Raw genomic sequence first — 114191 nt, 5'->3', positions numbered from 1 at the left:
TAGACCTTGCTGCCCTTTTTGAGGAAGCGCTCGGCCACGCCCGCAAGGCCCTCGCCGAAGATGGCAACAGTGTGCCACTCGGTGCGTTCCTGCTTCTCGCCGGTGTTCTTGTCCTTCCAGTTTTCCGACGTGGCGATGCGCAAGTTGCACACCTTCCCGCCGTTCTGGAACGAGCGCACTTCCGGGTCAGCACCCAGATTGCCGACGATGATGACCTTGTTGACGCTGCCTGCCATCGAATCGAGTCCCTTTGGAATGTGAACGCTGGCCTAGCGCATGGGCATGGGTCGGCGCGAGTCGGAGGGGCTGAGTTTTCCCAAAGCAATTGGTTCGCGCAGAGATCGCAAAGAGGGTGGCTCAGGCCGGAGGCTTATAATGAATGAACTGGCCGCAGCGCCAGCTTGGCGTTCTTGGTTGCCACTTCCCCGATTGACCACGCCCTCTGCGAACTCTGCGCGAAACCAGAATCTACCCCAGTCCCATCGCGGTCGCCGTCCAGAACGTCGCAAACGCGGCCAGATAGGCCAGCGCAAACAGGTAGGCGAGCATGAACGCCGGCCACTTCCACCCGTTCGTCTCCCGCCGCGCCACCGCGATGGTCGAAAGGCACTGCGGCGCGAACACGAACCACGCCAGGAACGACAGCGCCATCGGCAGCGTCCAGCGCGCCTTCAACTGATCGCCCAAGGCGACCGCCGTCTGGTCCTCGTCATCGCTCGCACCCACGGCATAGGTCGTGGCAAGCGAACTGACCGCAACCTCGCGCGCGGCCATCGCCGGGATGATCGCCAGGCTCATGTCGCGGTTGAAGCCGATCGGCTCAAGCACCACCGACAGCCCGTTCGCCAGCGTGCCCGCGACCGAGGCGTTGATCTGGTCCTGTCCCGGCTCTGCGCGCGGGAAATTAAGCAGCAGCCACAGCGCGATGGTGACCATGAAGATGATCGTGCCAGCGCGGCGTAGGAATATCCATGCGCGCTGCCACAGACCTATCGCCAGATCCTTGATCGTGGGCAGCTGGTACTTGGGCAGTTCCATGATGAAGCCCGAAGCCGCCCCCTTGGTCACCGAACTGCGCAGCACCAGCGCGACCACCATCGCCCCGACAATACCCGCGACATAAAGCGCGAACAGCACCAGCCCCTGCTGGCCGATGCCGGGTCCGACCTTGGTATTCGGGATGAATGCCGCGATGATCACCGCATAGACCGGCAGCCGTGCCGAACAGGTCATCATCGGCGCGATCAGGATCGTGGTCAGCCGGTCCTTGGGATCGGCAATCGACCGCGTCGCCATGATCCCCGGAATCGCACAGGCAAAGCTCGACAGCAGCGGGATGAAGCTGCGGCCCGATAGCCCGACGCCCGCCATCATCCGGTCCATCAGGAAGGCGGCACGCGCCATATAGCCGGTCGCCTCCATCGTCAGGATGAAGAAAAACAGGATCACGATCTGCGGCAGGAACACCACGACCGATCCCACGCCTGCAATCACGCCATCGGTCAGCAGATCGCGCGCCAGACTTGGCGGGATATAGGTTCGCACCAGATCGCCCAGCACGCCGACCGCCGCTTCCAGCCCGTCGGCAAACGGCGTCGCCCAGGTAAACACCGCCTGGAACACCACGAACAGCAGCGCGAACAGGATCGGTGGCCCTGCCCAGGGATGCAGCAGCACCTTGTCCATCCGCGCGTGAATACGATGCTTGGCAGTTTCCGAGATGATCGCGGCGTCGGCCATCTGGTGCGCGAGCATGCGGCGTTCGGGCAGAGTCACATGCGGACGCGGCACGGCGTCATGCTCCTGCGAGCGGTCCCGCGCCTCGCCGATGGCAGCGGCAAGTTCGGTCAGCCCGCGCCTGCGCACCGCCACGGTCGGGATCACCGGCACGCCCAGCGCTGATTCGAGCGCCGCCGGATCGATCACCAGCCCGTCACGCTCGGCCAGATCGACCATGTTGAGCGCGACCACGGTCGGCCTCCCCAACCCGATCACCTCCTGCGCGAACACCAGATGCTGCTCGAGGTTCGAACTGTCGAGCACCAGCACGATCACGTCGGGCCGCACCTGGCCTTCCTGCTCGCCCATGATGACCTTGCGCGTCACTTCCTCGTCGGGACTGGCGGCATCCAGCGAATAGGAGCCGGGCAGATCGACCAGTTCGACCGGCTCGCCTGTCGGCAGCAGAAGCCGCCCCGCCTTGCGCTCGACTGTAACCCCCGGATAATTCGCGATCTTCTGGCGCGCCCCAGTCAGCGCGTTGAACAGCGCGCTCTTGCCCGCGTTGGGATTGCCGACAAGCGCGGCGACGGTCGGCATCCGGCTCATGCTGCGCTCGTTTCAAGAATGGGTTCGACAGTCATCGCGCGGGCATGGACGCGGCGCAGCGCAATCGTCATCCGTCCGATCTCCACCGCCAGCGGGTCGCGCCCCATGAACACCCCGCGATAGGCGAGCGACACCCGCGCCCCCTCATCAAGGCCCAGCGCACGCAATCGCTGCGCCTCTTCGGCAACAAGCGTCGTCCAGTCGACCGAAGCAATTCGGGCGGGCGTGCCAAGAGGGAGCTGATCGAGCGTCACGCAATTGCGCTGCCATAGCGCGAACGACTTTGCAAGTCATTCGCAATAGAATTGCGCTAGATCAAACTTGCTCAGGTCGCCGGGTAGCGCAACCGCCCCAGCAATCGCGTGAACGAGAACGTATCCTCGCGCGGGCGCAGCACCTTCGCCTTGGCCTTTTCGAACTGCATCACGTTCTCGATCCGGCGATCGAGGAAGGCACGCGTATCGGCGTGCCCCTCGCTCGTGTCCTGCGCCAGATAGGCCAGCGTCGCGGCATAGATCGACCCGAGCGTCACCCGCTTGGTATAGTGATTGTAATCGGTCGCCGTATCGCCTGCCAACCGCCACATCTTGTCAGCGCTCGACCAGCCAAGGCGCGCGGCCGCAGCCATATTCTGCGGCAGCGCCATGATCGACAGCGCGCGGCGCAGCGCTTCTTCCTGTCCTGCAATCGCATCGAGGCGGAACTGAACGAGTCGGCGAATGCGCTCGCGGATCGACAGGTTGGACAGTTGCACACCCGGCACCGCGTCAGCCATGTCCGCGTCGATCCGCGCGATCCACGCCGTGATCATCGTCATGGCACCGCCCGCAAAGGCAAACCGCGCCAGCGCCGGATCCACGCCCTCGGCTTCGGCAGCAGCGCTTACCGCAGCATCGCTCCAGCCATCGAATGCCGCAGCATCGGCAATCGCGGGAGCCAACCTCAACCGCAGCTCGTCAAGCGAAGCATCCTGCGTCATGTCAGAACGATGGTCCATAAGTCTTCTTGACGCCCGTGCCCTTGGCATCCTTGGCCGCGCGCTCGATCTCGCCCAGCACGGCGCTGCTCTTGCCTTCAAGCGTCGCGTAATCGCGCGCAGAACGCCCCGAATTGTCGGGACGATCGGGGTTCGCGCCAGCCTTGATCAACATCCGCACCAGCGCCAGGTCACGGCGATGCACCGCACTGATCAGCGGCGTTTCGCCCGTGTTGTTGGCGTCCTCCACCCGCGCGCCGGACTTGATCAACTGGTCGACGCCCTCGATAAAGCCAAGCTCGCACGCTGCCACCAGCGGGGTCATCCCACGGTTGTCGCGCACGTTCACGTTCGCGCCGTTACTGATCAGAAACTGCATCCAGGTCAGGTCACGCCGCGCCACCACGATGTGCAGCGCGGTTTCGCCGGTCGAGAAATTCTTGGTGTTGATGATCTGCGTGCCCGGCTCGTTCAGCGCCTCGGTGACCTTGTCGCCTTCCTTCTTGCGCACCGCTTCGAGGAACTTGTACCCGTCCGAAAACTGGGCCTGCGCAGGAATCGAAACGGCGGCGGCGAGCGCGATCGCCAATATGGCGAAGGACCTGCGCATGATCGACGGCATTACTTCCTCCTGTTGCTGGCCCCGTGGCCTTCCGGCCATGTGGACTCAGCCCTTGCAAGGGCACGGTTAGCAGAGCATGAACCGCCGCGCCATGGTCCTGAAAACACGATCCCTTCTCGCCGCGATTGCCGCAACCTGCACTTTGGCGCTCAGCGCCTGCGGCAGCGCCACGTCCGAATCTCCGCCCCTTGAAGGCGCCTCGATCGGTGGCGATTTCACGCTGCAGGGCGCTGGCGGCAAACAGGTCCGCTATTCCGATTTCGCAGGCAAGTACAAGATCATGTACTTCGGCTACACCTTCTGCCCCGATGTCTGCCCGGTAGACCTGCAGAACATCGCGCAAGGGGTGAAGCTGTTCGCCAAGACCGACGCGAGCCTTGCCGCAAAGATCCAGCCGATCTTCATCACCATCGACCCCCAGCGCGATACGCCCGCAGTGGTCGCGAAATACGTCGCCAACTTCGGCCCGTCGGTCATCGGCCTGTCAGGCACGCAGGCGCAGATCGACGCCGTCGCCAAGCAGTGGGCGGTGTTCCACCAGAAGCGCGACGAGGGATCGTCGACCGAATACCTGATGGACCACAGCCGCGCCGCCTACCTGATGGGTCCGAAGGGCGAACCGATCGCGCTGCTTCCCGCCGAGAAGGACGCCCAGGCCGTCGCCACCGATCTTGCCAAGTGGGTGCACTGAGCGCCCGATGGCAATCGATCGCTTCTGGACCCGCCCGGTCGAGACGCTGAACCGCGAACAGTGGGAAGCGCTGTGTGACGGCTGCGGCAAGTGCTGCCTGCACAAGCTTGAGGACGACGCGACCGGCGACGTCTATCACACCAATGTCGCCTGCCGGTTGCTCGACCTCAAGACCGGGCGCTGCAGCGATTACAAGCACCGTCGCGCGATCGTGCCCGATTGCCTGCGCCTGACGCCCAAGCTGGCGCGCGATCTGCCATGGCTGCCTGATTCGTGCGCCTATCGCCTGCGCGCCGATGGCGATCCCCTGCCCGATTGGCACTACCTGATTTCGGGCGACCGCGAGATGGTCCACAAGGTCGGTCAGTCGGTCATCGGCAAGGCGATCAGCGAGACCATGGCCGGGCCACTCGAAGAACACATCGTCCCCGCCGACCATTTCGACATCTATGACGATGGCGAGGACGACGAAGCAAACGAAGATGTTTGACTGGCTGCGCCGCGCCGATCCGCGCGCCAAACAGGCCCCTTCTCCCAAGTCACCCGCGCGCGCCACCGCATCGCGCATGATTTCGGTTGGCGAACGCGAACTGCCGCTGGTGATCCGCAAACTCGCCCGCGCCCGCCGCATGACCCTGCGCCTCGCCCCCGATGGCAGCGAGGCTCGCGTCTCGATCCCGGCATGGGGCCGCGTCGGCGACGCCGAGGCGTTCGCGCGCGACCGTGCCGACTGGCTCGCGGGCCAGCTCGCCAACCTGCCCGAGCCCCGCACCATCGCGCCGGGGGCTACGTTCAGCTTGCGCGGTGAAGCGCTAATCATCGACTGGCGCGAAAGCGCACGTCGCAAGCCCGCCATCGCAGACGGCCACCTGCTCATCGGCGGCCCGCGCGAATCGATCGGCCGCCGCCTGCAACGCTGGCTCGAGGCCGAGGCGCTCGTCCTGCTCGCCGATGATCTTGCCTTCTACTGCGCGCGTGCTGGGCACGACATTCCGCGCCTGTCGCTGTCGCGCGCGCAACGGCGCTGGGGCAGTTGCGCGGTCGATGGCGCGATCCGCATGAACTGGCGGCTGGTCATGGCGCCCGACTTCGTTCGCCGCTCGGTCGTCGCGCACGAAGTCGCGCACATCGCGCACTTCGATCACAGCGCAGACTTCCACGCCCACCTCGACCAGCTCTACGAAGGCGATATCGGCACCGCCAACCGCTGGCTCAAACGTCATGGCCGCACGCTCTACGCCCCGTTCGGCTAAAGCTGGCACAATCGCCGCCCAGCCCCTATCTGTTGCGCCATGAAAGCATTCTTCCGCAATGTCTCGCCGCGCCGCGCCCTGGTAGACCTCTGGCAGGTCCTCGGCGCGCCCAGCGAATACCGCGCCATCGCGCTGGTGCTGGCAGCGATGGTCACCGGCGGCATCTTTGTCGTGATGAGCAACCAGGGCGGTCGCGGATTGCCCCGCCCGCCTGTCGTCACCTACTTCCCGAGCCTGATCGAAGGCCGCAGCGACGCTGAAATCCTCGAGGAAAACCGCGTCGCCTCGGCCAAGGCGCGCGCCGAGGAGGCCGAGGAAGAGGCCAGCGCAGAACGCGTCCGCCAGATGTACAAGGCGGTCGGCAACGCGACCGGCGTGGACACGAAAAAAGCCTATGACGAGGGCGTGGCCGAACGCACCGAGGAGAAGCGCAAGATCGACGCCGCGCGCAAGGCGATCCTCGACAAGCACCTCGTCGACAACCCGGTATTCGACGCCGAACAGAAGCGCGCGCAGGAGCAGTCGCCAGCGCAATGACTCCCGCCGACGACCAGCGCTGGCTCGACGCCGCCGCCGCACTGGCAGCACGCGGACGTCCGCTCAGCCGTCCCAACCCGGCAGTCGGCGCGATCATCGTCAAGGACGGGCGTGTCGTCGGGCGCGGCTGGACCCGAACCGGAGGCCGCCCCCACGCCGAAGCCGAGGCACTGGCAATGGCTGGCGACCGCGCGCAGGGTGCCACACTTTACGTCACGCTCGAACCCTGCGCCCACACCAGCCCGCGCGGCCCCTCCTGCACCTCGCTGCTGCTGACCAGCGGCCTCACTCGCGTCGTTATCGGCGTCGAAGACCCCGACCCGCGCACCGCTGGCAGCGGCATCGCGGCCTTGCGCGACGCCGGGATCTCCGCTGAACTCCTGCCCCTGCCCACCGCGCGGCGATCGCTCGAAGGTTACCTCACCCGCGCCACGCTCGGCCGCCCCCACGTCACGCTCAAGCTCGCCATGTCGCTCGATGGCCGAATCGCGCTGGCGGACGGTACCAGTCAGTGGATCACCGGCCCACAAGCCCGCGCGCACTGCCATGTCGAACGCTCGCGCGCCGATGCGATCCTCGTCGGCGGTGCAACCCTGCGTGCCGATAGCCCCCGCCTCGACGTGCGCTTGCCCGGCCTCGCAAGCCGCAGCCCCCAGCGCATGGTACTGACCCGCGGCACCGCCCCCGCAGGCTGGACCGCGGTCGCCGATATCACCGCACCCGGCACATTCGGCGATGCGCAGTTCTTGTTTGTCGAAGGCGGCGCGGGCGCAGCGGCAACTTTCCTTGTTGCCGACATGGTCGATCGCCTGCTGATCTACCGCGCGCCCATCGTGATCGGCGATGGCCTAGCGTGCATCGCGGACATCGGACTCACATCGCTGGCCGACGCGCATGGCCGCTGGCGCAATGCGGACCGGCGGACGCTTGGCAGCGACACCGCCGACGTCTACGAACGCGTGCGCTAAAGGAGATATTGGCATGTTCACCGGGATCGTCACCGAAGTCGGCAACATCCTCGCCATCGAGGACAAGGGCGACCGGCACATCACGATCTCGTGCGCGATGGACCCCGCCAAGATCGCGATCGGCGCATCGATCGCCTGCTCTGGCGTGTGCCTGACCGTTGTCGACAAGGGCGGCATCGCGGGCGAGGGCTGGTTCGCGGTCGATGTCTCGGGCGAGACCGTCAACTGCACCGCACCCGAACAATGGACCGTCGGCGCACCGCTAAACCTCGAACCCGCACTCAAGATGGGCGATGAACTCGGCGGTCACATCGTCACCGGCCATGTCGACGCAGTCGGCGAAGTCGTCGGCATCTGCCCCGAAGGCGCGTCGCTCAAGTTCGGCATCGCCGCCCCGCGCGAGCTTGCCCCCTACATTGCAGCCAAAGGCTCGATCACGGTCAACGGCGTCTCGCTGACGGTCAACGAAGTCGCCGACCAAGCGGACGGCACCTGCCACTTCGCCCTCAACATCATCCCGCACACCGCCGAAGTGACCACTCTCGGCCGCCTGTCACCCGGCAGTAAGGTCAACCTTGAGATCGACGTGCTCGCCCGCTACCTGAAGCGGATGCAAAGCTTGGCAGCCCAGGCCTAAAGCCCGGACTGCCATAACGCTCACTGGTTGCCTGTCAGAACGAGAAGCCAGCGCCTGCGGCGCCTGTCAGAACGAGAAGCCAGCGCCTGCGGCAATGCCGCCCTTGCCATGCGTGTCGATCGTGCCGGTCGCCTTCACAACGACCCGGTCGCTTGCGGTCGTCGAGTAGCCAAAGCCGAAGGCGGTCTGCCCACGGTAGTGGCCCACGGCTCCACCGAACATCGATTCCCCATTGGTGATCGTCTGGGGGATTGCCGCCATCGCCATGGCCGCCGCCGTGCCCGAGAACGAGTTCTTGCGCAGTTCCCTCAGGTCGAAACCGACCTGCGCGATCTGTTGGTCGGTATAGGCCCTCGACTGGTCAAGCGAGTTGGCAATACCCGACTGCAGCCCCGCAACGCTCGCTTGCAGCTGGCGTACATTGACCGCATCATTCGCGGTCACACCGTCAGCCACGTTGTGGACGCGAACCGGCTGGGCAGGATCTGCTCCGACCAGCGTGACGTCCTGCGTTGGCACGCCACCGTTGGGCGTCGTTGGCGAAGTGCCGTTCGAATACTGCAGCGGCGCAGCAAAGCCTGCTCCGATCGTTGCCGAGATCGATACGATATCGGCCCGGTTGCGATCGACAGCCGTGTTTGTCGCTGCAAGTTGCGAACCATTGACGGCGTCGCTCGAACCCGCAGCCAACGTCCCTGCCGCCACATTGGTCACGCGAACCGGGCCGCCCGCCGCGCCTTCGAATGCGGCAGTATTGGTCGGCGTGGCGCTCGGCGTAGTACCGTTTGCATCGGAGACATAGCCGACCGGGACGTTATTGACCTGGTTCTGGATCGACGTGAGTTGAGTCGTGTTGTTGGTGACGCGAGCGTCGATCGCTACGATCGTTCCCGCGTTGTTGTTGGTCTGCGTGGTCAGATTGATGATATCGCCGGTATTCTGTGTCACGCGGCCATCGATGTTGGTGATGTTGCTGGTATTCTGCGTCACGCGTCCGTCGAGATTGGCGATGTTGCTGGTGTTCTGCGTCACGCGTCCGTCGATACTGGTAATGTTGGTCGTGTTCTGCGTGACACGTCCGTCGATATTGGTGATCGCGGTGGTGTTGGCTCCCACCTGCTGGTTGGTCGCAAACAACTGGCTGCCGTTCACTGCGCTGGTCGAACCCGCCGCAACCGTGCCAGCGGCCAGATTGGTGATGGTCGTTCCTGCCGCTCCGCCCAGCGTCGCACTGGCAAGCGTTGCATCGTCGTAGGTCAGCGCAAGCCCGGGTGCTCCTGTTGCGGCGGCAATGGCCTGGTTGGTCGCAAACAGCTGCGCGCCGGTCACCGCGTCGCTCGACGTCGCAGCGACCGCGCCTTGTGCCACGTTGGTAAGCCGCGTCCCGCCCGCCCCGTCAAATGTCACGGTGCCGTGCGACGCATCGTCGTATTTTACAGCCGAGGCATCGAGAGCCGCCAGCCCAGCCGTGTTGACCGTCAGCCCTGCCTGGACATTGGTAATTGCGGTGGTGTTTGTGGCCACCTGATTTTGCACGTTGGTGATTGCGCCGGTATTGGTCGTAACCTGACCTTGCAGCGTGGTGATCGCCCCGGTGTTCGACGTGATGTTGGTCGTGTTCGTACCAACCTGACCCTGCAATGTGGTAATAGCGCCTGTATTCGTGGTGATATTGGTGGTGTTCTGCGTGACGCGACCATCGATCCCGGTGATGGCGGTGGTGTTGGCGCCGACCTGCTGATTGGTCGCAAACAGCTGGCTGCCGTTGACTGCGCTGGTCGAACCCGCCGCGACCGTGCCCGCAGCCAGATTGGTGATGGTCGTTCCTGCGGCACCGCCCAGCGTAGCGCTTGCCAGCGACGCGTCGTCGTACGTGAGCGCGAGCCCGAGCGAACCTGTCGCTACGGCAATGGCCTGGTTGGTTGCAAACAGTTGCGCGCCGGTCACCGCGTCACTGGACGTCGCGGCTACTGCACCTTGCGCCACGTTGGTGAGCCGCGTGGGAACCGCACCGTCGAATGTCACGGTGCCGTGCGAGGCATCGTCGTATTTGACTGCCGCGCTGTCCAGAGCAGCCAGACCTGCCGTATTTGCCGTCACACCTGCCTGCGCCGTCGCGATGGCGCCGGTGTTGGCCGCGATATTGGTCGTGTTCGTTCCAACCTGTCCCTGGAGTGTTCCGATGTTGCCCGTGTTGGTCGTCACCTGACCCTGCAGCGTCGTGATCGCACCCGTGTTGGCGGTGATGTTGGTGGTGTTCGTGCCGACCTGCTGGTTGGTTGCAAACAACTGCCCGCCATTGACAGCATCGGTCGATCCGGCACCGAGCGTCGCTGCAGCGACATTGGTCAGCCGCGTGCCGCCGACCCCGGCAAACGTCACCGATGTCCCGCCTGCGTTGTCATAGAGCACGACGCCGTCTCTGGCGGTCAGGATCGCGCCCTGCACTTGCCCCAAGGTTGCTGCGTCGGTCGCTGCCGTTCCCGGCGCAATGTTGGTCAGCTGGCGTTCGGCCCCAGCCGAGCCGAACGAAACCGTTCCGGCAGAGTTGGAGGGTCCGGTGATGCCGAATGCGGTGTAGCCGGCAAGGGCTCCGCGTGTGTTGGTCGATCCTGCACCCAGCGATACGCCGTTGGCAGCCGCTACCGATGCATTTGTGCCGAGAGCTACTGCGCCGGTTGATCCAATACCGGTCGAAGCGCCGTTGCCAAACGCGATGGCATCCAGAGCACCGGCGCTCGCGGCGGTTCCCGAACCAAGCCCACTGATCTGGTTTCCGCCGATCGCGATGCCGGCTGGTGTGTTGAGAGCGATGCCATCAGCGGTGAGGTTGCAGTTTCCGGGAGCGACCAGGTTACCGCTCTTGTCGAGGACCTGCAACGAGACGGTGTTGCCCGCAGCGATGTCGGCGGTCGTGGCCGCCACCCCCAGGTTCACGTCGGGGATGGAGAGCAGCGGTAGTCCCAGGATCGAGACGTTCAGAAGGTTGTCGAACAGATTTTCCACGCCCGTGGCGGTGGGCACGACCGTCCGCGACAGGATGTTGCGCAGTACTGAGTCATTCACCTGAATGCCGGTGCAGACATCGACTACCGGCTGAAGTGCCTGCGCTTTTGCGGGTGCTGATGCCGTAAATGTAAGTGCCGTTGCGATCGACGCCGATGCAAGCATAGCTGCGCGCACGGTCGAAAAACCAGAGTATCCCATTATCGCTCTCCTGAACTCCCATCCAAGGCGTCGCGATCATGGAAACTGGTATCCGGTGAAAAAGTAAATTTGTTCCTAATCTACTGATTTACAACGATTTTGTAATGGCGTTAACCATATTTCATCGGGCCAGATTCGGCAGATTTTGGCGGGGAACAACGGTAAAGAGCCGCCCCGCCAAAACGTGAATTTTGCCAGCAAAATTAACTACTTGCGTTGCATCGCAGCAAAAACGGTCAAAAAGGGTGCCGAGCGCGCAGACTTGAGACCGATCGGTCAAGCCGCAAGGCCGTGTTTCCGGTTGTATGCATGCAGCCATTCAAGCGTCTTGGTCAGCCCGCCAAACGGGTAAAAGTGCAGCCGCACCCGGCCATGTTCTGGCCCCAGCCCGCGCGCAAATGCATCGACCAACTTGTCCGGTCCCGCCGTCCCCAGCAGGTTCGCCACCGAAATACCGTACTTCTTGAGCACAGACGTCGAAGCGCCGACCCCGCACCGCGCGGCGAACGACAGCAGCCGCTTGATCCCTGCAGGCCCCGGCACCCCGATTCGCACCGGCGCATCGATCCCGCGCGCGCGCAACTCCTTGAGCCATGCCAGGAACGCGTCCGGATCGAACCCGAACTGCGTGACGATCAGCGGTGCCATGCCCCGCGCCGCGATTTCGGCAACCTTCGCTTCGAGCACGGCCCACGTCTGCTCCACGGTCATGTTGGGATGCCCCTCCGGGTGCCCACCAATGCCGATCGCCTTGATCCCGCTACGCTCGAACGCGCCCGTCGCAATCAATGCCGAGGTATCAAAATACGGCCCGACCGGCTCGGGCGGATCGCCCGCCACGATGAAGCAACGCTCCACCCCCGCCTGCTCGACCACGGCCTTGAGATAGCCTTCGAAATCGTCTTCCGAGGTGATCCGCCGCGCCGAAAAATGCGGCATCGGCTCGAACCCCAATTCGCGCACCGCGACCGTGGCGGCAACCCGTGCAGCCACATCCTCACCCGGCAGAAACGTTACCGCAATCGGCGTAGCAGCCGGTATCAGAGGCGCGGCGTCGCGCAGCGATGCCTCGTCCTTCGCGGTCATCTCCAGCGAGAAACCGTCAGTGATCCCGGCGGGCTGCTTGTCCCAGTTCGGGTGAATCACAGGTGCTGCCATGTTCGGGAATCCTGTTCCTTGGCCCCTCCCCTTCAAGAGAGGGGTTGGGGTGGGGTCTCACCGCCCGGCCGCCTTTGCAGCGTGCCGGGCGGGGCCCTGTTTCAGCGCAGGCTCAACGCGCCGTGCGCCAGCCCTCAGCGTAGGTTTCACGCGCAACTCGGCTGTACGGAACAGGCGAGACGATCACACGAACATTGAGCTGCTTGTGCGGCTCGACCGTGGTCTTGCGGGTGCCGCCGTTCTCTTCGCCCCACACCACGTTCAACTCGGTGCCGAACGGGATTTCCGGGTCGATCGTCGCCAGCGAAAGCGCCTGCTTTTCGTTGTACGAAAAGCCGGTGAACATCGACAGGCCAACCGTCTTGCCGCCCGCATCGACGACGCGGTCGTAGTTGGACGACGCATAGTTCGCCAAAGGCACGTCGAAGAACTTGTACGCCTCACCGTCCGGGTTGAACATCGACGCCATGATCTTGGCCATGTCCTCGGGGTTCCACGCCAGCGTCACCTTCTTGCGCTGTTCGGCGGGGTTCAGCGCTTCGAGCGCCTCGCGGCCGTGGAAGTCGTGGTCGAACTTGACGAAGTTGCCGTAACCCAGTTCCCACGGGTTGAGGTAGTAGTCCTCGATGTTCTCAGACACGAACGAACCACCGATCGACCCGGTCGCCTCATAGCTGTCAGCGGCCAGCCACTCGCGGAAGCCCTTGAGCTTTTCGCCGGTATAGATCGCGGGGAGCGGCGACGGGATCCAGCCCGATTCCAGCGTGTTCGATGGATAGGCGCGGCTGCCGCACTGGATCAGCCCGAATTCCTTGCCTGCTTCCACGATGGCCGCGCGGATTTCTTCCTGCTCCGCATAAGGACCCCAGATTTCCAGACCCGGCGCGCCCGACATGCCGTGGCGCAGCGTCTTCACCGTCTTGCCGGCGATGTTCATCGTCGACATGTTGAAGAACTTGAGCTGCTCCAGCGGACCGCCATGCAGCTTCTCGATCACGGCCCATGCGTTCGGACCCTGGATCTGGAAGCGCCATTCCTTGCGCGTGACGGGCTTGCCCATCGGACGCATCGGCGAACGGTCGTCCAGCTCGATCTCGCAATCGTAACCGCCGGTGGCAGCGTGATAGCGCAGCCAGTTCGACGCAGGTGCGCGGCCGACGTAGGTGAAGCTCTGCTCTTCTTCCCAGAAGATGATGCCATCGCCGATCACGTGGCCATAAGGCGTCGTCGGCACGTACTGCTTGGCCTTGTTGACCGCCCAGCCCTTCGAGCTGTTGATCATCGTGTCGGACAGCAGTTTGCCTGCATCCTTGCCGCGAATGTACAGGTTCACCATGTGGTGCGACTGGTCGAACAGGACCGCGCTGTGCTGCCAGGCCCACTGCTCCGAACGCCAGTTCGAAAATTCGGGCGCAACGACAGGGTACACATAGGCCCCCAACTGCGAGTTGCGCAGCATCTCGACCACGTTGCCGTTCTGGTTGATTACCTCTTCGAGGTTCTTGGCTGCCATCAGTTTTCTCCCGGCGTGAAAATGGCGTGTTGATAAATTTGTATGCAACACATACTAGTTCATCCGAGATTCGCAATGCCAAATGTTGCGCCCTATGAGGCGCGGCTCGGATGGGAGACAAGACAATGAGCGCATCGCTGATTTTGACGCTGTCGTGCGAGGACAGGCCGGGTATCGTTGCTCGTGTCACCGGCAAGCTGTTCGACCTCGGCGGTAACATTCTCGAAGCGCAACAGTTCGATGACCCGGCCAGCGGGCGCTTCTTCATGCGCGTGGTGTTCGGCCCGGGCGACGCCGACGTCGCAGCATTCCGCGAAGGCTTCGCCCCAGTTGCAGATCAGTTCGCAATGGACTGGAACATCCGTGATACCTCGGTGAACCGCAAGGTGATCCTGATGGTCAGCAAGTTCGACCACTGCCTGGGCGACCTGCTCTACCGCACCCGCATCGGCGAACTGCCGATGGAGGTCGTCGCGATCCTCGGCAACCATCCCAAGGAAGCGCTCAACATCTCGCTGATCGGTGACATTCCCTACCACCACCTGCCGATCACCAAGGACACCAAGCCGCAACAGGAAGCCGAGGTGAAGCGCATCGTCACGCAGACGGGCGCCGAACTCGTCGTGCTGGCGCGCTACATGCAGATCCTGTCCGACGACCTTACCTCGTTCCTGGCGGGCCGCTGCATCAACATCCACCACTCGTTCCTGCCCAGCTTCAAGGGCGCCAAGCCCTACCACCAGGCGCACGTGCGCGGGGTCAAGATGATCGGTGCGACCGGTCACTACGTCACCACCGACCTTGATGAAGGCCCGATCATCCACCAGGACGTCGAAGCCGTCACCCATGCCGACACCCCCGAAGATCTTGTGCGCAAGGGCCGCGATGTCGAACGCCGCGTGCTCGCCGAAGCGGTCCGCCTGCACCTCGAAGATCGTGCGCTGGTAAACGGCACCAAGACCGTCGTTTTCAAGAGTTGAGTCCAGACGGTGGCGGGAGCAAGATGCCCCGCCGCCCCTTGCCGCCACGGAGAGTTGCCATGAACGTCAATGCCCTCGACCATGTCAACATCATCACCGACCGGCTCGATGCCACGGCGGAATTCTACAAGTCCCTGCTCGGCCTCGAACGCCGCGACGGCCCCGCGCCGCTGACGCCGCAGAATGCGCAGTGGATGTACGACGGTCAGGATCGCCCGATCATCCACATCAACGCCGTCGACTGCCCGCGCGCCTTCGAACGCGAAGTCGAACCCGGCTCGCTCACCGGCGCCATCCACCATGTTGCGCTCAACTGCAGCGGCTACGACGAAGTGCTGGGCCGGGTTAAGGACATGGGCAAGGACTTCCAGGTCAACACCATCGATGCCATCGGCCTGCGTCAGATATTCACCGCCGACCCCAACAACGTGCTGCTGGAACTGAACTTTTTCGGCGACTGAAGCAAATACCTAATCCGTTCGTGTCGAGCGTAGTCGAGACACCGCGCGCCAGTGTCTCGACTACGCTCGACACGAACGGCTGTAGTTGAATGCATCCCTATCTAGGAAGCGCACCCTCCAGTGCATCGGCCAATTCCACCGGCTTCGACAGATAGGGACTGTGATCCGCCTCCAGCGTGACCACTTTGGCCCCCGGCGAATAGTCCTGCATCTTGCGCTGGCTATCCAGCGGAATGGTCCGATCCAGCGTACATTCGACATATGTACGCGGCAGGCTTCCCCAGCGCTCGGGCGTCAGCTGCAACACCTGCGAACGCGGCGCATGCGGTTCTGCCAGCAATCTCGGCAAGACCGCCGCCACTAGGTCGGGTGGCGAGACTTGCGCGAACACCGGCCCCGCATTCGCTGCATCGACAACGGTCGCCAAGCCGCCGTGCAGCTTCGAAATAATCCCGTCGAACGCGGGATTCGGCCCTTCCAGTTCCTTGAACTGCGCCCGGCTCATCCCCGAAGGCAACATCATCGCGCAGACATAGACTAGCGCATCCATCGCTCCCGGGTCTGCCTCCGCAGCGGTCGAGACGACCAACCCCCCGCGCGAATGCCCCGCCAAAACCACCGGAGCGCCGCTCAATTCGCGCTTCAACTCACGGCAATGCTGCGCAGCAAATTCGCCCCAGCCCGCCAATGTGACCGCAGCGATTTCCTCTGCCGTCCCGCCCATACCCGGCAGCGTCGGGGCAACGACCGTATGGCCGCGTTCACGCAGTATCTCGGCGACCGGGTCGAAGCACCAACCACCATGCCACGACCCATGGATCAGTACGAAACCCGCCATCAGCGCACGTGCCCCGACCACGTGCGCAGGCCCGGCGCGGTGCGATCCTCGGACTTGAGCGCTTCTGCCACAGCAGGCCGCGCGGTCACGCGGTCACGCCATTCGCACAGCCGCGGCGCACGCTTGGCGATCTCCATGTCGGGAAACATCCGCTCGACCATCATCCCGCAATGCGAATAGAAATTGATGTCGGCCAGCGTGTACATGTCGCCTGCCAGCCAGCGCGTTTCGCCAAGCTGGCGCTCAACCTTGTCCACCGCATACTCGATCTTCGCCGTCGCATTGTCGAGGTCCGTTTGCGAAAACCCCGAACGCGCGGTTGCCCACTTCTTGCGCTGGTCGGGCAAGGGAATGCTCTCGAGCAGCTTGTCGAAATCGCCGTTCTCGATGTTGCGCGCGATCACCCCAACCATGCGGTGCCAGCCGTGCATCGACACATGGTTCATCACATGCTCGTCCACGAACTTGTTCCAGTACCGCATACGCGCCGCACCCACCGCATCGCGCGGTCGCAAGGGCGCATCGGGAAAGGCATCTTCGAGATATTCGTTGATGACCGTGGTGTGCGTGATGATCGTCCCGTCATGATCGAGCACCGGCACCTGCCCTTCGGGATTGATCGCGGTAAACCAATCGGAATGCTGCTCGAACTTGTGCAGATCCACATAGACGCTTTCGTAGGCAAGTCCCTTTTCCTTGAGCGGAACCATCGACTTCAACGAATTCGCCAGCGGCTCGGCATGATAATATCTCAGCGTCATTTAGACCCTCATTGTTCCGAGCATTCCGCCATCGACCGCCCAGGCTTGCGCAGTCACATGGCTGGCCGCATCGGACAGCAGGAACGCGGCTACCTCTGCCACTTCCTCGGCCTTGCCGGTCCGGCCCTGCGGCACCGCCCTGGCCAACTGCGCGGTAGCGTCAGACGGCAGCCCGTCGAGCATCGGCGTTTCGATCAGCCCCGGGAGCACGCAATTGCAGCGCACGCCGAACTCGGCCACCTCACTGGCCACCGCGCGCGACAGCCCCAGCACCGCGTGCTTGCTCGCCACATAGGCTGCGTTCATCGACATCCCGCGCTCGCTTGCAAGGCTCCCGGTCACAAGGATCGCTCCGCTCCGCCGCTGCTTCATTGCGGGCAAGACATGCTGGATGGCCCGGAACACGTGCCCCAGATTGACCGCCATCACCGCCTCGAACGACTCCTCGGGATAGTCTTCGATCGCCGCAAATGTCTCACCGATCCCGGCGTTGAGAAACAGGCCGTCGATGGGGCCATTCACTGCCACCGCGTGATCGAGCGCAGCCTTGAGCGCACCCTTGTCGGCAACGTCGGCCGCAAACCACGCGGTGCCATCACCCAGTTCGCGCGCGGCCCCCAGCAACAGCGCCTCGCGCCGCGCAATCAGCGTAACTCTCGCACCCGCCGCAACGAACCGCGTCGCACTTGCCCGCCCGATCCCGGTCGAAGCCCCGGTAATAACGATGTGCTTGCCCGAAAGATCGGTCACGTGTCGCGCCTCGCGATGAACTCGGCCCACACCTTCGCCTCGGGACGCTCGATCCCGTCGGGCGACCACTGCCGCTCCATCACCCTGCGCGCGTTGGGCTCGGGCATCCCGCGATGGTCGCGGTTCAGCCGGTAGAAGAACGCCGAGACCCGCCAGTTCATGATGCAATGCACGTGCACCGGGCGCGGCCCATCCTCGATCGCTTGGCGGAACGCCGCAAAGTGCGCCTCGCCCGGCGCATCGAACGGCACCGGGATATGCGTATAGGCAATCCCGTGAGCCTTGAGCTTGTCGCCCTCGGCGGCCAGCGCCTCGGGGTGCGTCTCGAGCGCCAGATTGATCACGTGGGCCACGCCCAGCGCACCCAGCCGCGCCACGTCCTTGTCTTCGATCCGACCCGACGTCGTCGTTTCGCTATCGAGCCTCTGCCACGCGCGGATGTCGATCGGGTCCCTCACAGAACGCTCATACAAGCCCGAGCAGGCGCGCGGCGTTATCCTTCATGATGCCCGGCATGACCTCGTCCTTGAACCCCACCTTGAGCGCCGCATCGATCCACTTCTGCGGATGGATCAGCGGAAAGTCCGAACCGAACAGCATCTTCTTCTTCAGCTGCGTGTTGGCGTACTGGATGATTTGCGGCGCGAAATACTTGGGGCTCCAGCCCGACAGGTCGATGAACACGTTATCCTTGTGCAGCGCCATCGACAGGCTTTCGTCGACCCACGGCCACGACGGGTGCGCCAGGATGATCTTCATGTCGGGGAAATCCACCGCGACATCGTCGACCAGCATCGGCTGACCGTACTTCAGCCGCATCCCGCCACCGCCGCGCATCCCCGTGCCCATGCCCGAATGGCCGGTATGGAAGATCGCGGGCAACTTGTATTCGGCGATGACCTCATAGATCGAATAGGCCACGCGGTCCGCCGGGTGACAGTCCTGCGCGATGTTGTGGAACTTGAAGCCCCGGACCCCATAGTTCTCGATCAGATCCCGCGCCTCGCGCGCACCGAACTTGCCCTTGTGCGGGTCGATCGAGGCAAACGCGATGCAGATGTCGTCGTTCTTGAGCGCCATCTCGGCCACTTCGTAGTTCGACACCCGCTTGGCACCCATGCCGCATTCGGCGTCGACCGTGAACATGCAGAAGGCGATCTGCTGCTCGCGATATATCTCGACGATCTCGGGCATCTTGGGCCGCTCGCGCGGCGCCTTGAAGTACGTCGATGCCGCGTCGAAGAACGTGCCCATCACCGGATCTTCAGGATCGTGGCACGAAATCTCGGCGTGAACGTGGACGTCGATGGCCTTGATCTTGGACAGGTCGATGGGCACGAGATGATCCTTAACTGCTCTCTCCCCTTCAGGGGAGAGCTACGCAGGCTTGGCAGCGTGCTGCCTAGCCGAAGTTGAGAGGGGATGCGGCGTCGCGCATTCCCCTCTCCCAACCCTCTCCCCTGAAGGAGAGAGGGCTCTTCACATTCAGACCAACGCGTCGCGCTTGATCGTGATCACTTGGCTGTAAGTGAATTCCTGCAAGCCTTCGACACCGTATTCGGCCCCGAAGCCCGACTGCTTGTGGCCACCGAACGGCGCGAACGGCGTGAGGTGGAGGAACTCGTTGATCCACACCGTGCCGGTCTCAAGCTGCTCGGCAATCGCCACGCCGCGATCGGTGTCCTTGGTCCACACCGCGCCGGCAAGGCCGTAATCCGAGTTGTTGGCGCGCGCGATGACCTCATCGTCGGTCGAGAACTTCATCAGCGGCATGACCGGACCGAACTGCTCCTCGGCCACGATGCGCGCGTCTTCTGGCGGATTGTCGAGGATCGTGATCGGCACATAGTAGCCCGAGCCCGAAGGATCGACATTACCGCCGACGAGGAACTTGTAGCCGTTCGACTTGGCATCCTCGATCAGTTCGCACACGCGATCGAACTGCTTCTTGTTCTGGATCGGACCTACGCCGGTGCCCTGGTTGGCGCCATCACCCACAGTGACGGTCCTGGCGTATTCGGCAATCGCCGCGCTCATCTCGTCATAGATATCCTCGTGGATGTAGATGCGCTTGGCCGCGACGCAGATTTGTCCGGCGTTGGTGAAGCTCGACCAGAACAACTGCTCGGCAACCTTGGCCACATCGGCATCGGGCAGCACGATCGAAGCATCGTTGCCGCCCAGTTCCAGCGTGATGCGCTTGAGATCCTTCGAGGCACCTTCCATGATCTTCTTGCCCGTCGCGGTCGATCCGGTGAAGGTGATCTTGTCGACATCGGGATGCGAGGTCATCAGCGGCCCCAGCGAATCTTCGCCGGTGATGATGTTGACCACGCCTGCCGGCACGATGTCCTTGATCAGCTCGGCAAAGCGCAACGTCGTCAGCGGCGTGAACGGCGATGGCTTCAGCACCATGGTGCAGCCCGAAAGAATGGCAGGCGCGATCTTCTGCACCGCCATCAGCAACGGGAAGTTCCACGGCACGATCCCGGCGACCACGCCGACCGGCACGCGGCGCGTGCGGCTGAGGCGCTCGTCAGTGTCCTCGTTGATCGTCTCTTCCAGCGTCAGCGTCGACTGCCCATTCATCATCGCCGAACAGCCACCGATTTCGTACTGCGCCTGCGCATGCGGCTTGCCCTGCTCGCTGGTAAGCAGGCGGAACAGCTCGTCGAAGTTCGCATCGATCGCGGCCGCCATGTTGCGGATAACCGCGCGACGGTCATCCACCGGCGTTTTCGACCAGGTCTTGAACGCAGCGCGTGCTGCGGCAACGGCGCGGTCAAGCTCGGCAGCGCCACAGGACGGCACCCGGCCAATCACCTGCTCGTTCGCCGGGTTCACGACATCGAGCGAGGCGTCGGTCGTGACCAGCTCACCATTGATCAGATTCGGATAAAGATGCGTCATCGTTCTCTCCGTTCGCATATATTGTTCTATCATATAGCAATCGTCAGCGTGATTCCAGCGCCTTATCTTCGTTGGCGCGTTTGATGACATAGTGGCGAATCGATTCGATCTGCTCCTTGGTCATGTACTTGCCCCAGCCAATCATGCCGTTGTCTGCCAGCGCGCCGTCATGCACTACCGTCTGCCACGCGGCGGGATCAGTGTTCATCGCACTGTGCCGCAGATCGGGCAGCAAACCGCCGATCGCCGCATCGCCATGGCAGACTGTGCAGTACTTGCCGTAGAGGTGATTGCCCTGCGCAATCGTGGCAGCCGTGCCGACAATCGCGGGCGGATTGAGCGGACGTTCTTCGAACGGCGGTGCAGCGGGCAACTTGCCCTTGCCGCCAAGCTTGAACACCAGCAGGCGGCTGATGTTGCGCACAGGCCCAGACTTGTCTGCAAGAACACCAGTAGCCAGCGGCCAGACGCCGCCCCAGCCCGCCAGCACGGCAACGTACTGATCGTTGCCGACCTTGAAGGTGATCGGCGCGGCCACCACGCCGGTCTGCGCCGGGAAGGACCAGAGCTGCCTGCCATCCTTTGAAGAATAGGCCGCGAATGTGCCAGTGGCGTTACCCTGAAACAGCAAGCCACCAGCAGTCGACAGCAGGCCGCCATTCCACGGACCGGCAAACGGAATGCGCCAGCGCTCCTTCTTCGCGACCGGATCCCACGCCACCACCGCGCCGGTTGTGGCAGCTTTGGCCGCCTCGCGCGCTTCCCTGATCGCAGGCATCGCACCGGCGGCACTGTCGATCCCGGTGTTGAAACCCACGGCCTGCGGCTTCCAGTTCATTTCAGGGAAGTAAGGATAGGCCGCGAATTGAGCAGGGATATAGACCAGGCCTTCGGTCGGGTCATAAGCCATCGGATGCCACGAATGCGCGCCTGCAGCACCCGGCGTGCTGACAAACGGCTTTCCGGTAACGTCATAGCGTGCTTCGGGGTTTTCGATCGGACGGCCAGTCACGGGATCAAGCCCCTTGGCCCAGTTCACCGGAGCATAGGCATTGCCCGAAATGAACTTCCCGTTGGTGCGGTCAAGCACGTAGAAGAAGCCGTTCTTGGGGGCCTGCATCAGCACCTTGCGCGGCTTCCCATCGATCTGCAAATCGGCGAGCATGATGTGCTGCGTGGCAGTGAAGTCCCACGTTTCGCCCGGCGTTTCCTGATAGTGCCAGACATATTCGCCGGTCTTCGCCTTGATCGCCACGATCGACGAAAGGTACAGGTTGTCGCCCCCTCCGGGCGACCGATAGGCCTGATTCCAAGGACTGCCGTTGCCGACGCCGATGTAGAGCAGGTCCAGTTCCGGATCATAGGCCATGGCATCCCACACGGTGCCGCCGCCGCCCAGCTTCCACCATTCACCCTTCCAGGTGGCTTCGGCTTTCTTGAGGTATTCCTCGTCGTTCTTGCCCGGCATATCGGGCACGGTGTAGAACCGCCAGACCTGCTTGCCCGTTTCCGCATCATAGGCGGTGACATAGCCACGCACGCCCATTTCCGCGCCGCCATTGCCGATCACGATCAGCCCGCCCATCGCACGCGGTGCGCCGGTGATGGTATAGGGCTTGGACTGATCGACCGTGACGGTGGACCACACCTGCTTGCCGGTGTTGCGATCCAGCGCGATCAGGCGGCCATCAAGCGTGCCGAAATAGAGCTTGTCACCCCATGCCGCCATGCCGCGGTTGACCACGTCGCAGCACGCTTTGACCGCCGTTTCGCCCGGCACCTTGGGATCGAACTCCCACAGCACTTTGCCCGTCAACGCGTCATAGGCCTTGGCCTTGGACCATGCGGTGGTGAGGTAGATCTTGCCGTCGATCACCAGTGGCGTGGCTTCCTGACCGCGCGCCGTGTCCATATCGGCAGACCACGCAAGGCCGAGCTGACCAACGTTTTCTGCCGTGATCTGATTGAGCGGGCTGTGGCGCTGTTCGTCATACGTCCGGCCATAGGACAGCCAGTTGGCTCCATCGCCCGCCATGAGTTGCTGCGCGCCGATGCCAGGGTCGGCCGAGGCTGCCATAGTGCAGGCAGCCAGCGGGAGCGCCAACGCCAGCGTTCCGGCGAGCATCATGTGCAACTTGCGATCTAAACGCATTTTCAACCCTCTCCACCCAGTCCGGCTATTTTGCCGGATCAGTTCACCATTCTTTGTGCATCGCCCCAGTATTTGGTGCGCAGCGCCTTCTTGTCCATTTTGCCCGCTGCAGTGCGCGGAATCGAGTCTACAAATTCCACTGACTTGGGTGCCTTGACCCCGCCCAGTCGCTGCTTGGTGTAGGCTATGATTTCAGCATCGGAAATTCCGTCAGCCACGACCACGGCATGGACCTGTTCACCCCACTTTTCGTGCGGAATACCAAACACGCATGCTTCGCGGACTTGCGCCAATTCCGTTACGGCAGCCTCGACTTCGGCAGTGAACACGTTGAACCCGCCCGATACGACCATGTCCTTCTTGCGGTCGACGATGTACAGGTAACCGTCCTCATCCAGCTTTCCGACGTCGCCCGTATGGTGCCACCCGAACTTGCGGATTTCGGCAGTCTCTTCGGGCTTCTCGAAATACGAATGCGTGACCAGCGCGCCGCGCACGCAGATTTCGCCTGCCTCGCCAAGCGGCACCTGACGCCCGTCATCGTCCAGCAGCGCCACCTTGATCGACCGGGTCGGCTTGCCACAGGCCGCCAGCTTTTCAGGCGCGCTGGTCGCGTATCGCGCCACGTCCTCGGGCGGAAACCACGCGACGATCATTGGTGCTTCGACCTGCCCATAGGCCTGACACATTGCCGGGCCGAAGATCTCGACCGCTTGCCGCAGCTTCTCGGGACTGCACGGCGATCCCACCAGAATGAAGATGCGCAGCGAAGAATAATTGTGGTTGCCGATCTCGGGCGATGCCAGCAGCTGGTACATCGCCGTCGGCGGCAGGTACATGTGCGTGACCTTGTGTTCCTCGATCGTCTTCAACACCGCCTCGGCATCGAAGCCCGGCAGGATCACTTGCGTCGCGCCAAGGCTCAGCGTCGAAAGCGCGATCGGCCCAGCCGCATGGGTGATCGGTGCGGAAACCAGCGCCACCGGATCGTCGGCGCGCCCGCCCATGCCGTCGGCTGCTGTCTCGATCATCGTGCCCCAGCCAAGGTTGGTGACGTTTGCCCCCTTCGATGGCCCGGTGGTGCCGCCGGTCGGGAAAATGCCGACCATGTCCATCAGGTTGCCGAACGCATCGACCTCGGGCTCGACGAAGTCGGCCTCAGTGACGCCCGCCATGAATTCCTCGAGGCTCGGGTCCTCGCCCATCCGCTTGTCGAGGCACACGAAGTGCTGCAGCGTCGGACACAGCGCCTTCAACAGCGCCGCCTCGTCGGCCTTCGACGAATGGTAAATCATCCACTTCAGCCGCACGTAGTTGATATAGGCGGCGTTGGCGTCGATCGCGTTGCGCGTGTTGACCGGCACCCACTTGCCGTTGGCCCGCCACATCGCCAGCAGCGCGACCAGCAACATCCCATCATTTGGACCGTACAGCCCGAGCAGATCCTGGTTCTCGAACCCGCCCTTCTGCATCGCCGCCGCGATCCGCTCGGACAGCGCCTTGGTCTGCGCGAAGGTCAGCTTCAGGCCGCTTTCGGTGTCGACAATGGCGAGGCGCTGCGGATTGCGGTCATGGCCGCGGTCAAAATAGTCGATGGCACGCATTGCTTATCCCCAACGATTGATTTCAGGCCCCGGCGCGAATGCGCGGAGCGGTTCCGGAACGGTGGCACGGGCAAGCGCCGCCCAGACCGAGGGCCGGGCAGCCACGCAGTCGAGCCACGCGGTAGTCCTGCCAAAGCGCGCAGATTCATCGGGACGCAGCAGGGGCCATAACGGCTGGCAAGGTCGGTTGCCCATCGCCCAGGTCTTCTTCACCGCCGCGCGCCCACAGACCCACCCCAGCCAGCGCATGATGTTCGACCTCTTGTCCTTGCCCGCCAGATCGGGCTGCGACAGCGGAACCCGGTCGATCGCGACGGCCGGTTCGTAGTCGGGCTTGTGCTGATCGAACTGCAGCATGTCGATGTAGCGGCTGGAAAAGGACACGCCCTTTTCCATGAGCGCAAGCATCGGCTTGCCCGAGTTGGCGTTCGGCTCCCAGTGATAGAGCGTCACCTCGTCCATTCGCTTAGCTCGCCTCTCTCCCGATTCCGATCACGCCGGAATTTGTTAGTGTTGCATACTAAATCAGCGGGAGCGCGGGTCAACCCCGCATGCCAGACAAATTGTCACAGCCTCGCTAGCCGCTACGCGCGCGCCGGCGCAGGCATGGAGTCAGGCGGTTTCACCAAGAGAAACGCAAGGGCGTGGTAAAAAGGGCAGGGCGAACAATCGCACCAACCCTATTCAGGAAACGCAACCTGATTTTTAACGCGCGATCATGCTCCAACGAAAAAGATGATCGCGCCCCGAAAGCCGTCCCGGAACGCGCGTCTCCTCGGTCGTCCTGAGACCGCGTTCCTCCAGCAACCCTCGCAGCACGGTCCAGTCGCTCCACCGCGTCAACCCGGTGACATAACGGGGGTTACCCACGGTTACCTCCCCCCTAACCCCCCTATGTCTCAAATCGATCGACCCCGACCCGTTTTGCGTGGCTGCAAAGGCGACCGACTCCGCGATCCCGCTGTCAAACACCACGAGCGGAAGTTGTTGAATTTCAACCGCAAAGACGGGCACCGCGAGCGCCGACCCGGCCAGTGCACCGCCCTTGAGCATCGAACGCCGGGAGACCCGCATCAGCCAGCCTTCCCGAGATATTTGGCCACTGAATCAAGTTCGACGTCGGTCAGATCGACCTTGGTCTGCTGCGGCATAGCGCCCTTGCCCATGCGTACGACCGCCTTGACGTAGTCTGTCGTCAGGTCTTCGCGGTTCGAAAGCAGCCCCTTTTCGGGCGCATTCCCCGCCAACATCTGCTGCTTCGTCAACAGGTTGGTGCCCATCCCGCCGCCCAGATGGCAGTACCCGCAATGCACCTCGAACAGCACCTTCCCATCACGGCCCGGGGCCAGCCGATCGCCCGCAGGCGCAACCGGACGCAGCATGTACGGCGGCATCGGCGGCGGAGCAGCGTACGCGACGGCGGCCACGGTCATCAGCCCGGCGGCGAGCATAAACGCCCTCATCTCAACTCCCTCCCCTATAGGCTGACCCGCGTTTATCCGCGTAATTCGAAGGCCATACGCCCTGCTTGCCCGGCGCAATGATCCCATTTGGATCGAGCGCCGACTTCACCTTCTCGTCGAACCGCCGCAGCGCATGATCGTTGAAATCGAACGTTTCCATGACCGGGTCCATCCAGCCAAGGTGCGTGCGGTACTCGGCATAGCCCGCCTTCGCGGTGTCGACGATCAGCGCATCGAACAGCTTACGCATCTTGAAGACCTCGGCGGCGTTGTCGCGGTCATACATCAACATGTTGACGTTGTTGGCAAATCGCCCACCAATCGTGAAGCTGGCATAGAAGTCCACGTCGAACGCATCGATGATCTTGCGGCTACGATGCATCTGGTCGAGCACATGCTTTCCGGTTGCGGGCACCACCGGCGAAAAGCCCATGTGCGCCCCGCGCCCGCCGATCCAGTCCGACATCTGCAGCGGCACCGCCGACGGCACGCCCATGGTCGTTTCGTACTGGCCCACCGGGTCGCCCTGCCGCCACCAATGCTCGGCCGGAGCTGCAGCAAGATGCCGCTTCATCGCCCCCTTGACCACTTCGGCGCGCGCCTTGACCACTGTTTCTTCACCATAAAGCCGCAGGGAGACCTGCCAGTAGCCGAGCTTGTACTGCTTGAGCAGTTCGGCCACGCGCCACTCCGGGATCGCCGACGGCTTGTCCCAAAAGTCCTTGCGCTGCCCCTTCAACACCATCTTGCCCAGCCACGACGGGATGAACACGTTCTGGTCGATCAGCCCGGAAATCTTGAGCGGCGCGATCGTGTCGATCACCCACGAAATGTCATCGACTTCAGGAATATCCCAAACGATTTCAAGCGAAGTCTCGGGCGCAGGCTGCAGCCAGACCCCCGCCTTGGTGACGATCCCCAGATTCGATTGCGAGAACGCCAGATCCCAGGTCGGACCATAGCTCATCGGGAACAGGTGCCACGCCGGATTGTCCGTCATCGCCCCCATGCCGGTGCGCAGCAGATCACCATCAGGAAGCACCGCCTCGATCCCGCAAAGGTTGCGCGCATGCAGGCCGTAGGACGTGTAGCCGATGCCATGCTCCAGCGCATTGCCCAGGACCGAACCCCAGGCATTGCCCGGAACCGAAAGCCACAAAGGCGCTTCTTCGCGCTGGATCTGGTCGTAGAGATCGAAGAACCCGACGCCTGGTTCGACAACGCAATAAGCCAGCGTATGGTCGAGTTCGAGCACCTTGTTCATGCGCCCGAGGTCCATGACCACGGTGCCTTCCATGCGTGGCGCGGCAGTGCCATAGCCCAAGTTCTTGCCCCGCGCGACCGGCCACAACGGCACCTTGTGCTCGTTCGCCAAACGCACGATTGCCCTGACTTCCTCGACACTTGCAGGCGCGACGGCGGCAGCGGCGGGCCATTCCTCAGTCGATCCGGGCGCATAGGTGTCGGCATAGGCATCGCGGTCGGCGTCGGTGTCCATGACCCACGCCCGGCCCACGATCCCGGCAAATGCGGTCATCGCAGACTGGAACTGCTTGGGGCTGACGCGCGGAGGCAGATGCAGCTTCACCGGTCCGGTACTCCCACTAATTTTATAACAATTGTTACCGTTATGGCCCGGCATGGCTATCGGGTCAAGCGATCAACCCCACCCATCAAACCTACGTCAGTGCATAGTATTTCACGTAGTTGCCGTCGGGCTTGCGTTCGCCGATGCCGATGAACACGTGGCGGGTCAGCCAGTCGTGCTTGCCGGTGCTGGTCTCGAACGTGGGCTGCGCGCGCAAGTAGTATTCTGCGTGAGGGACGGGTTCCCCGCCGGCAAAGGCCCAGGCGCGCAGCCGGTCCATCGTGCCCGGCTCGCGCCCCCACAGGAAACCCTTGTTCTGCATATAGATCAACGTGCCGTCATCGACTTCAAGGACATAGCGCGCGTCGAACACGGCGGTATCGTCCGGCCGGAAGAAGGCATAATCGCCACCCGAATTGGGGACGGCCTTGCCCTTGAGGCGCGGTCCTTCGAATTCGCCGCTATCAACATAGACCGCACTGCGCATCCCGCCCGAAGGCAGGTCGGGCACCATCTGCACGCGGGTAAATCGCAACCGACAGGCGAACGCAAATTCGAGGCGAGGATTGTCGAGCGTGGAGAAGTCCATTTCGGGGTCCTTCGGTAGTTGCTCAAACCCGGCACGAACGGGGGTTTAGGGTGTGGCACTGGTGATCAATAATTGCTCAAGATCGTCAAGCTCGGCCCGTCGAGCGGCTTGCCCGCATTGACCTTGGCCAGTTCATCCGTCCGCGTCTTGCCTTGCAGATCGATAAGGTAAGCGTGGATCGCATCAGCGTCTTCGACCGAAAGAATGTCGTCCCAGCGTGGCATGCCATTGGGCACCAACAGACCTTCGCGCACGATCTGGCGGAAGGCATCATGCGTGGCTGGCTGCATCCGCCGCAAATCCGGCGTGATCGAGCGCGGCTGGTTGGCATGACAGATCGCGCAATTGCCGAAGAACAGCCCTTGCCCGCGCGCAATCGTCTGCGCGGTCACGCCGCCCGCCTGGACCGGCGCTTCGGGCGCAACTTCCAGCGGCGGCAACAAATCAGGCATGGGCACTGCCCCCCCACCGATCTTGAACACCAGCAGCCGGCTCATGTTGCCGCGCATGTAGGCCGCCGAATAGCGCGGCACGAACGGATAGCCGCCCCCGCCCCACCCGGCCATGACCGCGATATATTGCACACCCTTGATCGCGTACGTCATCGGCGCGGCCATGATTGCGGTGCCGGTGTCGATCTCTTTGAGCAGCTTGCCGGTCTTGGTCTCGCGCACGAACAGCTTGCCGGTCACGCCGCCGTAGATCGTCAGGCCGCTGGCAGTGGTCAGCACCCCACCGCGATCCTGCCAGCCTGCGGTATCTGCGGCCCACACCGTCCTGCCAGTCAGCGGATCGATCGCGCGGACTTGCGCGCTGGCCGGGTTCTTGAGCGCCTCGGCATAAGCAGGCGTCTTGCGCACAGCGTCGCCGAACGCGGGCGGGAAGGTCGCCAGCGCTTCCTTAACATCGGGCGTGAAGATCAGCGCGGCATCGTTGTTCAAGCCGCGCGCCTTGTGTGGCTTGGCCCCGTCGGTCATGAAGATCAGGTTGCCCATGTCCAGCACTGCCCCGATGTACAGCCCGGTTGCCGGATCATAGCTGGCGGGATGCCAGTTGCGCGCGCCTGTCGTCGCCGGGAACACGATCTTCGGGCCGGTCGTGTAATCAGCAGCTTGAGGGTCAAGGATTGGTCCCCCATTGGCATCGATACCCTTGGCCCAGTTCGTCCGCACGATCGGATTGGCGCGCAGCAGCTTTCCGTCACGCCGATCGAGGACATAGAGGTAGCCGTTCTTGGGCGCGTGGAGCACGACCGGGCGGTCCTCGCCATCCACCATCATCCGCGTCAGGATCATCGGCTGTGTGGCGGTGAAATCCCAGTTGTCGCCGGGCGTTTCCTGATAGTGCCACTTCATCCGCCCCGTCTTCGGGTCGAGCGCGACGATGCTGGCAAGGTACAGGTTGTCCCCGCCTGCGGGCGACCGCTTCGACGTGGCATAAGGCCCGCCGTTGCCCGTCCCGACCAGCACATAGCCGGTTTCGGGATCGTAGTTGATCGCGTCCCACGGCGACCCGCCGCCGCCGATATCCCAGCGGCTATTGACGTCCCACGTCTTCAACGCCGCCTCGAGCTCTGGCGATTCCTGCGGCCCAAGCCTGGGATCGGACGGCACCACATGCCAACGCCAGCGCAACGTTCCGGTCTCAAGGTCCAGCGCGGTGACATAACCGCGCACATCGTATTCCGCGCCAGACATACCGATGACCACGACATCGCCCGCCACTTCGGGCGCACCGGTCGAATTGTCGCCGCGCTTGCGGTCTTCGATGAAGTCGCCCTTCCACACGACCGCGCCGGTCTTCGCGTCAAGCGCGTAAAGCCAGCCATCGAGCGTCGCGACGAACACCTTGCCGCGCGCCACCGCCACCCCGCGATTGACCATGTCGCAGCACACCGTGCGGTTGACCTGCATGTCCACGTCAGGCTCGAACCGCCACAGTTCCGCGCCGGTCACAGCATCGAAGGCATAGGCCCGCCCCGCCGTGCCGGAGGTGTACAGCACGCCATCGACCATCACCGGGGTCGCCTCCTGCCCGCGCGTCGTGCCCAGATCCATGCCCCACGCGAAACCTAGTTGGCCAACGTTGGCGGCATCAATCCCGGTCAGCAGCGAGTGATGGGTCTTCCCCGCGTCACCACCCGGACTTACCCACTGGGCACCCGCACCTTGCTGGAGCGGCGCAGCGGCAAGGCTGCCCGCGGCAAGCGCCATCGCTGCCAGCCCCAACGCACCCCACCCGCTGAGGAGGTTACGCATCACAACGAATCCCACGGACTCGGCATCCGGTAAGGCACGGTGATGAAGTTCGCCTCGATCTGCTCGATCATGCCGTGGTCGATCTTGAACAGTTCGGAGATGTAAAAGCTGTGCGGGCGCAGCACCGGGCTCTTGACGGTGCGACCGTCGGTCAGCTGATATTCGCGCAAGCGGCCCGAATGGTCGATGAACCCGAATGCGAGGACGAGCCCGCGCTCCTCATCCACCAGCGGAAAACGCCGCGCGCGCAGGTCGTCGTCGTAGCGGTAGTTCCCCATGCGGAACTGTTCTTCGCAGCCCAGCGCCGAGACTGGCACAATCTTGGCGAAGTCGGGATTGCGCGTGGTCTGGACGCCGTTCTCTACCCGGTTGCAATCGGGGTGGAACCTGGTGTGGATGGTTCCGTCGTTGCGCTGGAGCGTATCGAAATAGCCATCGGAAAGGCGGATCATCTCATCACGGCTGACCGGGGCTTCGGGCGTCTTGTGGAGGATGGGCTTATCCCAATAGCGGCAGTTCTCGAACTTGATGCCGCTGTCGGACTGACGCACGATCAGCATCTCGCATTCGCTGATCTGGCCCGCTGCGTTCACACCCAACCGCAGCGAAAACGCCGACTCCTCGATCGCCTCGATCACCGTGCCGAAATAGCCGACTTGCGCCCTTCGCTCATCGGCAAAGCGCAACTGGTAGTCGCCCAGCCGGTCGATCGTGCCCCATACGCCATCGCCCACGTCGAGCATGACGTTGTTCTCGCTGTGTCGCGCGCCCGGTGCCCAATTCAGCGTATGCGGGTCGCGCGCATTCAAGGCGGCGAGGAACCGGTCCAGCACGGCATAGAGCGCGAGGCGATTCATGGATTCTCCCAATGCATCCGAGGCTATCACTGCCCTTGCGACGCATGGTGTATCCTACCAATTGTTATAAATAAAGGTCTTCGGGCTGTTATTGGACGGGCCCAGCCTCGACCCCGCCCGCAAGCGTTCCGCCGCTCTTGTCCGGCAGCGTCCAGATGATCAGGTTGACGATCATCACGCCAGCCAGCGTGACCATCAGCACCGGGCGCTTGCGTTCTCCACGCCGGAACAGGAACACCGCGCCGCCCAGCAGCGCGATGGTCGCGAGCATCAGCAATGACAGCGCGGCGTCCAGCATCGGTCAGCGACCGAACAGACCCTTGGCCATGCCGGCCAGATCGTTGATCGGATTGCCGTCACCGTCCTTGTCGAGGAAGCCGGCGACCCTCTGCAACGCATCGGGGTGCTGGCCGAGCATCGCGGCGAAGTTGCCCAGCGCGCCCTCGCCACCGATATGGCCGACGATTTCCTGCAGTTTGGCAGCATCGAGGCCCGTGTTCGCTGCGGCGGTCTCGATCGTGTCACCCTTGGCCTGGTGTCCGGCGGCGAGCGCGGCAATCGCGCTTTCGGCCTGATCGGGATCGATCCCGACCTTTGCCGCCAGGTTCTTCACGTCGACGTTGCTGGCGACTTGGCCAAGGATCGAATCGAACAGGCTCATGAGTGTTCCCCCTTCAGAAGAGCCTCACGATAGCAGCACTGCGGGCAAAAACATCATCCGCGTTCGCAAATCTCCTGAAGCTGGTCCGCACAAAGGCCCCAGCCCGTCTCGAAGCCCATCTCGGCGTGCTGGTTCCTGGCCTCTTCGGTCCAGTGGCGGGCGGTGGCGGTATAGCGCGTGCCGGGGCCTTCGGGCACCACCTCCCAGATGCCGATCATGAACGGGCCCGACGGCACGAGATCGACATCGAACGCGTCAGTCGCTGCAAACCGGCGACCCTCGTCCCACGCCAGGAACACGCCATCCTGCGGCATTTCCTCACCGTTCGGCCCATGCATGATCATCGCGCTGCGGCCACCCGGTCGGCGGTCCTGCTCGATGAGCGTGATGCTCCACGGTTTGGGGCACCACCACTCTTCCTGGCGGTTGGCCATGACGTCCCACACCTTGTCGGCGGGCGCATCGATATAGCGGGTGATCGACAATTCGTGCATCGGCTTCCTTTCAATCGCGGTCGGGTGCACCGGGCGGGAAAAACGGTCGGAACGGACGCGCGGCCTCGACGCTGCGCGCGACCGCAGGGTGGCGGAGCAACTGCGCGCGCCAGGCGGCAAGGCGCGGAAAGTCTTCTCCCAGCGGGCAGACCCAGTCTGCATAAAACAGCGATGGCGCGGCGGCACATTCGACCAGCGAGATCGTCTGCGGACGCGCATAGGCTGACACCCAGTCCTCCAGCCAGCGATAGGTACGGCGCAAGTCGCGGCAGGCCGCCTCGATGCGCTCGCCATCCGGGGACTGCGGCGACGCGATGTGTGCGCTCACGATCGCCTGCATCGGTGCCATCACGTAGTTGTCGAACACCCGGTCGATCATCCGGGCCTGTACCGCATCGACCGGGTCTTGCGGGATCAGCGGCGCGGCGCCGGGATGGCACGCGGCAATGTACTCGATGATCGCCGTCGCCTCGAAGACCTTGCGCCTGCCTTCCACCAGCAGTGGAAACTTGCCCATCGGCGATGCGGTCGCGACGCACAGGCCATGTTCGGGGTGCTGGCCATCGACCACCCGCAGGACATAGGGCGTATGATTGGCGCAGAGCGCAATTTCGGCCTTCCAAGTGTAGGACGAAAACGGATGGCCGTAGAGTTCGAGACAGGTCCGCTCGTCCATCGCCAGTCTCCCCAGGCGTGTTGCCGATCGAAACTATCCCGCAAAGTCAGAATGCGCGACAAGTTTCCGCCAATGGCACCATCTGCGCGACGGGCCGAGCCAACGCCGGAACATGCCCCAAATACCCTGTCACAAATTACGGTGCGGCTTTGAAACCTTATTGCAGCGCAGCGCCCGCGCGTATAGGCGAAGCAGCGATGAGCGATATATCCCACGCGACCGCCCTTGCCGCACCCGACACGCAGATCGATGTCCGCGAAGCCTTCGGCATCGATATCGACATGAAGGTCCCCGCGTTCTCGCGCGCGGACGAACGCGTGCCCGATCGTGACACCACGTACGTCTATGACCCCGACACTACGCTGGCGATTCTTGCAGGCTTTGCCTTCAACCGCCGCGTCATGGTTCAGGGCTACCACGGCACGGGCAAATCGACTCACATCGAACAGGTCGCATCCAAGCTCAACTGGCCCTGTGTCCGCATCAATCTCGATGCACACATCAGCCGCATCGATCTTGTCGGGCGCGACGCGATCGTGTTGCGCGATGGCCTGCAGGTTACCGAATTCCGCGAAGGCCTGCTGCCGTGGGCTCTGCAGACGCCGACCGCGCTGGTGTTCGACGAATACGATGCTGGCCGCCCCGACGTGATGTTCGTGATCCAGCGCGTTCTCGAAACCGAGGGCAAGCTGACCCTGCTCGATCAGAACCGGGTGATTCGCCCGAACCCCTACTTCCGCCTGTTCGCGACGGCCAATACCGTCGGCCTGGGCGACACCTCGGGTCTCTACCACGGCACGCAGGCGATCAACCAGGGCCAGATGGACCGCTGGAACCTCGTCGTTGCACTGAACTATCTGGCCGAGGCGACCGAAGTCGAAATCGTCAGCAAGAAGGTGCCCGACCTCGATTCCAAGATCGTGACGGACATGGTCCGAGTCGCCAACTTCTCGCGCCAGGGCTTCATGGGCGGCGACATCTCGACGGTGATGAGCCCGCGCACGGTGATCAGCTGGGCGCAGAACAGCCAGATCTTCAACGACGTCGGCTTCGCCTTCCGCCTCTCGTTCCTCAACAAGTGCGACGAGACCGAACGCGTACTGGTGGCCGAATACTACCAGCGCGTGTTCAACAAGGACCTCCCCGAAAGCGTCGCGCACCGGGGGTGAGGCCGATCAATTCCCCCCTCCCGCAGGCGGGAGGGGTCGGGGGTGGGCCCTTGTCTTGAACTCACCCGGCAGGCGTGATCAGATACTTCTCGCCCGTCCGCCGCGCGTTGTAATCGAGCGCAGCCTCACGACTCAGCGCCTGTTCGAGCGTCACGCGTGCCTTGTAGTTGCTCGCAAACGTCGTGGTCAGTTCGGCCAGCACACGCGCACGCATCTTGCCGACGATCTCCGGCCCGAGCTTGCCCATCCACGGCGTCAGCAGCCAGCCCGACACATCCCAGCTGAAGCCGAAGTTGCGCGTCAGCACCGTCGGCGAAAGGTCGAGCGCGCCGTAGATGAACGCATGCTTGGGGCTGTTCGAACCGTAACGGCTATAGGCAGCGCCCGAATTGGCGACCTGCTCCATCACCGTCATGATCTGGCTGACCAGCTTGCCGCCGCCGATTGCATCGAACGCCATCGTTGCCTTGGTCGCGTCGACTGCAGCCGTTAGATCATCGAGGAAGCTGTCCTTCGAACTGTCGACCACATGCTCCGCGCCGATGTCTTTGAGGATCGCGACTTGCGCTTCGCTGCGGACCACGTTGACCAGCGGAATACCGTCGGCCTGACAGATCTTTACCAGCATCTGCCCGAGGTTCGAGGCAGCAGCCGTGTGGACCAGCGCCTTGTGCCCGTGGTAGCGCATGGTTTCGGTAAAGCTGAGCGCGGTCAGCGGGTTGACGAACGCCGATGCGCCTTGCTCAGCCGAAACATCGTCGCCCAGTTCCAGGCACATCGCCGCATCGGCCACCGCATACGTTGCGTACATCCCGCCCGGAAAACAGGTCACTCGCTTTCCCAGCAAGGCCTGCGCGGCAGGCGCATCGCCTGCCGCGACGACCGTGCCCGCACCTTCGTTGCCGACCGGCATCGCCAGGCCGTGCCGCGACTTCATCGCCCGCACTGCCGCCTCGGGCATCTTTGCAACGATCTTGCCGGGCGAGAAGGTCGCGTTCTCGATATCGGCTGGCCCGAATAGCAGCCCCAGATCCGAAGGATTGATCGGCGCCGCCTCGACCCTGATCACAACTTGCGTGTCAGTGGGAGCCGGAACGTCGTGATCGGCAAGTTCGACCGTGAGAGTGCCATCTTCGTCGAGTTTCGATACGAGCTGCTGGCCACGAAGCTGGGTCATTTTCACTCTCCCGGATAAACTGCTTTCACAAAATACAGCCCATCAGGTGGTGCGTTCAGTCCTAATTTGCAACGGTCTTTTGCCTCGAGCGCCGAGACTAGATCGGCGCACGACCATTGCCCCTGCCCGACCATAGCCAGGCAGCCGACCATCGAGCGCACCTGGTGATGCAGGAAACTGCGCGCCGCCGCCTCGATCACCACGCGCTCACCCTCACGCCGCACGTCGAGCCGGTCGAGCGTCTTGACCGGGCTGGCGGACTGGCAATGGACCGAACGGAACGTGGTGAAATCATGATGACCGACAAGCACTTGCGCCGCATCGTGCATCGCTTGTGCATCAATCGGTCGGGAGATGCGCCACGCCTTGCCCACATCCAGCGTCAGCGGCGCGCGACGGTTGACGATGCGATATTCATAGGCCCGCCCGATGCAAGAAAACCGCGCGTGCCAGTCATCAGCCACCTCGCGGCAATCGAGCACCGCGATCGCATGTCCCGCCTTGAGCAGATGGGCGTTGAGCGCGCCTGCCATGCGAAACGGGTCGAATGGGCGCGAAAGATCGAAGTGCGCACGCATCGCCAGCGCATGGACGCCAGTATCGGTGCGGCCCGACGCATGGACCCGCACGTCCTCCCCGGTCACCCCGAACGCCGCTTCCTCCAGTGCCTGCTGCACCGAAGGCGCGTGGCTCTGCCGCTGGAAACCAGCGTAGGGAACACCGTTCCATTCGAGGGTGAGGGCAAAGCGAGTCATGCGCTGCGTGTCCCAAGGCACCACCCCCCGGCCCCCTCCTCTGAAGAGGAGTGGGGGAAGATCGCGCAACACAAAAGCCCCCTCCTCTTCAGAGGAGGGGGTTGGGGGTGGTGTTGGCGACTCTCAGCCAACGCAAGTCCCCGCCGTAATCGGACGCCCCCGCAACAAAGCGCCCGCATCCATCGCCGGACGCCCCGCCCGCTGGATTAAGGTCGGCCGAACCGCACCCGAAGCACACGCGATCTTCAGCCCATCGTCCAGCGTCACCCCCGGTGCGCCCGCACCGCTCACAACCTCTACTGCCAGCACCCGATAGCGCTCCCCCTCCAGCTCGAAAAACGCACCCGGCACCGGCGCGAATGCGCGTACCTGCCGCTCAACGTCGTCAGCACTCCGCGAAAAATCCAGCCGACTCTCCGCCTTGTCGATCTTGTGCGCATAAGTAACGCCGACCTCGGGCTGGACCACCGCAGGGTTCGCAGGCAGATCCGCCAGCACCGTGACCATCAGCGCGGCCCCCTTCGCCGCCAGTTCCGCCGTCAACGCACCCGCCGTCTTGCCATCGACCGGCGTTTCCACCGTCGCCAGCATCGGTCCTGTATCGAGCCCGCGCTCCATCTGCATGATCGTGACCCCGGTCGTCTCATCACCTGCAAGGATCGCGCGCTGCACAGGAGCAGCCCCTCGCCAGCGCGGCAACAACGATCCGTGGACGTTCAGGCACCCCAGGCGCGGCGCACTCAGCACCGCTTGTGGCAGGATCAGGCCATAAGCTGCAACCACCGCGATATCAGCGCCAAGCGCCGCAAACGCCCCCTGCTCATCATCGCCTCGTAGCGAAACCGGCGTGCGCACCTCGATCCCCAGCGCCTCTGCCGCCAGATGGACCGGCGATGGTTGCAGCTTCTTGCCCCGCCCCGCCGGGCGCGGCGGCTGGCTATAGGCTGCGACCACTTCGTGCCCTGCCGCCACCAGCGCCTCCAGCGTCGGCACCGCGAAATCGGGCGTGCCCATGAAGATGATGCGCATAAGCTGGAGAATGCCCTTCCGTTTGCCGCTTCCGCCCCTATCTGTGCTGCGATGGCATCGCAAGAGATCGAGGCATTATCGGGCGCCTTGGCCCGCCTCCCGGGGCTTGGGCCGCGCTCGGCCCGGCGCGCTGTGCTGTGGCTGATCAAGCGCCGCGAGACCGCGCTCGAGCAACTGCTCAACGCGCTGATGCAAGTGCAGGAGCTGCTGGTCGAATGCGACACCTGCGGCAATGTCGATACCACCAACCCTTGCGGCATCTGCGCCGATCCGCGCCGCGATGTGCGCTCGATCTGCGTGGTCGAGGAAGTGGCGGATCTCTGGGCACTCGATCGCGCGCGGCTGTTTACCGGCAAGTACCATGTGCTCGGCGGCAGGCTGTCGGCGCTCGAAGGTGTGCGACCCGAGGATCTGACCATCGGCAAGTTGCTCGACCGCGTCGCCCAGGGTGGCGTAGACGAAGTGGTGCTGGCGATGAACGCCACATTGGAAGGCCAGACCACCGCACACTACATCGCCGAACGGCTCGAGGGCATGACGGTGCGCGTGACGCAGCTGGCGCATGGCCTGCCGGTGGGTGGAGAGTTGGACTATCTTGACGAGGGCACGCTCGCTCAAGCACTTAGGGCGCGGCGCCCGGTCGGCTGAGTCGGCGCCGGGAGATCCTGACATGGCTATCCAGGGAATTGGCGGTTTCTTCTTCCGATCGAATGACCCGGAAGCGCTGGGCAAGTGGTACGAGGATCATCTCGGCATCGGCGCGTGGTGGGAGCAGAAGGCGGGGCCAACAGTGTTCCAGCCCTTCCCCGTCGGCAGCGACTATTTTCCGGCCGACCGCCAGACCATGCTCAACCTGCGGGTCGAAGGCCTCGACGCCATCGTCGCTAAGCTGGAACAGGCCGGGATCGAGGTTATCCGCAAGGCCGAATGGGATGGTGAATACGGGCGATTTGCGCGAATTCATGACCCGGAAGGTAATCCCATAGAGCTTTGGGAGCCGTAATCGCAGCCGCGGAGTCGAATGTGCGGCGTCCCTTGCGACTCCCGCCCATCTCTCTTATCTGCCCCTCATGGCCATTCTCGAAATCCTTGAAATCCCCGACCAGCGACTGAAGCAGGTCTCCGTCCCCGTCGAAAAGTTCGACGACGAACTGCGCACGCTTGTGTCAGACATGTTCGAGACAATGTACGATGCCCCCGGCATCGGCCTCGCCGCGATCCAGGTCGGCGTGCCGCTGCGTGTGCTGGTGATCGATCTTCAGCCCGAGGATCCGGATGCCGAGCCGGTCGCCTGTGACCACGACGGCCACCACCATCACCACACGCCGACAAAGCGCGAGCCGCAGGTCTTCATCAACCCTGAAATCCTCGATCCTTCCGAAGAGCACACGCTCTATCAGGAAGGCTGCCTTTCGGTGCCCGAGATCTACGCCGAAGTCGAACGCCCCTCGCGCATCCGTGCGCGCTGGCAGGATCTCGACGGCAAAGTGCACGAGCAGGACATGGACGGACTGATGTCCACCTGCCTCCAGCACGAGATGGACCACCTCGAAGGCATCCTGTTCATCGACCGCCTGTCGCGCCTCAAGCGCAACATGGCGATCAAGAAGCTGGAAAAGCTCCGCAAGGCGGCCTGATGGCGTGAGGCCGCGTTACGCGGCCTCGTGCACTTCCCTGTCCAAATCGACGAGCGCGGCGCGACAATCGTCGGCGCATTCGCGGCACATCTGCGCGCAGCGGCGGCAGTGCGCGTTGTCGTGGCCACCGCATTCCGCCTCGCAGATTTCACAAGCCTTGATGCACACCGCCAATTGCGCGCGGATCAGTTCACGGTTCGATCCGGTCCGGCGCGTGGCGATGCGCGCGGTCGTGGCACACACATCCGAGCAGTCCAGGCACGTGCGAACGCACTGGTCCATGTCCATGGCCTCGGCCAGACACGCATCGGCGCAGGAATTGCAGATCGCAGAGCAGTACATTGCGTGCTTGACGGCACGACCAAGCGATTCGTTGTAAGCGTCACCCACCTGCGGGTGCTCGGAAATCATCTTCTCGATCGACATGGCGTCTGCTCCTCTGGCTATGCAGTGAGAGCGAAGCCGCGGGCAATGCGTTCCCGGCGCGGACGCAGTTGTGGAACAGCCCGTCGGCAGCCTTGCGTGTGCAATGCCGAGGCAGTAAGTTCCTCTTTCGTTCCGACCGGAGGTTTTGCGTGGAATCTGCCCAGCTTGTATTGATGCTTCTCGCCATCGTCGTGGGAGTCGCAATCGGCTGGTTCCTCGGCTCGCGCCCGCTTGCCGAATGGCGCGCGCGGTATGATGCGCGCGATGCCGATGCCAAGGCGCACGAGGGCACGGTCAAGGCGATGACGGTGGATCTGGCCGCGATGAGCGAGCGGGTCCGCGCGATGGATGCGGTTTCCGCAGAACTGGCAGAAGTCCGCCGCCACCGCGATGAACTCGCCCCGGCGCTCGCCACCGCGCGCCAGCAGGCGGCCGATGCTGCCGTGGTGCGCGCAGAACTGGCACAGGTCCGCGCCGATCGGGAGGCACTAGGCACCGCGCTCGAACGCCTCAAGGCCGATGCCGAGAACTTCGCCGAGCAGAAGCGCATGCTGATCGAGGCGCAGGAAGTCTTGCGCAAGGAATTCGAGAACGCGGGCAACAAGGTGCTCGAAAAAGCGCAGGAGACGTTCCTCGCCCGCGCGCAGGCCCGCTTCGATGAGAGCGAAAAGACCAGCGGCGAACGATTGAAGGCACTGCTCTCGCCGGTCGATCAGCGGCTGCGCAGTTACGAGGAACAGGTCGGCAAGCTGGAGAAGGAGCGCGTCGACGCGTTCGGGAACCTGACCGGGTTGATCCAGTCCATGCGTGATGGACAGGAAGCGGTACGCGCTGCCGCCGCGCAACTCGGCAATTCCCTGCGGAACGGTCCCAAGACGCGCGGGCGCTGGGGCGAATTGCAGTTGCGCAACGTGCTCGAACAGTGCGGGCTTGCCGAACATACCGACTTCGTCACCGAGCAATCGGTCGAGACCGACGAAGGCCGCCTGCGCCCCGACGCGATCGTGCGCGTGCCAGGCAACAAGCTGCTGGTGATCGACGCCAAGGTCTCGCTCAACGCCTATCAGGATGCGTTCGAGGCCGAGGACGACGACACCCGCAAGATCGCGCTGAACGCCCACGTCCAGTCGATGCGCAACCACATCCAGACTCTCGGCGCGAAATCGTACCAGAGCCAGTTCGAGGAAGCGCCCGATTACGTGCTGATGTTCGTGCCGGGCGAGCACTTCATAGCCGCGGCGCTGGAACGTGACCCAAGCTTGTGGGACTATGCCTTCGAACGCCGCGTGCTGCTGGCCAGTCCGACCAACCTCGTCGCCATCGCGCGCACCGTCGCGCAAGTCTGGCGTCAGGATGGCCTTGCACGCGAAGCGCGCGAGATCGGGCGCATGGGCGGCGAACTGTACGACCGCCTTGCCGTTGCCGCCGAACATCTCAAGCGCGTGGGCTCAGGCCTCGACAGCGCGGTCACCAACTACAACAAGTTCGTCGGCAGCTTCGAACGCAACGTGCTGTCCGCCGGACGCCGCTTGCGCGAAAAGCATATCGAGATCGGCAAGCGCGAGGTAGAAGAAGTGCCGCTGGTCGAAGCAACCCCGCGCCATGCCGATACCGATGCGGCCGTGCTGGCAGCCATCGCCAACGATGAAGGAGACGTCGCGGCGGAATGAGTGGACGTGCGGGACCTGCGCTGATCGCGGCACTCTGGCTCGCGCTGGCCGGATGCGACCGCGATCCGGCGCCTGTCCCTGCCCCGTCTGCCCGCCCGCATCCCGCCGTCGCCGCCAGTGCCGCGCCCGCGCCGGAACCCAGCGAAAGCCCATCTGCGCAACCAGCCGCCGAACCGTCGGTTGCAGCTGCCCAAACATACCCACCGCGCAATGATTGCTCCACCGCGCTGGGCTGGCCCGCCTTCTACAAGGCGCTGACCACGGCAGTCCGCGCGCGAGACGCCACCGGACTTGCCGCGCTGGCCTCGCCCGACATCACGCTCGACTACGGCGGCGGTAGCGGCGTCGAGGAACTGAAGAAGCGCTTGGCCGAACCCGAGCGCAAGCTGTGGGCCGAACTCGATGCGATCATGCCGCTGGGCTGCGCTGTCCAAGGTGGCCTTGCGGCGATGCCGTGGGTGTTCTGGAACATCCCCGACGACATCGACGGCTACAGCGCGATGCTCGTCACGGGCGATGCCGTTGAGCTGCTCGACGGACCGAAGGGGAAACCTCTGGCTATGGTCGGCTGGCAACTGGTCGGGATCGATCCGATGGAATTCCGCCCCGACAAGCCAACCACCAAAGTCACCCTGCGTGATGCCCGCAAAGGCTGGATCGCGACAGCGCGGCTGCGCAGCCTGCTCGACTACCGTGTGATTGCAGAACCGAAGGACAATGGCTGGCAAATCACCGCGTTCATCGCTGGAGATTAGTGCGCGAGTTCGAGGTCCAGCGCGTGGCCGCCCGAGGTGAGTTGCATCGAATTGCCGGTCCTCAGCAGTTGCGGTGCGGCCGAAAGCAGCGCGTTGACTGCCTCTTCCTGCTGCCACACCGCGCCTTCGCAGAACATCCGCGTCGCCATCAGCGGGCCTGCGACAAGACGCCCCGCATCGACCCGATACTCGCCACCAATCGAATTGCAGCCAACGCTCGCGCCAAGCCGGTCATCGTCGAAGCGCATGCTGGCTTTCGCAGGCTGAACCGGAGCCCCGCCGTCGATCCGGACAATCGTCCACCGCGTTCCAGCAAGCCCTGCACTGGTCGAAGGCGCGGTCGCGCAACCGCTCAGCAGAGCGGCGCAAATTGCGGCAAGGGCAACGGAAATGCGCATGACCGTCTCATACGCCTTTGGTACTGACCGTGCGATTAACCAGCCGTTGCGGTATTATACATCAAGCGTTGCAAGCACTTCGTAGGCCAGAACTGCGCCTGCAACGGCGGCGTTGAGGCTGTCCGCGCGCCCCCGCATCGGCATCGTCACGCGCAAGTCGCAAGCCATCTCGTAATCTTCCGGAAGCCCGCGCGATTCGTTGCCGACCATCACGAAACAAGGGGCCGCATAAGGCGCACGGCGATAAGGCACCGCCTCGCGTAGCGACGCCGCGACCAGCTGCCCCGGCCCACCACGCAGCCAGGCAAGAAATTCATCCCAGCGCACTTGCGCCAGCCGAGTGGTAAAAATTCCGCCCATACTCGCCCGCACCGCCTCGACTGAGAAGGGATCGACGCAGTCATCGATCAGGATCAGTCCGCCCGCGCCCACCGCATCGGCCGTACGCAGCATCGTACCCAGATTACCCGGATCGCGCATCGCATGCGCAACCAGCCAGATCGGCGCGGCGTCACGATCGATCAGGTCGATGCGCGTGTCCCATTCGGCGAACACGCCCGCAACTGCCTGCGGATTGTCCTTGCCGGTTACCTTGGCAAGAATATCGAGCGGCAGTTCAATGACCTCGCCGCCCGCGACCGCAACAGCGCGTTCCAGATCATCCAGCAAGGGATGGCCCTCGCGCCCTTGCGCCATCAACAGGATCTCGGGCAACCGCCCACCCTCGCGCGCATCGGTCAGCAGGCGCAGCCCCTCGGCGAGAAACTTGCGCTCGATCCGCCGGTGCTTCTTTTCGCGAAGGGAGCGGACGAACTTGACCGTCGGATTGGAATAGCCGGTGATGATCTTGCGCGTCATGCCGCCCCCATGCGTCAGCAAGACGGCGGCAGCAAGGGGAGCATCCGAATGCCCGGATTTTTCCTCAGCGTGAGCCGAGAATGGCTACTTTCGAGAACCGGCGCGCAGCGACCATTCGGGTCGTGAGCACCGGAAGCACAGCAAGTGGCCGTTCGCGGGCCGCGCTGGGGGAAAAGCCGGATATTCGGATCAGTCTTCGCCAAAGCCGTCCTTGATCAGCCCGGTGAGCTTCATCAGGATCGCATCGGCTTCGCTTTCTGGCCCGGTGACAGTCACGTCCACCGTATCGCCCTTGGCGGCACCAAGCATCATCAACCCGAGGATCGAGGCACCGTTGGCATCCGTCCCGTCCTTGCCAACCGTCACTTCAATGCCATCCGGCAGCTTGGCGACCGCGTTGACGAATTTCGCGCTCGCCCGCGCGTGCAGGCCACGCTGGTTGACGATCGTCACGGTTTCGCGGGTGACGTAACGCTGATCAGACATTCACGCATCCTGCCCCAGAAATTCGGAAGCGATCGTTATGTAATTCCGGCCGGCGTCCCGCGCGGCCGATGTCGCTTCCTTGACGCCCATGCAATTGCGCGCCTTGGCGAGCCGGATCAGCATGGGCAGGTTGATCCCGGCAATCACTTCGACTTTGCCCGCCTGCATCAGCGAGATCGCCAGGTTCGAAGGCGTGCCGCCGAACAAGTCGGTCAGGATGATCACGCCTTCACCGCTATTCACGCGCTTGATCGCGTCGGCGATTTCCTTGCGGCGTTTTTCCATGTCGTCATTGGGGCCGATGCAGACGCCGATGACGTCCGTCTGCCGCCCGACGACGTGCTCCATCGCGTGGATGAATTCATCGGCAAGTGCGCCGTGGGTAACGAGGATGAGACCGATCATGAAACGGGCAGGCTCCGAAGTGCAACCGCGCTTTGTACCGCAACGCGCCTGAACGCAGGCTTGGTACGAACGTGCAGCGTGCAAGCCGATGAAAAATCGAAACGCATGGCTTTCAGAACTGCCCCACCCATCACACCTTGCCGCCTTCGAGCATGTCAGCCGCTCGCGACGCCAGGTTGCGGTGCAGCAATGTGGGAGAAAATCCTGCATCGCGCAAGGCCGAAGCGATCTGCTCGCCCATGAACACCGAACGATGCCTCCCGCCGGTGCAGCCAAACGCGACGTGGACGTAGGCCTTACCCTGCTCCTGATAGCGCGGGAGCAGTAACAGCAGCAGGTCGCGGATACGCGAGAAAGCCTCGTCAAAGGCCGGATCCTGCCGGATATAGTCACCCACCGGAGCATCGCGCCCGGTCTGCGGACGCAATTCGTCCACCCAGTGCGGGTTGGCCAGAAAGCGCATGTCGAACACCAGATCGGCCAAGGGCGGTGTTCCCCGCGAAAAGCCGAAACTGCTGATCGTGAGCGTTGTCGGAGCGGGAACCTCGCTGCCGAACTGGCTCCGAATCGCCTGCTGCAGATCGTTGGTGGTAAAGTTGCTGGTCGTGATCACGACGTCGGCCCAGCGCCGCAACGGCTCAAGCAATTCACGCTCTGCCGCGATACCGGTCGCGGCCGCTTTGTCCTCGCTCATCGGATGGCGACGGCGGGTCTCGTTGTAGCGGCGCTCCAGTTCGCTGCCAGCACAATCCAGAAACAGCGTCGTGATCTGGAGATCAGGCCGCTGCGACAGTTTTTTGACCAGCTCGATCGTCCGCTTGGGATCGAAACCGCGCGTGCGCGTGTCGAAACCGATCGCCATCGGCGCTGCCTGCTCGCTGCGGGCCGAACCCGGCTCGGTTTCGAGCAGGCGGTCGAGCAGGCGGATCGGGAAGTTGTCGATCGCCTCCCAGCCCATATCCTCTAGCGTGCGCAACGCGGTCGTCTTGCCCGCGCCGAGCAGGCCGGTAACGAGCAGGATACGCTGGATGTTCGACTCTTGCGGCATTGCTGCAATGCTTTGCGCTTTCGCAAGCGGGTTGGAAAGTCCGCAAACCGACTTGTGCCGGATCAGGAAAGTATCAACCCATGCGTCCGCAGGGCAAGTTCCGCGCGCAGATGCAGAACCGGACTGTCGGGCCAGAGTCGCACCAGCGGCAGCGCGACCCCTTCGATCGTGATAACCTCGGGCGCATCGATAAAGCGTGGAGCCTCGGCATCCAGCCGGATCACCAGCGCAATCGCTACCGGCGGCGAGGTCGGCATCTCGACCAGCCCGACGTTGCGCACCTCGAGCTTGCCGGCCGTTTGCGGATGCGGAGCGGCGATCAGCCTGCCGCCTGTTACACCAAGCACCACGCCATCATCGCCCACCAGCACCGCTCCGCGATCGATCAGCGCGAGCGCCAGGCTCGATTTGCCCGAGCCCGGCTTCCCCTCGATCAGCACGCCGCGCCCACCGATCGCAACGCATCCTGCCTGCCGAACGATGCTCACTCGCTGCCCTCCAGCAAGAGCGGCAGGCTCAACTCGAGGCTCGCACCGGGCTTGCCATATGGCCGCTCGGTCACGGTCAGCGTGCCGTCGTGCGCCTCGGCGATCGTGCGGGCGATTGCCAGGCCCAGCCCGCTATGCGCGCCGAACGCCTCTTCGGTCGGGCGCACGGAATGAAACCGCTCGAACACCTTCTCACGCTCGCTTGCAGGAATGCCGGGGCCGTCATCGCTCACGCTCAGATGCGCCGTCTCATCGTCACCCCAGACAACGACCTCAACCGAGCCGTCGGCCGGTGAGAACGACACCGCATTGTCGAGCAGGTTTTCGAGCACGCGCTCCAGCCGCGAAGCATCGCCTGCGACCAACGTGCTGCCACCAGCGTTGCGGAAATGGATCGGGGCGGTGCCCCTTGCCCGCACATCGCGAGCACCGACGATCTGCGCGGCGAGCCCCGCAAGATCGACTTGCGAGAACGTCGCGCGGCTGAGTTCCGCATCGATGCGGCTGGCGTCGGCGATCTCGGTGATCAGCCGGTCGATGCGCTGGACATCATGCGCGGCGATATCCGCAAGCTGGCGGCGCAACGCGGGATCGTCGACCCGCTCCATCGTCTCGAGCGCGCTCGACAACGACGCCAACGGATTCTTAAGCTCATGCGCGACATCGGCCGCAAACATCTCGACCGCATCGATCCGCTGGCGCAGCGCGGTGGTCATGTCGGACACGGCGCGGGCGAGCAATCCGATCTCGTCGCCGCGATCGGGCAGGCGCGGCACGACGACCTCGCGCTCGCGCCCGAGCCGCACTCGGATCGCGGCGCGAACCAGCGCGCGCAGCGGCTGGACGATGGTCCGCGCCAGGAACAGCGAGAGCTGAACCGAGAGCAGCAGCGCCACGCCAATGATGATCACCAGCGTCTGGCGCGCATCGCGCACGGACTGCGTGATGTCGAGCGCGTTGCGCAGGCTCAGCAGTACCTCGCCCTTCGTGCCGACCGGCGCTGCGGCGGTGATCACCGGCGTGCGGTCCGGGGCATAGCGCAGGAACACTTCGGTGCGGCCGGTAGCGCGCGCCGCGCGGATCTCGGGCCAGCTGCCTGCGGGCTGTTCGGCGGTATCGCTGTATCGCTCGACCGTTGGCGCGTTGACGATGAAGTCCACGCCGCGGTCGAGCAGTCGCGCCGCCTGCTGGTACCACGGCTCGGAATTGGGATCGATCAGTGCAAACGAGGGCGGCGCAAGTGTGAAGCTGTCCGCCTCCAGTCGCCCCCGCCCGTCGTACAAACGCAGTCGCAAGACCTGATCGGTGCCGATCCGCGCCAGCAATTGCCCCCGGCGCTCGGCGGACAATCCATCGAGAGCGTCCGCCGCGATGTCGGCCTCCGCGCGCGCCAGCTTGAAGCGCTCGGCGATCAACTGCGCGCGGTAGCTGTCGAGATAAAAGAAGCCGCCCGCCAGCAAGGCCAGAGCGATGACGTTGACGAACAGGATGCGCGTGGTGAGCGAGACCCCGCGAATACGCCAGCGCCGCCCCAGGCGCGGACGGCGCGGTAGTGTCGGGTGCGGGGGCGGATCATCGTCACTCGTCGCCAAAGCTGTACCCTGCACCGTAAAGGGTCTCGATCGCGCCGAACTTGCCATCGACCGCACGGAACTTGCGGCGCAGGCGCTTGATGTGGCTGTCTATCGTGCGGTCATCGACGAACACGTCGTCGTGGTAGGCCGCATCCATCAGCTGGTTGCGCGTCTTGACCACGCCGGGCCGCATGGCGAGCGCTTCGAGGATCAGGAATTCGGTGACTGTCAGCGAAACGGCCTCGCCGTTCCAGGTCACCGCATGGCGCGCCGGGTCCATCACCAGACGTCCGCGGCGGATCGGTTCGGGCAGCGGCTCACCCGTCTGCTCCTCTTCCTCGGCCTCGCGGCGCACGATGTCGCTGCGGCGCAGGATCGCCTTGATCCGCGCGACCAGCAGCCGCTGGCTGAACGGCTTGGCAATATAATCGTCAGCGCCCATCGACAGGCCGAACGCCTCGTCCGCCTCGTCGTCCTTGCTGGTCAGGAAGATCAGCGGCATGTCGCTTTTCTCTCGCAGCCGCCGCAGCAGTTCCAGCCCATCCATACGCGGCATCTTGATGTCGCACACGGCCAGGTCGGGCGGGTTGTCGAGCATCGCCTTCAACGCTGCGTCACCATCGCTGTAGAGGCGCGTCGCATAACCCTCGGTCTGCAACGCGATCGACACCGTCGTCAGGATATTGCGGTCATCATCGACGAGCGCGATGACGCGAATGTCATCGGAAGGGCCGGTGCGTTCGGTTGGCGTTTCGACCATCAGCGTGTGGATACCGGCAGCCATCGCGCCATGCAACTTTATGCTCGACCGGACCCCCGATTGGTAGTTGCAAGGCGCGCAACTTGCTGCGCAAAAATCTTCGTTGCCGCGTGTCATTTGACGCAGCAAAGCCCAGCTACTATGCGCCATCGGAGAATCGCGCATTCGTATTCGTATCTGCTCGCCGAGCGGGGATAATCCCCGCAGCGGCGCTGCCACCGGGAGGCCTGAAGTGTCCGATACCCGCCTGAACGTGTCTCTTTCCAGCCAGGGTTTTCCCGAGCCGGCCGAATTGTTTGCCAACCTCGGCACCGCGCCGCTGGTCGAGCACGCGATCCGCAATGGCGAAGGCCTGCTCTCGGTCGACGGGCCGCTGGTCGTCGAGACCGGCAAGCACACCGGCCGTAGCGCCAAGGACAAGTTTATCGTCCTCGATGCCGAGACCGAGAACACCGTCTGGTGGGGCAAGACCAACGTCGCGATGACGCCTGCACACTTTGCTGCGCTCAAGGCCGATTTCGTCAAGGCGCTGGGCGAAAAGGACAAGCTCTACGTCGCCGATCTGTTCGGTGGCAGCCAGCCTGAAAACCGCGTCAACGTGCGCGTCATCAATGAATTTGCCTGGCACAACCTGTTCATCCGCACGCTGCTGGTCCGCCCGACGACGGACGAACTCGCCAGCTTTGCGCCGGAATACACGATCATCGACCTGCCGACCTTCCGCGCCGATCCTGCGCGTCACGGCTGCCGCAGCGAAACCGTGGTCGCGGTCAACTTCACCGAGAAGCTGATCCTGATCGGCGGCACCGCCTATGCCGGTGAAATGAAGAAGTCGGTGTTCGGCATTCTCAACTACCTGCTCCCCGTCAAGGGCGTCATGCCGATGCACTGCTCGGCCAACATGGGTCCTGCGGGCGACACCGCCGTGTTCTTCGGCCTGTCGGGTACCGGCAAGACGACGCTTTCGGCAGACGCCTCGCGCACGCTGATCGGCGATGACGAGCATGGCTGGTCGGACACCGCCGTGTTCAACTTCGAAGGCGGTTGCTACGCCAAGGTCATCCGCCTCTCGGAAGAGGCCGAGCCTGAAATCTTCGCCACGACCAAGCGTTTCGGCACCGTGCTCGAAAACGTCGTGATCGATCCTGTCACCCGCACGATCGACCTCGACGACGCGAGCCTGGCTGAAAACAGCCGTGGGTCCTACCCGATCGATTTCATTCCCAATTCGTCGGAAAAGAACCTCGGCCCGGTCCCGACCAACCTCATCTTCCTGACCGCCGACGCTTACGGCGTACTTCCTCCGATCGCGCGGCTCACGCCCGATCAGGCGATGTACCACTTCCTGTCGGGCTACACCGCGCGCGTTGCCGGGACCGAGATCGGCGTGACCGAGCCGGAAGCCACCTTCTCCACCTGCTTCGGCGCGCCGTTCATGCCGCGCCACCCGTCGATCTACGGCAACCTGCTCAAGGAGCGGATTGCCAAGGGCGGCGTGAAGTGCTGGCTGGTCAACACCGGCTGGTCGGGCGGCAAGGCCACGCAGGAAGGCATCAAGCGCATGCCGATCAAGGCCACCCGCGCGCTGCTCAACGCCGCGCTCGATGGCAGCCTCAACAACGCGACCTTCAAGAAAGACCCCAACTTCGGCTTCGAAGTGCCGGTCGAAGTGCCGGGCGTCGAAACCCGCCTCCTCGATCCGCGCGGCGCATGGGCCGATGGTGAGGAATACGACAAGACTGCGCAGGAACTGGTGCGCAAGTTTGTCGACAATTTCCAGCAGTTCGCCGACCACGTCGACCAGTCGGTTCGCGACGCGGCACCGGTCACGGCGTAAGCGCTTGCTAGCCTCGTCATTGCGAGGCGCGTAGCGACGAAGCAATCCAGAGCCTGGCGCACAGCCGCTCTGGATTGCTTCGCTCCGCTCGCAACGGCGAGTGTCCTTTGGAACGCCAACAGGCGTCAGGTTCAGGCCGACAGCAGCGCCTCGATGAACGGCCCGGTCCCGCTGAAGTTCAGCGGATAGGCAACCGTCGGGTGCGCATAGCCCTTCAGATCGACATCGATCATCGGCTCTGGATGAAAGCGTACATCGGCCAGTGATCGGAACACTTCCTGCGCGATCAGGATGTCGCAGCCCGAATCCTTGGTCCCCGTCTCCAGCCGGAACGCGATGTTCACGGCCTCGCCCATCGCGGTGAAATCGGCCGCGCCGCTGCTTCCGATATTGCCGATCGTGGCCATCCCGACGTTATATCCGCAGCCGAAGCGCAACGGGCGGGGTGGCTGGTGCTGGCGCTCCGCCAAGCGGAATATTTCCTGATAGCTGCTGATCACGTCGAGCACGGTAACCACGTCGCGCCGTCCGATGGCATTCGCGGGGTGCACCCACAGCGCCAGAATTGCATCGCCGATGAACTTGGTCGACCACACTCCCGCCGCGTCGAGCACCCGGCCCGCCTCGCGATTAATGTCGGACATCATCGCCCCGATCGCCTGCTCCCCCATGTCGGCGGACAACTTGGTAAAGCCGCGGATGTCGATCACCACTGCGCTGACCAATTGCTTGTCCATGAAGAACTGCGTGCGTCCGGCCATTGGGTCCGGCAGTTCGACAGGCACCATCGTCTGGACGAATTCGAGCACGTGCCGGCCGATCTGGACCTTGTCACCCGATTTCAGCTGCGTCGGCGATTGCACCGGGCGACCGTTGAGCCAGGTCCCGTTGGTGCTGCCCAGATCGTTGAGAATACAGTGGCCGGTGGCGTTGCGGCGGATGATCGCATGCTCGCGCGAGGCGAGGCTGTCGTCGATAACGACGGTGTTGGACGCGGCTCTGCCAAATCCGCAGATGCCCAGCCGAGCAATCGGGATTTCGCTGGCTTGTCCCAACAATTCCACGCGCAGAAACGTATCGCAATCTTCGGCGTTCAACGGCCACCCCCCAAGGCAGACAAAATCTGATGCGCTCCGATTATCGCGTCAACCGGCCCCACCTGCCGGCTAGTTCGCTTGATTATCCGCACGACATGGCATTTCGCAGCCGAATCGGCAACATTGCGGTATACCTTGCCGCCCATTCGGCACCTTTGCGCGCAAGAATGGCATACCGGGACTATGCAATACTGTGACGCCCGACACGCAATACTTTTCGCCACAGGTAAGCACGCTGCGATAACAGGCGGCTCATATTCCCGGGCATATCAAGCGAATGGCGCACTTGCCTTGAGCAGGTTGTAAGCCTCGACCACTTCCTGCAAGCGGCCCTCGTGGCTCCGGTCACCGCCATTGCGGTCAGGATGATATTGCCGAACCAATGCGGAATAACGGCTACGCAGCGCCCGGCGGTCGGCGCCATAGTCGAGATTCAGCACATCATAGGCCTTGCGTTCGTCGGGACTGATTCCCCGCCGCGCGGCCTGGGCTGCCCGCACGTGATCCGACCGGCGGGCTCGCGCCCGCGCCGAAATGGCTTCGAGCGGATCGGTAAAATCGCTCCAGCGGGGGGCAGAGTCGATCCCGGCGTCGGCACGGAACGCCCGCGTCTCACGTTCCCACCCCGCCAGCGGCGACTGCGCGGCAAGGATCTCGTCGGCTGTCATTCCGGCAAAGAAATCATAGCCCGAATTGAACTGGCGCACGTGGTCGAGGCAGAACCAGCGATAATCGCCCGGCCCATCAAACCCCGAGGTACGGATGCCCGGAGCCCTGAACTCTCCGGGCTCATCACAACCCGGAGCGTTGCAAATTCGCCCATCGCTCTGGACGCGACCGTGAAACTTGTCATTACGCATGCCGCTTCCACATGGCGACGGAGCGGCTAGAAGGGAAGACATGACAGGACCAATTGCACGGGAAATCGAACGACTGCTCACGCAGGCATTCGCCCCCACTCGCCTCGCGGTAATCAACGACAGCGCCAGCCATTCGGGCCACATGGGCGACGACGGCACCGGGGAATCGCACTTCACGGTCGAGATCGAGGCCGCAGCCTTCACCGGCGAATCGCGCCTCAACCGGCAGCGCATGGTCAACAAGGCCTTGGGCGACATGCCAGGGACGCGCGTCCACGCGCTCGCGATAAAGGCCCGTGCACCAGGTGAGTGACGCTCGTGAGTGACGGGCCGCGCCGCATCCGCCGCGCCGCCCGCATCCTCCTGATGGACGAGCACGACCGCCTCCTGCTCATTCGCTTTGCCCCGGCCGATCGCCGCCCGTTCTGGTGCGGCGTCGGCGGAGAATGCGATCCCGGTGAGGACTTCCACAGCGCGGGGTTGCGCGAACTGTTCGAGGAAACCGGACTTGTCGTGGAAACCTGCGGCCCCGAAGTCGCCCGCCGTGCTGACGATTACCTCACGCTCGCAGGGGAGCCGATCACCTCCGACGAGCGCTTTTTCCGCGTCATTACCCGCAACTTCACTCCCGATACCACCGGCCACACCGCGATTGAGCGCGAACTTATCAGGGAATTTCGCTGGTTTACGCGCGAGGAACTGGCAAACTGGCCGGAACCCGTGTTCCCACTGAACATCCTCGACCTGCTAGCCCAGGAAGCGAATTCATGACCGACCCGATCATCCAGACCATCACCCCCGTCGCGCACGACCTCGGCGCATTCGAGGTCCGCCGCGCGATCCCTTCGCGCCAGCGCACGATGGTCGGACCGTTCATCTTCGTCGACCAGTTCGGCCCCGCCCACCTGCCGCCGGGTACCGCGATGGACGTGCGCCCCCACCCGCACATCAACCTCGCCACGGTCACCTGGCTGTTCGAAGGCGCGATCGATCACCGCGACAGCCTTGGCTCCTTCGCCACGATCCGCCCCGGACAGGTCAACCTGATGACCGCAGGAAGCGGCATCGTCCATTCCGAACGCTCGCCCGCAACCGAGCGCCCCGGCGGCCCCCACCTCTACGGCATGCAGACCTGGCTCGCGCTGCCCGACGGCCAAGAGGAAATCGCGCCCGCATTCGAACAGATCACCCGCCTGCCGCTGGTCGAGGACGTCTGCGCCAGCGCCACGGTCATCATGGGCACGCTCTGGGGCAAGACCGCGCCTACGACACAACACGCCGCCACGATCTACGCCGATATCGTGCTCGCACCCGGAGGCGCCCTCCCGATCGACGCGGAGGCCGACGAACGCGCGATCATGCTCGTGGGCGGCCAAGCCACAATCGACGGCGTGGCGCTAGCCCCCTACGACCTCGTAGTCCTCGCTCCCGGCGCAGTCCTGACGCTGGCCTCCGAAACCGGCGGCCGCGTGATGCTGATGGGCGGAGAAGCCTTCACCACCAAGCGCCACGTCTGGTGGAACTTCGTCAGCTCCGACCGCGAACGCATCAATCAGGCCAAACACGACTGGCAGGAAGGCCGCTTTCCCAAAGTGCCCGGGGACGACCTGGAATTTATTCCCTTGCCTCGCGTCGCGACGACGGTCAGCTATCCCTGATAAAAGACGGGAGAGAGAGCATGGACATGACACGCGTGACGCTCGCCAGCGGGATCGAGCTCGATGTGTGGGACACCGGCCCGAAAGACGCCCCCGCGCTGATCTTCCTCCACGGCTTTCCTGAAAGCCACCGCACATGGCGTCACCAGATCGCGCACCTTTCGGCCCGCTTCCGCTGCATCGCGCCCGACCAGCGCGGCTATCGCGGCTCGTCCGCCCCGCAGGACGTAGCAAGCTACACGCCCGACAAGCTGATCGGCGATGTGTTCCAGCTTGCCGATGCACTGGGCGTCGCGCAGTTCACCATCCTGGGCCATGACTGGGGCGGCGCAATAGCCTGGGGCGTGGCGCTGCTCGGCCAGGGCACGCGCGTTACCCGCGCAGTCATCGCCAACGCGCCGCACCCCGTCATCTTCCCGCGCCTGTTATGGACCGACCCGCAGCAGCGCGCCGCCAGCCAGTACATGCGTGCCTTCCGCGATACCGGGAACGATGCACTGGTGCGGGAGCACGGCCTCGGCGCATTGCTGATGAAGGCACTCGACTGGAAGCGCTCGCCCGTGATGGAAGAGGCAGAACGTGACGCGCTGCTGAAGGATTGGTCAAACCCCGACAATGCCATCGCCATGCTCAACTGGTATCGCGCCAGCCCGATGGCGGTCCCGCCGCTGGACGCGCCATTCGCACTGCCCGAAGGCTACACCGACGCCCCGCTGCCCCCGCTCGCCATCCCGACGCTGGTGATCTGGGCGATGGACGACATGGCCCTGCCCCCTTGCAACCTCGACGGCATGGACAAGCTGGTCCCCAACCTGACCATCGCGCAAGTTCACGACTGCGGGCATTTCGTGCCATGGGAAGCGCCGGACAAGGTCAACGCTGCGCTGGATCGCTTTCTTGCCTGAATCCAAACCCGACGGCCCTGTCGGCAGTCCCGAATCCCTGCTGCGCAACCATGACGGCGGGCATGCGCCGGTCAGCTATCTCGAACTGTTTTTCGACCTCGTCTATGTCTTTGCGACCACCCAGGTTTCGCACTTCCTGCTCATGCACCCCGGCTGGGCAGGCCTTGCCGAAGGCGTAGTGCTGTTTCTGGCAGTGTGGTGGGCCTGGATGTACACCACATGGGTTGCGAACTGGGCCGATCCCGAGCGCGTGCCGGTGCGGTTCGTGCTGCTGATGGTCATGCTTGCCAGCATGATCATGGCGGTCGCCCTGCCCAAGGCGTTCGGACACGGCAAAAACGACCTGGGCCTGATTTTTGCCGCCAGCTACTGTGGCCTGCAGATTTTCCGGACCGCATTCATGGTCTGGGCGATGGGCCGCGACGACCGTGCCGGCGGTATCAACATGGCGCGGATCCTGTCGTGGTTCGTTCTTTCGGCATTGTTCTGGGGAGCGGGCGCGTTTGCCCACGACACAGCCTGGCGCATCGGTCTATGGCTGACGGCTCTGACCATCGAATATACCGGCCCATCGGTCGGCTATCGCGTGCCCGGCCTTGGCAAGTCCGATCCATCCGAATGGCGTATTTCGGGCGGACACATGGCCGAACGCTGTGCCTTGTTCGTCATCATCGCGCTCGGCGAGGGCATCATCGTGACCGGGGCAAGTTTCGCGCAGTCCGAACAGGACGCGAGCCGGGTGCTCGCGTTCCTCTTCGCGTTCCTCGGCTCGGTGCTGATGTGGTGGATCTACTTCGATCGCGGCGCTGCACGCGGGGCCGATCACATAGAACACCACGCCGAACCGGGTCGCGTGGCGCGCAACGCCTACACCTACCTGCATATGCCGATCGTGGCGGGAATAGTGATCACGGCAGTGGCCGATGCGATATTACTGGAACGCCCCGAAGGCGCAGCACCCGCCAGACTGGTGCTGTTCCAGTGCATCGGCCTGTTGGTCTATGTGCTCGGCATCGGCACATTCAAACGATTCAGCAGCAAGCGAGGCAATTTCCCGGTCAGCCATGGGGCAGGTGTGGCCATGCTGCTTGTACTTGGTGGCGTGACACTTATTCGACCGCCGAGCGCGCTGGCGTTTGTTGGGCTGTCGGTGGCGATCCTGGCTATCGTGGTGGTCTGGGAATGGGGCTCATTCCATGGCGGTTGGCGCGAACGGTTAGAAAGGCTGTCCGCCCGCTCGGCCTGAACCGCGTCAGAGCCACTCCACCCATGCCCCATGGGCGTGGGCCGTGCCGAGCAAGACCGCTTCTCCGCCACCCGGCCAGTACCGCACGGTCAGTTCATGGCGGAACGTCTGGCGGTTGGTTTCAAGCATGACCCACGCGAGCCGTCTTGCGGTGTCTGCACGGGCGCCCGCTTCGGCCATCGCCGTCTCGATCCGCGCCCGCGTCTCGGGAGGGAGGTATTGCCAGACGATGGAGTGGAAGAAAACGCGGGTGGTATCGTCGGCCTGGGCTGCGGCAAGCCGTTGCTCGACCCACGCAGCCGCGTCCATCTGCACGACATCCGGCGCGCGCTCGGCGGCCAGCGCGATCGCTGCGTCGATCCGTGCGATCCGATCGGTCACTTCGGCCCAGACATAGGATTTGAGCCGCAGCGCTTGATCCGTATCGGCAAGGCTTACCGGCGCACGGTCGCAGCCCTGGATCGACACAATCTCCACCGGCGCTTGCGGCGGAGGCCCCCCGCGCCATTCGGGCACGATCCGCATCGGCGAATCTTCAGGCCCCGCCGTCGTCCCGCCAAGATCAAAGAAGAAACGCTCCATCATCGTGTTGACGCCCGCACTCGCGCCGAGTTCGTTCAGTTCGAACTTCGGTCCGACGCGCGGCGACAGCCAGAGCAGCGCCGCCATGATAGATGCTGAGCGCCCCGCCTCGTTGGTCTGCGGCGGACCATCGAGCCACGGCAGCAGTGCGGCATCATGATCGCGCGTCGCACCCACGACGAGCGCATCGACCTCACCCTGATCTGTCACCTCGCCGCGATAGACCGGCGCCAATCGCAAGTCCGCGCCGGTCAGGACGAGATGGTGAAACCCTCCCGCCAGCCGCAGTGGCAAGGCATCTTCCAACGGTTTGCCGGGCCATTTCGCGAGTCGCCGTCCCACCCCTGTGGCGCTATCGAGCAACGCCAGTTGCCCACGAACAACCCGTCCAGTGCAGGGCGCGCCGTTGTTGGTGGCGTGGTCTGCCTGCCATTCGATGGCTTTTGCGACGTCGCCTGTCTCCATGATCGGGTTCATTCGGTTGCCCTTTGCGCTGCCCTGCCATATGGGCGGCGGGTTATGTCCACCGCCGCATCGCTCGTTTTCGCCCTGCCCAAGGGCCGCATCCTCGACGAGGCCCTGCCTCTGCTTGAGCAGGCCGGGATCGTGCCCGACGCCGACTTCTTCGACAAGAGTTCGCGCGCGCTGTCGTTCGCGACCAATCGGCCCGACGTGAAGATCATCCGCGTCCGCGCGTTCGACGTCGCCACGTTCGTTGCGCACGGCGCCGCACACGCGGGCATCGTCGGATCGGACGTGATCGACGAATTCGACTATGCCGACCTCTACGCGCCGGTCGATCTCGACATCGGCCACTGCCGCCTGTCGGTGGCGGAACCTGTCGCCGCGGTCGAAAGCGGAGCCAATGCGCGCGAAAGCCACGCGCGCGTCGCCACCAAATACCCCAACATCACCCGCCGCCACTTCGAAAAGCTTGGCGTCCAGGCCGAGGTCGTCAAGCTGAACGGCGCGATGGAGCTTGCCCCCTCGCTCGGCCTTGCCAGCCGTATCGTCGATCTCGTTTCGACCGGGCGCACGCTCAAGGACAATGGCTTGGTCGAGACTAGCGGGATCATGCCCGTATCGGCCCGCCTGATCGTCAATCGTGCGGCGTTGAAGACCGACAGCGCCCGGATGGGCGCGCTCGTCGATGCGTTCCGCACGATGGTCGCCGCACGGAAGGCTGCGTGATGCAGCGCCTGCGCTCCAGTGACCCGGGTTTCGCCCGCGACTTCGCCCGCATCGTGCGCGACCGCCGCGAAAGTGACGAAAGCGTCGCGCGCGATGTCCAGACGATCATCGAGGATGTGCGCCTGCGCGGTGACGAGGCACTGGCCGAATATACCGAGAAGTTCGACGGCCACGTGCCCGAAGACGGTAACTGGCAGATCCCGCTCGAAGACTGCCGCGAGGCGTTCGACGCACTCCAGCCTGAATTGCGCGCGGCGCTCGAGCTCGCCGCGCAACGCATCCGCGCCTACCACGAAGCGCAATTGCCCGAAGACCGCGACTATACCGATGCCATCGGCATGCGCCTCGGCGCGCGCTGGCGGGCGGTCGATGGTGCGGGGTTGTACGTGCCGGGTGGGCGCGCGGCATATCCCTCGTCGTTGCTGATGAACGCGATCCCGGCGCGCGTCGCGGGCGTCGAACGTCTGGTGATGATGACGCCCACGCCCAAGGGCGAGGTTAATCCGCTGGTCCTGGCCGCCGCGCACCTGGCCGGCGTCGATGAAGTCTGGCGCGTCGGCGGGGCGCAGGCGATCGCCGCGCTCGCCCATGGCACGAAAACGATCAAGCCCGTCGATGTCATCACCGGCCCGGGCAATGCCTGGGTGGCCGAAGCCAAGCGCCAGTTGTTCGGCGTGGTCGGGATCGACATGGTCGCCGGGCCATCCGAAATTCTCGTCATCGCCGACGCCAAGAACGATCCGCAATGGATCGCAGTCGACCTGCTCAGTCAGGCCGAGCACGATCCGGTCGCGCAATCGATCCTGATCACCGACGATGCCGCCTTTGCCGATCAGGTCGCCGACATGATCGGCGTCGAGATCGCAATGCTGCCCAAGGCAAAGATCGCCAAGGCCAGCTGGGATGCATACGGGGTAATCATCGTCGTCGACTCGCTGGACGAGGCGCCCGCACTCGCCAATGCGCTGGCGGCCGAACACGTCGAGATCGCGACCGACAATCCTGAGGTCCTGTTCGATCAGATCCGCCACGCAGGTTCCGTCTTCCTCGGCCGCGTCACGCCCGAAGCGATCGGCGATTATATCGCCGGTCCCAACCACGTCCTGCCGACCGGGCGCCGCGCGCGCTTCTCGTCAGGCCTTTCCGTTCTGGATTTCATGAAACGCACCAGCTTCATCGCGGGCACCGATCAGGCGCTTGCCGCCATCGGTCCTGCCGCCATCGCCCTTGCCGAAGCCGAGGGCCTGACCGCCCACGCCCGGTCCATCGAACTGAGGCTCGGCATATGACCCGCGTTTCCCGCCAGGCCCGCGCCGCCTCGCGCCTTGCCGCTGTACAGGCGCTATACCAGCGCGACATGGAGCAGACCGAGTTGCACCTGCTGCTCGACGAATTCCACCAGCACCGTCTGGGCGCGGAGATCGAGGATGTCGAATACGCAAAGGCCGACATCGCGTTCTTCGACGATGTCGTGCGCGGCGTCTATGCGCGGCTGGACGAGATCGACGCCACGATCACCGCAAAGCTCGCCAACGGCTGGTCCATCCCCCGCCTCGACAAGACCATGCTTCAGATACTGCGCGCAGGCACTTACGAACTGATGGCGCGCAGCGATGTTACCGTGGGCACCGCGATCAGCGAATATGTCGATGTCGCGCACGCCTTCTTCGATGAGCGCGAGGCGAAGTTCGTCAACGGGATACTGGACGCCGTGGCGAAGGCTGTTCGTTAAGAAGGGTAGCCTCACCCCGGATCAAGTCCGGGGCGACGGAGATTCGACGACAGGCTCGCAACCAATTGGACAGGTCTATAATTGGTCGTCGCCCCGGACTTGATCCGGGGTAAGGCTCCCTTGTTCCGACCTACAACCGCGCCGCATGCCAACGCACATGGTCTTCCATGAACGTCGAGATGAAGTTGTAGCTGTGGTCATACCCCGGCTGCAGCCGCATCGTCAGATCCACGCCTGCCGCCTCGCACGCCGCCACCAGCAGTTCGGGGCGCAACTGCTCGATAAGAAACGAATCCGCATCGCCTTGATCGACCAGTACCGCGCCCGCCGGACGCTTGCCATCCTCGATCAGCGCCACCGCATCGTGCGCCCGCCACGCAGCCCGGTCATCACCGAGATAGCCGCCGAGCGCCTTGTGCCCCCACGGCACCTGACCCGGCGCAACGATCGGCGCAAAGGCCGATAGCGACTTGAACCTGTCAGGATAGGTCAGCCCCAGCGTCAGTGCGCCATGGCCACCCATCGAATGTCCGAGAATACCGATGCGGCCCAGATCGACCGGGAAATTCGCCGCCAGCAACGCAGGCAATTCGTCCGCAATATAATCCCACATCCGGTAATGACGGGCAAACGGCTCCTGCGTCGCGTTGACATAGAAACCCGCACCCAACCCGAAATCGTAAGCGCCAGCGGGATCGTCCGCCACGCCCTCGCCGCGTGGGCTGGTATCGGGCGCGACGAACACGATGCCGAGTTCCGCGCAGACTTTGCGGTACTCACCCTTGTCAGTCACATTGGCGTGGGTGCAGGTCAGCCCCGAAAGGTAGACCAGCACGGGCAACTTTCCACCCACCTCCGCCTGTGGGGGCAGGAAGACCGAAAAGGTCATTCCCGTCCCCGTTGAGGCGGAGTCATGCTTGTAGACGCCCAGCGTGCCGCCATGCGCCTTGGCTGTCGAAACCGTCTCGATCGGCATCAGGCAATCACGTCCAGCGCGCACAGCTTGTTGCCTGCCGGATCGCGCAGATAAGCCAGGTAATAGGGCGAACCCTCACGCGGTCCCGGCGGATCTTCGCACGATGTGCCGCCCGCAGCGACGCCCGCTGCATGCCACGCATCGGCCTGTTCCGGGGTCATTTTGAATCCGATCGTGCCGCCGTTGGCACCGCAGGCAGGCTGGCCGTTGATCGGCTGGGTCACGATGAAGACGCCGCCGTTGTGCTGGTAAACCAGCCGTCCCTTGGGATCGGTGATCGCCTCGGGGCCGCCGAACGCCTTGAACGTGGCATCGTAGAACTTTTTCGACGCGGCGATATCGTCGCTGCCGATCATAACGTGGCTGAACATTCTGCACTCTCCATTTACCCAGGACATTCGGTTGCGATCTGCAATGTGCTCGGCAAATGCACCCCAGGTCAAGCGCCGCGTGGGGATTTCTCTATTGCGCCTGCGTCAGGCCGACGGATCCAGCACGCCCAGCAGCGCAACGATGCCCACCACGACCAGACCCAGCGCAAACTCGACCATCAGCGACCGCCGCAGATGCGGCAGTGCCCCCGGCTCGCCCCGCTTCAGCGCCGGGGTGATGCGCCAGCGATTGACGCCAGCCAGCGCCAACATCGCCGCAAACAGGCCAAGTTTCAGCCCCAGCAAGGCACTCCACCCGCTCCATAGCGGCATCGGCCAGCCTGTGATCGCCAACGCGTTGATTATCCCGCTCAGCACCAGCAGCGCCACCACCACGCTCCCAGTTCGCGCGAAGTCCGCAAGCGCCTGAGTCTTTGCCACCGAGCTTTCCGCAAACGCCCCGAGCACGAACCCCGCCAGCGCGCCCAGCCACGTCGCCGCCGCAAGCAGATGCACCGCATCGGCAAGGCGGTGTATCGTCCCCCATGCGCCCTCGCTCGCACCGGCATGGCCGGTCCACACCGCCGTCACCAGAGCGACCGCTCCCGCGACAGCCGCCACGACATGGCGCAAGGCGCGGATGGGCACGATCATCGCAATGATCACGGCGGCGAGCGCGGTCAGGCGCCACGTCATCACCGCGCCGAGCGGCGTTGCGGCAAGCACGGCCGTGAAAGTCTGCTCGTCGAGCGTGGCCAGGCTCGTCCCTGCCATCGCCGCGACGCTTTCGAGCGCCCACCACACCGACGCGGCCGCGGCTACAAACGCCAGTCCCCCCATCACCAGGCGGCGGCGGGGGGACGCAGACTCAAATCTGTTCTTTAGCGTGATGGCATGGAGCGGCAGGCCCGCCAGCAGCAGCAACGCTGCCAGCATGGCAAAACGCGAAGCGATCAGGCCAGCCGGCTCCATCGCCGGAATCAACGCACGGTAAAGGCGTACTGGCCCTCGATGCGGTGCTGGTCACCGGCCACCGCATGCCACTTCAGCTGATAGCTTCCGGCTGGCAGCGCACGCGGCAAAGTCACCGTCAGGACCTTGCCCGCAACAGCCGTGGCGAAACCCTTTATCGGCATCGGCGCATGGTTCGCCATGCCCGGCATCCCGGTCATCACCAGTTCGATACCCGAGAGCGGAGCGACCAGCGTTTCGGAAAACGTCAGCGTCAGCTTGGTCGGCTTGGCTACGGCGGTGTCCGCGGCAGGGTTTGACGAAAGCAGTTTTGGATGCGCGAATGCGGCACCGGGCAGGGCAAGCATGGCAAGCGCAGGAGCGACGAACAGGGCAAGGCGACGCATGAGAATTTCCTTTCGGAGCTGGGGTCTTGTGCCGCTTGGTGAAGCAGCTCTCCACTGGCATTACGCAGTCCGGCTGGCCATCCCTCAAGTTTTTTCTTGGCGCGCAGCGCGGCATGAGTGATTTTGAGGTCGCGTGCGTATCCCAGCTTGTGTGGAACCAAGGACAGCCCCGCCGATGACCGACCTCGATGACATTCTGGATGGCCTGCGCGCCAGACCCGCGCCGCCCGCGCTCGCCGCGATCGGTGACGGCGTCATGCACGGCCTCGCCGTCCGGCGCGAAGCCGGGACGGCGCGACGCGGCATGATGATGGCGCTCGGGATCGCGGCGGTCGTCGGCGTCGTCGGCTCGATCGCTCCGGCAACGCCCGCACAGGCAGAGCCCCTGTTCGGCGTGCCGTCGGGCGCTCCGTCGCACCTGCTGACAGACTGATGACCCAGTCCCTGCGCTACGTCCTTGTCGCCGTGCTAGCCGCTGCGATCGCGCTTGCTGCCAGCCACTTTTCACGCGGCCTGATGATGCGGCACCACGGCGGCAGCGAGCTCCACCAACTGATGCACGACCACCTCGATCTGACGACGGCCCAGCGGACGCAGATCGACCGGCTCGAAGCGGGATTTGCACAGCGTCGCACTGCACTCGACGCGCGCCTGCGTCAGGCCAATGCCGATCTTGCCGCCGCGATGGAGAGCGAACACCAATACGGTCCGAAAGTCGCGAGCGCGGTCGATCTGTCGCACATGGCCATGGGTGATCTGCAGAAGGAAACGCTCGCCCACGTCTTCGCCATGCGGGCCGTTCTGGCGCCTGAACAGGCCACGATATTCGACCGTGAGATCGCGCGCGCGCTCACCACGCCCGAAGCACGCTGAACCACGCCATGGCCGCAACCGGGGCGGAGACAAGCGACCCTGCTCTGGTCACTGCCGCCATCGCCGGGCAGCAGGCAGCCTATACCGCGTTGATGGATCGCCATCGCGATGCGGTCTACCGCGTTGCGCGGCACCATCTCGGCGATGAGAGCGAGGCACTCGACATAACGCAGGACGCGTTCATCGCTGCCTTTGCCGCCCTTGTGCGTTATGATCCCGCCCGCCCTTTCCGAACTTGGCTCCTGCGGATCACGCTCAACAAATGCCGTGACTGGGCGCGTCGCCGCACCGTGCGTCGCCTGTTCCGCCTGGCGCGTCCGCTCGAAGACGCAGCCGATGTTGCGGACACCGGACAAGACCCCGAAGCCGAAGCCATTTCCCGCCGCGAGGTCGATCGCATCGGCACCGCGATTGCGGCCCTCCCGTCGGGCCTCAAGGCTCCGCTCATCCTCTGTCGCATCGAAGGCATGTCCATGGCCGAAGCGGCCGCGATCCTGTCCCTCAGTGAAAAGGCAGTGGAAGTCCGGATCTATCGTGCGCGACAAAAATTGGCGGAATTGCTTGAGGGATAACGTTGCACGATGCGTATCCCCAACTGATGGACAACAACCTCACACTCAATCGCCGCCATATCCTGTTGGGCACGGGCGCGCTCGCGCTGACCCCGCTGTTTCCTGCTTGGGCCCAGTCGGGACATTCCGGCCATGGCGGCGGCGGTTCGGGTGCGATGGCCGGCCGCAACACCGGCGGCACTCTGTCGGGCGAGACGATCGCGCTGTCGATCGGCGATGCGCGCTATTCGGTCGGCAAGCGCTCGGCCTCTGCCATCGCCGTAAACGGCACGATCCCGGCTCCTCTGATCCGCTTGCGCGAGGGTCAGAACGTCCGGATCGCGGTGACGAATACGCTCAAGCAGCAGTCCTCGATCCACTGGCACGGGTTGCTAGTGCCCTTCCAGATGGATGGCGTGCCCGGCGTATCGTTCCCCGGCATCGATCCGGGCGAGACCTTCACTTACGAGTTCCCGGTGCGGCATTCCGGCACGTTCTGGTACCATTCGCACTCGGGCATGCAGGAAGCGGTCGGTCTTTACGGCCCGATCGTCATCGACCCCGCCACCCCTGACAACGTGCTGTTCGACCGCGAATACGTGCTCATGCTCGCCGACTGGAGCCCGATCGATCCGCACCCCCAGCTCAAGAAGCTCAAGACCATGGGCGGCTACTTCAACTGGCAGCGCCAGACCGTCGGCGGGCTGATCGCGGGCAAGGACCAGAGCCTTAAAGACCGCCTCGAATGGGCCAAGATGCGCATGGACGCGACCGACATTTCGGACGTGACCGGCGCGACCTATTCGTTCCTGATCAACGGCCATGATACCGCCGCCAACTGGACCGCGCTGTTCGCTCCGGGTGAGCGCATCAAGCTGCGGATCATCAACGCCTCGGCCATGACCAACTTCAACTTCCGCATCCCCGGCCTGCCGATGACTGTTGTCGCGGCGGACGGCTGTAACGTCGTGCCCATCGAGACCGACGAATTCCAGATCGGTATCGCCGAAACCTACGACGTGATCGTTCAACCGACTGAGGCCGCCGCGTTCGGCATCGTCGCCGAAGCCATCGACCGGTCAGGCCTTGTCCGTGCAACGCTCGCGCCGCAGATCGGCATGACCGGGTCGGTGCCCAAGCTGCGCCAGCGCCCGATCCTGACCATGCGCGACATGGGTATGGACATGGCAGGCATGGACATGGGTTCGGGCGGAGAGATCGACCTGTCCAAACCCGCCAACGAAAGCATGGCCGGGCACTCGATGGACATGCGCGACTTGTCGCTGGCACCAGGAGTGAAGCCGGGACCGGGCGTCGCCACGATCTCGCCATCACCGGCAGACCGTCTGGCCGATCGCGGCACCGGGCTCGAGAACGAAGAGCATCGCGTGCTGACGTACGCCGATCTCCGCTCACGCGAAGCCAGCCCCGACCAACGCAAACCCACCCGCCAGATCGACGTGAACCTGACCGCAAACATGGAACGCTACATGTGGTCGATCGATGGCGAGACGATCTCGGGCGGGGCCGATCCGATCCCGTTCCGCACCGGAGAGCGCGTGCGGGTGAACCTGATCAATCACACGATGATGCCGCACCCGATCCATCTCCACGGCCATTTCTTCGAACTGGTAACGGGCGATCCAGGCAATCGGCCTCGCAAGCACACCGTCAACGTGCTGCCCGGAGGCAAGGCGAGCTTCGACCTGACCGCAGATGCCGAGGGCGACTGGGCGTTCCACTGCCACATGCTGCTTCACATGCACGCCGGGATGATGCGCATCGTCACCGTCCGCGCCGACAAGGGAGCGGCGGCATGATGGCCCTTCGCAATGCGCTGCTCGTCGGTGCAGCCCTGATCGCAACGCCCCTCGCTGCACAAGAAGCGCAGGATCCGCACGCCGGCCACGACATGAGCCAGATGCAGGGCATGGACGGCATGGATCACTCCGCCCATGACATGAGCGCGACGTCCGCAGATCAGGCCGATGGCACCATGCAGGGCATGGACCACTCTGCTCACGGCGCGCAGCCAGCTTCCAGCGACGAAGTGGGCACGGCACCCGCGCCGTCGGTTCCAACCGACCATCCCGCCGATGCCTTCTGGGACGCATCGCGCATGGCCCGCGCCCGCGCCGACCTGTCACGCGAGGGCAGCTTCATCGGCAATGCGCTGATCGCCGACCGTCTTGAATACCGGGCAGCCAAGGGCCTTGATGGCTATGCCTGGCAGGTCATGGGCTGGGTCGGCGGCGACATCGATCGTCTGTCGTTCGAAACCGAGGGGGAAGGCGCATTCGGTGAAAGCCTCGAAACCGGTGAAGTCCGCGCAGCATGGCGTCACGCGCTCGATCCGTGGTGGAACCTTGAACTGGGCGCACGGCAGGATTTCGCCGCAGGCCCGGACCGTACGTATGCCGTCGTCGGTATCGAGGGCCTTGCACCCTACTGGTTCGAAATCGGTGCCCATGCCTTCATCTCGAACAAGGGCGACGTGCATTTCCGGCTAGAGGCCGAACACGACATGCGCCTGACCCAGCGACTGATCCTGCAGCCTTCGGTCGAGATCGACGCGGCGGCGCAGGACGTGCCTGAACTCGGGATCGGTGCGGGGTTCGAGAAGGTCGAGCTTGGCGCGCGCCTGCGCTATGAAGTCGCCCGCGAATTCGCGCCTTATGTCGGCGTCCATTGGGAGCGCAAGCTTGGCCAGACCGCTCGGTGGGCGCGAGCGAACGGCGACGGAGCGTCCGCAGTCAGCGCGGTCTTCGGCATTCGTGCTTGGTTCTGAGCTGCATTTCGCAATTGTGTTCCGTGGAGACCTGAAACTTCGGATTTCCGTCTCGCCTGCCTGACGCTACTCATCGAACGTGGACAGGATCAAGGCAGCCCTTTCAGCTTGTGCGCTCGCCGCGGCCGCATTGTCGTCGCCCGCGCTTGCCGATCCGATCGAGGCCGAGATCGACCTGTTCGAACTCCACGTCGGCGATGGCGACGAACACTTCACCTTCGACAGCGCGATTTCGACAGGATCGGACACCGATCGCTTCGAACTACGCGCTTCGGGCGGAAGCGACGTCGGCCCTACGATCGACAACGTCCAGCTCGAAGCGTTGTACGTGCACAATTTCAGCGACAGCTTCACCGCTCTGGTCGGCGCGCGGCAGGATGTTCGGCCAGGCAGTGACCTTGCGCACGTCTCTGCGGCCTTTGTCGTGCTGCCGGTTGAATGGCTTGAGATCGAGCATTTCTTCTACCTGTCCGAGAACGGAAATCTGATCGGCAGCGGGCAGCTGCTCGCCAGCATTGATGCATCCGATGGCGTGACGGTCGAGCCGCGGCTCAATATCAACTGGGCAGCGCAGACCATTGTCGACGAAAGCGTTGGCTCCGGTGTGACTGACATCCAGGCTGCGGTCCGTGTCCGCAAGTCGCTCGGCCCGCACCTCGAAGCCTATGCAGGTGCGATCCACGAACGGCTCCTCGGCAAGACAAGGATGATCGCGACTGCCGATGGTGGCCGATCGAGCGTTAATCGCGTCATCATCGGCGCCGCCACGGCCTGGGCATCGGCGTCTTGCTGGCCTGATCGCCGCTGCGCCGCGGTGGCATCTTGCGGCTCCGCCGCGGTGGCATCTTGCTCCATCCGGACCACCCGTGCAGGACAGGCGGCCACCGTTTCGGAGTAGCCCATGACACCCATCCACACCGGCGTGATCGCCCAGACCATTCAGCTGGCGCTGGCCCCGGTATTCGTGCTCGTCGCCATCGGCAACATCATGAACATCCTGACCACGCGGCTCGGTCGCATCGTCGATCGTTCACGCACCTTGCAGAAGCTGCACGGCGAAACGGTGGGCACTGCGCATGACGTCGTGGTGATCGAGATCCGCTACGTCGACCGGCGCATCCACCTGATCGGACGCGCGCTGCTGCTGCTGGTGCTGTCGGGTCTTGCCATCGGTGTTACCGTTGGCTCGCTGTTCATCGGCGAGATGGCCGAGCTGAACCTGCGCAACCTTACCGGCATCACATTCTTCATCGCCATCGTGCTATTGATGATGGCGCTGGTCTACCTGCTGCTCGAAACCCGCATCGCTGCCAATTCCCTGCGCCTGCCGCAGGAAATGCTGGAGCTTGAACGCAAGATTTGACCAGCAACGTCTTTCTGTGCTCCCCCGCGAAGGCGGGGGCCTCAGGCCGTCGCATGCCAGCCATCGACAATCCGGCCTGGGGTCCCCGCCTTCGCGGGGACGCACGGGCGAGAACCTAGGTCAGCAATTTCCCGCTCTTCTCACGGATCACGCCTTCGATCATCCGCTTGGCAAAGCCCAGGCTTGCGGGAATATCGACGTCTACGACCAATTCGCTCTCGGCCACCTCCACGTGGCAATCGACGGTATAGCCCATCGCCGTCACGCTCATCGTCATGTGGTCGTCGTCGGTGAATGCGGTTGTGACCGTCGCCATGCCGTCGGCCTTCTCGGCGGCACGCCCGGCCTTGTCCCGCAAGCGACGACGCGCCTCTTCGCGGCCGAGCGTGTGCGGTATCGCCATGCGCATCAGGCGTCTCCCTTCGGTGCGGCAAGCTGGGGCGCCTCTTCCAGCCCCTCGCCATAGCGATAATCCAGATAGCGCCCGCGTACCGCCAGCGCATCGAGATCGCCCGCCGCCAATTGCCGCGTGATCTCGTCGATTTCCTTGCTGATCTTGCCAAGGCCCTCGCTCAGCTGCGCATCGGCATCGCGCCCGCCGCGCTCTTCACGGCGCAGATGCGGCGGGATCTTGCGCCAGCTCTCGACCATGCCTGGCAGATGCTCACCGACCAGCCGCCGCACTTCGCCCACCGCAGGTTCGGCCGGATCGATACCCTCGAGCTGCAGGCCCAGACCATCCAGCTGCACGCCGATCTGATCCACCAGCCGCACCGCCGGCGCAGGCAGCGCAGGCCGCTGCGCCTCGAGCCACAGTTCGGTCCGCCCGACCATCGTACGCACGTCGCCCGTGTTCAGCGCCTTGAGATCGGGCACCTTCAGCGTCGGATACTTCGCGAAGAACACCAGCGTGCCGATGATCGCCAAAGCCAGCATCATCACGCCGGTAAAGCCGATACCGTCGAGCACCAGCCCCGCCACCATCGCACCGACCAGCAACACGCCCACGGCCATCGCCATCCGCGCCAGCTTCTTGCCCAGGTGCGTGCGCTTCATATCGGCAGATCGCTGCCCGATGCTCCGCCGCCCACCCGCCTGCTGGCGAACCAGCGACGACTTCGCCTCGGCCATGATGCGCTGGCTTTCGTGGGCAGGTGTGTTGGCCATCAGCGCCTCAACCCTCCAGGCTCAGCAAGGGCGAGCTGTCCGGCCCGGCCAGCTTGGACTGCGCCGCCCCTTCGGCCCGCGCGACATAGCCCTTCGACTTCTCGACCTCGCCCGAAAGCGTGGTGACAGTCTGCTTCATCGAATCCAGCGCCTTCAGCTTGAACGTGTCGATGGTGTCCATCGTGTCGTAGATATTCTGGAACGCGCGTTGCAGCGTCTCGAGCGGGATCGTGCTGGCGGCAGCAAGTTCATGGATCTTGCCGGTCTGTTCGCGCAGCAGCTTTCCAGTGCTGTCGATCATGTTGGCAGTCGTGGTGTTGAGCGCGGTGATCTGCTGCAGCACCAGCCGCTGGTTGGTCATCGCCTGCGCCACGGTCACCGCCGTGCGCAGCGCCGCTACGGTTGTCGTACTCGCGCGGTCCACACCCTTCACCAGTTCGACGTTGTTCTTCTTGACCAGATCGAGCGCGAGATAGCCCTGCACCGTCACCGCCATCTGCGTCAGCAGGTCCTGCGTGCGCTGACGGGTATAGAACAGCGCCGATTCACGAATCGCCTTGGCCTTGGCCGGATCGGTGTGATCGAGGTCGGCCGCAGCCTCTTCCAGCTTGGCGTCGAGCGTATTGGAGATGTGGATCATCTGCTCAAGATTGCCCATCGCCTCCCACAGCTTCTGCCGCTCGACGTCGATCGCGGCGTTGTCCATCAGCAGCTCGTCCTTGCCCGACGCCAGCCGGTCGAGGATTGCCTTGATGTGGCCCTGCGCCGAGACATAGCCGTCGAAGTACTTCTTCACGCTGTTGCCGAACGGGATGATGCCCAGGATCTTGCGCCCGGTCGAAAGCTTGCCCTGCTTGCCCGGATCGAGCTCCTCCACCGTCCGGCGCAGCGCCGCCAGATCGGAACCCACGCCGCTGTCCTTGTCCATCGCGCGGATCGGCCGATCGAGAAAGCGGTTCGCCATCCCCGCTGCCTGCGAGATTTCCTTGCGGCCCATGTTGGTCAGCTGGTCGACCTTCTTGCCGAACTCAGGGCTTTGCGCGTCCTGCGCGATCAGATCGGCAACGAAGGCATCGACCTTGGACTCCAGTTTCGAGCGATTTTCGTCGGACACAGGCACGAGGCCCGCAGCCTGCGCAGGTGCCACTACCGGCACCGGATCGGGCGGCGTCAGGCTCAGCTGGCTGGCGGTTGCGGTCTCGGTCGAAGTCGTGGCCATTGCAATCGTGCTTTCAGGTAGTGGTCGATTGGCAACATGGGATTTCCCGAGGCCGTGTGCAAGCTGTATTATGCTTGCAACACAGCAACGGGCGATGGGCCATATCGACGCGAGCGTCGCCAGCGTTCATGGTCGCACCGATGGAAAACGGCAAGCAATGCGCGATCTTCGGGGCAAGCGGTGGCATCGGCGCGGCGCTTGTAGACCTGCTGGCCGCAAGGGACGACGTGGCGCAAGTGCACGCACTGGCCCGCGGACGCTTGCCCTCCGCACCCAAGGTCACTGGCCACCGCTTCACCCTGACCGACGAAGCCTCGATCGCCGCAGCCTGCGCTGAAATCGGCGCGCCGCTCGATCTGGTGATCGTCGCCACGGGACGACTGGTGCGCGATAACGGCGACGGTCCGGAAAAATCCGCGCGCGCGCTCGACGCCGCAGCCCTGTCCGAAATGTTCGCGATCAACGCCATTGGTCCCGCGCTGATCGCCAAACATTGCATGCCGCTGCTAGCCAAGACCGGGCAGCCGACTTTCGCCGCGATCTCGGCCAAGGTCGGCTCGATCACCGACAACCGCCTTGGCGGCTGGCATTCCTACCGCGCGTCCAAAGCCGCGCTCAACATGCTGGTGCGCAACTTCGCCATCGAACTGGCGCGCACCAACCCTGCCGCGATTGCCGTCACGCTCCACCCCGGTACCGTCGATACCCCGCTTTCGCAGCCGTTCCAGCGCGGCGTTCCGGCAGCGACACTGTTCACGCCGGAACAATCCGCAGCCCATCTGCTGAGCGTGATCGACGGACTATCCCAGTCCGACAGCGGCAAGCTGTTTGCCTGGAATGGAAGCGAGTTGCCGTTCTGAGCACATCCGGATTTCACACAGTGTAATCTTCGAAGCTCGTAGTTCTGGCCCGCGCAACCAGCATTGATACTTTCGCACCCGGAGAACCACGGTGACGGCAGAAACTCCGCCGCGCCTCTCCGGGATCGAGGAAGTCGTGATGAAACGGAAAATCGGCCCGATGCTGGCCATCGGCGCATTGACCTGTGCTGCGCCCCTCCTTGCGGGGCAGAAGCTCGGCGAAGTCCAGCCCTTGCGCACGCCCGAGAAAATTTACGCCACAACCTGCGGCTACTGTCATGGCCGCAACGTCGGCCCGATCATCCTCGGCCGTGTGCTCCCGGCCGACACCGTCAAGTACATCGTGCGCCACGGCCAGAACGGCATGCCCGCCTTCCGCCCGACCGAAATCAAGCCATCCGAACTCGATGCGCTGGCCACCTGGATTGAAAAAAGCACAGCTCGCAGCGGGGAGCACGGACAGTGAGTGCGATAGATATGGACCGTCGCGGCCTGCTCGGCGCAGGCATCCTCGGCGCCGCCAGCCTCGGGCTCGGCACCGGCGCGAGTGCGAAGAACCCTGCCCCGCTCGCCCCCGGCCTGACCAAGGCCGATTTTGCCGGCGCAATGAAGGCGTTTCGCGGCGTCGTCGGCACCGAATGGGTGTTCGGCGACGAAGAGGCGGTTGCGCCTTACGCCAAGGTCTACGTGCCCGACCCCGCCAACCGCCACGTACCCGTAGGCGCGGTCTGTCCCGAAACGGTCGAGCAGGTGCAGGAAATCGTCCGCATCGCCAATACCTATCGCCAGCCGCTCTGGCCGGTCTCCACCGGCAAGAACATGGGCTACGGCATGGCCGCGCCCGCCACCCCCGGGCAAGTCGTGCTCGACATGAAGCGGATGAACCGCATCCTCGAAGTCGATACCGACCTTGGCACCTGCCTGCTCGAACCCGGCGTCACCTATCAGCAGTTGCGCGACTATCTGACCGAGAACAATATCCCGCTATGGATCGACGTGCCCACGGTCGGCCCACTTGCCTCGCCCGTCGGCAACACGCTCGATCGCGGCGTCGGCTACACCCCTTACGGCGAACACTTCATGTTCCAGTGCGGCATGGAAGTCGTGCTGGCCGACGGGCAGGTCATGCGCACCGGCATGGGTTCGATCAAGGGCAGCACCGCGTGGCAGGCGTTCAAGTGGGGCTATGGACCCTATCTCGACGGGTTGTTCACGCAGTCGAACTTTGGCGTCGTCACCAAGATGGGCCTATGGCTGATGCCCAAGCCGCCGGTCTACAAGCCGTTCATGGTCCGCCACGCCGAAATGGGCGACGTTTCGCGCATCATCGAGGCGATGCGCCCGCTGCGCGTGTCCAACCTCGTCGCCAACTGCAATCTGATGATGGGCGCAGCCTACCAGCTTGCCATGTTCAAGCGTCGCAATGAAATCGTGCCCGATGGCGCGCTTCTGGACGAAGTGTCGCTCAAGAAAGCTGCCAAGGCCAATGGGCTGGGCATGTGGAACACCTACTTCGCGCTCTACGGGACCGAACAGACGGTGGCGGCGGTCGAACCGATCATCCGCGCGAGCCTGACGGCCAGCGGCGGTGAAGTGCTGACTTCTGCCGAGATGGGCGACAACCCGTGGTTCCACCACCACGCCACGCTGATGGAGGGCGGCCTCAACCTCGACGAGATCGGTCTGCTGCGCTGGCGAGGCGCAGGCGGTGGCCTTGCCTGGTTCGCGCCGGTTGCCGCAGCGCGCGGGATAGAGGCCGAGCGCCAGACCGTACTCGCCCGCGAAATCCTCGAAAAGTACGGCTTTGATTATACCGCTGCCTACGCGATCGGCTGGCGCGACCTGCACCACATCATCGCGCTGCTGTTCGACAAGTCCGACGCCGAACAGGAAAAGAAGGCCGACGCCTGCTATCGCGAACTGGTCACGCGCTTCGGCGCGCAGGGCTGGGCCAGCTACCGCACCGGGGTCAATTCGATGGACCTCGTCGCGCAGCAGTACGGCGAAGTGAACCGTGGCTTCAACGCGAAAATCAAGCACGCAATCGACCCGAACGGCATCCTCGCTCCGGGCAAATCGGGGATAATCTGATGGAACGCTTTGCAGGCAAGGCCGTGCTGATCACTGGCGCGGCAACCGGCATCGGCCGCGCCACCGCACTCGCGTTTGCACGCGAAGGGGCCTCGGTGATGATCGGCGATGTCGATGCGCGCGCGGACGAAACCGTCGCGCTGATCGTCGGCGAAGGCGGCAACGCGGCCTTCCGCCACACCGACGTGCGCAAAGCGGCAGACCTCGACGCGCTCGTCGCCGCCTGCGTCGACCGCTACGGGCGCATGGACGCGGCCTTCAACAACGCCGGCGTCCTGCCACCGCAGCGCCCGATCCACGAAGTGACCGAGGCCGAACTCGATCTTGCCATCGACGTCGATTTCAAGGGCGTGTTCTTCGCGATGCAGGCTGAGATCCGCCACTTCCTGAAGGTCGGCGGCGGCACAATCGTCAACACTGCCAGCGTCGGGGCGCTGATCGCCGATCCGAACATGAGCGCCTATTGCGCGATGAAACATGCGGTTTCTGGCCTGACCAAGGCTGCCGCCGTCGAATACGCGCAACTGAACATCCGCGTGAACGCCATCGCGCCCGGCTTCGTCGTTACCCCGATGACCCAGCACTGGGCCGACAGCAACGAATTCACGCAGATGTTCTACGCCCAGAACATCTCGGGCCGCGCCGCCCGGCCCGAGGAAATCGCGCCCACCGTGCTGCACCTGTGCTCGGACGGCGGGAGCTTCATCAACGGCGCGACATTCACCATCGACGGCGGCCAGACCGCACACTGAAGAGAGGGTATATGCGCAAGTTCTTCACGCTGATCGCCGCATCCGCGCTGTCCATCAGCGCCGCACACGCCAAACCGCTCGACTACAAGGTCATTCCCACCAGCCCCGTCAGCATGGTCGCCAATGTCACGCTGGTCACCGGCGAAAAGGACGCGGTGCTGGTCGATGTGCCGTTCGCCCGATCGGACGCCCTGCGCGTCGTGGCGGACATTCTCGACAGCGGAAAGGCGCTCAAGACCATCATCATCACCCACGATCACCCCGATCACTTCTTCGGGCTGGACGTGCTGCAGGATGCGTTTCCCGATGTGAAGGTCGTCGCCCATCCGGTGGCGGCGAAGGACATGGAACGCTCGATCCCGATCAAGTTCAAGCGGTGGAGCGGACAACTGGGCATCAATGCACCCAAGCGCCCAGTGCAACCCGCCGCGATGACCGGCGATAGCGTGGACCTCGAAGGCCACACGCTGCAGGTGCTCGGCCCGATGCAGGGCGATCACCTCCATTCGACCGTGGTGTGGGATGCCGAGACTCGCACCCTGATCGCGGGGGATGTCCTCTACAACGGCGTCTATGTCTGGCTCGGCGAACACGGTCCTGCGCAATACGATGCCTGGCTCAAGGTGCTCAACAGGCTCGAAGCGATGGACCCGGTCAGGATTGTCGCGGGCCACACCCGCCCCGGCCTGCCCGACGATTCCATGAGCATCGCGTGGACGCGCGGCTACATCAAGTCCTTCGCCGATGCCCGCGCGCGTTCGAAATCCTCAAAGGAAATCGCCGCGATCATGAGCGGGAAATACCCGAACGCGACCGAAGTCTACGGCGGATTCCTGCTGGGTATTTCCAGCCAGGTCGGCGCGGGCGAAATCCCCCCGTGGGACGAATAGATTAGTCGGATGTCGGCTCGGTGTGCAGCCACGCCGCCTGGCGCGGCGCACGCTTGGTCCGGCTCCACTCCTCCAGCATGTCTGGGGCAAGCGTCTTCAACTCGGCATGCTGTTCGGGCGTGCCGATGTTGCAGGCCAGTTCCAGCCGGTGCCCGTTCGGATCGAAGAAATAGATCGAACGGAAGATGCCATGATAGGTCGGCCCGAGCACCTCTACGCCTTGGCGCTCGATATGCGCCTTGGCCGCAAGTAACGCGGCTTCGTCGGGCACGTTGAACGCGATGTGCTGCACCCACGCGGGCGTATTCGCATCCCGCCCCATCTCGGGCTGGTTAGGCAGTTCGAAAAACGCCAGCACGTTGCCGCCGCCCGCGTCGAGGAAGATGTGCATGTACGGATCGTCCTCGCCGGTCGAGGGCACCTTGTCCTCGGCGAACGCGGTCACGTAATCCATACCGAGCACGCGCGCGTACCATTCAACGGTCGCACCTGCGTCCTTGCAGCGATAGGCGACATGGTGAATTCCGCCGAGCTTGGGAGCATCGCTCACTTTACCGTCTCCTCGACTTGCAGGACGCCGCGCCGCAGCTGGTCGCGCTCCATCGACTTGAACAGGGCGGTGAAGTTGCCGTTCCCGAAACCCTCGTCCTTCTTGCGCTGGATGAATTCGAAGAACACCGGCCCGATCACCGTCTCGCCGAAGATCTGCAGCAAGAGTCGCGGATCGCCGTCCTCGGTCGAACCATCGAGCAAAATCCCGCGACGCTGCAGTTCCTCCACCGGCTCGCCATGGCCGGGAAGGCGTTCCTCCAGCATCTCGTAGTAAGTCGCAGGCGGCGGCGACATGAACGGGGTGCCGAGCGCCTTCAAGCGGTCCCAGCAGCCGAACAGATCGTCGCAGGCAAACGCGATATGCTGGATGCCCTCACCATTGTACGCGCGCAAAAACTCGTCGATCTGCCCACCCCCGGCCTTGCCTTCCTCGTTCAGGGGAATGCGGATAAGGCCATCGGGTGCGGTCATCGCGCGGCTGGTGAGGCCGGTATATTCGCCCTTGATATCGAAATAGCGGATCTCCTTGAACCCGAAGATCCGCTCATAGAACGCCCCCCAGTGCGCCATGCGCCCACCATAAACGTTGTGCGTCAGGTGATCGATCGTGTGGAACCCGGCACCCACCGGATGCCGGTCCACGCCGGGCAGATAACGGAAATCGATGTCGTAGATCGAGATGTCCTCGTCATAGCGATCCACCAGATAGATGATCGAGCCGCCGATGCCCCGGATCGCCGGAAGCCGCAGTTGCATCGGCCCGGTTTCCACCTGTACCGGCTCCGCCCCGCGCTCCAGCGCCACGTCATACGCCTTGGCGGCATCCTTGACCCGCCAACCCATCCCGCAGGCCGATGCGCCATGCTCAGCGGCGAAATAGGCCGCCGGACTGCGACGCTCGTAATTCGCAATCAGGTTGATCCCACCCTGCCGCCACAAGTGCACGTCCTTGGTCCGGTGGTCGGCAACGTGGGTAAAGCCCATCGCGGCGAACACCGGCTCCAGCAGGCCCTTTTCTGGGGCGGTGAATTCGATGAACTCGAAGCCATCGAGGCCCAACGGGTTGGGCAAGCCCGTAACGGGTGATACGTCCATCGGTACAACTCCTGTAATTCGTTTCATCTGTTACCACTTCGGATCACCCCTGTCAGGCGAAATCTCATCCACGCATCATTGCCACCTTTGTTGTGATGTTATCTTGTATCATTGTGCGAATCGGATTATTGGCTCCGGCATAGTCAAAGGGATCGCGTCCGATGAAGTTCTCCACCCTCCTCGCCAGCTGCTCCGCCCTCACACTGGCGACGCCCGCGTTCGCCGAGGAACCCACGCCAGATCAGGACAACCACGCCCAGCCATCCGATCAGATCGTCGTTACCGCCGCGTTCGAACGCAACCGCCAGGACATCATCTCGGGCGTCTCGGTCATCCAGGGCGAGGAACTGACTCAGGCCCTGCGCCCCACGCTCGGCGAAACGCTGAACCGCACCCCCGGCGTCTCGGCCACCTCGTTCGGCCCCAACGCCTCGCGCCCGGTGCTGCGTGGCCTCCAGGGCGAACGCGTACGCATCCTGACGGACGGCGTCGGCGCATTCGATGTGTCCAACACCAGCGCCGATCATGCGGTGGTCATCAACCCGCTGCTCGCCGAACGCATCGAAGTCCTGCGTGGTCCGGCTACACTGCTCTACGGCTCATCGGCCATCGGCGGCGTGGTCAACGTCATCGACAAGCGCATCCCCCGCGTCATCCCGGACGAAATCGCCCATGTCGATATGCTAGCCAGCTATGGCTCGGCGTCCAACGAGCGCTCGATTGGCGGCGCGGTCGATGTGCCGGTCGGCGACAAGTTCGTCGTCCACGCCGACGGCAGCTACCTCAAGACCGGCAACCAGCGCATCGGCGACTATGTCCTCGCCCCCTCCGCTCGCCTGACCGCGCTCGCCAATGCCGGGACCGAAACCGAAGATCAGCTTGCCGAAGGGATCGACTTTGCCGCAAGTGCCGGTCTGCGCGGCAAGCTCCCCAACTCCGCCGCCGAAACATGGACTGCTGGTGTCGGCGCGGCGCTGATCACTGATACCGGCAACCTCGGGATCGCCTACAGTCATTACGACAGCCTCTACGGTATCCCCGTGCGCTACGCGATCCGCCCCGGCGAGGAACAGGAAGGCCCCCGCCTCGATGTCGCGCAAGACCGCCTCGATCTGCGTGCCGAAGTCCAGACCGGCGGCAGCCTGATCCAGTCGATCAAGGCCCGTGCGGGCTTTGCCAGCTACCGCCACTTCGAACTCGAACCCGATGGCGGCATCGGCACGGCGTTCTACAACAAGGGCCTCGAAGGCCGCGTCGAGCTCGTTCAGGCCGATCGTGGTCCGTGGAAAGGCGCCAGCGGCGTCCAGTATTTCTCGCGCGATTTCAACGTGATCGGTGATGAAGCCTTCCTGCCCAAGAACTCTACCCAGCAATTGGGCGTGTTCACCCTGCAGCAGCTCGATTTCGGGGCGCTCAAGCTCGAAGGCGGCGCTCGCTACGAACACACCGTCCTCGAAGCCCGCCCGCTGCTGGACCAGACCCAGTTCTTCAGCGGCAAGCGCACCTTCGACACCGTGTCCGGCTCGGTCGGCGCATCTTATGGCTTCACCCCCGACTGGCGCTTCGGCGTGAACCTCTCGCGCACCGTCCGCGCACCCTCGGCCGAAGAACTGTTCGCCAACGGCCCACACGCCGGTACGCAGGCCTTCGAAGTCGGCAGCCCCGATTTCCACCCCGAACGCGCTTGGGGCCTCGAAGCCGTGCTGCGCGGCAAAGGCACCGGCTACAGCTTCGAAGCCTCGGCCTATCATAACTGGTTCGACAACTTCATCTTCGAGGACCTGACCGGCGCGGTCGAGGACGGACTTCCCGTCTACCAGTTCGGCCAAGCCAAGGCGCGCTACTACGGCTTTGAAGTCCAGGGCAACGTAACCCTCGCCAAGCTGGGCAGTGTCGAACTGGTTGCAGATGGCCTAGCCGATTACGTCCACGCCAATATCGTCGGCTTCGGCCCCGCCCCGCGCATCCCGCCCTTGCGCGTCCAAGGCGGCCTGGGTCTCAACGGCACGAAGGTAGACCTGCGCGGCGAAGTCGAATGGAGCGACAGCCAGACCCGCACCACCGCGTTCGAGACCCAGACCGCCAGCTTCACGCTGGTCAACGCTCAGCTCAACTTCCGCCCCTGGGGCACCGAGCGCCCGCTGTCCTTCGCGCTGTCTGCCAACAACATCTTCGACGTCGATGCCCGCCGCCACGCCTCGTTCCTCAAGGATTTCGCGCCGCTGGCCGGCCGCGACATCCGTATCACGGCGCGGGCGAGTTTTTGATTCCGTCCACTAGGCCGATGATCCAGTTGATCAGCGCCGTCAGATCGGGCGACAGCACCGCATTACGCGGGTAGATCAGCGCATAGTCCGTTCCGTCCGCATCGAACCCCATCGGCGATTCGAGCCGTGCGTCATCAGACGCGAGCGCCTCCGGGGCAAGTGCGACGCCAAGACCACCAAGCGCTGCTTCGATCATCAGGAAATGATGATCGTGCAGTTGCAGGGTCCGCGGCCGTGGCGCGTCGCGATGCGCGTCTAGCCACGCTTGCCAGGCCTGCGGTCGCGTTCGCGAGCCGAGCGCGACAAAGTCGCCCGCTTCGAAACGCGGGCGCATTCCCGAGAGCATCACGGGACCTACCCGTTCCGGCATCAACGGCACGATCGTCCAATCCGGCGCGACCGGAAAATCAAGTCGCCTGATGGCGAGCGTGATGTTTTCTCGCGTAAAGTCCAGTGCTCCCCCGCCCGTCGACAAATGCAGCTCAATCTGCGGATGGCTGTCCTGAAACGCGGACAGGCGCGGAATGAGCCAGCGGGTCGCCAGCGATCGCTCGCACGAAAGGATGATTGGCACGCGCGCAGAAACGGACCGTATGTCACGCAAGGCTTGACCGATTTCGTGCAGCGCCCGGCTTCCGGCATTGGCCAGCCGTGTACCCTCCCGCGTCAGTTGAATACCCCGTCCTTGAGGCTCGATCAGCGCAAATCCCAGATCACGAGAAAGCTTTGCTACACGGCGGCTTACCGCTCCGTGCGTCAAAGCCAGTTCCTGCGCTGCTGCACGCATCGAGCCGAGGCGGGCAACGGTTTCGAACGCGCGCAAATCATCGAGCGAGGGGAATTCAGACCTTTTCATTGGTGATCTTTTATCACCGGTATCGGCCAGTTCATATCGCTAATCAGCTTTGGCCCGCACTGGTAACAAGCTGATATGAAAAGAACCCAAGCCGATCGTGGTGCCGTTGAGGCGATCATCGCCGAGGCAGCTTCGTCATGACCGTGCCTCCCCTTCCCGTCGCGGTGACAATGGGCGATCCATCGGGAATTGGCCCAGAAATCATCGCGAAAATGTTCGTTCGTCGGCTCGATCAGCGCGACTGGCTGGTGGTCGGCGATCCGCTGGTCATGCAACACGCATTCGCTGCGCTCGGTGCAGACGTGCCGGTGCACGCAATTTCCTCGGTCGATCATGCAGCGTTCGACGGAGTGAGCCTGGATGTGCTTGCCTCCTCCGATCTGAAGGCATTGCCGCCTGTGGGCGAAGTCTCTCCAATCAGCGGACAGGCAGCATTCAGCGCCATCGTCACCGCGATCAAGCTGGCATGCGAAGGCAGCGTCCGAGGCATCGTCACCGCGCCAATCAACAAGGAGGCCTTGTCCGCCGCTGGCCATCGCTATCCCGGACACACCGAAATACTGGCCGATTACGGCGGCCGCGTGCGCGTCGCCATGATGCTGGCCAATGACGAGATAAGGACAGTGCTGGTAACGATCCATTGTTCGCTGGCAGACGCGATACGCAGGGCGGATTTTGCCGCGCAAATGGCAGCGATTAGGCTCGCGAATGCAGGCGCGCTGGCGCTCGGCATCGCCAACCCGCGCGTGGCCGTTGCCGGACTGAATCCTCATGCCGGAGAGGGTGGCTTGTTCGGAGATGAAGAAATCACCATCATCCGCCCCGCGATCGAAGCGGCGCGCGCCGAAGGCATCGATGCGTCCGGTCCTTGGCCCGGCGACACAGTGTTCATGCAGGCTCGCAAGGGTCGGTTCGATATCGTGGTCGCGCAATATCACGATCAGGGGCTGATCCCGGTGAAATACATGGGCGTGGAAAAGGGCGTGAACGTTACGCTCGGCTTGCCGTTCGTGCGAACCAGCCCGGATCACGGCACGGCGTTCGACATTGCCGGGACGGGAACCGCCGACCCATCCAGTCTGGAATATGCGTTCGACTACGCTCTCAAGCTGCGCGTCCCGTCCTTCTGAAAGCCGATCCTCATGCCGCAGTTCGATTTCATCTTCATGCTCACGCGCAACGATCGCACCGTCGAGGATGCGCTGATCCACGTCGAGACAGCGCTGCGGGCCGGGATCGGCCATATCGGATTCAAGGATATCGGCCTGCCGTTCGACGAACTGGCCCGGCTTTCGCGGCGGATCAAGGATGCCGGAGCCAGCGCGTACATCGAAGTGGTGTCCCTCGACCGCGAAAGCGAACTGCGCTCGGTGAAGGCGGCGCTGGATCTTGGCGTCGATTTCCTGCTGGGCGGCACGCATGTGGACGATGTCCTGCCGATCATCGAAGGAACCGCCTTGCGCTACTATCCATTTCCCGGCCGGATCAGTGGCCATCCCAGCGTTCTCGAAGGTGATGAGGCGAGCATAGTGGCAAGCGCCGTTACGATCGCGCGACACGCCGGGGTGTCGGGCCTCGATCTGCTTGCCTACCGCGCCAAGGGCAACGCCCCCGCGCTGATCAAGGCGATTTGTGCAGCGGTCTCCAAGCCGGTCATCGTGGCAGGATCGATCGACAGCGAAGAACAGGTTCGCGCGGCTCGTGCCGGCGGGGCAGCCGGGTTCACCATCGGCACATCCGCGCTCGACGGGCGCTTTCCCGCCGATGGCACGAGCCTGGAAGCGCAGCTTGCCGCGATTAGTCAGGCCGCGCGCCGCTGAGATGACGCGGCATCGGGGCGGTGGATTACCTTACGCCAGCCAGTGCCGTGCAAGCGCCACGTGAAGACGAATGCCGGTCTCCATGACGGTATCGTTGAAGTCGTATTGCGGGTTGTGCAGCGGCGACGGATGATCCGGCGTACCCTGCCCCAGCCAGATGTAGGCTCCGGGGCGCTGCTGGAGCATGAAAGAGAAGTCTTCGGACGTCGGCGCAGGTTCGGGCGCGAGTTCGGCGCGCGCGATCGTTGCTGCAACTTCCAGAGCGTCTGTCGCTGCTTGGGGATCGTTGATCGTGGCAGGGTAGTAGCGGTCATAGGCCAAGGCACCCTCCACCTCGAACGAGGCCTCGATGCCCTTGATCATCGCGCGCATGCGATCTTCGATACGGTCCTGCACAGAGGGATCGAAAGTGCGGATCGTGCCGCCCACCATGACTTCTGCCGGAATCACGTTGTGCGCATGACCGCCATGAATTTCGGTCACGGACAGGACCGCAGCGGCGTAAGGCGGCACATCGCGTGCGACGATGGTGTTGAGTTGCTGGATCAGCGACGCAGCGGCCAGGATTGCATCAGGGCTGTCCTGCGGGATGGCGGCGTGCCCGCCCTTGCCCGTCAGCGTGATGCGGAACTTGTCGGCTGCGCCCATGATCGGGCCGGGGCGTGTGCTGATCGTCCCTGCGGGCAGACCTGGCCAGTTGTGGAGCGCATAGACCCGATCGCACGGGAAGCGATCGAACAGCCCTTCCTCGATCATCACGCGAGCACCGCCCTGCCCTTCTTCGGCAGGCTGGAAAATGAAATTGACGGTGCCGGCAAAATCGGGATCGGCGGCGAGTACCCTCGCAGCGCCAAGCAACATGGCAACATGGCCATCGTGTCCGCAGCCATGAAACGTACCGGGCGTCTTGCTGGCCCAAGGCAGGTTGGTCGCCTCATGAATGGGCAGGGCGTCCATGTCCGCCCGTAATCCGACGCTACGATCGCCGTCGCGCTTTCCCTTGAGCACGCCCACGAGACCGGTCGTACCGATACCTTCATGCACCTTAATGCCGATCTTGCGCAGCTCATCGGCAATGCGCGCTGCGGTGCGGTGTTCACGAAACCCAAGCTCGGGGTGAGCGTGGATATCGCGGCGCAAGGCCACGAGATCGGGCAGGATATCTGCAATCTGCTTCATACCGTCGGTACGCCTCGACCTCAGTTTTGCCCCAGCAGGTTCTGGATGGGGAAGTGATGCTTGATGAACGGCGATTTGATCACGACGTAGCTGAAGTACTTTTCGATGCCATAATCGCTCGCCAGCATGCTCTCCATGATCGACTGGTAATGCGAAACGCCGCGTGCAGCAAACTTCAGCAGGTAATCGTAGCCGCCGGAAACCATGTGGCATTCGACGATCTCGTCGATCTTGACGATGCGGCTTTCAAAGCGGCTGAAATCGCCCTGCCGGTGTTCGCTCAAAGTCACTTCGGTAAAGACGGTCAGCACCTCACCAAGCTTGCTGAAGTTGATGTGCGCGCCGTAACCACTGATGTATCCGGCCTTTTCCAGCCGCTTCACCCGGGTCAGGCAGGGGCTGGGCGACAAACCGACCGCGTCGGCCAGTTCCACGTTGGTGATCCGCCCCTCCTCCTGGAGCTTGGCAAGGATCTTCAGATCAATCCTGTCTAGCTTGGGTCCGGGCAGCATGACTTCGACCTCCCCTTAGACGACCAGCGCGCGAATATCGGGCTGTGCAAGCAATTGATCGAGTGAGGTTTCGACGCGATCAAAGATCATGTCCATCTCCTCGCTCGTACAGCAGAGCGCCGGCGCGAAGCCGAGCACGGCGTTAGCAAAACAGCGTACGATAACGCCATTGCCGTAGGTCAGCTTGGACAATCGCCCGCCGATGTCCAGTGATGAGTCGAAGATCGCCTTGGTCGCCTTGTTCGGCGTCAGTTCGATCGCGCCGAGCATTCCACGATAGCGCACGTCGCCGACCAGCGGATGCTGACGGATGCGCTCCATGTGTTCGGCAAAGCGTTCTCCGGTTTTGATACCGTTCTCCAGCAGCCCGCCCTCGCGATAGAGGCGCAGCACTTCGAGCGCCACAACGGCAGCAACCGGATGCCCCGAATACGTCTGGCCATGCCCGATCGGCAGCGCGGCAGGCGCAGCGTCGGCGATGGTCTGGTACACGTGATCGGCCATGAACATCGCGCCCATCGGGATATACCCTGCAGTCAGGCCCTTTGCGGTGGTCATGAAATCGGGCGACACGCCTTCGTCGAGGCACGCGAACAGCGGCCCGGTGCGACCGAAGCCGGTGATCACCTCATCGACGAGCATCAGGATGCCCAGCCGCGTGCAGGCATCCCGCAACGCCTTGAGCCAGCCGCGCGGCGGCACGATGACGCCGCCTGATCCCTGGATCGGCTCGCAGCAGAATGCGGCGACGTTGTCTGCGCCCAGTTCTGCGACCTTTGCCTCAAGCGCCGCAACGGTGCTGGCGATCACGGCCGCGTCGTCATGCCCCTCGGGGTGGCGATACTGGTAGGGCGAAGCGATGTGGTGCTGCCAGGGGCGCGGCAGATCGAAGTTGCGGTGGAAGTTGCCGAGCGCGGTCAGCCCAGCGCCAAGACTGCTGGAGCCATGATAGCCCCATTCGAGCGCGATGAAGTGCTTCTTCTGGGGACACCCGCGCGCGTTCCAGTAATGGACGATATAGCGGATGGCGCTGTCGACCGCGTCGGACCCGCCCTGTGTAAAGAACACGTGATCGAGACCGTCTGGCGCGGCGGCGGTCAATTCTCCGGCAAGGCGGATCACCGGTTCGCTGGCAAAGTGGAAATAGCCGGTGGCATACGGCAGCTTGCGCATCTGCTCGGCCGCAACCTCGGCGATCGAATCCTGCCCGTAGCCGACATTGACGCACCACAGACCGGCGAAGGCGTCTAGCAGCCGGTTACCGTCCGCATCGGTCAACCACATGCCCTTGCCCGATTCCAGCACCGTGGCGCCGCGCTGTTCATGCCCCCGGAACGAGGTGACCGAGTGGATCAGGTGATCACGATCGATATCGATCAGGGAGCGATTGGTTGGGCTGTTCATCGGGGCTCGTCCATTAGCTATCACTGCGCCGAGCCTACGCCCGCGACAAGAGCGGGTTTGCCCGAATGTGATGCCTATGGGGCCGAAACGACTATTCGCTGTGGAGGACGCAGCAGTTTATGCCGCGCCCTCAGCTTTATCAGAAGTACTTTAGCCACGTCAGGTCACGACGGCGACGCTTGAGCCGCGCGTACCACACCGTTGGGATGTAGAGCGGCACGATCATCGCGACGAACCACACCAGCACCCAGTTGTAGTTGTCGAACATGTAGTTGGCGCCGTTGTTCGGACCCCAGATGGCCAGTGCGCTGTGGTACAGGATGCGCAGGACGGTGAGGTGGAACAGGTAGAAGAACATCGGCGCACCGCCGAAAATCGCCAGTGCCGCGACAAGCCGTGAGTCGTTGATCTTCTCGAACAGTACGAGCATCAGCGCTCCGCCACCCAGCGTGGGCAACAGGAACAGTAGCGACGGCGGATACTTCGTCATCGAGATGAAGCTGATGACGGTACGGACCGGATCACCCTCGACCACGAACCAGGGCTGGTCGCCGTAGACGTTGAGCAAGCGCAGCAATACGAACGCTGCGATCATGCCAAAGCCAAGGGTCAGCAGACGCCGTTGCCGTACGTCAGGTGCCACGTCGCCGCGGAACCAGGGACCAATGCCGAAACCGAGCGAAATGACGCCGATCCATGGCAGGATGGGGTAGGTCGTCTTGGCCAGAAACCCGAGCGGAAGTGCGATTGTGTCGCGCTGGTGCACCATTGCCCACGGCGGAAACAGCGCGTTTTCCGCAGTAAGCCGGATCGGATCGAGCAGATTGTGGAAACAGACAAGAACGAGACCCAGCGTGATCAGCACGGCGCGTGGCAGGCGCATCAGCGCCGCCAGAATGATCATGCAGATGCCGATGCACCAGATCACCTGCAGCCAGAACGTCGGCTGCGGCACGATTCCCCAGTAAAGGGGCGACAGATATACCAGTTCGATGGCAATCAGCAGGAACCCGCGCTTGAGCAGGTACGAGGTGGTTTCCTCGACCGTATGGTTCACGCTGAACAGATAGACACCAAGCCCGGTGAGCGCGACGAAGATCGGCGCACAGAAGCTGACCGCGAAACGCGCGAACCCGATTGCCGGAATGATCGTGGCCGCGTTGATCGGGTCCGTGACCGGATAACTGACGAACCACGTCTCACGCAGATGATCGAGCAGCATCAGTACCATTACGAAGCCACGAAGCGCGTCGATGTTCGCCAGCCGGACACTTGCGACCGTCGTGGCCTTGGGAGCAGCAAGACCGCCTGCCGTCCCGGGGGGCATTGTTATGCTGCTCGCCATCTGTTTTGCCTTCCAGCTCGATTCCCAAGTTCATCATGTTGACGTAATTCGATGCCACCGCATCCCGAGATCGTCGCGAGAGTGGCAGAATCTATTAAAGATGCCTGACGCGGTGGGTTAATGTGCCGCAGCGCGGCTGGCGCACTACCCCTGCGGCAGGAACAGGTCCTTGTAAAATCCGGTCGTGCGGACTTTGACAGTGACCGGCGTTTCGCCCTTGTTGCGGAAATACCAGCCATGCGTACCCGTGAAAGGCGCGGTGAAGTTGCCTTGACCGCCTGCGAGCGTCTTGTCCGCCCAGTAGCTCGTAAATTCACCCTCGGCGGCGTCGACCTTTTCGCCGTGCATGTCGACCTTGACCGGACCGCCCTTGGCTGACCACTCGAAGACATAGCTGTCGCCAGCCTGCATGTGTGCCTTCACCTCCTGCCCGCTATGGGGGGCCAGGGTCAGTGTCATTTCATCGCTGCGAAATGTGCCCGTGCGGACGATCGACGTCTTTGTCGGGATGACGGCGGCGGCAGGCGCTGCAGCAGGCGCTTCGACCGCCGGAGCTTCTGCGTCGCTACCCGCGGCCATGCCTGCGATGCCTGTCAGCCGACCGACGCCTGTCGGATCGATGCCGTATTCGGCAGGCAAGACGAAAAGGACGACGATGGCAGCTGCGGCAAGCAGCGCGCCGCCAGTCGCCTTGGCCAGCGTACCGGGAGCCACCTGGATCGAGCCGACCGGATTGGGGGCGATGGTCTGATTCATGAAATTCGCCTCATCATGCCTGAGTGAAATAACCGGTGAGTTGGTAACCCACGAGCACAAAGCCAGCACACATCAGCGCGGCATTCGCGGTTATCGCGCTGCGCCGGAAGCTGCTCGTCGTACGCCACAGGTTCATTGCGATCAGGATGGCGCCAAGCGCCGTGAACTGACCCAACTCGACACCGACATTGAAGCTGATCAGGTTGGGCAACAGTCCGTCCTGCGACAGCGTCAAATCCTGAAGCTTGGTTGCCAGGCCAAAGCCGTGGAAGAAGCCGAAGATCAGCACAGCCGCCTTGGGGTTGGGAGCGCGTCCGAACAGCGTTCTGAAGCCGTCGAGGTTATCGAACGCCTTGTAGACGACAGAAAGCCCGATGATGGCATCGACGATATAGGCATTGGCGCGAATATCGAACAGAACGCCCAAGAGCAGCGTGGTGCTGTGGCCGATGGCGAACAGCGTCACATACGTGCCGACGTCCTTGAGCCGGTAGAGGAAGAAGATCACTCCGACCAGAAACAGCAGATGGTCGTAACCGGTGACCATGTGCTTGGCGCCGAGGTACATGTAGGGGCCGATTGCGAGCCCCGAAGCGCCTTCGATGAACGCGCGGTCGTCTTCACCCACGCCGTGGGCATGGGCTGCGGACTTGAGTGCGATGACGATGAGCAGTGCGATGGCCCACCCGGCCCAGCGCAGCAGTCCTTGCGGAGCCATGTGGGCGGTCGAGCGGGCCATCAGATCCTCACTTGACCATGAAGGAGGCGAGGGTCTTCGCTCCGCCGGCCTTGCTGGTCAATGCGACCACCACTTTTGCGCCCGCCGGGATCTTGAGGCCCGGGGCGGTCATCTTGTTGCCCTTCTGTGCTACCAGGGGGGTTTCCTTTTTCGCGCCGCTCGCCGTGACGATGAGCTTGCCGGTGAAGCCCGACGCTGCCAGCGGCTCGTCCTCTTCCGAGATGTAGATGTCCACGCTCTTGGGTGCGCGGACGAGTTCGACGACGGTTTCGCCGGTCATGGTCACCAGCCCGCCATGGCTCGGCTTCATCGAACCATGAGCGATTGCGGCTGCTGGAAGCGCAATGAGCGCGAAGCCTGCCATTGCGGCAATGATACGTTTGGCGTTCATTTCAAATTCTCCTGAGTTCCGCTTATTCCGGCAGGTGGGGCAAAACGAACGCCAGCGACGCGCGGTATTCCATCTGCTTGTACTTGGCGGGATTGTCGGTCGGAGCGACATAGATGCCGACAAGCACGTTCAGGCCCTGGTTGCGCACCGGCAACGTGACATAGCCTTCTGCGTCGGTCTTGAGCGGCTTCTGGTCAGGATCGTTGACGTAATCCTGCATGATGTCGACGCCACCCATCGGCTTGCCGTCATAGAATGCGCGAACCTTGATCGGCTGGCCCATTGCTTCGGGAAGCTTTGTGCCGACCGGAATGAGCTGCAGCTTATGACCGGGGATCAGCGGAATGGGCTTGGTCGGCATCTGAGTGATATAGACGGCGGACTTGAAGTTATGCTCACTCACCGTGGCATCCTTGACCTCGTCCATCCCCTTGTTGTGCCATGTCCCGGCCGCGTCCTTCGACCACAAGCCATAGTCCATAACGGCTGCAACTACGGCCAAGGGTTCATCGCTATCCACCACGGGAATAGCACCTGCCGCACGAAGCGTAGCGGTCGCTGGCAGGCCATCTGAATCTAGGCCGGTCACAGACGTGATCAGCGGCAGCCGCTTGACGGCGTCCAGATCGTCGGCACCGACTCCATAGATCAGCGCCGTCTGCTTGCCACGCTGGGCGAACCAGATCGCATGGGCGCCAGCGGCTGAGGAAGCGATCGCAGTCGCAGCGGTGACCGCAGCGATCGCGGCTGAAATATAAGGTGAAATCCTGCGCATGATAGCGACCTCCGGATTGGTTGGCCGGATCGTTCCGGTGTGACCAGCTTATGTCACAAGACCGGCATTATTGCTTGAATGTCTGCATGTACCGATATGATCACCCGCACGCCTCGCGATTGACGGCAGAACCGTCCGCTTGCCCGGCAACCGATGCAATCCGGTCGGGCGCTGCTCTAATCCGCGCCAAACAGATTCTGGATCGGGAGTTGGTGCTTGATGAACGGAGATTTGATCACGACGTACGAGAAGTACTTCTCGATGCCGTAGTCATTGGCAAGCATGCCCTCGATGACGGACTGGTAGTGCGAAACGCCGCGCGCAACGAACTTCAGCAGGTAATCGTAACTACCTGAAACCACGTGGCATTCAACGATCTCGCTGACTTTGGCAATGCGGCTCTCAAACCGGGAATGGTCGCCTTGGCGGTGCTCCCCCAATGTGACCTCGGTAAACACCGTCAGGAATTCACCCAGCATATTGAAGTTCACGCGCGCACCGTATGCGGTGATGTACCCCGCTTTTTCGAGCCGCTTTACACGGGTCAGACAAGGGCTCGGCGAAAGCCCCACCGCGTCGGCCAGCTCGACATTGGTTATCCGGCCTTCCTTCTGCAGCTTGGCGAGAATTTTGAGGTCGATCCTGTCGAGCCTTGGCGCGGGCATCATGGCGTCGGTTTCCCGTGAATGTCGCTGTCTAACCCAGCGCGTCGGCAATGGCCTTGCCGCAATCCTGGGTGCTGGCGGCGCCCTTGAGATCGCTGGTCCGGGCCGAGGGCGTTGCGAGAACCTGTTCGACCGCGCGCATGATCGCAGCAGCGGCCTCGGTCTCGCCCAGATGGTCGAGCATCATCGCGGCCGACCAGATCTGGCCCACCGGATTGGCGATGTTCTGGCCCGCGATGTCCGGCGCGGATCCGTGAACCGGTTCGAACAGCGATGGATGGATGCCTTCGGGATTGATGTTGGCCGACGGCGCCACGCCGATGGTGCCTGTGCAGGCGGGGCCGAGATCGGAGAGGATATCGCCGAACAGGTTGGACCCTACGACTACGTCGAAACGGTCGGGGTTCAACACGAACTGCGCAGTGAGGATGTCGATGTGATACTTGTCCCGGCGCACGTCAGGGTATTGCTCGCCCATCGCTTCGACGCGCTGGTCCCAGTACGGCATGGTGATTGCGATACCGTTCGACTTGGTCGCGCTGGTCAGATGCTTGTTCGGTCGCTTCTGGGCAAGGTCGAATGCAAAGCGCAGGATGCGATCCACGCCAACGCGCGTCATCACCGTCTCTTGAATGACGATCTCACGCTCGGTGCCGGGGAACATGATCCCGCCCACTGAGGAGTATTCGCCTTCGGTATTCTCGCGCACCACCCAGAAATCGATATCACCGGGCTCGCGGCCAGCCAGCGGGCACGGCACGCCGGGCATCAGGCGCACCGGGCGAAGGTTGACGTATTGGTCGTATTCCCGGCGGAACTGTAGCAGCGAACCCCACAGCGATACGTGATCGGGTACGGTATCGGGCCAGCCGACCGCGCCGAAGAAGATCGCGTCGGGACGACCGATCTCTTCCTTCCAGTTGTCCGGCATCATCTTGCCGTGACGTGTGTAGTAGTCGCAGCTGGCAAAATCATGCCACTTCTGATCGATATCGAAGCCGAACAGCGACGCCGCCTTTTCGAGCACGCGCATGCCCTCGGGCATCACTTCCTTGCCGATGCCATCTCCGGGGATGACCGCGATGGTGTGCTTGCGGGTGTTGCTGCTCATGTGATCCCCCTGAGGAAACGAAGTTATCAGATCTTCAGGCCACCGATGTGAAAGGCCTTGGTTTCAAGGTATTCCTCGATGCCAAGCGTTCCGCCTTCGCGTCCGAGGCCCGACTGCTTGATTCCGCCGAACGGTGCGACGTCCATCGCAATGCTGCCGGTATTGAGTGCCACCATCCCGGCCTCCAGCGCCTCGGCGACCCGAAAGGCGCGGTCGAGGCCCGAGGTGTAGAAATAGCTGGCAAGCCCGTACTGGGTATCATTGGCGAGCGCGATGGCCTCTTCCTCGGTCTCGAACCGGAACAGCGGAGCGACCGGTCCAAAGGTTTCTTCGGCAGCAAGTCGCATATCCGAGGCGGCATCACCGATGATCAGTGGGCGGACAAAATTGTCACCTTCGCGGCCCTTGCCCGAGAACAGCACCTTGCCACCCTTGGACACGGCGTCTTCGACATGAGCGCTTACCTTGTCGACTGCTGCGCGGTTGATCAGCGGACCGGTTGTTGTCCCGGCCTCCATGCCGTTGCCGACATTGAGGTCCGAGACGGCCGCGCCGAGACGGGAGGCAAATTCGTCATAGATCGGCGCGTGAACGAGAATGCGATTGGCGCAGACGCAGGTCTGGCCGGCGTTGCGGAACTTGCTGGCCATCGTGGCCTTGACCGCCAGGTCGAGGTCGGCATCGTCGAATACGATCAGGGGTGCATTGCCACCCAGTTCAAGCGACAGCCGCTTGATCGTATCGGCGCTCTGACGCATCAGCAGCGCGCCGACCCGGGTAGACCCGGTGAACGAGAGCTTGCGCACCAGCGGGCTCTTCGTGATAGCCTCGCCGATCGCCTGCGGCATGCCGGTCAGGAGGTTGATCGTACCCTTGGGGAACCCTGCGCGAACCGCCAGCTCGATCAACGCCAGAGCGGTAAACGGCGTGAGGTCCGATGGCTTGATCACCACCGGGCAGCCGGCGGCCAACGCCGGCGCGCACTTGCGCGTGATCATCGCGGCGGGAAAGTTCCACGGGGTAATCGCAGCGGAAACACCGACCGGCTCGGTCATCACGATGATCCGGCGGTCACGTTCCGGCGACGGAATGTTACGCCCGCCGACACGGCGCGCTTCCTCGGCAAACCACTTGATGAAAGTGGCCGCGTAGCGGATTTCGCCCTGCGCCTCGGGGAACGGTTTACCCTGCTCGGCCGTCATGATGCGCGCGAGGTCATCGAGGTTGGCAAGCACGAGCGTGTGCCAGTCTTCGAGCAGTGCCGCACGCTCCCCCGCAGTGCGACGGCGCCAGTCTGCCCATGAAACCTGCGCAGCGGCAATGGCGGCCTCAGTCTCGACAGTACCGCATTGCGGCACCGTGCCGATGACGTCACCGGTTGCGGGGTTGGTCACTTCCATCTGGGGAAGGCCGCTTGCAATCCATTCGCCATCGACGAACGCTGCCTGACGCAGCAGGGTTGGATCATTCAGAGTAATCATGGTTCAACCTAATGCTTGAGCCGCAAGACCAAAGAGTGTGACTTCCCGATCCGGGACCGGCGCGGGACCGAGCGCCATTCGCGTGACCCGATCCGCTTCGGGCAGGCCGACCTCCTGGAGCCAGGGCCCAAGCCCGGTCGCTTCCGGCACGTCGATGCGGCAAAAGCTCCCAGTGAGCGTGCCAATCCAGTGCGCGATCAGTGCCCTGGCACCAGCAGCGTCAGGCGCGACGACCGGTCCGATTACCCACCCACGCCCGAACCGCCGCTTCATCGCAAAACCGGTCTGCTGATGTTCATGGCACAGGACGACCGTGCTGCTCTCGGCAAACAATGTTTCAAGCAGAGCGGCGCGATCCATGCCCATTGACGATGAGTACATCTCTTTGAGGACATGCGCGTCAGCTGCGCCCATCGGCCTGACCCGCTCACCTTGACGCAGTTCCACGAGGGGCTGCGCCGGAGCGATCGCGTGATGCTGGCAAACCGTAGAGAGTTCCGTGAAACCCAGCTTGCCGTAAAGTGGTCGGCCCACTTCGGTCGCGTTAAGGATGACGGTCACCCCGTCCAAACGCTCGATCATGGCACTGGCGAGTTTACGGCCAAGGCCGCGGCCTTGCTGGGCCACAGCCACTATGACGACGCCCAGCATTGCGACGCTGTCACCAAAACGCCACGACATGATCGTGCCGCCGATCGTGCCGTCGACTTCGGCGACAAGCCCGGTGCCGATCGACAGGAGCATCTCCAGGTCTTGTTCGCGGTGAGGCCATTGCTGCTCAAAGCACAGATCGGCGACGGCGTGGATATCAGCCTCGACCATGTCGCGCATCACGATCTGCGCCGCGTCCTGAAGTGCCATACAATGCTCCCAAGCTTGAGACGATCTATGGCTGGCAACACCAGTCCGAGTTGACACTGGTTATCCGGCACACCTCGAAAGAAGGTGCTGGTTATCCGCGGCATTTGGAATTTTATCGCGAAAACGTCCTAAGCCCGGTGCCGACTAGAACTCCGACACGTCGATCTTGGTCCCGCCGTCGAACCGCGAAAGCCGGTAAGGGCGCGGATCGACGATCGGATCCTGCCCGGTCGCGATGTCGGCGACGAGGTGGCTGGCGCCTGGTCCGATGCCGAAACCATGGCCGCTGAAACCTGCTGCCAGGATCAGACCGGGCACAGCCGGAAGGTTGTCTATCACAGGGACGCCATCGGGCGTGCTGTCGACGAAGCCGGCCCAACTTGCCAACACCGGCGCTTGCGCCACAGCTGGGATCAACCGGGACACCCGCTCTACCGTCAGGCGGATGGTCTTGGCATCCGGCACCGGATCGAGGATCCGCCGCGCTTCCATCGGAGTGGGCTGATCCAGCCGCCAGTTCGACAGCGTCTCATGTCCGGCGAGCAATCCCTGCAGACCACCCGGCGATACCTTGCTCCAGCGCTCCTTGAACATCGGCAGGAACTGCTTCTGGTATTTCAGGAATTGCATTGTCGGGTCGACCTTCGCCCGCCCGCTATAGGCCAGCGCATGGGCACCCTCGCCTCGCCGCGTGATCGACATGGAATCGCCATAGAAGGCATCGGGCAAGGTCATGTGGCCAGTGCCCACGGCCAGGATCGACTGGCGGACGGTGGCCTGTGGGAAACGTACGCCCAGTTGCCGCATGAACGATGACGCCCATGCGCCGCCTGCGTGGATGACCAGCTTCGTCCGGATGGTGCCGCGTTCAGTCACGACGCCACTCACTGCGCCGCCCGTCGTCTCGATACCACGCGCGGCACAGGCCTGATGGACTGTGCTGCCCAGCGCCATGACTGCCCGCGCAACTGCCGGCACCGCAAGTCCAGGGTCCGCGATCCCGTCCATCTGCGAATGCACGCCGCCCTTCCACACCTTGCCGGTGAACTTGCCGTGGTCGCTGGCCTCCTGGCTGTTCAGCATCCGCGTCTTGACGCCGATCGAACGCGCATATTCGCCCCACTTCGCCCAGGTTTCGATCTCGGAAGCGTCGTTGCTGACGTAGAAGAGGCCACACCGGCGGAAGCCTGTATCTTCGCCGCTTTCGACTCCGAATTGTTCCCACAGATCGAGCGCCTTGGTCGCAAGCGGCAGTTCGCGCTCGTCGCGGTTCTGTTGCCGACACCACCCCCAGTTGCGGCTCGATTGTTCGCCGCCGACCACGCCCTTTTCAAGCAGCGCAACTTTCAGCCCGCGCTGCGCGAGGTAATAGGCCGTGAAGCTCCCGATTATTCCGCCGCCAATGACCACGGCATCGGCTTCTGCCGGCAGGTCTGGCGTCGACTTGATGAATCTCAGGGGCGCGGGCATTTCAAATCTCCGGTAAGCGCTGGCATCATGCGAAGCCGAGTATGGCCTTGACTTCGAGGTACTCTTCGAAGCCGAACACGCCGTATTCACGGCCGTTTCCGGACTGCTTGTAGCCTCCGAACGGCGCATGGGCATCCCAGGCGGGGTTGTTGATGTGGACCTGTCCGGTGCGGATCCGCAGAGCTACGCTGCGGGCTTGTGCAATATCGGCACCGTGTACATGTCCGCCCAGCCCGAACACGCTGTCGTTGGCAATTGTCACGGCCTCATCGACATCGTCGTAGGGAATGATGACCAGCACCGGCCCGAAGATTTCCTCCTGCGCAATGCGCATGGCACTGGCTACGTCGGAAAAGACGGTCGGACGCACGTAGAAGCCATCCGGCAATCCGTCCGGCCGCTCCGGCCCGCCACAGACCAGCCTCGCGCCGTCTTCCAGTCCGACCGCGATCATGGTGTTGACGCGTTGGAACTGCGCGCGGTTGGCGATCGGGCCAAGCGTCGTCGCCTCCTTGGCAGGGTCGCCCACCACGATGGACTCCACCGTCTGGCGGGCGAGCGCCTCGACTTCGGCGAGATTGGCACGCGGCACGATCATCCGCGTCGGCGCGCTGCACGATTGCCCGACGTTGCGAAACGCGGCCATAACGCCAAGCGGCACGACCCGTTCGAAATCGGCATCGGGCAGCAGCACGTTCGGCGATTTTCCGCCAAGCTCCTGCGTCACCCGCTTCACCGTCGGTGCAGCGCCCTGTGCGACGAGCACACCCGCGCGGTTCGATCCGGTAATCGAAATCATGTCGATGTCGGGATGCGCCGCCATGGCTGCACCCACCTCGCTGCCGGTCCCGTTGACCAGATTGAACACGCCGGGTGCCGCGCCTGCATCATGCACGATCTGCGCAAACATCATCCCGCTTAGCGGCGAAAGCTCGCTGGGCTTGAGCACCACGGTGCAGCCAGCAGCAAGCGCTGGAGCGACCTTGGCAGTGATCTGGTACAGCGGCCAGTTCCACGGCGTTATGAGGCCCGCTACGCCGATGGGCTCGCGGACGACCGCCGTGGTGCCATGCAGCGTCAGGAATTCGTAGTCCCGCAGCACGTCGATGGCCGCGCGCACATGCGCCGCCGCCAACGGAACATGGGCAGCGCGCGCATGCGTGATCGCCGCGCCCATCTCGAGCGTCAGAACCTGCGCCAGTGGTTCGGCGCGTTCGAGTATCAGCGCGTGGATGCGCTCCAGCAGCGCCAGTCTGTCCTCAACTGAGGAACTGGAGAACGCCGGGAAGGCGGCACGTGCTGCGGCGACCGCGCGATCGAGATCGGCACTCGCCCCTGCGACGATCTCGGCCACCTGCTCTCCGGTGGCGGGATTGATGACGGGCAGGCGCTCCGTGCCGGACACCGGCAACCACGTACCGCCGATATAGGCGCAATCGCCCAGGTCGGCGATCTCTCGCTCCGCTTGCGCAACCGCGTCCGTCATCCCACCATGTCCCTGTAGCGGTAATAGGCGCCAACGAATGGCAGGAACCATGGTGTGCCGAAATAGCCCGGGATCGCGGGCCAGTCGAAGTCGCGCCAGGGGTTGAGATCGACCTTGCCGTCGAGTACTTCGGCCATGACCCCGCCCATGTAGGTCGCCATGTGCGTGCCGTGGCCGCTGTAGCCCATCGAATAGAACACGCCGTCGCGCTCCCCGGCGCGCGGCAGGCGATCGCTCGTCATGTCGACCATGCCACCCCAGCAGTAGTCGATGCGCGTGTCGACCAGCTCGGGGAAAAAGTTCAGCATCGACTGCCGCAGGATCGCGCCGCTCTTGGCGTCGGCTGCCGGGTCGCTCCGGCTCGAAAAACGGGCTCGCCCGCCGAACAGGATGCGATTGTCGGGTGTCGTGCGGAAGTAACTGACGAAGTTCCGCGTATCGACCGTGTTGCGGCGGCGCGGAGTCAGGCGGTCGAGCAGTTCGACCGGAAGCGGCTCGGTGGCGATCAGATAGGCACCCACCGGCACGATCCGGCGACGGAACCAGCCGAGTGGGCCGACCCTTGATGTGCCCGTCGCCAGCAGGACCTGATTGGCGATGATGCTGCCATGGGGCGTGGTCAGTTCGTGCGACGTCCCTGAAACCCGGCGCATGCCGATCAGCGGGTTGTGCTCGTGGACGATGCCGCCGTGCCGGACCACGGCTTCGGCCAGACCCTGCCCGTACATGCCCATGTGCATGTTGGCGCTCTTGCCGTAGATCATCCCGCCATAGAACCGATCCGAACCGATCTCGGATGGCAGGTCGGCGGGCATGACCAGCTGTGTCTCCGGATCGACATTGCGCGCCAGCAGTTCCTGCGAGCGCTTGATCTTGTCGAAGTGTTCCGGTTTTGCCGCCAGCTTCAGCTTGCCAATGCGCCCGAAATGGCAATCGATGCCCTCCTCGGCGACGATGGACTCGACCTTGTCCACGCCCGCATCGAACGCGCGATAGAACATGTTTGCGCGTTCGATGCCGAAGCGCTCCACCATACCGCCATAGTCCTGCGCAAAACCGTTGTTGCACATCCCGCCATTGCGCCCGGAAGCCGCGCCAGCGACGCGATCGGCTTCGAGAACGACGACCTTGGCCCCCTTCTTTGCCAGGGCAAGCGCTGCGCACAGACCCGTAAACCCGGCACCGATTACCGCAACATCGGCCGTTCCTTGAGGACCGCCAGATGCAGCCGAAGCAAACGGTTTTGCCGTATCGAGCCAGTAGGACATCATTTTCATGTCAGTTCTCCGCCCTCGCAGATTGCTGCGACAGGCACGTCTTGCTCACCATCCGCGCATACGCGGCCACCGGGCGGTGATCTCTCGGCCCTGCCCATCGACCACGTTATAGGTTTCGTGCTGCGCGCAAGTGGCGCAGGCGTGATTGGGCAGGATGCGCACTCGCGATCCGATCGGAAGGTCGGGCAGGACGCCTTGGCTTCCCGGCCTCACCTTCAGGATACCGTGCTCCTGGCTCGCGTCTTCGACAATCACGTCCGTGAACGGCGTGCCATCAATGTCGCAGACCAGACCATAGCCCTGATCTACCGGATGGCGTTGCGTGCCCCGGTCACGCGACATGGCCATCCACCCAGAGTCGGTCAGGATCCAGCCCTTCTCAGGACGGTGCCCGATGACCGTTGCCAGCACCGATACCGCGATATCATCGGCGTCGCACACGCCGATCCCGTGCATGACGAGATCGAAGAAGGTGAAGACACCCGCTCGGACCTCGGTCACGCCCGTCAGGTCCCTGGCGAAATGCGCAGTGGGCGTCGAACCGACACTTACGACGGCAACGCCATGACCCGCTGCCCGAAGCAGTTCTGCCGCCGCGACCGCCGCCGCACGTTCGCCTTCGGCCGCCTCCGGCAGCCCCGCGCCACCACGGGCGTTGTACGATTCCCCGGCATGGGTCAGCACGCCTTCAAACGGCACCCCGCCCTGCCGGAGAATGTCGGCGATGACGACAAGCGTCCGGTCATCTGGCAGCAATCCGCCGCGATGCCCGTCGCAGTCGATCTCGATCAGCACTGCCGGCATGGCACCGCCATCGCGCGCCGCAGTAGCAAGCGCCTGTGCCTGTTCGACGGTATCGATGAGCACGGACAGCCGGACTCCCTCATCGACCAGCCGGCGCGCACGCTCGATCTTGTCGAGACCGAGTCCGACGGCATAGGTAATGTCGGTGAAGCCGCCGCTGGCAAAATACTCCGCTTCGGCCAGGGTCGAAACGGTGATCGGCCCGCTACCTGCGGGAAACAGGCGCCGTGCAACGTCGAGCGACTTCGAGGTCTTCACGTGCGGACGGAAATCCACACCGAGCTTGGCGAGGTGCGCGCGCAGCCGTGCGATGTTCCTGTCTACTTTGCCCAGATCGAGCACCAGCGCTGGTGTCTCGCAAGTCTCGAGCGACATTGCGGGACTGACATCCCGGACCAAAGCTTCTTGGTCAATCATTGAAACACTCCCGTGAGAACCGCCCGTCGTCAACCGAGCGACTGGTTGGACAAGGCAAAGAGGGTTGCATCGGGCACCGCCTGCGGAGGCTGCCCCAAGGCCATCGTGACCACTTGGTCGACCTGGGGGAGGCCAATTTCGGAGAGCCATTCAGACAGGCCGCTGGCCTCGGTGACATCGATCCGCACGAATCCGCCTTCGTAAGCGGACGCAAGCGTAGCGATGATGGCGCGCGCGTCGGTCTGGTCGCGCGCGATCACCGGCCCAATGACCACGCCACGCCCCCAACGGCGCACACCACCGTAGCCCACGATATCGCCACCGCGCTCCACCACGACCGCGTCGGAAATAGGGAACAAGGCCTCCAGCAGGCCCTTGCGATCCATCCCGGCTGCACGGCTGTCCAATTCAATGATGGCCGGGCGATCATCCAGCCTGGCTGCGCGAACCGCGACCACGGGATCAATACGGGGCACTTTTACGAGCACCGCCTGATGTTGATATACCATGCCGTACGGCACGAACCCGAGCCGGGTGTAAAGCGGGCCACCTTCCTTGGTGGAATTAAGTACCATCCGCCGTCCGGCAGCATCGGCCAGCAGGGCTGTCATCAGCTTGCCGCCGATACCCTGCCGCTGCGCAAGGGGCGAGACGATGATCATGCCGATCGTGGCGAATGTATCCCCGTAAGGCCACCACAACGCGGTGCCCACGAGCTTTCCGTCCGATTCGACCGCGAAACCGCGTCCCAACTCAAGCGCGAACTTCCAGTCCTCAATGCGATACGGCCAGTTCAGTGCCTGAGAGAGACCGTAGGCCTGCTCGAGATGGTCATGAGTCAGCGCGACCACGCTGCTGCTGGAACACTCGACCATCGACCCGGACATTCCCAAGATACTCCTCAGAACCGTCTTCCGGATCGGCGACAGACCGCGTAGCCGGTGACGTGCGCCGGTTTTTCAGACCGCGCCGTGATGCAGGAAGACTAGACCAATTTCACGTGGCAAATTCTCCTGAATGACCGCGAGCCACATGGCAGTCCTGCGGGACTTGTCAGGTGTGGCGGTACATTCTGCCGGGGTCGGAAGTCTCTCGAAACTCGGACGCTCAACCGAGCGGGCGCTGGGTCGCGAAAACCTTCTTGACGTATTCCTCGCTCAACCAGGCGCAACCATCGCCGCGCACGAACAGGCAGACGTCGCCCGTCGAGAAGCTGACGCTTGCGTTCTGGTCGGTAAAGGTGACCTCTCCGGCAAGGAGCAGCATCAATTCGACCTGCCGATAGGGGATCTGACGGCGGTGATAGGGGGTGGAATCCCATGTCCCACAGGCAAACTCGGCATTGGCCGAGACATAGTCGGAAAAGCCCCGACACGTCGGCACTTCACCCAACAGATTCTCCAACGCTGGTGGGCTGGAAGGGTTGAGCGGGGCGTTCTTGTCGATCATCAGCGGCACCGAAGTGTTACCCGCCCGATCCGTCGGCGCGGCATATACTACGGCCAGCATGTCGTCCGCTGCGCTCCAGCGAAAGCTGGTTCCGAACGGGATCGCCGCGCAATCGTCGGGACCAAGCGTCAGCACGCCATGCTCGCTTTCGATCTCGAGCTTGCCTGCAAGGACAAGGACGAACTCATCGGTTGTCAGGCATGAAACCTGCCCGCTCCCGCGCAGCGCAAACGCCGCAACTTGTGCCGCATCATCGGCAAATGCTGGGGTCGCCCGGCCGCCGAGCCAGTCGGTCGATGGCACAGTGCCGGCCGCATAGGCGCGAATGTCGATGACGGCTCCAACCCGCTGATCCAGTACTGTGCTCATGATTTCACTTTCTCTTCCCACGCTGAAATCAGGCTGCGCGCGATCGTCAGATCCTGCAGCGCGATGCCCGAACTGTCGAAAACCGTAATCTGGTCTTGCGCTGTGCGGCCCTTTATCAGGCCCTGCAGCACGTCACCCAAGGCCGTGATCCGCGCGCGGTCGCCACCGAAATGCTGCAAGTCACCCATCACCACCGCCTGCGCGGGGTGATCGCAGAACAGCGCAGCGCGCTCGAACAATTCCGGCGGCAGTTCCTGCTTGCCTGCCGCATCCGAGCCCATGCTGGCAACATGCGTGCCGGGGCGTATCCACTCGGCGGAAAACAGCGGTTCACGCGCAGGCGTTGCGGTCACCACGATATCGGCCTGCTCGCACGCCGCCTGTGCCAGTGCCTGCTCGGCGTTGAGACCGTCTGCGCGCAAAGCACTCACGAATTCGTCGCCCCGCTGATGGTCCCGCGCCACTACCAGCACCTTGCTGATCTGGCGGATGCGGGCGATTGCGATGCATTCGAACAGCGCCTGATTGCCGGCACCGAAGATCGCCAGAACGGACGCGTCCTCGCGCGCAAGGGCATCGGCTGCGACCGCGTCCGCAGCCGCGGTGCGATAGGCGTTGACCTTTCCCGCCTCGATCACCCACTCGACCCGCCCGACCTTCTGATCGAACAGCAGGATCACCGAATTGTGCCGGGGCATCCCGATCGCGGGATTGTCTGGCCAGAACGATCCGACCTTCAGCCCGGCAAACGAGGCCGTCGCCGCCGACTTGATCGAGAAGCGGTTGGTGGGGGCGGAACCATGCGCCAGCACTGCGGGAAACAGGACCGCATCATCAACGACCGCGATCAAGGCTTCGCGCGCCGCTTCGAAGGCCATTTCATGCGAAACAAGCGCGGCAGATTCTTCTTCGGATATGAACTTCACGGATGCATCCTGATTAATTCCGCCTCAGCGCGGTGGCACAGTACCGAATTGCCTGCCGTCATCAGACGAAGCGGCGGCGGCGCGACATCGCACTTCCCCGCGATCGCGACCGGGCAACGGGGCACGAAGCGGCACAGATCCGGACTTTCGTGCAAGTTTGCGAACGGAGCGGAAGACTGCAGGCCGACACCCGTAAGCCAATCGGTCCGCAACTCCGGCACCGACGAAATCAGCAGGTCGGTATAGGGATGGAATGGCGGCGCGGCATATGTATCACGCAGTCCGCTTTCGACGCGCGTGCCCTTGTAGAGCACGACGATCTCGTCGCAGAGCGCCTTCACCGTGGCGATGTCGTGGCTGATGAACAGGTAGGCCACGCCCAGGTCGCGCCGCAGTTCCGCCAGCAGTTCGAGGATCGCCTCACGGACCACGGTATCGAGCGCCGAAGTCACCTCGTCGCACAAGATCACGTCGGGCTTGGCGGCCAGCGCACGCGCCAGATTCACGCGCTGTTTCTGGCCTCCGGAAAGCTCGTCGCAACGGCGATCTGCAATACCCGCTGGCAGCCGGATAAGGTCGAGCAGTTCGGCCACCCCTTGCCGTGCCTGATCGCCGCTGGTGCCGTGATAGAAACGCAGGACACGACCCAGTATCTCGCCGACGCTATGCGCGGGGTTGAGCGCGATGTCGGCATTCTGGAACACGATCTGGATACGCCGCAGCTGTTCACGCGTGCGCCCGTCGAGCGCGGGGGCCAGTGGCTCCCCGTCGAGCGACACCGTACCGGCAGTGGGGGCCAGCAAGCCTGCCACAACGCGTGCGACCGTCGACTTGCCCGACCCCGATTCACCGATCACGCCGACCGCCGCGCCGCGACCGATATTCATGGTGACGTCGGTAAGCACCGGATGCGCCGCCCGGCCGTTTCGATCGATCGGACCATAGCCTGCGTGGACACCTGTGATCGACAGCAATGGCTCACCTACCGCCACCTGTGGCGTTGCGGCTTTGATGACCGGGCGGGCAGCCGCGAGCAGGGTTCGCGTATAATCGTCTACAGGTGTTTCCAGCACGGCCTGTACGGAGTTCTGCTCGCGAACCGTGCCGCGATTGAGCACCAGTATCTGGTCCGCCATCTGCGCCACGACGGCGAGGTCGTGCGAAACGTAGACTCCGGTTGCCCCCTGCTCGCGCACGACCTTGCGGAACGCCTGCAACACCTCGACCTGGGTCGTCACGTCGAGCGCCGTCGTCGGCTCATCGAAGATCACCAGATCGGGCCGGGTGATCAATGCCATCGCCGCCATCAGCCGCTGCAACTGCCCACCGGAAAGCTCGTGAGGATAGCGGCTGCCGATCGTCTTCGGATTGGGCAAGGCCAGTGCTTCGAACAGCGAGACGGCATGGGCGCGCGCCTCAGCCGCCGTTGCCGTCCCATGAATCAGCGCCGGTTCGATGACCTGTTCGATGACCCGTCGTGAGGGGTTGAAGGCGGCCGCCGCGCTTTGCGCCACGTACGTGATACGGTTACCGCGTTGTGCCGCCAGCGTAGCTCCTCCGCTGCCCTCGAAGGTCGCGTCGCCGACCCGGATCTCGCCACTGATTTGCGCCCCGCTGCGGGCATAGCCCATCAGCGCCAGGGCAATCGTGGTCTTGCCCGATCCCGATTCTCCGATCAGCGCCAGCACATCGCCGCGCTGGATATCGAATGACACACCGTCAACGATGCGCAACGGCTCGCCCTCAGGCGTGCGCACAGTGACGCAGAGGTTGCGCACGGCGACGTGGGGCGACGCGCTCATCGCGCCTTCCCTTGCGTTGCGGCATCGATCAGCAGGTTCACGCCGACCGTCAGGCTTGCGATCGCGACCGCCGGAGCGATGATCGCCAGCGCACCTTCGGCAAGACCGGACGTGTTCTCCCGCACCAGCGAACCAAGATCGGCGTCCGGCGGCTGGAGCCCCAGCCCAAGGAAGCTGAGGCCGGACAGTAGCAGCACGATGAACACGAAGCGCAGGCCAATATCGGCAAACAGCGGCTTGATCATGTTCGGCAGAACCTCGACCAGCGCAAGGTGCAGCCGCCCCTCGCCCCGCGCACGCGCAACCTCCACGTAATCGAGCCGCACAAGACCGACCGCCAGCGACCGCGCAATGCGGAAGTTGCCCGGCACATAAGTGATGGCGATGATCAGGGTGAGCAATACCAGCGAAGACCCGAATGCTGCCACCAGAACGAGCGCGAAGATCTTGCTCGGGATCGAGATCAGCGTGTCCATCGCGCGCGACAGCAGTTCGTCGACCCAGCGGGGGCCGACCGCCGCCATCAGCGCAAATCCGGTGCCGATGCAGACCGCGATGGTGACCGCCACTGCCGAAAGACCGACGGTGAACCGCGCTCCAGACAGCAGACGGCTCAACACATCGCGTCCCAGAAAGTCACTGCCCAGCCAGAACTGGCCGCTCGACCCCGCAAAGACTTCCTCGTTGGCAAACGATCCCGGCGGGTAGGGGGCGATGAATGGTCCGATAGCGGCAATGGCGATCCAGAACAGGACGAGTACAAGGCCCACTTTTCCGGAGATCGGCAAGCGCCGCACAGCGCGAAGGATGCTGGTCACGTTCATCCCTGTCGCAGCCTCGGGTTGGCAAGGATCGCCACGGTATCGGCAATCAGCACCAGCAACAGGTACGTCGCGCAGAACAGCATCGCGCAGGCCTGCAACAAGGGCATGTCGCGTGACGTCACCGCGTTTACCATCAGGCTTGCAAGGCCGGGGTAACTGAAGATCGTTTCCACGATGATCGCGCCTCCGAACAGATAGGACAGGCTGAGTGCCATGGCGTTCACGATCGGGCCGACGGCATTGGGCAAGACATGGCGGAAGATCAGCCTGCGCGGCGAAACACCCTTGAGCCGCGCCATTTCGACATAGGGCCGATCGAGTTCGGCAATGATCGCAGCCCTGATCATCCGACCGAGTTGGGCGATCACGCCCACGCCGAGCACCAGTACAGGCATGGCGTAAGCGCGCAGGAATTCACCCAGCGTGGGGTCCTGCGGCACGATCGTGATCGACGGCAGCCACAGCAGCTTGACCGAAAATACCAGCACCGCAATCGTCGCCACCAGAAATTCGGGCAGCGCCACCATCGCCAGCGTCATGAGGTTGAGCGCGCGGTCGGCTGACCGTCCGCGGGTAACTGCCGACCAGATGCCGATCAGAAACGCGATCGGAACGGCAAACAGCGTGGTCAGACCCGCAAGTACGAGCGTGTTGGGCAGCCGCTCCGAGATGATGTCGGCCACCGGCATGTTTGCCACAAGGGAATCGCCGGGATCCCCGCTGGCAATGCCTTTCAGCCATTCGAGATATCGCAGCAGCGCAGGCCGATCCAGGCCCATTTCGTGGCGAAGCGCGGCGATCTGCTCGGGCGTTGCACCCTGTCCAAGAACTTCCTGCGCGGCATCGCCGGGAAGCAATCCGCTGATCGTGAAGATCACGGCAGATACGAGCACCAGCGTGACAAACGCCATGCCGACCCGTTTGGCGATCAAGGTCAGCGGGCCACGCCAGGGTGAAGCGGGAGACGCCGCGCTCATGCGTCCAGCCAGACGTGTTCGCCGAAGGTATAGCCCATGAAGCCTCCGAGCGGGATCGGGAACAGCCCACGCAGACGGCGGTCGTAGCCATCGAGCAGGCTGATGAAGACGGGCACACCGACACCGCCGTGATTGTGCACCAGCCACTGCATGTCGCCATAGATCGCCTTACGTCGGGCCGGGTCGGTGGCCTGGCGCGCCTCGATCAGCATCTTGTCGAACTGCGGGCTGTTCCACCCCGATTCATTCGCCGTCGCCTTGGACTGGAAGAACAGGCTGAACATCATGTCCGCTGTTGGCCGGGGGTTGACGTTGCCGAAGGTCAGTGGATGCTTCATCCAGTGCGTCGACCAGTAGCCGTCGCTCGGCACGCGATTGACGGCCAGCTTGAGGCCGATCTGCGCTGCATGTTCTTGCAGGATCGATCCCATATCGACCGAAAGATTGGCCGCCGGAGAAACATAGACCGGCAAGCGGGTGCCCAGCAATCCGGCTCGCTTGAGCAGGAAGCGGGCACGATCCGGATCGAACTGGCGCTGCGGAATATCGGGATTGAAATAGGGGTCGAGCGGCGAAATCGGCTGATCGTTGCCAATTGTCGCAAATCCCCGGAACAGTGCGCGCTTGATCAGTTCCCGGTCCATCAGGTACTTCATCGCCAAAACGAAGTCGGGATGGCCGGTCACCGGATGGTCGCGCCGCATGACCAAGTCGGTAAACAGGCCCGACTTGGTTTCCATGATCGCGTGACCGGATGAGGCCCGAACCCGTTTGACCGATCCGGGACTGACCGCGTTAATCATCTGCACGTCGCCTGAAAGCAGCGCATTGACGCGCGACAACTCGTCCGGGATGGCAATGACTTCGATCTCGTCGAGGTACGGCTTGCCGGGTTTCCAGAAGTTCGGGTTGCGCCTGACGACCGTGCGGATGCCGGGCGAGAACGCGTGCAGCACGAACGGGCCTGTCCCATTGGCCACACTGAAATCGCGCCGTCCGTTCTCGACAATCAGGAACTGGGGTGCTGCAAGAATGATGGGTAGATCGGGATTTGGCCCGGTCAGCCGCAGCTCGACTTCGAGCTTTCCGTTTGCCCTGGCGCTCGCAAACTGTTCCGCAATCGCGGCAACTTTCGATCCCACCGCTGCATCGCGGTGCCGCATCAACGAATAGACGACGTCGTCGGCACCGAACGCCTTGCCATTGTGGAAATGAACGCCCGACCGCAGCTTGATCGTCCAGACTACGTTGTCACGCGTCTCCATCGACACGGCAAGGGCGGGCTGGCCGCGAACCTGTGAATCGTATTGGGTCAGCCCGCTGTACAGCAGATAGTGCCGCAGATAATCCGTCGAGAGGTTGCCCTTGGCCGGGTCAAGCGTGTCGGCGGTCGACGATGCAATGCTTGCGACGCGGATGCGTCCGCCGGTGCGTGGCTTGCCGATCAGTCGATCCGCAGGTGCCAGCACCAGTCCCGACGCCAGCCCGCCGAGCAGCCCCCGTCGCGAAAGAGCGGTGGAACTTAAATCGACCATCGTCCGCTCCTCCGATCCTTGCACGCCATTTGCAGCGCCTGGTTCATGCGAATAGTAACACGACTTTCGGCACTACTCTGCCGATTGATACGGCGCCGCGGCATGGGGCTACGTGGCAACGGATCCATTCGGCATTTTCTGCGGCACCGCTTGGCACCTCCCAAGCCGCGCAGCCGTCGTCAGAGACCCACGACCGCCGGCAGCGCTCCGATGTGCGGAATTTCGACATCGCGATAGTTCGCGTTCGACGGTTCATGCCCGCGCCCGATGAATACCCGGCAGCCGAAGCCAAGATCGGTCGCGGTGTTCTGATCATAGCGGAAGCTCGACGACACATGCATGCCAACCTCAGGCCCCATCCCGAGCTGGTCGAACATGTATTCGAAAGCCTGCATGCGTGGCTTGTAGGCCTGTGCGCTTTCTGCGGTGTAAACCCGGTGGAAGGTCGCGCCGAGCAAGCCGACATTCGACATGATCTGACTGTTCATGGCGTTCGACAGGATGACCAGCGGGATCTTGTCGCAAATCTTCGACAGACCGCCAGCCACATCATCGTGCGGCCCCCAGGTCGGAACCGCCTCATAGACCGCCCTGGCCTCATCCTCGCGAAATTCGACGCCCCACTTCTTTGAGCAGCGCTTGAGCGAATTGGCGATAACGTCGCCATAGGGTTGCCACGGACCGAGCACCTCGTCGAACCGGTATGCGGTCCAATCCTTGCAAAACTCCGCCATCGCATCCGGCGCGATACGGTCGGCATAGAATTGCGTCGCCATCTCGGTCATTCGAAAACGGGTCAGCGTGCCATAGCAATCGAAGCTGATGTACTTTGGAGTGAAGACGGCGGTGCTCATCGGTTGAATTCATCCCTGTCTGGCCGACGTAACAGATGTCGGCAACTGCTGGTGACGAGGCAAGAAGACCATGAGCCGAGCAGAACTTGCACCCGTTCCAAGACATTCAACCGTCCTAACGGCACTTTTTATCAGGCGCGAACGGCACGAGATGCCGCGCCTAATAGCCCTTCGTGCGATCGACCTCGCCGAGCAGCGGTTCACCTGACAGCAGACGCAGGACATTATCCGCAAGCACCTCGCCCGCGGTGGCATGGCGCGTTTCGGCCGCAACATGCGGCGTCAGGAAAACCGCAGGATGCGTATAGAATGCATGGCCTTGCGGAAGCGGCTCGGGATCGGTCACGTCGAGCATGGCGGCGCGCAACTGGCCTGAATCCAGCGCGTCGATCAGGTCTTGCGCGATCAGGTGCCCGCCACGCCCAGCATTGATCACGGCGCTGCCCTGCGGCATCTTTGCAAAGGTCTCGCGACATAGAATTCCGCGTGTTTCGGCGGTCAACGGCAACAGGCAGACGAATATGTCGGCCTGCGCAAGAAACGCGTCGAAACCAGCCTCACCGGCAAAACATGTCACACCATCGATGGCGTGTGCGCTGCGGCTCCACCCTGACAGCGCAAAGCCCAGCGGCTTCAGTATCTGCAGCGCAGCCTTCCCCAGCTCGCCGAGTCCCATGATTCCGACACGCGTTTCAGATGCAAGCCGCGTGTGGCGGTAGGTCCAGCGCTCGGCCCGCTGCTCGCTTATGAAAAATGGCAGGTCGCGGTGCAGCGCAAGGCAGGACATGGCGACATATTCGGCCATGCCCGTGATGATCCCCTGTTCGACCATGCGAACGACGCGCACCTGTGGCGGCAGCGCCGAAAGCGGCAGCTGATCGATTCCCGCTCCCACGCTGAACAGCACCTCGAGATTGGGGAACTGCGCGATGAAGTCTGCGGGCGCGTTCCACGCCGCCAGGTAGCACACTTGCGCCGGATCGACCTCATCGTGACCCCAGCGCCTGAAGGGCAGTTGCGGCACGCGCGCACCGAATATCTCGGCCCAGGCGACGCCGCGCGATTCAAGGCCATGGTACAGCATGATCACGTGCGTCGCTTCCTTTGTTGCCACCACATCAGCGGGCCGGACACACCCAACCCGATCAGCACGAGCGCCTCGATCAGGAGAATCAATTGGCCAATGAGACCAAACTCATCGCCCGAGTGATAGGGCAGAATTTTCATCCAGAGCGCCGGATTATCCTGTGCGGCCACGACGCTTGCGATCCTGCCCGAAGCAAGATCCACCTTGACCACATGCACGGCGAGCGAATTGCGCTCTGGCGCCAGCAGGTTGACGTCCATCCGCCCGCCCGGAGCAAAGCGCAGGTCGCGAACTTGTGCTCGGGGAAATTCGGTTTGTGCCAATCGCACCCCTGCCTCGACACTTGCCGGTGTCGGCGCGCCGCCTGCCGAGGTTGTCACGGCAGGCTTGGGCGCTGGCGCGGTCAGCAGGGGCAACAGGTCTGCACCTGCCAGCAGCACACCGGTTACGCCGCTGCATCCAATCAGCAAGGCGACAACCACACCGAAATTGCGATGCCAGTGCCGCAGCCGCGCGCGCGCGGGCATGCGTGGATTGATCGCCAGCGATTTGCTCCAACGGCCTTTCACTGGCCACCAGAACGCGAGCCCGGTTCCCACCATTAGCAGCAGCACGGCGCCGGTCAGCAGGACGACGAACAAGCCGGTGTTTCCCGCCAGCAGTTGATAATGGAGCCGCAGTGCTGCCTCTACCGGGAAGGCTGCCAGACCGCCTTCACGCATCACGCGCGCAGAAGCCGGATCGATCGCGAGGAGCGTGCGCGTGCCATCGTCATCAACGATCTGCGCCATCGCCATGCGTCCCGGCGCGGCGGGGGGCTGCAGGCGCTCTACCCTCTTGCCGCTTGCCGCAGCAGCCACGAAAAGCCGGTCGGTGCCTAGCACCGGACCGGCAGTCGGCGTCGGCTCGAGCAAACGACCAAGCGGCTCGCGGAACAGAAGTACGCCACCCGTGATCGCCTGAAGGAGAATGAGCGGGGCAAACAGCAACGCCAGCTGGCGATGCCAGGTCAGGAAGCTTGCACGGCGCATGATGCCTCCCGAGAAAGTTTGGGCTGCCGGAGCGGTGACCCCGACAGCCCAATCCCGTTACATCAGAACGAGAAGGTGGCCTTCACCGTAAACATGCGCGGGGCGCCCGGATTGATCCAGTACTGCGAATACGAAGCCGCATAATACTGCTTGTCGAACAGGTTTGTCACGTCACCCGTGATCTTGACCCCATCCGATAGCTCGAGGCTCGCCAGTAACCGCGCGGTAACGAAGCCGGGCAGTTCGAACGTCGATGCCGTCTCACCCAGGCGCTTACCGGTGTAGTTCATGCCTGCACCAAACGTTGCGCGGTTTTCACCGATCAAGAAACCCTTGCTGACGATCAGGTTGGCCGCATGTTTGGGGATATTGATCAGGCGATCACCCGGCAGGATCAAGAAACCGAAGTCCTTGTCGGACGATGTCGTTGTCCAATAGGCATCGGTGTAAGCATAGTTCGCCAGGATCGAGATATCGCCCGGCAGCTTTGCGTTGAAGTCTACCTCAATGCCCTTCGACTTGGCCTCGCCACCCGCGATCGAAAACCCGGCATTGGCCGGGTCGGCGGTCAGGATGTTATTTTTCTTCATCGAGTAGGCCGAGATCGAGCCACTGACCGCATCGCCTGGAGCGGCAAAGCGTGCACCTATTTCGTACGACTTGCTGTACTCAGGTGCGAACGGCGAGCCAGCAGCGTTCACACCGCTGTTTGGACGGAAGCCTTGACCGTAACCGCCATAGATCGAAATGACGTCAGTGACTTGATAGAGCGCGCCCGCCGTAGGGCTGAACCGCTTCTTGGTGCTATTGATCAGCACCCCGTTGGCGCGGTTGAGCAGCGTTTGCTCGAAGTGGTCGAAGCGGCCGCCGACCCGGATCTTCAAGCTGTCTGTGAGATCGACCTGATCCTGGAAGTAGATACCGTAAGACTTCTGCACTTCGTCAGTATTGATCGTTGTCGCAGTCGGCGTTGGCATTTGGCCGTAGACCGGTTTGAAGATGTTGATCGCATTGTTCGCTGGCGTGAACGGGCTACCCGGAGTGTAGTTTGGACCGCGATACCGCTTTTGCAGCAAGTCAATGTGGAAGCGATCCCAGTCGGCCCCCACCAGCACGTGATGCGTCAATGGGCCTGTATAGAGCTTTCCGGAGACCTCACCACGGACCGAGGTGTTGGTCGTGCCGTAATCACGGAAGATGCGCTGACGGGTCAGGTTGGTGAAGTCATTATCCAGCGATTGCCGCCCGAGGCCGAGTTCAGCCTGCGTGCCGAAGCCCTTGAAGCTGGTGTCGCGATAACCGGCACCCGCAAGGAAATACCAGTCGCCGCCCAACTTTTGCTGGAACTGTAGCTGATGCCCCAGCACCTTGACGCGGGTTGGGCCATCGCCGGGCTCACCCAGAAAGCGCGAATTTGGGATCACGCCAAGCTTGCCGCCCACGGCCAGAACGCCGCGATCGAAAGGCACCTTGTTATCGACAAACTCCATTTCGTAGGAAATTGTCGTGGTATTCGTCGGCTTGAACAGGATCGACGGCGATGCGACGTATTTCGTCGTGTGCACCGTGTCGCGGAAGCTGTCGCCATCCTGCGCCGCACCGTTCACGCGGATCGCAACTGTGTCGCTGATCGCAAGGTTGTAGTCGCCTTCGACACGGAAGTTGTTGAAGCTGCCGCCCGATACCGCAAACGACCCGAACGTATCGTCGGTGCGCGCCTTTTTGGTGGTAATGTTGATCGTACCACCTGGCTCGCCGCGCCCGAAGACCGCGCCGTTCGGACCTTTGAGGATTTCGATCTTCTCGATGTTCGAGGCGTCGCGCGGCCCGCCGTAACCTCGGCCACCGTTGAAGCCGTTCACCAGGAAGCCCGACGGGAAGTTTTCATCGCCTGCGAATCCGCGGATAGCGAACGAATCCCACAGGCCACCGAAGTTGTTCTGCTTTGCAATGCCGCTGGCGAGATCGAGTGCGGCATCGAGGCGCGTGATATTCAAATCATCCAGCGTCTTGGCGTCGAGCACCTGAACTGTCTGGGGAATTTCTGCTAGCGGCACGTCGCCGCGATATTGCTGACGCAGCCCCACCACGACCATCTCCTCGGCCGCATTCGCATCTTCGGGGGCCACCTGTGCCCAGGCTGTCGTCGACATCGCTCCCATCGCTACGCCGATTGCCAGCGCGGCCTTAACTGCGGACATAGTTTTCATCGCAACTTCACCCCTCGTTCGTGATGCGTAACTGCCCATTCTCACACGCCGGATTTTTCTTCCAGAATGCTGGATGTGCGCTCGATTCGTCCTGCGTGTTTTATTATTATTCGCCGATCTTATGCCTTGGCAGACGAATCTTGCGTCGAAGCGGCAAGCGCTGACAGACGATTATTGTGAAAATTGCGTGACTGCGGCGTTTTTGTGCCGTTCGACTTTCCATGGCCCGGATAGGGGCTACGCTTGACACGCCCCACGCGACAATGTCCGCTCGACCCCGCAATCTGTCGCACGCGGACTTCTAACGCCCGATTCCTGCGGCCAGCAGAATATCCTGCGGCTTTTGGTAGCGTCAGAAAGGGCGCAGGCAAGCACCGCCGTCTGTCGCCAAGCAGCATGTTGCGCCAGCAGGCTTTGGTCGATGATGACCAACCCGGCCAATCGATTCAGTACATCCTGCCGAATGCCCATCACATTCGGCAAACCGCCTTGACCCCTCGCGAATAATAGTGGGCATCAAGAATTCGGAGGGCTGTGCGCATGAGCAACTTTCGTCCCAAGTACGTGACGTTTGATTGTCACGGCACATTGATCAACTTCCAGATGGCCGATGCCGCGCAGGAACTGTTCAAACATCAGCTGACCGATCTGCAGATGACCTCTTTCATCCAGCACTTTCAGGCCTATCGGCTGGATGAAGTGCTGCAGGACTGGAAGCCCTACGCCGAAGTGGTCCACAATGCGCTCGAACGCACATGCAAACGCAACAACGTCGCGTTCACGGCAGAGTTGGCCGAGGACATCTACAATCGCGTACCGACGTGGGGTCCGCATCCGGACGTACCCGAAGGGCTCGCCAGGCTCGCCAAGGACATTCCGCTGGTCATCCTGACCAACTCGATGGTCGCGCAGATCCCCTCGAACGTCGCAAAGCTGGGCGCGCCGTTCCATGCGGTGCTGACTGCCGAGGAAGCGGGTGCCTACAAGCCGCACCTGCGGGCATTCGAATACATGTTCGATACGCTCGGTTGTGGTCCGGAAGACATCACGCATGTCTCGTCGTCGTTCCGGCACGATCTGATGTCGGCCTACGACATCGGCATCAAGAGCAAGGTCTGGGTCAACCGCGGTCACGAACCGGCCAACCCGTTCTACGAATATACCGAGATACCCGACGTGACGCACCTTCCCGGTGTGTTCGGTCTCTGACGGCGGGGTCCAACAGGTGACAGCGCAAGCAAGGAGTCCGGCCGCCACGAAGGCCGATACTCGGGCGTACTACCAGGCCGCTGCCGACCAACTGGCAATGCTGCCGGATGCATCCGATCCCGTCTCGTCGGCGCTGCTCCTGCGCCAACATTACGGCGCTGCGGGCACGCTGACCGCCCTGTCGTCCGAAGTCGAACAAACTTTCGATGCAAAGCTGGACGACGGCCAGCGCCTGATCCTCAAGACGTCATCGCGACCGGAGGCGCTGGGAAGCTTCCTCTTCCAGTCAGCCGTTCTGGATGGGTTGCAAGGCGTCGACGGGGTGCTTGCACCCAAGCCAATCCGGACCCTGTCCGACCGTCTCATATTCGAACACGAAGACACATGCGGGTATCTGCAGACCCGCATGGATGGCACTCCGCTGCATCAGGCGCCCTGCACCCCTGCGCTGATGCATGAAGTCGGAGCGTCTCTGGCCCGGCTCAACCATGCCATGTCGAACATCCAGCCACCGGCTGCGCGACGCCCAATGCTGTGGAACGTGGCGTGCTGGACCTCGCTTGCGGAACTGGAACGCTTCCTTCCGCAAGACGAGACAGCGCGCCTGGTCCATTGCGCTATGGACGATTACGCGTGTCGCATCGTACCGCAGGCTGCGAACCTTGCCTGGCAGATCACCCACAACGACCCCAGCCCGTTCAACGTGATCGATACCGGCAACGGCATCGGCTTCATCGACTTCGGCGATGGTGGCTGGAACCCCCGCGTTCAGGATCTTGCCATCGCTGCAGGACATTTCGTGAAGGACCCGGCTTCCCGACTGGGCGGCGCCGAACATGTCATAGCTGGCTATGCGTCGGTCGCGCCGCTATCCAGCCTGGAAGCGTCGCTCCTGCCCGGTCTGATCCGCGCCCGTCAAAGCGCACTGGTGCTGATCAACACCTGGCGCGCGCACCTTTTTCCCGACGCCGCGCCCTACATCATGAAGAATGTGGCGCGCGCAGAGCAGGGACTGGCCGTGCTTGCATCGCTCGATCATCCAGCGGGCGAGGCGGCGGTCAGGGCTGCAGCCAGCCTCGATCCGTCCTGAACCTCCGACTATCATCCGCGTCAAGGCAACGCTCGCAAACAGGCAGAACCTCATGTCCGTAGACCTCATGCCCAACCGTTTCCGGCCCGGCGAGGCGGAACTTCCCCAACGCGAAGCGCACCTGATCTCCCGACGCGATGCGGTCCTTGGGGCCTCTTACCGCCTGCAATATCGCAAGCCCGTTCACTTCGTGCGCGGTGAGGGCATGTGGCTCTTTGACCCTGACGACCGGCCTTACCTGGATTTCTACAACAACGTGCCGTCGCTCGGCCACTGCCATCCGGAAGTGAACGCGGCCATGGCCGAGCAGGCGGCCCGGATAAGTGCCAACACGCGCTATCTCGAGCCGCAGCTGGTCGATTATGCAGAAAAGCTGATCGCTACCTTTCCCGCTGAGCTGGACCGAGTGGTGTTCACTTGCACCGGCAGTGAATCGAACGATCTGGCACTGCGTATCGCCCGGCTTGCAAGCGGCAACGAAGGCGTGATCGTCACATCCTACGCCTACCACGGCACCAGCGCCGCCGTCGCCGCCGTTTCGCCAAACCTTGGCGCTGCCGTGAACCTCAGCCCGAACGTGCGCATCGTCGAACTCCCCGGACCGGCCGGCATACCGCACGATCAGGCCGCAGATTTCTTCGAGGCACAGGTCCGGCTCGCCATCATCGATTTGCAGAGGCGCGGCATCGGCATCGCCGCGCTTCTGTTCGACAGCATCTTTTCAAGCGACGGGGTATGGATCGATCCGCCGGGCTTCATCGCAGGCGCGGTCGATGCGGTGCGCGAGGCAGGTGGCCTGATCATCTCGGACGAGGTCCAGCCAGGGTTCGGCCGTACCGGAGACCACATGTGGGGCTTTGCGCGCCATGGCATCGTTCCCGACCTCGCCACGCTGGGCAAGCCGATGGGCAACGGCTTTCCGATCGGTGCGGTCGTCGGGCGCAGCCAGCCGATGGAACATTTCGGCCAGACCGCGCGCTATTCCAACACGTTCGCCGGCAATACCGTCGGGATAGCGACAGCCGATGCCGTCCTGACGATCCTCCAGCGCGACCGGATACTCGATAGCGTCGTTTCGGTCGGCCAGTACCTCAGACACGGTATCGAGGCCATCGCCGCAGAATTGCCGGGCATACGCGGCATGCGCAACGCCGGCCTGTTCTTCGGCGTAGATATCGGGTTTGAAGACAGCCTGCCCGCACAGCGTCGGGCTATGGCGCTGGATCTGGTCAATGCCATGCGCGACGACGGAGTGCTGATCAGCACGACATCCGCCAATGAAGACGCCCTCAAAATCCGTCCTCCGTTGATCTGCCAGCACGAACATGTCGATAAATTCCTTGAAGTGTTCCATAATTCGCTGGGCAGGATCACGTCGTAATCGGGCCACCTGAAGCGTCACGTGCCTGACGGCGCACCCAAGCCGTACGCTCCCGATTGGAGTCTTCGATGTCATCGTCCGCCGAGATCGTTCTGGCCCATATTGTCGAACGGCTCGAAACCTGCCGCCCCTTGGTTGTCGGCATCTGCGGTGCGGGTCGCGTCCGTCAAGGTGGTGTAATTTCGGCTGTGGCCGTGGGCCATCGTCAGGCGGCTTTGGCGGTGATGTGTAGGGGCTGATTTTCCTCCTC

General features: G+C 63.3%; 120 protein-coding genes (1 of these 120 running past the window's edge). 41 read left to right on the top strand and 79 right to left on the bottom strand.

Features of this window, described 5'->3' with window-relative positions; all coding sequences use genetic code 11:
• From ssb to GGQ88_RS14545, 5 genes are all read right to left on the bottom strand, one after another.
• Positions 1-236, bottom strand: the 5' portion of a protein-coding gene (gene ssb, locus GGQ88_RS14565; RefSeq protein WP_183614174.1) for a single-stranded DNA-binding protein. The gene continues 307 nt to the left of window position 1, outside the view; only the first 236 of its 543 coding nucleotides appear in the window; the start codon lies at positions 234-236; its stop codon lies off the left edge, out of view.
• 232 nt (positions 237-468) lie between these two features.
• Positions 469-2328, bottom strand: a complete 1860-nt coding sequence (gene feoB, locus GGQ88_RS14560) for a ferrous iron transporter B (RefSeq protein ID WP_183614173.1) — start codon at positions 2326-2328, stop codon at positions 469-471.
• Positions 2325-2582, bottom strand: coding sequence for a FeoA domain-containing protein (locus GGQ88_RS14555; RefSeq protein WP_183614172.1), 258 nt, complete (start codon positions 2580-2582; stop codon positions 2325-2327). Before GGQ88_RS14555 ends, feoB begins: the two co-directional genes overlap by 4 nt.
• A 71-nt stretch (positions 2583-2653) precedes the next feature.
• Positions 2654-3307 carry a COQ9 family protein gene (locus tag GGQ88_RS14550; RefSeq protein ID WP_183614171.1) on the bottom strand — a complete coding sequence of 218 codons (654 nt, stop codon included), beginning with the start codon at positions 3305-3307 and terminating at the stop codon, positions 2654-2656.
• Position 3308: 1 nt separating this feature from the next.
• Complete coding sequence (locus tag GGQ88_RS14545; protein ID WP_183614170.1) at positions 3309-3926, bottom strand: ankyrin repeat domain-containing protein; 618 nt, start codon at positions 3924-3926, stop codon at positions 3309-3311.
• Positions 3927-4002: 76 nt separating this feature from the next.
• On the opposite strand from GGQ88_RS14545, the gene GGQ88_RS14540 reads away from it, so the two are divergent.
• From GGQ88_RS14540 to GGQ88_RS14515, 6 genes are read left to right on the top strand one after another with little or no spacing between them, the layout of a single operon-like run.
• Positions 4003-4617, top strand: coding sequence for an SCO family protein (locus GGQ88_RS14540; protein WP_183614169.1), 615 nt, complete (start codon positions 4003-4005; stop codon positions 4615-4617).
• A gap of 7 nt (positions 4618-4624) precedes the next feature.
• Positions 4625-5107 (top strand): YcgN family cysteine cluster protein, encoded by a 483-nt coding sequence (locus GGQ88_RS14535; protein WP_183614168.1) that lies wholly within the window; start codon positions 4625-4627, stop codon positions 5105-5107.
• Positions 5100-5870 (top strand): M48 family metallopeptidase, encoded by a 771-nt coding sequence (locus tag GGQ88_RS14530; protein WP_183614167.1) that lies wholly within the window; start codon positions 5100-5102, stop codon positions 5868-5870. Before GGQ88_RS14535 ends, GGQ88_RS14530 begins: the two co-directional genes overlap by 8 nt.
• A 39-nt stretch (positions 5871-5909) precedes the next feature.
• Positions 5910-6407 (top strand): hypothetical protein, encoded by a 498-nt coding sequence (locus GGQ88_RS14525; RefSeq protein ID WP_183614166.1) that lies wholly within the window; start codon positions 5910-5912, stop codon positions 6405-6407.
• Entirely contained in the window at positions 6404-7375 is a 972-nt protein-coding gene (ribD, locus tag GGQ88_RS14520; RefSeq protein WP_183614165.1) for a bifunctional diaminohydroxyphosphoribosylaminopyrimidine deaminase/5-amino-6-(5-phosphoribosylamino)uracil reductase RibD, read from the top strand. Before GGQ88_RS14525 ends, ribD begins: the two co-directional genes overlap by 4 nt.
• A gap of 13 nt (positions 7376-7388) precedes the next feature.
• The gene (locus GGQ88_RS14515) at positions 7389-8012 is read left to right on the top strand and encodes a riboflavin synthase (protein WP_183614164.1); all 624 of its coding nucleotides are present in this window, start codon (positions 7389-7391) and stop codon (positions 8010-8012) included.
• 66 nt (positions 8013-8078) lie between these two features.
• On the opposite strand, the gene GGQ88_RS14510 is transcribed toward GGQ88_RS14515, so the two are convergent.
• The 3 genes from GGQ88_RS14510 to ligM form a co-directional block, all read right to left on the bottom strand.
• On the bottom strand, positions 8079-11219 hold the full coding sequence (locus tag GGQ88_RS14510) for a YadA-like family protein (RefSeq protein WP_183614163.1): 3141 nt from the start codon (positions 11217-11219) through the stop codon (positions 8079-8081).
• Between the two features lie 276 nt (positions 11220-11495).
• Positions 11496-12377 (bottom strand): methylenetetrahydrofolate reductase, encoded by an 882-nt coding sequence (locus GGQ88_RS14505; protein ID WP_183614162.1) that lies wholly within the window; start codon positions 12375-12377, stop codon positions 11496-11498.
• Between the two features lie 112 nt (positions 12378-12489).
• Complete coding sequence (gene ligM, locus GGQ88_RS14500) at positions 12490-13890, bottom strand: vanillate/3-O-methylgallate O-demethylase (protein WP_183614161.1); 1401 nt, start codon at positions 13888-13890, stop codon at positions 12490-12492.
• A gap of 125 nt (positions 13891-14015) precedes the next feature.
• On the opposite strand from ligM, the gene purU reads away from it, so the two are divergent.
• Complete coding sequence (purU, locus tag GGQ88_RS14495) at positions 14016-14870, top strand: formyltetrahydrofolate deformylase (protein ID WP_183614160.1); 855 nt, start codon at positions 14016-14018, stop codon at positions 14868-14870.
• A gap of 59 nt (positions 14871-14929) precedes the next feature.
• Complete coding sequence (locus GGQ88_RS14490; protein ID WP_183614159.1) at positions 14930-15331, top strand: VOC family protein; 402 nt, start codon at positions 14930-14932, stop codon at positions 15329-15331.
• Positions 15332-15428: 97 nt separating this feature from the next.
• On the opposite strand, the gene GGQ88_RS14485 is transcribed toward GGQ88_RS14490, so the two are convergent.
• From GGQ88_RS14485 to GGQ88_RS14395, 19 genes are all read right to left on the bottom strand, one after another.
• Positions 15429-16169 carry an alpha/beta fold hydrolase gene (locus GGQ88_RS14485; RefSeq protein ID WP_183614158.1) on the bottom strand — a complete coding sequence of 247 codons (741 nt, stop codon included), beginning with the start codon at positions 16167-16169 and terminating at the stop codon, positions 15429-15431.
• On the bottom strand, positions 16169-16930 hold the full coding sequence (locus tag GGQ88_RS14480) for a glutathione S-transferase family protein (RefSeq protein ID WP_183614157.1): 762 nt from the start codon (positions 16928-16930) through the stop codon (positions 16169-16171). Before GGQ88_RS14480 ends, GGQ88_RS14485 begins: the two co-directional genes overlap by 1 nt.
• The gene (locus GGQ88_RS14475; protein ID WP_183614156.1) at positions 16931-17680 is read right to left on the bottom strand and encodes an SDR family oxidoreductase; all 750 of its coding nucleotides are present in this window, start codon (positions 17678-17680) and stop codon (positions 16931-16933) included.
• A complete protein-coding gene (locus GGQ88_RS21665) occupies positions 17677-18138 on the bottom strand; it encodes a beta-lactamase hydrolase domain-containing protein (RefSeq protein ID WP_183614155.1) in 462 nt (153 codons plus the stop codon). Before GGQ88_RS21665 ends, GGQ88_RS14475 begins: the two co-directional genes overlap by 4 nt.
• A 7-nt stretch (positions 18139-18145) precedes the next feature.
• Positions 18146-19018, bottom strand: a complete 873-nt coding sequence (locus tag GGQ88_RS14465; protein ID WP_343057225.1) for an amidohydrolase family protein — start codon at positions 19016-19018, stop codon at positions 18146-18148.
• 147 nt (positions 19019-19165) lie between these two features.
• Positions 19166-20590, bottom strand: coding sequence for an aldehyde dehydrogenase family protein (locus GGQ88_RS14460; RefSeq protein ID WP_183614154.1), 1425 nt, complete (start codon positions 20588-20590; stop codon positions 19166-19168).
• Between the two features lie 43 nt (positions 20591-20633).
• Positions 20634-22742 (bottom strand): PQQ-dependent dehydrogenase, methanol/ethanol family, encoded by a 2109-nt coding sequence (locus tag GGQ88_RS14455; protein WP_183614153.1) that lies wholly within the window; start codon positions 22740-22742, stop codon positions 20634-20636.
• 38 nt (positions 22743-22780) lie between these two features.
• Positions 22781-24346, bottom strand: a complete 1566-nt coding sequence (locus GGQ88_RS14450) for a class I adenylate-forming enzyme family protein (RefSeq protein WP_183614152.1) — start codon at positions 24344-24346, stop codon at positions 22781-22783.
• A gap of 3 nt (positions 24347-24349) precedes the next feature.
• Complete coding sequence (locus tag GGQ88_RS21325) at positions 24350-24808, bottom strand: glutathione S-transferase family protein (protein WP_246386036.1); 459 nt, start codon at positions 24806-24808, stop codon at positions 24350-24352.
• Between the two features lie 243 nt (positions 24809-25051).
• A complete protein-coding gene (locus tag GGQ88_RS14440; protein WP_183614151.1) occupies positions 25052-25216 on the bottom strand; it encodes a hypothetical protein in 165 nt (54 codons plus the stop codon).
• A gap of 203 nt (positions 25217-25419) precedes the next feature.
• Complete coding sequence (locus GGQ88_RS14435; RefSeq protein ID WP_183614150.1) at positions 25420-25809, bottom strand: c-type cytochrome; 390 nt, start codon at positions 25807-25809, stop codon at positions 25420-25422.
• Position 25810: 1 nt separating this feature from the next.
• Positions 25811-27397 (bottom strand): FAD-binding protein, encoded by a 1587-nt coding sequence (locus tag GGQ88_RS14430; RefSeq protein WP_183614149.1) that lies wholly within the window; start codon positions 27395-27397, stop codon positions 25811-25813.
• Positions 27398-27488: 91 nt separating this feature from the next.
• Positions 27489-27986 carry a DUF3237 domain-containing protein gene (locus tag GGQ88_RS14425; RefSeq protein ID WP_183614148.1) on the bottom strand — a complete coding sequence of 166 codons (498 nt, stop codon included), beginning with the start codon at positions 27984-27986 and terminating at the stop codon, positions 27489-27491.
• Positions 27987-28051: 65 nt separating this feature from the next.
• Entirely contained in the window at positions 28052-30244 is a 2193-nt protein-coding gene (locus GGQ88_RS14420; RefSeq protein WP_183614147.1) for a PQQ-dependent dehydrogenase, methanol/ethanol family, read from the bottom strand.
• Complete coding sequence (locus GGQ88_RS14415) at positions 30244-31101, bottom strand: DUF8021 domain-containing protein (RefSeq protein WP_183614146.1); 858 nt, start codon at positions 31099-31101, stop codon at positions 30244-30246. Before GGQ88_RS14415 ends, GGQ88_RS14420 begins: the two co-directional genes overlap by 1 nt.
• Positions 31102-31189: 88 nt before the next feature.
• Positions 31190-31399, bottom strand: coding sequence for a hypothetical protein (locus GGQ88_RS14410; protein WP_183614145.1), 210 nt, complete (start codon positions 31397-31399; stop codon positions 31190-31192).
• 3 nt (positions 31400-31402) lie between these two features.
• A complete protein-coding gene (locus GGQ88_RS14405; RefSeq protein ID WP_183614144.1) occupies positions 31403-31762 on the bottom strand; it encodes a hypothetical protein in 360 nt (119 codons plus the stop codon).
• Between the two features lie 53 nt (positions 31763-31815).
• The gene (locus GGQ88_RS14400) at positions 31816-32256 is read right to left on the bottom strand and encodes an SRPBCC family protein (protein ID WP_183614143.1); all 441 of its coding nucleotides are present in this window, start codon (positions 32254-32256) and stop codon (positions 31816-31818) included.
• A gap of 10 nt (positions 32257-32266) precedes the next feature.
• Positions 32267-32932: a glutathione S-transferase family protein gene (locus GGQ88_RS14395; RefSeq protein WP_183614142.1), complete on the bottom strand. Its 666-nt coding sequence runs from the start codon at positions 32930-32932 to the stop codon at positions 32267-32269.
• Positions 32933-33129: 197 nt separating this feature from the next.
• Here GGQ88_RS14395 and GGQ88_RS14390 point away from each other — a divergent pair, with 197 nt between their 5' ends.
• Positions 33130-34101, top strand: coding sequence for an AAA family ATPase (locus GGQ88_RS14390; protein WP_183614141.1), 972 nt, complete (start codon positions 33130-33132; stop codon positions 34099-34101).
• 61 nt (positions 34102-34162) lie between these two features.
• Here the strand turns inward: GGQ88_RS14390 and GGQ88_RS14385 are convergent, their stop codons facing one another.
• From GGQ88_RS14385 to fmt, 3 genes are all read right to left on the bottom strand, one after another.
• Positions 34163-35278, bottom strand: a complete 1116-nt coding sequence (locus GGQ88_RS14385; protein WP_183614140.1) for a zinc-binding dehydrogenase — start codon at positions 35276-35278, stop codon at positions 34163-34165.
• A 2-nt stretch (positions 35279-35280) separates the two neighbouring features.
• Positions 35281-36033 (bottom strand): tRNA pseudouridine(38-40) synthase TruA, encoded by a 753-nt coding sequence (truA, locus tag GGQ88_RS14380; protein ID WP_183614139.1) that lies wholly within the window; start codon positions 36031-36033, stop codon positions 35281-35283.
• Positions 36034-36156: 123 nt separating this feature from the next.
• Positions 36157-37062 carry a methionyl-tRNA formyltransferase gene (gene fmt / locus GGQ88_RS14375; protein ID WP_183614138.1) on the bottom strand — a complete coding sequence of 302 codons (906 nt, stop codon included), beginning with the start codon at positions 37060-37062 and terminating at the stop codon, positions 36157-36159.
• Positions 37063-37113: 51 nt separating this feature from the next.
• Here fmt and recR point away from each other — a divergent pair, with 51 nt between their 5' ends.
• The 3 genes from recR (at position 37114) to def (ending at position 38699) form a co-directional block, all read left to right on the top strand.
• On the top strand, positions 37114-37710 hold the full coding sequence (gene recR / locus GGQ88_RS14370) for a recombination mediator RecR (protein WP_183614137.1): 597 nt from the start codon (positions 37114-37116) through the stop codon (positions 37708-37710).
• Between the two features lie 22 nt (positions 37711-37732).
• Positions 37733-38065, top strand: a complete 333-nt coding sequence (locus GGQ88_RS14365; RefSeq protein ID WP_183614136.1) for a VOC family protein — start codon at positions 37733-37735, stop codon at positions 38063-38065.
• A 67-nt stretch (positions 38066-38132) separates the two neighbouring features.
• On the top strand, positions 38133-38699 hold the full coding sequence (def, locus tag GGQ88_RS14360; RefSeq protein ID WP_183614135.1) for a peptide deformylase: 567 nt from the start codon (positions 38133-38135) through the stop codon (positions 38697-38699).
• Between the two features lie 15 nt (positions 38700-38714).
• Here def and GGQ88_RS14355 read toward each other — a convergent pair whose 3' ends face one another.
• Positions 38715-39125 (bottom strand): four-helix bundle copper-binding protein, encoded by a 411-nt coding sequence (locus GGQ88_RS14355; RefSeq protein WP_183614134.1) that lies wholly within the window; start codon positions 39123-39125, stop codon positions 38715-38717.
• A gap of 173 nt (positions 39126-39298) precedes the next feature.
• Between GGQ88_RS14355 and GGQ88_RS14350 the strand changes: the two genes are divergently transcribed.
• On the top strand, positions 39299-40795 hold the full coding sequence (locus tag GGQ88_RS14350) for a DNA recombination protein RmuC (RefSeq protein ID WP_183614133.1): 1497 nt from the start codon (positions 39299-39301) through the stop codon (positions 40793-40795).
• On the top strand, positions 40792-41550 hold the full coding sequence (locus GGQ88_RS14345) for a hypothetical protein (RefSeq protein ID WP_183614132.1): 759 nt from the start codon (positions 40792-40794) through the stop codon (positions 41548-41550). Before GGQ88_RS14350 ends, GGQ88_RS14345 begins: the two co-directional genes overlap by 4 nt.
• On the opposite strand, the gene GGQ88_RS14340 is transcribed toward GGQ88_RS14345, so the two are convergent.
• The 8 genes from GGQ88_RS14340 to GGQ88_RS14305 all read right to left on the bottom strand — a co-directional run bounded on the left by GGQ88_RS14340 (position 41547) and on the right by GGQ88_RS14305 (position 47567).
• Entirely contained in the window at positions 41547-41948 is a 402-nt protein-coding gene (locus tag GGQ88_RS14340) for an META domain-containing protein (protein ID WP_183614131.1), read from the bottom strand. The genes GGQ88_RS14345 and GGQ88_RS14340 overlap by 4 nt on opposite strands.
• A 54-nt stretch (positions 41949-42002) precedes the next feature.
• On the bottom strand, positions 42003-42806 hold the full coding sequence (locus tag GGQ88_RS14335) for a TrmH family RNA methyltransferase (RefSeq protein WP_183614130.1): 804 nt from the start codon (positions 42804-42806) through the stop codon (positions 42003-42005).
• Between the two features lie 189 nt (positions 42807-42995).
• Entirely contained in the window at positions 42996-43292 is a 297-nt protein-coding gene (locus tag GGQ88_RS14330) for an HPr family phosphocarrier protein (RefSeq protein ID WP_183614129.1), read from the bottom strand.
• Complete coding sequence (locus GGQ88_RS14325; RefSeq protein ID WP_183614128.1) at positions 43293-43697, bottom strand: PTS sugar transporter subunit IIA; 405 nt, start codon at positions 43695-43697, stop codon at positions 43293-43295. It abuts the gene before it with no gap.
• Between the two features lie 130 nt (positions 43698-43827).
• On the bottom strand, positions 43828-44745 hold the full coding sequence (rapZ, locus tag GGQ88_RS14320; protein ID WP_183614127.1) for an RNase adapter RapZ: 918 nt from the start codon (positions 44743-44745) through the stop codon (positions 43828-43830).
• A 62-nt stretch (positions 44746-44807) separates the two neighbouring features.
• Positions 44808-45233 (bottom strand): HPr kinase/phosphatase C-terminal domain-containing protein, encoded by a 426-nt coding sequence (locus GGQ88_RS14315; RefSeq protein ID WP_183614126.1) that lies wholly within the window; start codon positions 45231-45233, stop codon positions 44808-44810.
• Positions 45230-46768 (bottom strand): sensor histidine kinase, encoded by a 1539-nt coding sequence (locus GGQ88_RS14310; protein WP_246386058.1) that lies wholly within the window; start codon positions 46766-46768, stop codon positions 45230-45232. The genes GGQ88_RS14315 and GGQ88_RS14310 overlap by 4 nt, the downstream gene beginning before the upstream one ends.
• A 43-nt stretch (positions 46769-46811) precedes the next feature.
• The gene (locus GGQ88_RS14305) at positions 46812-47567 is read right to left on the bottom strand and encodes a response regulator transcription factor (RefSeq protein ID WP_183614310.1); all 756 of its coding nucleotides are present in this window, start codon (positions 47565-47567) and stop codon (positions 46812-46814) included.
• Between the two features lie 253 nt (positions 47568-47820).
• Between GGQ88_RS14305 and GGQ88_RS14300 the strand changes: the two genes are divergently transcribed.
• Positions 47821-49404: a phosphoenolpyruvate carboxykinase gene (locus tag GGQ88_RS14300; protein ID WP_343057235.1), complete on the top strand. Its 1584-nt coding sequence runs from the start codon at positions 47821-47823 to the stop codon at positions 49402-49404.
• 131 nt (positions 49405-49535) lie between these two features.
• Here the strand turns inward: GGQ88_RS14300 and GGQ88_RS14295 are convergent, their stop codons facing one another.
• Positions 49536-50501, bottom strand: coding sequence for an adenylate/guanylate cyclase domain-containing protein (locus GGQ88_RS14295; protein WP_183614123.1), 966 nt, complete (start codon positions 50499-50501; stop codon positions 49536-49538).
• Between the two features lie 269 nt (positions 50502-50770).
• Positions 50771-51361, bottom strand: a complete 591-nt coding sequence (locus GGQ88_RS14290) for a J domain-containing protein (protein WP_183614122.1) — start codon at positions 51359-51361, stop codon at positions 50771-50773.
• Positions 51362-51401: 40 nt separating this feature from the next.
• On the opposite strand from GGQ88_RS14290, the gene GGQ88_RS14285 reads away from it, so the two are divergent.
• Genes GGQ88_RS14285 through GGQ88_RS14265 form a run of 5 tightly spaced genes read left to right on the top strand, consistent with a single transcriptional unit; the run spans position 51402 to position 55170 of the window.
• Positions 51402-51674, top strand: a complete 273-nt coding sequence (locus GGQ88_RS14285; RefSeq protein ID WP_183614121.1) for a BolA family protein — start codon at positions 51402-51404, stop codon at positions 51672-51674.
• 5 nt (positions 51675-51679) lie between these two features.
• Positions 51680-52132 (top strand): NUDIX domain-containing protein, encoded by a 453-nt coding sequence (locus GGQ88_RS14280; protein ID WP_183614120.1) that lies wholly within the window; start codon positions 51680-51682, stop codon positions 52130-52132.
• Positions 52129-53019: a pirin family protein gene (locus tag GGQ88_RS14275; protein ID WP_183614119.1), complete on the top strand. Its 891-nt coding sequence runs from the start codon at positions 52129-52131 to the stop codon at positions 53017-53019. The genes GGQ88_RS14280 and GGQ88_RS14275 overlap by 4 nt, the downstream gene beginning before the upstream one ends.
• Positions 53020-53039: 20 nt before the next feature.
• Positions 53040-53924 carry an alpha/beta fold hydrolase gene (locus GGQ88_RS14270; RefSeq protein WP_183614118.1) on the top strand — a complete coding sequence of 295 codons (885 nt, stop codon included), beginning with the start codon at positions 53040-53042 and terminating at the stop codon, positions 53922-53924.
• A complete protein-coding gene (locus GGQ88_RS14265; RefSeq protein ID WP_183614117.1) occupies positions 53917-55170 on the top strand; it encodes a low temperature requirement protein A in 1254 nt (417 codons plus the stop codon). The genes GGQ88_RS14270 and GGQ88_RS14265 overlap by 8 nt, the downstream gene beginning before the upstream one ends.
• A 6-nt stretch (positions 55171-55176) precedes the next feature.
• Here GGQ88_RS14265 and GGQ88_RS14260 read toward each other — a convergent pair whose 3' ends face one another.
• Positions 55177-56229 (bottom strand): DUF2332 domain-containing protein, encoded by a 1053-nt coding sequence (locus GGQ88_RS14260; protein WP_183614116.1) that lies wholly within the window; start codon positions 56227-56229, stop codon positions 55177-55179.
• Positions 56230-56271: 42 nt separating this feature from the next.
• Here GGQ88_RS14260 and hisG point away from each other — a divergent pair, with 42 nt between their 5' ends.
• Genes hisG through nusB form a run of 3 tightly spaced genes read left to right on the top strand, consistent with a single transcriptional unit; the run spans position 56272 to position 58675 of the window.
• Positions 56272-56943 (top strand): ATP phosphoribosyltransferase, encoded by a 672-nt coding sequence (gene hisG, locus GGQ88_RS14255; RefSeq protein WP_183614115.1) that lies wholly within the window; start codon positions 56272-56274, stop codon positions 56941-56943.
• A complete protein-coding gene (hisD, locus tag GGQ88_RS14250) occupies positions 56943-58232 on the top strand; it encodes a histidinol dehydrogenase (RefSeq protein ID WP_183614309.1) in 1290 nt (429 codons plus the stop codon). Before hisG ends, hisD begins: the two co-directional genes overlap by 1 nt.
• Positions 58229-58675: a transcription antitermination factor NusB gene (gene nusB / locus GGQ88_RS14245; protein WP_183614114.1), complete on the top strand. Its 447-nt coding sequence runs from the start codon at positions 58229-58231 to the stop codon at positions 58673-58675. The genes hisD and nusB overlap by 4 nt, the downstream gene beginning before the upstream one ends.
• Before the next feature lie 130 nt (positions 58676-58805).
• Here nusB and fghA read toward each other — a convergent pair whose 3' ends face one another.
• The 4 genes from fghA to copC all read right to left on the bottom strand — a co-directional run bounded on the left by fghA (position 58806) and on the right by copC (position 61380).
• The gene (gene fghA / locus GGQ88_RS14240; RefSeq protein WP_425490451.1) at positions 58806-59645 is read right to left on the bottom strand and encodes an S-formylglutathione hydrolase; all 840 of its coding nucleotides are present in this window, start codon (positions 59643-59645) and stop codon (positions 58806-58808) included.
• Between the two features lie 5 nt (positions 59646-59650).
• Positions 59651-60022: a VOC family protein gene (locus GGQ88_RS14235; RefSeq protein ID WP_183614112.1), complete on the bottom strand. Its 372-nt coding sequence runs from the start codon at positions 60020-60022 to the stop codon at positions 59651-59653.
• A gap of 105 nt (positions 60023-60127) precedes the next feature.
• On the bottom strand, positions 60128-60994 hold the full coding sequence (gene copD / locus GGQ88_RS14230; RefSeq protein ID WP_183614111.1) for a copper homeostasis membrane protein CopD: 867 nt from the start codon (positions 60992-60994) through the stop codon (positions 60128-60130).
• A gap of 8 nt (positions 60995-61002) precedes the next feature.
• Positions 61003-61380, bottom strand: a complete 378-nt coding sequence (gene copC / locus GGQ88_RS14225; protein WP_183614110.1) for a copper homeostasis periplasmic binding protein CopC — start codon at positions 61378-61380, stop codon at positions 61003-61005.
• 151 nt (positions 61381-61531) lie between these two features.
• On the opposite strand from copC, the gene GGQ88_RS14220 reads away from it, so the two are divergent.
• From GGQ88_RS14220 to GGQ88_RS14190, 7 genes are all read left to right on the top strand, one after another.
• Positions 61532-61813, top strand: a complete 282-nt coding sequence (locus GGQ88_RS14220) for a hypothetical protein (RefSeq protein ID WP_183614109.1) — start codon at positions 61532-61534, stop codon at positions 61811-61813.
• Positions 61813-62253 carry a periplasmic heavy metal sensor gene (locus GGQ88_RS14215; RefSeq protein ID WP_183614108.1) on the top strand — a complete coding sequence of 147 codons (441 nt, stop codon included), beginning with the start codon at positions 61813-61815 and terminating at the stop codon, positions 62251-62253. Before GGQ88_RS14220 ends, GGQ88_RS14215 begins: the two co-directional genes overlap by 1 nt.
• Before the next feature lie 8 nt (positions 62254-62261).
• Complete coding sequence (locus GGQ88_RS14210; protein WP_183614107.1) at positions 62262-62825, top strand: RNA polymerase sigma factor; 564 nt, start codon at positions 62262-62264, stop codon at positions 62823-62825.
• A 26-nt stretch (positions 62826-62851) separates the two neighbouring features.
• Positions 62852-64624 (top strand): copper resistance system multicopper oxidase, encoded by a 1773-nt coding sequence (locus tag GGQ88_RS14205; protein ID WP_183614106.1) that lies wholly within the window; start codon positions 62852-62854, stop codon positions 64622-64624.
• Entirely contained in the window at positions 64621-65592 is a 972-nt protein-coding gene (locus tag GGQ88_RS14200; protein ID WP_183614105.1) for a copper resistance protein B, read from the top strand. Before GGQ88_RS14205 ends, GGQ88_RS14200 begins: the two co-directional genes overlap by 4 nt.
• A 79-nt stretch (positions 65593-65671) precedes the next feature.
• Positions 65672-66490, top strand: a complete 819-nt coding sequence (locus tag GGQ88_RS14195; RefSeq protein ID WP_183614104.1) for a copper resistance protein B — start codon at positions 65672-65674, stop codon at positions 66488-66490.
• Between the two features lie 3 nt (positions 66491-66493).
• Positions 66494-66955 (top strand): DUF2721 domain-containing protein, encoded by a 462-nt coding sequence (locus GGQ88_RS14190; RefSeq protein WP_183614103.1) that lies wholly within the window; start codon positions 66494-66496, stop codon positions 66953-66955.
• Positions 66956-67070: 115 nt separating this feature from the next.
• Here the strand turns inward: GGQ88_RS14190 and GGQ88_RS14185 are convergent, their stop codons facing one another.
• The 3 genes from GGQ88_RS14185 to GGQ88_RS14175 are packed head-to-tail and all read right to left on the bottom strand — an operon-like array spanning position 67071 to position 69341.
• Complete coding sequence (locus GGQ88_RS14185) at positions 67071-67364, bottom strand: polyhydroxyalkanoic acid system family protein (protein WP_221214687.1); 294 nt, start codon at positions 67362-67364, stop codon at positions 67071-67073.
• On the bottom strand, positions 67364-68122 hold the full coding sequence (locus GGQ88_RS14180) for a hypothetical protein (protein ID WP_183614101.1): 759 nt from the start codon (positions 68120-68122) through the stop codon (positions 67364-67366). Before GGQ88_RS14180 ends, GGQ88_RS14185 begins: the two co-directional genes overlap by 1 nt.
• 7 nt (positions 68123-68129) lie before the next feature.
• Positions 68130-69341, bottom strand: a complete 1212-nt coding sequence (locus tag GGQ88_RS14175) for a toxic anion resistance protein (protein ID WP_183614100.1) — start codon at positions 69339-69341, stop codon at positions 68130-68132.
• A gap of 140 nt (positions 69342-69481) precedes the next feature.
• Here GGQ88_RS14175 and GGQ88_RS14170 point away from each other — a divergent pair, with 140 nt between their 5' ends.
• The 5 genes from GGQ88_RS14170 (at position 69482) to GGQ88_RS14150 (ending at position 73934) form a co-directional block, all read left to right on the top strand.
• The gene (locus GGQ88_RS14170) at positions 69482-70201 is read left to right on the top strand and encodes an SDR family NAD(P)-dependent oxidoreductase (RefSeq protein WP_183614099.1); all 720 of its coding nucleotides are present in this window, start codon (positions 69482-69484) and stop codon (positions 70199-70201) included.
• A gap of 91 nt (positions 70202-70292) precedes the next feature.
• Positions 70293-70667, top strand: coding sequence for a c-type cytochrome (locus GGQ88_RS14165; protein WP_343057223.1), 375 nt, complete (start codon positions 70293-70295; stop codon positions 70665-70667).
• The gene (locus GGQ88_RS14160; protein WP_183614098.1) at positions 70664-72292 is read left to right on the top strand and encodes an FAD-binding protein; all 1629 of its coding nucleotides are present in this window, start codon (positions 70664-70666) and stop codon (positions 72290-72292) included. Before GGQ88_RS14165 ends, GGQ88_RS14160 begins: the two co-directional genes overlap by 4 nt.
• Entirely contained in the window at positions 72292-73044 is a 753-nt protein-coding gene (locus GGQ88_RS14155; RefSeq protein ID WP_183614097.1) for an SDR family NAD(P)-dependent oxidoreductase, read from the top strand. The genes GGQ88_RS14160 and GGQ88_RS14155 overlap by 1 nt, the downstream gene beginning before the upstream one ends.
• Positions 73045-73055: 11 nt before the next feature.
• Positions 73056-73934 carry an MBL fold metallo-hydrolase gene (locus GGQ88_RS14150; protein WP_183614096.1) on the top strand — a complete coding sequence of 293 codons (879 nt, stop codon included), beginning with the start codon at positions 73056-73058 and terminating at the stop codon, positions 73932-73934.
• Between the two features lies 1 nt (position 73935).
• Here the strand turns inward: GGQ88_RS14150 and GGQ88_RS14145 are convergent, their stop codons facing one another.
• Positions 73936-74484: a VOC family protein gene (locus tag GGQ88_RS14145; protein ID WP_183614095.1), complete on the bottom strand. Its 549-nt coding sequence runs from the start codon at positions 74482-74484 to the stop codon at positions 73936-73938.
• A complete protein-coding gene (gene hppD, locus GGQ88_RS14140) occupies positions 74481-75581 on the bottom strand; it encodes a 4-hydroxyphenylpyruvate dioxygenase (protein ID WP_183614094.1) in 1101 nt (366 codons plus the stop codon). The genes GGQ88_RS14145 and hppD overlap by 4 nt, the downstream gene beginning before the upstream one ends.
• A 161-nt stretch (positions 75582-75742) precedes the next feature.
• Between hppD and GGQ88_RS14135 the strand changes: the two genes are divergently transcribed.
• Entirely contained in the window at positions 75743-77848 is a 2106-nt protein-coding gene (locus tag GGQ88_RS14135) for a TonB-dependent receptor domain-containing protein (protein WP_183614093.1), read from the top strand.
• Here GGQ88_RS14135 and GGQ88_RS14130 read toward each other — a convergent pair.
• On the bottom strand, positions 77826-78704 hold the full coding sequence (locus GGQ88_RS14130) for a LysR family transcriptional regulator (RefSeq protein ID WP_183614092.1): 879 nt from the start codon (positions 78702-78704) through the stop codon (positions 77826-77828). The genes GGQ88_RS14135 and GGQ88_RS14130 overlap by 23 nt on opposite strands.
• Before the next feature lie 137 nt (positions 78705-78841).
• On the opposite strand from GGQ88_RS14130, the gene pdxA reads away from it, so the two are divergent.
• Together pdxA and GGQ88_RS14120 are read left to right on the top strand one after the other, a co-directional pair.
• Positions 78842-79834 (top strand): 4-hydroxythreonine-4-phosphate dehydrogenase PdxA, encoded by a 993-nt coding sequence (pdxA, locus tag GGQ88_RS14125; protein WP_221214686.1) that lies wholly within the window; start codon positions 78842-78844, stop codon positions 79832-79834.
• 12 nt (positions 79835-79846) lie between these two features.
• Positions 79847-80524 (top strand): 4-hydroxythreonine-4-phosphate dehydrogenase, encoded by a 678-nt coding sequence (locus tag GGQ88_RS14120; protein WP_183614091.1) that lies wholly within the window; start codon positions 79847-79849, stop codon positions 80522-80524.
• 30 nt (positions 80525-80554) lie between these two features.
• Here GGQ88_RS14120 and GGQ88_RS14115 read toward each other — a convergent pair whose 3' ends face one another.
• From GGQ88_RS14115 to GGQ88_RS13985, 27 genes are all read right to left on the bottom strand, one after another.
• Positions 80555-81703: a M20 aminoacylase family protein gene (locus GGQ88_RS14115; RefSeq protein ID WP_183614090.1), complete on the bottom strand. Its 1149-nt coding sequence runs from the start codon at positions 81701-81703 to the stop codon at positions 80555-80557.
• A 20-nt stretch (positions 81704-81723) separates the two neighbouring features.
• Positions 81724-82215: an Lrp/AsnC family transcriptional regulator gene (locus GGQ88_RS14110; protein WP_183614089.1), complete on the bottom strand. Its 492-nt coding sequence runs from the start codon at positions 82213-82215 to the stop codon at positions 81724-81726.
• A gap of 15 nt (positions 82216-82230) precedes the next feature.
• Positions 82231-83619, bottom strand: a complete 1389-nt coding sequence (locus tag GGQ88_RS14105; RefSeq protein ID WP_183614088.1) for an aspartate aminotransferase family protein — start codon at positions 83617-83619, stop codon at positions 82231-82233.
• 139 nt (positions 83620-83758) lie between these two features.
• Positions 83759-84946, bottom strand: coding sequence for an acetyltransferase domain-containing protein (locus tag GGQ88_RS14100; protein ID WP_246386034.1), 1188 nt, complete (start codon positions 84944-84946; stop codon positions 83759-83761).
• Positions 84947-85108: 162 nt separating this feature from the next.
• The gene (locus GGQ88_RS14095; RefSeq protein ID WP_183614086.1) at positions 85109-85720 is read right to left on the bottom strand and encodes a hypothetical protein; all 612 of its coding nucleotides are present in this window, start codon (positions 85718-85720) and stop codon (positions 85109-85111) included.
• 13 nt (positions 85721-85733) lie between these two features.
• Positions 85734-86459: a HupE/UreJ family protein gene (locus GGQ88_RS14090; protein ID WP_183614085.1), complete on the bottom strand. Its 726-nt coding sequence runs from the start codon at positions 86457-86459 to the stop codon at positions 85734-85736.
• Between the two features lie 7 nt (positions 86460-86466).
• Complete coding sequence (locus tag GGQ88_RS14085) at positions 86467-86850, bottom strand: hypothetical protein (protein WP_183614084.1); 384 nt, start codon at positions 86848-86850, stop codon at positions 86467-86469.
• A 22-nt stretch (positions 86851-86872) separates the two neighbouring features.
• Positions 86873-87625: a DUF4198 domain-containing protein gene (locus GGQ88_RS14080; RefSeq protein ID WP_183614083.1), complete on the bottom strand. Its 753-nt coding sequence runs from the start codon at positions 87623-87625 to the stop codon at positions 86873-86875.
• 176 nt (positions 87626-87801) lie between these two features.
• A complete protein-coding gene (locus tag GGQ88_RS14075; protein ID WP_183614082.1) occupies positions 87802-88293 on the bottom strand; it encodes an Lrp/AsnC family transcriptional regulator in 492 nt (163 codons plus the stop codon).
• Positions 88294-88321: 28 nt separating this feature from the next.
• Complete coding sequence (locus GGQ88_RS14070; protein WP_183614081.1) at positions 88322-89401, bottom strand: tartrate dehydrogenase; 1080 nt, start codon at positions 89399-89401, stop codon at positions 88322-88324.
• 26 nt (positions 89402-89427) lie between these two features.
• Positions 89428-90882 carry an NAD-dependent succinate-semialdehyde dehydrogenase gene (locus GGQ88_RS14065; RefSeq protein WP_183614080.1) on the bottom strand — a complete coding sequence of 485 codons (1455 nt, stop codon included), beginning with the start codon at positions 90880-90882 and terminating at the stop codon, positions 89428-89430.
• 3 nt (positions 90883-90885) lie between these two features.
• Complete coding sequence (locus tag GGQ88_RS14060) at positions 90886-91743, bottom strand: GNAT family N-acetyltransferase (RefSeq protein ID WP_183614079.1); 858 nt, start codon at positions 91741-91743, stop codon at positions 90886-90888.
• Between the two features lie 144 nt (positions 91744-91887).
• Positions 91888-93213 carry an NAD(P)/FAD-dependent oxidoreductase gene (locus tag GGQ88_RS14055; RefSeq protein WP_183614078.1) on the bottom strand — a complete coding sequence of 442 codons (1326 nt, stop codon included), beginning with the start codon at positions 93211-93213 and terminating at the stop codon, positions 91888-91890.
• Between the two features lie 25 nt (positions 93214-93238).
• Complete coding sequence (locus GGQ88_RS14050; RefSeq protein ID WP_183614077.1) at positions 93239-94699, bottom strand: aldehyde dehydrogenase family protein; 1461 nt, start codon at positions 94697-94699, stop codon at positions 93239-93241.
• Entirely contained in the window at positions 94696-95976 is a 1281-nt protein-coding gene (locus GGQ88_RS14045) for an NAD(P)/FAD-dependent oxidoreductase (RefSeq protein ID WP_183614076.1), read from the bottom strand. The genes GGQ88_RS14050 and GGQ88_RS14045 overlap by 4 nt, the downstream gene beginning before the upstream one ends.
• Before the next feature lie 45 nt (positions 95977-96021).
• Entirely contained in the window at positions 96022-97197 is a 1176-nt protein-coding gene (locus tag GGQ88_RS14040) for an alanine racemase (RefSeq protein ID WP_183614075.1), read from the bottom strand.
• A gap of 29 nt (positions 97198-97226) precedes the next feature.
• Positions 97227-98084 (bottom strand): GNAT family N-acetyltransferase, encoded by an 858-nt coding sequence (locus GGQ88_RS14035; protein WP_221214685.1) that lies wholly within the window; start codon positions 98082-98084, stop codon positions 97227-97229.
• Between the two features lie 220 nt (positions 98085-98304).
• Positions 98305-99015, bottom strand: a complete 711-nt coding sequence (locus GGQ88_RS14030) for a cupin domain-containing protein (protein ID WP_183614074.1) — start codon at positions 99013-99015, stop codon at positions 98305-98307.
• Complete coding sequence (locus GGQ88_RS14025; protein WP_183614073.1) at positions 99012-99941, bottom strand: ornithine cyclodeaminase family protein; 930 nt, start codon at positions 99939-99941, stop codon at positions 99012-99014. The genes GGQ88_RS14030 and GGQ88_RS14025 overlap by 4 nt, the downstream gene beginning before the upstream one ends.
• A complete protein-coding gene (locus tag GGQ88_RS14020) occupies positions 99938-101743 on the bottom strand; it encodes an ABC transporter ATP-binding protein (protein WP_183614072.1) in 1806 nt (601 codons plus the stop codon). Before GGQ88_RS14020 ends, GGQ88_RS14025 begins: the two co-directional genes overlap by 4 nt.
• Entirely contained in the window at positions 101740-102567 is an 828-nt protein-coding gene (locus tag GGQ88_RS14015; protein WP_183614071.1) for an ABC transporter permease, read from the bottom strand. The genes GGQ88_RS14020 and GGQ88_RS14015 overlap by 4 nt, the downstream gene beginning before the upstream one ends.
• Positions 102564-103544: an ABC transporter permease gene (locus tag GGQ88_RS14010; protein ID WP_183614070.1), complete on the bottom strand. Its 981-nt coding sequence runs from the start codon at positions 103542-103544 to the stop codon at positions 102564-102566. Before GGQ88_RS14010 ends, GGQ88_RS14015 begins: the two co-directional genes overlap by 4 nt.
• On the bottom strand, positions 103541-105079 hold the full coding sequence (locus tag GGQ88_RS14005; protein ID WP_183614069.1) for an ABC transporter substrate-binding protein: 1539 nt from the start codon (positions 105077-105079) through the stop codon (positions 103541-103543). The genes GGQ88_RS14010 and GGQ88_RS14005 overlap by 4 nt, the downstream gene beginning before the upstream one ends.
• Before the next feature lie 179 nt (positions 105080-105258).
• Positions 105259-105933, bottom strand: coding sequence for a haloacid dehalogenase type II (locus tag GGQ88_RS14000; RefSeq protein ID WP_183614068.1), 675 nt, complete (start codon positions 105931-105933; stop codon positions 105259-105261).
• Between the two features lie 160 nt (positions 105934-106093).
• Positions 106094-107017: a 2-hydroxyacid dehydrogenase gene (locus tag GGQ88_RS13995; protein ID WP_183614305.1), complete on the bottom strand. Its 924-nt coding sequence runs from the start codon at positions 107015-107017 to the stop codon at positions 106094-106096.
• Between the two features lie 2 nt (positions 107018-107019).
• The gene (locus GGQ88_RS13990; RefSeq protein WP_183614067.1) at positions 107020-108051 is read right to left on the bottom strand and encodes a PepSY-associated TM helix domain-containing protein; all 1032 of its coding nucleotides are present in this window, start codon (positions 108049-108051) and stop codon (positions 107020-107022) included.
• Positions 108052-108113: 62 nt separating this feature from the next.
• The gene (locus GGQ88_RS13985; RefSeq protein ID WP_343057220.1) at positions 108114-110252 is read right to left on the bottom strand and encodes a TonB-dependent siderophore receptor; all 2139 of its coding nucleotides are present in this window, start codon (positions 110250-110252) and stop codon (positions 108114-108116) included.
• A gap of 549 nt (positions 110253-110801) precedes the next feature.
• On the opposite strand from GGQ88_RS13985, the gene GGQ88_RS13980 reads away from it, so the two are divergent.
• The 3 genes from GGQ88_RS13980 to GGQ88_RS13970 are packed head-to-tail and all read left to right on the top strand — an operon-like array spanning position 110802 to position 113941.
• On the top strand, positions 110802-111470 hold the full coding sequence (locus tag GGQ88_RS13980; protein WP_183614065.1) for a haloacid dehalogenase type II: 669 nt from the start codon (positions 110802-110804) through the stop codon (positions 111468-111470).
• A 16-nt stretch (positions 111471-111486) separates the two neighbouring features.
• Complete coding sequence (locus GGQ88_RS13975; protein ID WP_343057219.1) at positions 111487-112560, top strand: phosphotransferase enzyme family protein; 1074 nt, start codon at positions 111487-111489, stop codon at positions 112558-112560.
• Positions 112561-112612: 52 nt separating this feature from the next.
• Entirely contained in the window at positions 112613-113941 is a 1329-nt protein-coding gene (locus tag GGQ88_RS13970; protein WP_183614064.1) for an aspartate aminotransferase family protein, read from the top strand.
• The last annotated feature ends 250 nt before the right edge of the window (positions 113942-114191 follow it).

The organism is Novosphingobium hassiacum, from assembly GCF_014196055.1.
GTDB classification, from domain to species: Bacteria; Pseudomonadota; Alphaproteobacteria; order Sphingomonadales; family Sphingomonadaceae; genus Novosphingobium; species Novosphingobium hassiacum.
This window is presented reverse-complemented; position numbering and strand designations above follow the sequence as displayed.

Coding starts and splice junctions, on each gene's coding strand:
- feoB (WP_183614173.1), bottom strand. CDS start 2,328: ATGAGCCGGATGCCGACCGTCGCCGCGCTTGTCGGCAATCCCAACGCG.
- GGQ88_RS14550 (WP_183614171.1), bottom strand. CDS start 3,307: ATGACGCAGGATGCTTCGCTTGACGAGCTGCGGTTGAGGTTGGCTCCC.
- GGQ88_RS14545 (WP_183614170.1), bottom strand. CDS start 3,926: ATGCCGTCGATCATGCGCAGGTCCTTCGCCATATTGGCGATCGCGCTC.
- GGQ88_RS14540 (WP_183614169.1), top strand. CDS start 4,003: ATGAACCGCCGCGCCATGGTCCTGAAAACACGATCCCTTCTCGCCGCG.
- GGQ88_RS14535 (WP_183614168.1), top strand. CDS start 4,625: ATGGCAATCGATCGCTTCTGGACCCGCCCGGTCGAGACGCTGAACCGC.
- GGQ88_RS14530 (WP_183614167.1), top strand. CDS start 5,100: ATGTTTGACTGGCTGCGCCGCGCCGATCCGCGCGCCAAACAGGCCCCT.
- GGQ88_RS14525 (WP_183614166.1), top strand. CDS start 5,910: ATGAAAGCATTCTTCCGCAATGTCTCGCCGCGCCGCGCCCTGGTAGAC.
- ribD (WP_183614165.1), top strand. CDS start 6,404: ATGACTCCCGCCGACGACCAGCGCTGGCTCGACGCCGCCGCCGCACTG.
- GGQ88_RS14515 (WP_183614164.1), top strand. CDS start 7,389: ATGTTCACCGGGATCGTCACCGAAGTCGGCAACATCCTCGCCATCGAG.
- GGQ88_RS14510 (WP_183614163.1), bottom strand. CDS start 11,219: ATGGGATACTCTGGTTTTTCGACCGTGCGCGCAGCTATGCTTGCATCG.
- GGQ88_RS14505 (WP_183614162.1), bottom strand. CDS start 12,377: ATGGCAGCACCTGTGATTCACCCGAACTGGGACAAGCAGCCCGCCGGG.
- ligM (WP_183614161.1), bottom strand. CDS start 13,890: ATGGCAGCCAAGAACCTCGAAGAGGTAATCAACCAGAACGGCAACGTG.
- purU (WP_183614160.1), top strand. CDS start 14,016: ATGAGCGCATCGCTGATTTTGACGCTGTCGTGCGAGGACAGGCCGGGT.
- GGQ88_RS14490 (WP_183614159.1), top strand. CDS start 14,930: ATGAACGTCAATGCCCTCGACCATGTCAACATCATCACCGACCGGCTC.
- GGQ88_RS14485 (WP_183614158.1), bottom strand. CDS start 16,169: ATGGCGGGTTTCGTACTGATCCATGGGTCGTGGCATGGTGGTTGGTGC.
- GGQ88_RS14480 (WP_183614157.1), bottom strand. CDS start 16,930: ATGACGCTGAGATATTATCATGCCGAGCCGCTGGCGAATTCGTTGAAG.
- GGQ88_RS14460 (WP_183614154.1), bottom strand. CDS start 20,590: ATGACGCATCTTTATCCGAATCTGATCAATGGTGAGCTGGTCACGACC.
- GGQ88_RS14455 (WP_183614153.1), bottom strand. CDS start 22,742: ATGCGTTTAGATCGCAAGTTGCACATGATGCTCGCCGGAACGCTGGCG.
- GGQ88_RS14450 (WP_183614152.1), bottom strand. CDS start 24,346: ATGCGTGCCATCGACTATTTTGACCGCGGCCATGACCGCAATCCGCAG.
- GGQ88_RS21325 (WP_246386036.1), bottom strand. CDS start 24,808: ATGGACGAGGTGACGCTCTATCACTGGGAGCCGAACGCCAACTCGGGC.
- GGQ88_RS14435 (WP_183614150.1), bottom strand. CDS start 25,809: ATGAGGGCGTTTATGCTCGCCGCCGGGCTGATGACCGTGGCCGCCGTC.
- GGQ88_RS14425 (WP_183614148.1), bottom strand. CDS start 27,986: ATGGACTTCTCCACGCTCGACAATCCTCGCCTCGAATTTGCGTTCGCC.
- GGQ88_RS14420 (WP_183614147.1), bottom strand. CDS start 30,244: ATGCGTAACCTCCTCAGCGGGTGGGGTGCGTTGGGGCTGGCAGCGATG.
- GGQ88_RS14415 (WP_183614146.1), bottom strand. CDS start 31,101: ATGAATCGCCTCGCGCTCTATGCCGTGCTGGACCGGTTCCTCGCCGCC.
- GGQ88_RS14410 (WP_183614145.1), bottom strand. CDS start 31,399: ATGCTGGACGCCGCGCTGTCATTGCTGATGCTCGCGACCATCGCGCTG.
- GGQ88_RS14405 (WP_183614144.1), bottom strand. CDS start 31,762: ATGAGCCTGTTCGATTCGATCCTTGGCCAAGTCGCCAGCAACGTCGAC.
- GGQ88_RS14400 (WP_183614143.1), bottom strand. CDS start 32,256: ATGCACGAATTGTCGATCACCCGCTATATCGATGCGCCCGCCGACAAG.
- GGQ88_RS14395 (WP_183614142.1), bottom strand. CDS start 32,932: ATGGACGAGCGGACCTGTCTCGAACTCTACGGCCATCCGTTTTCGTCC.
- GGQ88_RS14390 (WP_183614141.1), top strand. CDS start 33,130: ATGAGCGATATATCCCACGCGACCGCCCTTGCCGCACCCGACACGCAG.
- GGQ88_RS14385 (WP_183614140.1), bottom strand. CDS start 35,278: ATGACCCAGCTTCGTGGCCAGCAGCTCGTATCGAAACTCGACGAAGAT.
- truA (WP_183614139.1), bottom strand. CDS start 36,033: ATGACTCGCTTTGCCCTCACCCTCGAATGGAACGGTGTTCCCTACGCT.
- fmt (WP_183614138.1), bottom strand. CDS start 37,062: ATGCGCATCATCTTCATGGGCACGCCCGATTTCGCGGTGCCGACGCTG.
- recR (WP_183614137.1), top strand. CDS start 37,114: ATGGCATCGCAAGAGATCGAGGCATTATCGGGCGCCTTGGCCCGCCTC.
- GGQ88_RS14365 (WP_183614136.1), top strand. CDS start 37,733: ATGGCTATCCAGGGAATTGGCGGTTTCTTCTTCCGATCGAATGACCCG.
- def (WP_183614135.1), top strand. CDS start 38,133: ATGGCCATTCTCGAAATCCTTGAAATCCCCGACCAGCGACTGAAGCAG.
- GGQ88_RS14355 (WP_183614134.1), bottom strand. CDS start 39,125: ATGTCGATCGAGAAGATGATTTCCGAGCACCCGCAGGTGGGTGACGCT.
- GGQ88_RS14350 (WP_183614133.1), top strand. CDS start 39,299: ATGCTTCTCGCCATCGTCGTGGGAGTCGCAATCGGCTGGTTCCTCGGC.
- GGQ88_RS14345 (WP_183614132.1), top strand. CDS start 40,792: ATGAGTGGACGTGCGGGACCTGCGCTGATCGCGGCACTCTGGCTCGCG.
- GGQ88_RS14340 (WP_183614131.1), bottom strand. CDS start 41,948: ATGCGCATTTCCGTTGCCCTTGCCGCAATTTGCGCCGCTCTGCTGAGC.
- GGQ88_RS14335 (WP_183614130.1), bottom strand. CDS start 42,806: ATGACGCGCAAGATCATCACCGGCTATTCCAATCCGACGGTCAAGTTC.
- GGQ88_RS14330 (WP_183614129.1), bottom strand. CDS start 43,292: ATGTCTGATCAGCGTTACGTCACCCGCGAAACCGTGACGATCGTCAAC.
- GGQ88_RS14325 (WP_183614128.1), bottom strand. CDS start 43,697: ATGATCGGTCTCATCCTCGTTACCCACGGCGCACTTGCCGATGAATTC.
- rapZ (WP_183614127.1), bottom strand. CDS start 44,745: ATGCCGCAAGAGTCGAACATCCAGCGTATCCTGCTCGTTACCGGCCTG.
- GGQ88_RS14305 (WP_183614310.1), bottom strand. CDS start 47,567: ATGGTCGAAACGCCAACCGAACGCACCGGCCCTTCCGATGACATTCGC.
- GGQ88_RS14290 (WP_183614122.1), bottom strand. CDS start 51,361: ATGCGTAATGACAAGTTTCACGGTCGCGTCCAGAGCGATGGGCGAATT.
- GGQ88_RS14285 (WP_183614121.1), top strand. CDS start 51,402: ATGACAGGACCAATTGCACGGGAAATCGAACGACTGCTCACGCAGGCA.
- GGQ88_RS14275 (WP_183614119.1), top strand. CDS start 52,129: ATGACCGACCCGATCATCCAGACCATCACCCCCGTCGCGCACGACCTC.
- GGQ88_RS14270 (WP_183614118.1), top strand. CDS start 53,040: ATGGACATGACACGCGTGACGCTCGCCAGCGGGATCGAGCTCGATGTG.
- GGQ88_RS14260 (WP_183614116.1), bottom strand. CDS start 56,229: ATGAACCCGATCATGGAGACAGGCGACGTCGCAAAAGCCATCGAATGG.
- hisG (WP_183614115.1), top strand. CDS start 56,272: ATGTCCACCGCCGCATCGCTCGTTTTCGCCCTGCCCAAGGGCCGCATC.
- hisD (WP_183614309.1), top strand. CDS start 56,943: ATGCAGCGCCTGCGCTCCAGTGACCCGGGTTTCGCCCGCGACTTCGCC.
- nusB (WP_183614114.1), top strand. CDS start 58,229: ATGACCCGCGTTTCCCGCCAGGCCCGCGCCGCCTCGCGCCTTGCCGCT.
- GGQ88_RS14235 (WP_183614112.1), bottom strand. CDS start 60,022: ATGTTCAGCCACGTTATGATCGGCAGCGACGATATCGCCGCGTCGAAA.
- copD (WP_183614111.1), bottom strand. CDS start 60,994: ATGGAGCCGGCTGGCCTGATCGCTTCGCGTTTTGCCATGCTGGCAGCG.
- copC (WP_183614110.1), bottom strand. CDS start 61,380: ATGCGTCGCCTTGCCCTGTTCGTCGCTCCTGCGCTTGCCATGCTTGCC.
- GGQ88_RS14215 (WP_183614108.1), top strand. CDS start 61,813: ATGACCCAGTCCCTGCGCTACGTCCTTGTCGCCGTGCTAGCCGCTGCG.
- GGQ88_RS14210 (WP_183614107.1), top strand. CDS start 62,262: ATGGCCGCAACCGGGGCGGAGACAAGCGACCCTGCTCTGGTCACTGCC.
- GGQ88_RS14205 (WP_183614106.1), top strand. CDS start 62,852: ATGGACAACAACCTCACACTCAATCGCCGCCATATCCTGTTGGGCACG.
- GGQ88_RS14200 (WP_183614105.1), top strand. CDS start 64,621: ATGATGGCCCTTCGCAATGCGCTGCTCGTCGGTGCAGCCCTGATCGCA.
- GGQ88_RS14190 (WP_183614103.1), top strand. CDS start 66,494: ATGACACCCATCCACACCGGCGTGATCGCCCAGACCATTCAGCTGGCG.
- GGQ88_RS14185 (WP_221214687.1), bottom strand. CDS start 67,364: ATGCGCATGGCGATACCGCACACGCTCGGCCGCGAAGAGGCGCGTCGT.
- GGQ88_RS14180 (WP_183614101.1), bottom strand. CDS start 68,122: ATGGCCAACACACCTGCCCACGAAAGCCAGCGCATCATGGCCGAGGCG.
- GGQ88_RS14175 (WP_183614100.1), bottom strand. CDS start 69,341: ATGGCCACGACTTCGACCGAGACCGCAACCGCCAGCCAGCTGAGCCTG.
- GGQ88_RS14170 (WP_183614099.1), top strand. CDS start 69,482: ATGGAAAACGGCAAGCAATGCGCGATCTTCGGGGCAAGCGGTGGCATC.
- GGQ88_RS14155 (WP_183614097.1), top strand. CDS start 72,292: ATGGAACGCTTTGCAGGCAAGGCCGTGCTGATCACTGGCGCGGCAACC.
- GGQ88_RS14150 (WP_183614096.1), top strand. CDS start 73,056: ATGCGCAAGTTCTTCACGCTGATCGCCGCATCCGCGCTGTCCATCAGC.
- hppD (WP_183614094.1), bottom strand. CDS start 75,581: ATGGACGTATCACCCGTTACGGGCTTGCCCAACCCGTTGGGCCTCGAT.
- GGQ88_RS14135 (WP_183614093.1), top strand. CDS start 75,743: ATGAAGTTCTCCACCCTCCTCGCCAGCTGCTCCGCCCTCACACTGGCG.
- GGQ88_RS14130 (WP_183614092.1), bottom strand. CDS start 78,704: ATGAAAAGGTCTGAATTCCCCTCGCTCGATGATTTGCGCGCGTTCGAA.
- pdxA (WP_221214686.1), top strand. CDS start 78,842: ATGACCGTGCCTCCCCTTCCCGTCGCGGTGACAATGGGCGATCCATCG.
- GGQ88_RS14120 (WP_183614091.1), top strand. CDS start 79,847: ATGCCGCAGTTCGATTTCATCTTCATGCTCACGCGCAACGATCGCACC.
- GGQ88_RS14115 (WP_183614090.1), bottom strand. CDS start 81,703: ATGAAGCAGATTGCAGATATCCTGCCCGATCTCGTGGCCTTGCGCCGC.
- GGQ88_RS14110 (WP_183614089.1), bottom strand. CDS start 82,215: ATGCTGCCCGGACCCAAGCTAGACAGGATTGATCTGAAGATCCTTGCC.
- GGQ88_RS14105 (WP_183614088.1), bottom strand. CDS start 83,619: ATGAACAGCCCAACCAATCGCTCCCTGATCGATATCGATCGTGATCAC.
- GGQ88_RS14100 (WP_246386034.1), bottom strand. CDS start 84,946: ATGCCCCCCGGGACGGCAGGCGGTCTTGCTGCTCCCAAGGCCACGACG.
- GGQ88_RS14095 (WP_183614086.1), bottom strand. CDS start 85,720: ATGAATCAGACCATCGCCCCCAATCCGGTCGGCTCGATCCAGGTGGCT.
- GGQ88_RS14090 (WP_183614085.1), bottom strand. CDS start 86,459: ATGGCCCGCTCGACCGCCCACATGGCTCCGCAAGGACTGCTGCGCTGG.
- GGQ88_RS14085 (WP_183614084.1), bottom strand. CDS start 86,850: ATGAACGCCAAACGTATCATTGCCGCAATGGCAGGCTTCGCGCTCATT.
- GGQ88_RS14080 (WP_183614083.1), bottom strand. CDS start 87,625: ATGCGCAGGATTTCACCTTATATTTCAGCCGCGATCGCTGCGGTCACC.
- GGQ88_RS14075 (WP_183614082.1), bottom strand. CDS start 88,293: ATGATGCCCGCGCCAAGGCTCGACAGGATCGACCTCAAAATTCTCGCC.
- GGQ88_RS14070 (WP_183614081.1), bottom strand. CDS start 89,401: ATGAGCAGCAACACCCGCAAGCACACCATCGCGGTCATCCCCGGAGAT.
- GGQ88_RS14065 (WP_183614080.1), bottom strand. CDS start 90,882: ATGATTACTCTGAATGATCCAACCCTGCTGCGTCAGGCAGCGTTCGTC.
- GGQ88_RS14060 (WP_183614079.1), bottom strand. CDS start 91,743: ATGGCACTTCAGGACGCGGCGCAGATCGTGATGCGCGACATGGTCGAG.
- GGQ88_RS14055 (WP_183614078.1), bottom strand. CDS start 93,213: ATGCCCGCGCCCCTGAGATTCATCAAGTCGACGCCAGACCTGCCGGCA.
- GGQ88_RS14050 (WP_183614077.1), bottom strand. CDS start 94,699: ATGACGGACGCGGTTGCGCAAGCGGAGCGAGAGATCGCCGACCTGGGC.
- GGQ88_RS14045 (WP_183614076.1), bottom strand. CDS start 95,976: ATGAAAATGATGTCCTACTGGCTCGATACGGCAAAACCGTTTGCTTCG.
- GGQ88_RS14040 (WP_183614075.1), bottom strand. CDS start 97,197: ATGATTGACCAAGAAGCTTTGGTCCGGGATGTCAGTCCCGCAATGTCG.
- GGQ88_RS14035 (WP_221214685.1), bottom strand. CDS start 98,084: ATGTCCGGGTCGATGGTCGAGTGTTCCAGCAGCAGCGTGGTCGCGCTG.
- GGQ88_RS14030 (WP_183614074.1), bottom strand. CDS start 99,015: ATGAGCACAGTACTGGATCAGCGGGTTGGAGCCGTCATCGACATTCGC.
- GGQ88_RS14020 (WP_183614072.1), bottom strand. CDS start 101,743: ATGAGCGCGTCGCCCCACGTCGCCGTGCGCAACCTCTGCGTCACTGTG.
- GGQ88_RS14015 (WP_183614071.1), bottom strand. CDS start 102,567: ATGAACGTGACCAGCATCCTTCGCGCTGTGCGGCGCTTGCCGATCTCC.
- GGQ88_RS14010 (WP_183614070.1), bottom strand. CDS start 103,544: ATGAGCGCGGCGTCTCCCGCTTCACCCTGGCGTGGCCCGCTGACCTTG.
- GGQ88_RS14005 (WP_183614069.1), bottom strand. CDS start 105,079: ATGGTCGATTTAAGTTCCACCGCTCTTTCGCGACGGGGGCTGCTCGGC.
- GGQ88_RS14000 (WP_183614068.1), bottom strand. CDS start 105,933: ATGAGCACCGCCGTCTTCACTCCAAAGTACATCAGCTTCGATTGCTAT.
- GGQ88_RS13995 (WP_183614305.1), bottom strand. CDS start 107,017: ATGCTGTACCATGGCCTTGAATCGCGCGGCGTCGCCTGGGCCGAGATA.
- GGQ88_RS13990 (WP_183614067.1), bottom strand. CDS start 108,051: ATGCGCCGTGCAAGCTTCCTGACCTGGCATCGCCAGCTGGCGTTGCTG.
- GGQ88_RS13985 (WP_343057220.1), bottom strand. CDS start 110,252: ATGTCCGCAGTTAAGGCCGCGCTGGCAATCGGCGTAGCGATGGGAGCG.
- GGQ88_RS13980 (WP_183614065.1), top strand. CDS start 110,802: ATGAGCAACTTTCGTCCCAAGTACGTGACGTTTGATTGTCACGGCACA.
- GGQ88_RS13970 (WP_183614064.1), top strand. CDS start 112,613: ATGTCCGTAGACCTCATGCCCAACCGTTTCCGGCCCGGCGAGGCGGAA.